At 69.3% G+C, this 115,343-nt stretch carries 54 protein-coding genes (2 of these 54 running past the window's edge); 11 read left to right on the top strand and 43 right to left on the bottom strand.

Going from position 1 to position 115,343, the window contains the following annotated elements:
• The 3 genes in view from eccCa to eccD are tightly spaced (at most 3 nt apart) and all read right to left on the bottom strand, a layout consistent with a single transcriptional unit that may run on beyond the window.
• A protein-coding gene (gene eccCa / locus T333_RS07230; protein WP_357245842.1) for a type VII secretion protein EccCa crosses the window boundary here: on the bottom strand, positions 1–3,269 show its 5' portion. 844 nt of this gene lie to the left of the window's left edge; the window shows 3,269 of its 4,113 coding nt (coding positions 1–3,269); it begins with the start codon at positions 3,267–3,269; its stop codon lies off the left edge, out of view.
• A gap of 3 nt (positions 3,270–3,272) precedes the next feature.
• A complete protein-coding gene (gene mycP / locus T333_RS07225) occupies positions 3,273–4,697 on the bottom strand; it encodes a type VII secretion-associated serine protease mycosin (protein WP_496423969.1) in 1,425 nt (474 codons plus the stop codon).
• Between the two features lies 1 nt (position 4,698).
• Complete coding sequence (eccD, locus tag T333_RS07220; RefSeq protein WP_496423968.1) at positions 4,699–6,177, bottom strand: type VII secretion integral membrane protein EccD; 1,479 nt, start codon at positions 6,175–6,177, stop codon at positions 4,699–4,701.
• A gap of 224 nt (positions 6,178–6,401) precedes the next feature.
• Here eccD and eccA point away from each other — a divergent pair, with 224 nt between their 5' ends.
• A complete protein-coding gene (eccA, locus tag T333_RS07215) occupies positions 6,402–8,219 on the top strand; it encodes a type VII secretion AAA-ATPase EccA (protein ID WP_355000119.1) in 1,818 nt (605 codons plus the stop codon).
• 59 nt (positions 8,220–8,278) lie between these two features.
• On the opposite strand, the gene eccB is transcribed toward eccA, so the two are convergent.
• Complete coding sequence (gene eccB / locus T333_RS07210; protein WP_496423967.1) at positions 8,279–9,724, bottom strand: type VII secretion protein EccB; 1,446 nt, start codon at positions 9,722–9,724, stop codon at positions 8,279–8,281.
• Between the two features lie 179 nt (positions 9,725–9,903).
• On the opposite strand from eccB, the gene eccE reads away from it, so the two are divergent.
• Positions 9,904–11,679 carry a type VII secretion protein EccE gene (eccE, locus tag T333_RS07205; RefSeq protein ID WP_496423966.1) on the top strand — a complete coding sequence of 592 codons (1,776 nt, stop codon included), beginning with the start codon at positions 9,904–9,906 and terminating at the stop codon, positions 11,677–11,679.
• A gap of 65 nt (positions 11,680–11,744) precedes the next feature.
• Here eccE and T333_RS07200 read toward each other — a convergent pair whose 3' ends face one another.
• From T333_RS07200 to T333_RS07150, 11 genes are all read right to left on the bottom strand, one after another.
• Complete coding sequence (locus T333_RS07200; RefSeq protein WP_357245854.1) at positions 11,745–12,047, bottom strand: hypothetical protein; 303 nt, start codon at positions 12,045–12,047, stop codon at positions 11,745–11,747.
• A gap of 28 nt (positions 12,048–12,075) precedes the next feature.
• A complete protein-coding gene (locus tag T333_RS07195) occupies positions 12,076–12,375 on the bottom strand; it encodes a WXG100 family type VII secretion target (RefSeq protein WP_355000123.1) in 300 nt (99 codons plus the stop codon).
• 89 nt (positions 12,376–12,464) lie between these two features.
• Positions 12,465–13,244 carry an ESX secretion-associated protein EspG gene (locus T333_RS07190; protein WP_357245859.1) on the bottom strand — a complete coding sequence of 260 codons (780 nt, stop codon included), beginning with the start codon at positions 13,242–13,244 and terminating at the stop codon, positions 12,465–12,467.
• A 5-nt stretch (positions 13,245–13,249) separates the two neighbouring features.
• Complete coding sequence (locus tag T333_RS07185) at positions 13,250–14,227, bottom strand: PPE domain-containing protein (RefSeq protein ID WP_355000125.1); 978 nt, start codon at positions 14,225–14,227, stop codon at positions 13,250–13,252.
• Positions 14,228–14,243: 16 nt separating this feature from the next.
• Positions 14,244–14,540 carry a PE domain-containing protein gene (locus T333_RS07180; RefSeq protein ID WP_067785091.1) on the bottom strand — a complete coding sequence of 99 codons (297 nt, stop codon included), beginning with the start codon at positions 14,538–14,540 and terminating at the stop codon, positions 14,244–14,246.
• 12 nt (positions 14,541–14,552) lie between these two features.
• Positions 14,553–15,914, bottom strand: coding sequence for a hypothetical protein (locus tag T333_RS07175; protein WP_357245865.1), 1,362 nt, complete (start codon positions 15,912–15,914; stop codon positions 14,553–14,555).
• Complete coding sequence (locus tag T333_RS07170; protein ID WP_355000127.1) at positions 15,914–16,255, bottom strand: type VII secretion target; 342 nt, start codon at positions 16,253–16,255, stop codon at positions 15,914–15,916. Before T333_RS07170 ends, T333_RS07175 begins: the two co-directional genes overlap by 1 nt.
• A 124-nt stretch (positions 16,256–16,379) precedes the next feature.
• Entirely contained in the window at positions 16,380–16,691 is a 312-nt protein-coding gene (locus T333_RS07165) for a YbaB/EbfC family nucleoid-associated protein (protein WP_355000128.1), read from the bottom strand.
• 78 nt (positions 16,692–16,769) lie between these two features.
• Positions 16,770–17,084 (bottom strand): hypothetical protein, encoded by a 315-nt coding sequence (locus T333_RS07160; protein ID WP_355000129.1) that lies wholly within the window; start codon positions 17,082–17,084, stop codon positions 16,770–16,772.
• A 50-nt stretch (positions 17,085–17,134) separates the two neighbouring features.
• Entirely contained in the window at positions 17,135–17,923 is a 789-nt protein-coding gene (locus T333_RS07155) for an ESX secretion-associated protein EspG (RefSeq protein ID WP_496423965.1), read from the bottom strand.
• On the bottom strand, positions 17,920–19,884 hold the full coding sequence (locus tag T333_RS07150) for a hypothetical protein (RefSeq protein WP_496423964.1): 1,965 nt from the start codon (positions 19,882–19,884) through the stop codon (positions 17,920–17,922). The genes T333_RS07155 and T333_RS07150 overlap by 4 nt, the downstream gene beginning before the upstream one ends.
• A 242-nt stretch (positions 19,885–20,126) precedes the next feature.
• On the opposite strand from T333_RS07150, the gene T333_RS07145 reads away from it, so the two are divergent.
• Positions 20,127–20,297: a hypothetical protein gene (locus tag T333_RS07145; RefSeq protein WP_253810640.1), complete on the top strand. Its 171-nt coding sequence runs from the start codon at positions 20,127–20,129 to the stop codon at positions 20,295–20,297.
• Between the two features lie 73 nt (positions 20,298–20,370).
• Here the strand turns inward: T333_RS07145 and T333_RS07140 are convergent, their stop codons facing one another.
• The 5 genes from T333_RS07140 to T333_RS07120 form a co-directional block, all read right to left on the bottom strand.
• A complete protein-coding gene (locus tag T333_RS07140) occupies positions 20,371–21,033 on the bottom strand; it encodes a hypothetical protein (RefSeq protein ID WP_496423963.1) in 663 nt (220 codons plus the stop codon).
• Positions 21,033–57,674, bottom strand: a complete 36,642-nt coding sequence (locus T333_RS07135; RefSeq protein WP_496423962.1) for a sigma factor-like helix-turn-helix DNA-binding protein — start codon at positions 57,672–57,674, stop codon at positions 21,033–21,035. Before T333_RS07135 ends, T333_RS07140 begins: the two co-directional genes overlap by 1 nt.
• Positions 57,675–57,690: 16 nt before the next feature.
• Positions 57,691–58,185, bottom strand: a complete 495-nt coding sequence (locus tag T333_RS07130; protein ID WP_355000134.1) for a YbaB/EbfC family nucleoid-associated protein — start codon at positions 58,183–58,185, stop codon at positions 57,691–57,693.
• 76 nt (positions 58,186–58,261) lie between these two features.
• A complete protein-coding gene (locus tag T333_RS07125) occupies positions 58,262–58,579 on the bottom strand; it encodes a hypothetical protein (protein WP_355000135.1) in 318 nt (105 codons plus the stop codon).
• 187 nt (positions 58,580–58,766) lie between these two features.
• The gene (locus tag T333_RS07120) at positions 58,767–60,365 is read right to left on the bottom strand and encodes a hypothetical protein (RefSeq protein ID WP_357245883.1); all 1,599 of its coding nucleotides are present in this window, start codon (positions 60,363–60,365) and stop codon (positions 58,767–58,769) included.
• 275 nt (positions 60,366–60,640) lie between these two features.
• On the opposite strand from T333_RS07120, the gene T333_RS07115 reads away from it, so the two are divergent.
• The gene (locus T333_RS07115; protein ID WP_355000137.1) at positions 60,641–61,312 is read left to right on the top strand and encodes a response regulator transcription factor; all 672 of its coding nucleotides are present in this window, start codon (positions 60,641–60,643) and stop codon (positions 61,310–61,312) included.
• 70 nt (positions 61,313–61,382) lie between these two features.
• Here T333_RS07115 and T333_RS07110 read toward each other — a convergent pair whose 3' ends face one another.
• Genes T333_RS07110 through T333_RS07100 form a run of 3 tightly spaced genes read right to left on the bottom strand, consistent with a single transcriptional unit; the run spans position 61,383 to position 90,323 of the window.
• On the bottom strand, positions 61,383–89,483 hold the full coding sequence (locus T333_RS07110) for a WXG100-like domain-containing protein (protein ID WP_496423961.1): 28,101 nt from the start codon (positions 89,481–89,483) through the stop codon (positions 61,383–61,385).
• A 16-nt stretch (positions 89,484–89,499) separates the two neighbouring features.
• Entirely contained in the window at positions 89,500–89,994 is a 495-nt protein-coding gene (locus T333_RS07105) for a YbaB/EbfC family nucleoid-associated protein (RefSeq protein ID WP_496423960.1), read from the bottom strand.
• Positions 89,995–90,008: 14 nt separating this feature from the next.
• A complete protein-coding gene (locus T333_RS07100; protein ID WP_355000140.1) occupies positions 90,009–90,323 on the bottom strand; it encodes a hypothetical protein in 315 nt (104 codons plus the stop codon).
• 265 nt (positions 90,324–90,588) lie between these two features.
• Here T333_RS07100 and dtd point away from each other — a divergent pair, with 265 nt between their 5' ends.
• Together dtd and T333_RS07090 are read left to right on the top strand one after the other, a co-directional pair.
• Positions 90,589–91,020 carry a D-aminoacyl-tRNA deacylase gene (gene dtd / locus T333_RS07095; protein WP_355000141.1) on the top strand — a complete coding sequence of 144 codons (432 nt, stop codon included), beginning with the start codon at positions 90,589–90,591 and terminating at the stop codon, positions 91,018–91,020.
• 151 nt (positions 91,021–91,171) lie between these two features.
• Positions 91,172–92,677 carry a hypothetical protein gene (locus T333_RS07090; RefSeq protein WP_496423959.1) on the top strand — a complete coding sequence of 502 codons (1,506 nt, stop codon included), beginning with the start codon at positions 91,172–91,174 and terminating at the stop codon, positions 92,675–92,677.
• 595 nt (positions 92,678–93,272) lie between these two features.
• Here T333_RS07090 and map read toward each other — a convergent pair.
• The 14 genes from map to rplN form a co-directional block, all read right to left on the bottom strand.
• Positions 93,273–94,076, bottom strand: a complete 804-nt coding sequence (gene map, locus T333_RS07085) for a type I methionyl aminopeptidase (protein WP_355000143.1) — start codon at positions 94,074–94,076, stop codon at positions 93,273–93,275.
• A 29-nt stretch (positions 94,077–94,105) separates the two neighbouring features.
• Entirely contained in the window at positions 94,106–94,651 is a 546-nt protein-coding gene (locus T333_RS07080; RefSeq protein ID WP_097246897.1) for an adenylate kinase, read from the bottom strand.
• Complete coding sequence (gene secY, locus T333_RS07075; protein ID WP_355000144.1) at positions 94,648–95,970, bottom strand: preprotein translocase subunit SecY; 1,323 nt, start codon at positions 95,968–95,970, stop codon at positions 94,648–94,650. Before secY ends, T333_RS07080 begins: the two co-directional genes overlap by 4 nt.
• Before the next feature lie 178 nt (positions 95,971–96,148).
• Positions 96,149–96,592, bottom strand: a complete 444-nt coding sequence (gene rplO / locus T333_RS07070; RefSeq protein WP_067833562.1) for a 50S ribosomal protein L15 — start codon at positions 96,590–96,592, stop codon at positions 96,149–96,151.
• Between the two features lies 1 nt (position 96,593).
• Positions 96,594–96,773: a 50S ribosomal protein L30 gene (gene rpmD / locus T333_RS07065; protein WP_014349110.1), complete on the bottom strand. Its 180-nt coding sequence runs from the start codon at positions 96,771–96,773 to the stop codon at positions 96,594–96,596.
• A 2-nt stretch (positions 96,774–96,775) separates the two neighbouring features.
• Entirely contained in the window at positions 96,776–97,423 is a 648-nt protein-coding gene (rpsE, locus tag T333_RS07060) for a 30S ribosomal protein S5 (RefSeq protein WP_067785204.1), read from the bottom strand.
• 31 nt (positions 97,424–97,454) lie between these two features.
• Complete coding sequence (rplR, locus tag T333_RS07055) at positions 97,455–97,862, bottom strand: 50S ribosomal protein L18 (protein ID WP_355000145.1); 408 nt, start codon at positions 97,860–97,862, stop codon at positions 97,455–97,457.
• A 2-nt stretch (positions 97,863–97,864) separates the two neighbouring features.
• Entirely contained in the window at positions 97,865–98,404 is a 540-nt protein-coding gene (rplF, locus tag T333_RS07050) for a 50S ribosomal protein L6 (protein ID WP_141807368.1), read from the bottom strand.
• A gap of 14 nt (positions 98,405–98,418) precedes the next feature.
• Positions 98,419–98,817 (bottom strand): 30S ribosomal protein S8, encoded by a 399-nt coding sequence (gene rpsH, locus T333_RS07045; RefSeq protein ID WP_067785212.1) that lies wholly within the window; start codon positions 98,815–98,817, stop codon positions 98,419–98,421.
• Between the two features lie 519 nt (positions 98,818–99,336).
• On the bottom strand, positions 99,337–99,534 hold the full coding sequence (locus T333_RS07040) for a hypothetical protein (protein WP_355000147.1): 198 nt from the start codon (positions 99,532–99,534) through the stop codon (positions 99,337–99,339).
• 203 nt (positions 99,535–99,737) lie between these two features.
• Positions 99,738–99,923 carry a type Z 30S ribosomal protein S14 gene (locus T333_RS07035; protein WP_014981705.1) on the bottom strand — a complete coding sequence of 62 codons (186 nt, stop codon included), beginning with the start codon at positions 99,921–99,923 and terminating at the stop codon, positions 99,738–99,740.
• A 3-nt stretch (positions 99,924–99,926) separates the two neighbouring features.
• Complete coding sequence (rplE, locus tag T333_RS07030; RefSeq protein ID WP_067785237.1) at positions 99,927–100,490, bottom strand: 50S ribosomal protein L5; 564 nt, start codon at positions 100,488–100,490, stop codon at positions 99,927–99,929.
• Position 100,491: 1 nt separating this feature from the next.
• Positions 100,492–100,806, bottom strand: coding sequence for a 50S ribosomal protein L24 (rplX, locus tag T333_RS07025; RefSeq protein WP_067785240.1), 315 nt, complete (start codon positions 100,804–100,806; stop codon positions 100,492–100,494).
• Position 100,807: 1 nt separating this feature from the next.
• Entirely contained in the window at positions 100,808–101,176 is a 369-nt protein-coding gene (gene rplN / locus T333_RS07020; RefSeq protein WP_014981702.1) for a 50S ribosomal protein L14, read from the bottom strand.
• A gap of 328 nt (positions 101,177–101,504) precedes the next feature.
• Here rplN and T333_RS07015 point away from each other — a divergent pair, with 328 nt between their 5' ends.
• Entirely contained in the window at positions 101,505–103,550 is a 2,046-nt protein-coding gene (locus T333_RS07015) for a M13 family metallopeptidase (RefSeq protein WP_496423958.1), read from the top strand.
• Between the two features lie 40 nt (positions 103,551–103,590).
• Here T333_RS07015 and T333_RS07010 read toward each other — a convergent pair whose 3' ends face one another.
• A complete protein-coding gene (locus T333_RS07010) occupies positions 103,591–104,562 on the bottom strand; it encodes a TetR/AcrR family transcriptional regulator (RefSeq protein ID WP_496423957.1) in 972 nt (323 codons plus the stop codon).
• Between the two features lie 154 nt (positions 104,563–104,716).
• Here T333_RS07010 and T333_RS07005 point away from each other — a divergent pair, with 154 nt between their 5' ends.
• Complete coding sequence (locus tag T333_RS07005) at positions 104,717–106,129, top strand: MFS transporter (RefSeq protein ID WP_496423956.1); 1,413 nt, start codon at positions 104,717–104,719, stop codon at positions 106,127–106,129.
• Between the two features lie 11 nt (positions 106,130–106,140).
• A complete protein-coding gene (locus tag T333_RS07000) occupies positions 106,141–106,521 on the top strand; it encodes a cupin (RefSeq protein WP_496423955.1) in 381 nt (126 codons plus the stop codon).
• Here the strand turns inward: T333_RS07000 and T333_RS06995 are convergent.
• Positions 106,511–107,599: a DUF6545 domain-containing protein gene (locus T333_RS06995; protein ID WP_496423954.1), complete on the bottom strand. Its 1,089-nt coding sequence runs from the start codon at positions 107,597–107,599 to the stop codon at positions 106,511–106,513. The genes T333_RS07000 and T333_RS06995 overlap by 11 nt on opposite strands.
• 51 nt (positions 107,600–107,650) lie before the next feature.
• Complete coding sequence (locus T333_RS06990) at positions 107,651–107,812, bottom strand: hypothetical protein (protein ID WP_355000153.1); 162 nt, start codon at positions 107,810–107,812, stop codon at positions 107,651–107,653.
• A 237-nt stretch (positions 107,813–108,049) separates the two neighbouring features.
• On the opposite strand from T333_RS06990, the gene T333_RS06985 reads away from it, so the two are divergent.
• Entirely contained in the window at positions 108,050–109,030 is a 981-nt protein-coding gene (locus T333_RS06985; RefSeq protein ID WP_355000154.1) for an ABC transporter substrate-binding protein, read from the top strand.
• A 32-nt stretch (positions 109,031–109,062) separates the two neighbouring features.
• Positions 109,063–110,445, top strand: coding sequence for a SagB family peptide dehydrogenase (locus T333_RS06980; protein WP_355000155.1), 1,383 nt, complete (start codon positions 109,063–109,065; stop codon positions 110,443–110,445).
• Here the strand turns inward: T333_RS06980 and T333_RS06975 are convergent.
• The 3 genes from T333_RS06975 to T333_RS06965 all read right to left on the bottom strand — a co-directional run.
• Entirely contained in the window at positions 110,414–111,484 is a 1,071-nt protein-coding gene (locus tag T333_RS06975) for an MAB_1171c family putative transporter (RefSeq protein ID WP_496423953.1), read from the bottom strand. The two genes, T333_RS06980 and T333_RS06975, sit on opposite strands and share 32 nt — an antisense overlap.
• 55 nt (positions 111,485–111,539) lie before the next feature.
• On the bottom strand, positions 111,540–112,592 hold the full coding sequence (locus tag T333_RS06970; protein ID WP_496423952.1) for a DUF6545 domain-containing protein: 1,053 nt from the start codon (positions 112,590–112,592) through the stop codon (positions 111,540–111,542).
• Positions 112,593–112,683: 91 nt separating this feature from the next.
• A protein-coding gene (locus tag T333_RS06965; protein ID WP_496423951.1) for an amino acid adenylation domain-containing protein crosses the window boundary here: on the bottom strand, positions 112,684–115,343 show its 3' portion. 2,374 nt of this gene lie beyond the right edge of the window; the window shows 2,660 of its 5,034 coding nt (coding positions 2,375–5,034); the start codon falls outside the window, past its right edge; it ends in the stop codon at positions 112,684–112,686.

The following is a 115,343-nucleotide window of genomic DNA, read 5'->3' as shown; positions in this document are numbered from 1 at the left end:
GGATCGGAGTCGGAGTCCAAGCGCGGCAACGCGATCAGCAGATGCAGCTTTTGCGCGGTGAGACCACGGCCCGGACGCCCGGTGGGCACCAGCACCGCGGTTCGCCGGTCCATCTCGGAGTCGGACGGGTCGCCGAGGCGGAGCTCGATGCGGGTACCGATGAGGTCCTTGATCTGCGAGCGGATCTCCGGCCACCGGGTGGTGGAGACGATCAGGTGGACACCATAGGAAAGACCCTGTGCGGCGATGGCATTGAGCTGCGGTTCCAGCATGTCGTAATCGGCGCGGATGGTTGGCCAGCCGTCGATGACGAGAAAGACGTCACCGTGCGGATCCTGAGCGAGCGGGTCGGCTTGCCGCTCGGCAGGCGACTTCTCCGCCAGCAGCGCTTTCCGCCTGCGGAATTCGACGATGGAGTCGATGCCCAGCTCACGGAACAGCTCCTCGCGGTGGCGCAGGATGCCCGTCACTTCCGCGATGGTGCGGCGGATCCGATCGACTTCCATGCGACCCGCGACGGAACCGACATGCGGTATCCCCACCAAACCGGAGAGTGTGCCGCCACCGAAGTCGAGACAGTAGAACTGCACCTGCTCGGGTGTGTGGGTGGCGGCCGCGGCCATGATGATGGTGCGCAGCGTGGTCGACTTACCCGACTGCGGACCACCGACGACCGCGACATTGCCCTGCGCCGCGGACAGATCCACGATCAGCACGTCACGGCGCTGCTCGTAGGGCTTGTCGATGACACCCAGTGGCAACCACAGCTGACCGTGCCGGTTGACCGGCGAGCGCCAGTCCGGGTCGGGCAGCAACATGTCGACCGACGGCGACTCGTCCAGTGGCGGCAGCCACACCTCGTGCGCCGGGCGGCCGTGGCCGCGGAGGCGATCGACGACGGTGGTCAGCAGCGTCGCGGGAACGGCCTCGGCGACCGGCACCGAGTCCTGCTCCTCGTCGCCATCCACGAGTTGCCCTGGCGGCGGCGGCAATTCGGGCAGGCCCAGCCGTCCGGGGGGCGGCGGCAGCTCGGGCCTTCCCCCCGGCACGGCCTCCCGTTCGGACTCGACTTTCTCCGGCAGCGCCACCGGCGCCGCGGTGAACACCGCGGGCGACTGACCGCCGACGGTCTTGCCGTCCACCTTCCGGGTGACGCGCGGCGAAACATACGGCCCGGACACGTAACTGGCGTTGAAGCGCAGCGGATCGTCGGCGTCGCTCTTGAGGTAGCCGGAGCCAGGCACGCTGGGCAGGTGGTAGGCGTCGGTGATGCCGAGCACCGCCCGGGACTCATTGGCGGAGAACGTACGCAGACCGATCCGGTAGGACAGATGCGAGTCCAGACCGCGCAGCTTGTTCTCCTCCAAGCGCTGCGAAGCCAGTAGCAGATGCACTCGCAGCGAGCGGCCCAGGCGGCCGATCATCACGAACAGGTCCGCGAAATCCGGTTTCTGCGAGAGCAGTTCGGAGAACTCGTCGACCACGACGAACAGCGCGGGCAGCGGATCCAGGTTGGCGCCCGCGGCGCGAGCCTTCTCGTATTCGGTGACGTTGGCGAAGTTGCCTGCCGCGCGCAGCAGCTCCTGGCGCCGGGTCATCTCGCCGGAGAGGGCGTCCTTCATGCGGTCGACGAGGGCGAGTTCCTCCTCGAGGTTGGTGATGACCGCGGAGACGTGCGGCAGCGAGTCGAGGCCGAGGAAGGTCGCGCCACCCTTGAAGTCGACAAGGACCAGGTTCAGCAGATCGGGCGAGTGCGTGGTCACCATGGACAACACCAGCGTGCGCAGGAACTCGGACTTACCCGAACCCGTTGCGCCGATACACAATCCGTGCGGCCCCATGCCGTTCTCGGCGGACTCCTTGATGTCGATCTCGACCGGCGTACCGTCGGGCGTGACGCCGATCGGCACCCGCAGCCGTTCCCGGTCGCTGCGCGGGCGCCACACCACCGCGGGATCGATCTGGGCGGCGTCGGGAATCTTCAGCAGCGCCATCAGGCCGGGATCGGCCCGGATCTCGTCACCCAGGCTCACCATCTGGGCGGCGGTCGCGATGCGATAACGCGCCAGATCCCGGGCCAGCGCGTTCGCCTCGGCGCGGGTCACCTGATCGGCGGTGGCGAATTTCTCCACGCCCGCAGCGGATTTCGCGGCCACCATGCCGTCGTCGGTGACGACGAGTTGCAGGCCGCGGCGCACCGCGAGACCGCTCTGCGGTGCGGTCAGGTCGAGCACGGTCACCGAGTCGAGGCCCGCGTCGCTGACGACGCGTTCGGAACCGCTGACGTAGCCGTCGTCGATGATCACCAGCAGATGGATCCGGCCCGCTGTCGGCTGCGCGTTACGCATGAAGCGACCGCGCTCGACCAGCTCGGCGGACATGGATGTCTCCAACTCGGCCAGCGAGCGGTACATCATCCGGACCGAGCCCATGCCGTCCCGCTCCACCGGATGTTGCAGATGCGGGAGCCATTTCGCCCAGGACCAAGCCGGGCCGTCGGGATCGGCACAGATGATGGCGAGCGCAGTGTGGTCGGGGCCGTGGAAGGTGGTGAACTCCATCAGCATCGAGCGCACCAGCGTGAGCACGGCTTCACGGTCGCCTTCGACATTGATTGCGGGGAACGCGCGCAGCGAGATGGCGGTGGGCAGGCCGTGCACCACCGAGTGGGTGCGCACGAACCGGCGCAAGGCGACGGTGGACACCGGTTCCAGGTCTTCCAGCGGACCGGTCTCGGGCCGGGCCAGCTTGGTGGCCAGGCGGTGGCTGCCCACGCCGACCCGCACGTGCCCGAAATCCGGGTCGTTGGGCCTGCGTTCCCACATCCGGCGGCTGCCGACCACCGATTGCAGGTCGCTCGGTTCGGGATGACTCCACCGCAGCGCCGCCAGCTGCTGGTTACCGGTCTTGCGCACATCCTTGCGGACCTGATCGAGGTAGCGGAAGTAGTCCTTGCGTTCCTCGTTGAGCTCGGCGGCCTTCTTCGGCCCGCCGCCGCCGCGCATGCCCGCCATCATGCCGAACATCGACATCAGCATCATGATCGGGAACATCATCATGAACGGGTTGGCCAGCAGGTTGCGGCCCATCATGACCATCATCGCGATCATGCCGACCACGGCGACCACCATGACCACCGGCATCAGCTTCATCAGCAGATTGCCGACGACGGGACGATCCAGTTCCGGCGGCGCGGACAACGCGACCTCACCGCCCGGCGGACGCGGCGGCGCGATCCGCGGGCGGCGCACGAAACCTTCGGTTGCCATGTCCTACAACCCCTCTCGGGTTCGTTGCTCCGCACCCGGATCCACACTCACCTGCTTACCCCGCCGGAACGGGATCGAGGCGGCGTAGCCGAGCCCGAGCAGGGCGAGCAGCGTGATCGAGCCGATCGTGGCGACCAGGCGCGGGGCCGGGTCGACGTACGGCGGCGGAGACGGCCCGGCGATCTTGCGCGGTATATCGGAGCCCACGGTGACCGGCTTCTGCGGCAGTTGCGCGGTGAGTGCGGCCAGCGGATCGATCAGGCCGTGCCCGACCTTGTCGTTGCGTCCGTTGTCCGGCGCCTGCGCGGTCAGCTTGATCCGATCGATCACCTCGGCGGCGCTCATTTCCGGGAAGCGCGACCGGACCAGCGCGGCGAGTCCGGAGACGAAGGCGCTGGAGAAGCTGGTGCCGTCGATCGTGGAGTAGCCCTCAATGGTCTGGGTGGCGTTGACCAGCCCGGCGCCACCGGGCTTGCTGTCCAGGGAGACGATTTCGCGCCCCGGCGCGGCGACGCCGACCCACGGACCGTGCAGCGAGAACGGCGAGACCGTGCCCTCGGGATCCACCGAGGCGACCGACAGCACATAGGGCGTGAACCAGGCCGGAGTGACCACGGTGCCCACCGCCGACCAGCCCGAGCGGTCGTTCTGCTTCTCACAGGCAGTGCCCTGCATGATGTTTCCAGCTGCGGCGACTACGACCACATTGCGGTCGTAGGCGTATTTCACGGCGGCGCCCAAGGCGCCGTCGGCGGCACTGGCGTTCGCGGCCATGCACGCCACCTCGGAGATGTTGATCACCGTGGCGCCCATGTCGACCGCGCGGACGATACCGGCGGCCAGGGTGTTGACCGTGCCGTAGCCTTCGCGCGTGATGACGCCCGGCTCCTCCCGGCGATTGCGGTCCTTGGCCTCGTAGGCCGAGCTGAGCTGGCGGATGGCCAGGATCTCGGCTTCCGGTGCGACACCGGCGAATCCGTCCTCCAGGCTGGGCTGAGCGGCGATGATCCCGGCCACGAAGGTGCCGTGCCCGTCGCAGTCGACGGTGCCGTCGGTGGTGGAGACGAAGTCGCCGCCGGCCTGGAGCGCGGGCAGGCGCCAGTGCCGGTTCACGCCGGTATCGATGACGGCGACCTTCTGACCCGCGCCGCGACTGAACTGCCACGCCTCGGCCAAACCGAGGATCCGCTGCGCCAGTGGCGGATCGCGGGGCGCCTCGCCCTGGAGGATGGGTTCGGCGCAAACCTTGGCCTGTTCGGTCTCGTCCGGCGGTCTGGCGCTGGCGGCAAGGCCGAGCACGGCGCCGAGTGCGCCGTCGTCGATCTTCGGCGGCGCGATCGCCACTGCGGGCGTAGGTGTTCCGGTGGCGAGCGCGAGCACCGCCGCCACCGTCACCGCCCGCAGCAGCCGCCGTAGAAGCGGTGCCATGTCAGATGTTCCGGGCGGCCGAGTAGATCTCCATGATCCACAGCACCAGCGGAATGATGGTGCAGATCAAGAGGTATTCGAAAATCTCACCGGTGCGGCGCATGGGTGGCGACATCTCGGTGTGCGGCCCGATCACACCGAAGGCCACCGCGGCCGCGGCCACGACGAGCAGCATGCCGCCGATCGGCAGCAGCCAGTCCTCCTCGCCGAGCGCGGCGCCGACGCCCAGCGCGATCAACGCGATAGCGCCACCGGCGATCAATGTGCACGCCTGAACCAGGTCGGCGAAGGCGCGCCCGCGCAAGCACAGGATGATCGAGACCACCACGCCGAGGGTGATGCCCTGCCAGCGGGCCGCGCCGAGCGGATCCGCGGCCAGCACCACGCCGATCGCGGCGGCGACGGTGCAGCCGATGATCATGCCGGACTGGTATTCGTTGGCCGCGCGGGCTCGATGCTCGAGGCCGGCGGCCGAGGGTAGGGCGGTGGCGCCGATGGCGCCGATGTCCTTGACGGTGGGACGGGGTTCGTGGTCGGCGGGGTCGATGGCGGCGCCCGCGGTCGGCACCGGCGGCACCGGCAGCCGTGCGGCGGCCACGGCAAGACGCGGTACCAGCGTGATCACGACGAGCGCACCGACCAGCACGCCCGCGGCGATCTTGGACAGCGCGGGATCCCAGATCATCCGCACCATCGCGGCCACGCCGCCGAACAGGGCGAGGGTGATGACCGTGGTGAACATGGTCGCCCCGACCCGGGTCAGGCTGTAGAGGACGGCGGCGGCGGTCAGCGTCGCGACACAGGCGAACATCGCGTGCGGACTGCCGAAGGCGTTGGGCACGAACAGCGCGGTGCCCGCGAAGATCAGCAGCAGCGCGTACAGCGACAGCATGATCACCGGCAAGGTCGCTTCGGCCTGATACCGGCGGGCGACCAGCACGGCCGCGCCACCGGCGATCAGTCCGGCGCCGAGGCCGATGAAACCCACTGCGGCACCGGCGCCGTCGAGCTTGGCCACCGCGAGCAGGTAGCTCCCGGCCAGCACCGCGAGCAGGCCCATGGACAGACCGAGCCAGCGCGCCGACAGCGGCGACCAGTGCCGGAACGAGGTCGCGGTCAGCTTGGCGACGGCGTCGATCACGTCGTCGAACAGCGCCGGCGGCTCCTTGGCGGTCACCGAGCGCAAAACGAGCAACTCACCATCGAAAACCTCGGCCTCGGTGAGCGATTGGTTCGCCGGGATGGGGTCGCGGCCGATCCGGGCCAGCGTCCAATGCTGCGTTTGCAGCGGTGCCCCGTCCTCGTGCTCGGTGAGATCGGGATTGCGCGATTCGATCAGCTCCACCACATCGGTGATAAACGCCGCGATCGGAACTGTGGCAGGCAAACCCAAGTCCAACTGCGTATTGCCGCCGATCACCGAGACGCGGCACAACTCCGGACCTACGGCAGCCACAGCGCTGCTAGACGGATCGGTCACAGCTCGGATGACTCCCTACCTAGAACACACGTCAACGCCATGCAACCTACTCAACTTAACGGAGAAGTCCCTACCTCGCAGTGCCCTTCCGACCCCGCCGACTCCGTCGGCTTTCCATCCCCCGGCGCTCTCTCCACCCCCGCAGACTCCGTCGGCTTTCCACCCTCCGGTGGCTATGCTTAGCGAGGAACAGCATCTCCGTTCGTTTTTAGGGGCAAACCCATATGACCGGCAACCGCCAGGCACAACGCGCGTTCGACGCTGGTGTCTTGTCCTTGGGCATTGTGATCGACGGACAGGAATCTGCCCGCGATCTGGAATACGCTCAGCTGGCCTTCCAGCGCGCCACCGAATGGGATCCCGGTATGTGCGACGCTTGGCTCGGACGCGCGGCCGCCGGCGAGCACACCCGTGAGGTGATCTTCAACCTCTTCAAGACCAGCACCTCGACGCTCTTCCGGGAGCAGCGCAGGCTCGGCTTGCAACCGCGGGTGCTGGCGGGCCGCTTCACCGTCGGTCAGTACATCGACTACCCGCTGGCCAGCTATACCGAGATCTGGCTCGCGCAGGCCGCGCAACTGATCACCGAGGGCGACTACGACGAAGCCGAGAAGGTCCTCGACGAACTGGCCAAACACCGAGCCGCACAGGTCTCCTCGTCGGACCGCGAGATCGACGACCGGATCTGCGCCTACGTCCGTGGCGTGCTGCACTTCACCACGCAGCGCTGGCCCGATGTGATGACCGTGCTGGCCGGTTCGGCGGACTGGGAGGATCCCTACCTGGCCGCGGGCGCCCACGTCATGGTCGGCACCGCCTGTGCCCAGCTGGGTTTGTTCGGCGAGGCGATCCGCCGTATGGAAGCCGCTGAGCAGGGCCCGATTCCGGCCGCGGCGACCACCGCCCGCTTCTGCCGCGGACTCGCCCTGCGCGAGACCGGCGAGGAGGAGAAGGCGCAGGCGCTGTTCGAGAAGGTGTTCTCCGAGGCACCGAGTTTCGAGGCCAACACCATGGCCATGCGCGACCGCAAGTACCGGATCACGGTGACCACCAAGGAGGTCATCGACGCGCGCACCAACAAGTGGGATCCGGCCTCGGCGCCGACGCTGGAACAGATGGGCCAGGAGGAGCGCGACGACAAGGCCAAGCTGATCCTGGAGAAGGCGCGCGCCGAACTCGACGAGCAGATCGGTCTCGCCGGCGTGAAAATGCAGGTTGCGAAGTTGCAGGCAACCGCTCAGCTAGCGCGGATCCGCGCCGAAAAAGGAATGGCGAGCGGATCCCGTGGCCAGCATTTGGCATTCACCGGACCGCCGGGTACCGGTAAGACCACCGTTGCCCGCGTGGTGGCAAAAATTTACTGTGGCTTAGGAATTCTCAAGACCGACAAGTTGATCGAAGCCAAACGTTCCGATTTCGTCGGGCAGCATTTGGGCAGTACCGCGATCAAGACGAACAAGTTGATCGATAGCGCGATGGACGGTGTGCTCTTCATCGACGAGGCCTACACACTGATTCAAACCGGCCTGTCCGGCGGTGACGCGTTCGGTCGCGAAGCCGTCGACACGCTGCTCGCGCGAATGGAGAACGACCGCGATCGACTGGTGGTGATCATCGCCGGATACGACGGCGAGATCGACCGATTCCTGGCCTCCAACGACGGTCTGGCGTCCCGCTTCGCCAAGCGGGTGAAGTTCGATTCCTACTCGCCGGAGGAGCTCGGCGACATCGGGCGTTTCATTGCGCGGAAACGGGATTCGGAACTGGCCGACGAGGCACAGGCGCTGCTGGTCGCCGCCTGCGGTGAGCTCTACCGCAAGGAGGCCACGGATCAGAGCGGTGAGCTCCGGCGCGGCATCGACATGGCCGGTAACGGCCGGTTCATCCGCAATGTGATCGAGGCGGCCGAGGAGGAGCGCGAGTTCCGGCTGGCCAACGACATCAATCTGGATCTCAGCGCCGTGGACGAATCGGTGCTGATGCGGATCGAAGCGGACGATATGCGGAACGCGCTGGACAACGTCCTTTCCACGCTGCGCTGATATCCGGAAGCAGCAGTACGGCCGCGAGTCCGCGGAGCCGTACTGCTGTGCGGGGCAGGTCAGTTGGTGGTCGGCAGGATGTCGTAGCTGACGAGCGCTTCCTCACGCGAGAGCGTCGGCCCGGGTACCAGCTGGCCGATGATCGGCCACGGTGCGGGCCGCGGCTTGTCGGCAAGGCCGAGCAGGGTGGCCGTCTCCTGATCCGGGATGCCGTAGCGAATCCCGTTGTCGGAGATGTAGAACAGGCTGCCCATGCGGACACTGTCCGGCGACATGCCGGTCGTCTGGAGGTACTCCCCCGAGTTCGGCGGGATGTAGGCATGGTCGATGCGGTCGCCGGTGCCGTCCCCGGTGGCCAGGTCCACGACCTTGGCCGACTTCGGCAGCGGCAGTTCACGTCCGGCGAGCAGCGTGATCGTGGCAGCCGGATCGGAGGCCTTCTTGGTCCACTGCATACAGCTGACCTTGTTCTCCTCGGGAGTGAGGATGGTCGGGACCGCCCCGGGGAACTTGTCCACCGGCAGCGGGCTCACCAAGGGCACTCCCACCACCCGGTCCGGCGGCACCGAGATGATCTCGTTCATCTCCTGGGAGTTCGCGTTGCGGATGACCTCGGCGGAGAACGGCGTCAGCCGCTGCACGCCATCGGCGAGCACCACGTACAGCTCCTCGGAGTCGACCCGCTGCACTCGGATCACGCCGCCGATCGGCACGCCCTGCAAGCGACCGGGGCCGGGTTCGCCGAGCCGATCGATCTTCGGCGGGACGATCGCGGGGACCTGAGTGGCGGAATTGAGCATGCCCGCGCTGACCGGACGCGGGTTGTACGCCTGCATGCCCAGCGAGCGCGAGATCACCGAATCGTTCGGATCCACCTCGGCGCGTTTGCCGTCGAACATCAGAAAGGTCTTGCCGCCGCGGGTCACCAGCAGCGCCTCGTTGTCGCGCAGCGGGCGGGCGGTGTTCGGCTCGCTCGAGTCGAGCGCGCCTGCGATGACCGTGGACTTGGCGCCTGCGGAGCGGGCGGCGCTGCCTGCCGCGGACAGTTCCACCGCATCGCACAGGCTCCAGATGGAGTCCGGCGAGGCAGCCCCGGGCAGGGTGGCCGGAACGCCGGGAATGCCCACCATCGGTCCGCGCGGCAGCGTCAGCTTGGATTCCTTGACGGAAGTGGGCTTTTCGTCGCTGGCAGCGATCAGGCGGGCGGAAGCCAGGTTCAGCGCCGGATGCAGCGTGCCGTCGATGATCACGTAGAGCGCGCCGGTCTCCTTGCCCATCACGATGGTCGCATCGCCGATCGAGCCCACCGGGCGCAGGAACGCCAGGATCGCCGCACCGGCGACCACCAGGATGCCGAGCACCGCGCCGACGACCAGCGAGCGGAACTGTGAGCGCATCGGATCGTGCAGCATCCGGATATCGCGCCGAATCAGCGCGTGCTCGTACCTTTTCAGCAGAAACCGGTATCCGTTGACTTGCGCCTTGGTAGTCAACTGTGCGGGCACGAAACGCCTCCGAACTGACGCGGGTACAGCGGACCGAGCATTTCACCCGGCACGCTTACAGTACCTACCCGCCCCGTCGGCTACGCAAGCTCCGCCGACTGCCATCCCCCAGTACCTACCCACCCTGCTGCCTGCCTTCCCGGTAGCGAAGCCGAACAATTTCGGTCCATTATGTCCGCATGGGTTCCACCACAGCCGACGGCGAAAATCGCGACACCGCGCAGCAGAGTTCACCTGCCCCGTCGGCCGAGCCTGCCCCCACTCCCCTGCACTCACCGTACTTCTGGTTGTTTCGAATTCTGCCGCTACGCTGGGTGATTCCGGTGGCGCTCGTCGCTGTCGCGGCCTCGTTGGTCGCGGTGATCTTCGATGCCTCGGTGTGGATCGCGGCCGGAGTATGTGCCGGCGTGCTCCTGCTGGGGCTGACACCACGGCCGCGCCGCAAGTCGCTGGCAGGTTGGCTGGACGAGGAAATCACCTTCCGTTGGCGCGTGTTCCGCAATCGTTCGGCAACCGCGGATCAGGCGCCGTTCGACGTACCGCTACCCGAGGGCGGCGCCTACGGAATGCGCTGGGACGGCTCGCGATTACTCATCATGCTGCGCGTGGAGGCGCATCCGCGCACGGTGACGCTGCTGAGCCCGCAGTCGCTGATCTCCGACGACATGATGCCGCTGCCCGAGCTCGCGCACTGCCTCAACCAGTTCGACATCGAGCTGGCCTCCATCGATGTGATCAGCACCGGCGCCCGCACCTCGGGGCCCGGCCGGGTATCGCACCTCTACGAGCAGATCCTGGGTCCGCTGCCCGCGGTGGCGCACCGCACGGTGTGGGTGGTGCTGCGGCTGGACCCGCTGGGCAATGCCCCCGCGGTGGCGCGGCGCGGGGGCGGGGCCACCGGCACGCTGCGCACGGCCATCGTGGCGACCCAGCGGGTGGCGAATCGACTTGCCGCCCAGGGCATCTCCACGGTGGTGCTGTCGGCCGCCGAGATCACCGCGGCGGTCAACCAGCTCACCAGGCACACGCCGCTGGAGGAGTTCACCGAGACCGCGCACAGCGTGGAACGCGACGGCATCCACTACACCACCTACCGGATGGCGCCGGAGGCGCTGGGGCCGCGCGGATTCGCGGCGGTGTGGTCCACGCCGACGCTGGCGACCACCGTCACCATGCGTCTTCAGCGCGCACCGGCACGGTCACCGCGCGACCAGGCCGCCGCGCCCGGCGCCGCGGGTATCGAAGTGACCGCGGTGGTGCGCTTCGATACCCGGGACAAGCCCGCCGTGGTCAAGGCCGAGGGCCTGGTCCCCCTGCCGGGCAAGCAGTTCCGCGCGCTGCTGTACACGCTGCCGATCGCCCGGCGCGGCCGTCGGTTCAGCCCGGAAACCTATCTGGGCAAGCCGGATTCACTGCTCGCACTGCCGATGCCGATCGCAGGCTGCGGTCAGCTGATCGGCGCCGACACCTCCGGACAGGCCGTTGCCCTGCCCTTGGTCGGGCATCAGGTGCGGCGCGTGGAGGTGATCGGATCGCTGCTGGTCGCCCAGCAGATGATCCTGCGCGCCATCGCACTCGGCGCCTCCGTCGTGGTGCACACCAACCGGCACGACGCGTGGCGGCAGATGGCAGCCGACGTGGGTGTGCCCCAGTCCCTGACCGTCGCGGCCTGGTCCGCGGCCGGGCAGCAAGCCAGCGCGCACCGGTTCGCCACTGTTGTCGTCTACGACGGCATTCCGCCGACGGGACACCACTCCGACGCCACCACCGTGCTGCTGCGCAACGCCCCGGCAACCATGGAGGACCACTTCGACCCCGACGTCACACTCGCGGAGGACCCGGAGACCGCCAACCTCGTCACCGTGCGCACGGCAGGTGTGACCACCCGCGTGCACATGGTGGCGACACCGGACGAAATGCAATACCTGCACACGGCTTTGGCCCTCGCCAGATAGCCGAGCACCGGAAAGCCCCGGCCACCCGCGCGAGGGTGACCGGGGCTTTTCGTCCCGAACCCGGATCAGAAGGAGTTGTAGACCTTCTTGTCAGCGGCGAACGCGTTGTTGAACGCGCCGTCGATGGCGTCACGCAGCTTCTGGATCTTGAGGTGGGTGTCGCTGAGGCCCTGGCCGTCCTTGCTGCCGACGCCGAGCAGTTCGTCGGCCTTGGCCTTGAACGACTCCAGCGCCTCGTTCTCCTCCCACGCGACGTTGATCAGCTTGTCGCGGGCGGCGACGAAGGCGTCCTTGTAGCCGTCGAGATCCTTGTAGTACTGGTCCATTTCGCTGATCAGCTGATCGTGGACCGCCTTGGTGTACTTCATGGCGGGTACTCCTTTCCCGGAAAGTGCGTCAGATCAGGTTGGTCAGGGCGTCGACGTTGGTCGGGTCGACGTCCGCGAGGGTGGTGTTGCCCTCTTGGATCGTCTGGTTCAGCGCATCGATCTTGCCGTTGATCTCGGTGGCCTCGGCCTGCCAGGCCTCGGAAGCCCTCTGGCCGGCCACCGCGGCGTCACCTTCCCAGCCCGCGCGGGCCGCGTCGAAGGATTCCTGCACCGCCTGGATGGTCTTACGGATGCCTTCGACAGCCTGGTAGTACTCGTCGACTACCTGGGCTGCCTGATCCGCGGTATAGCTGGTCTGTCCGGACATCGTTCACCTCTTCATGTCGGTGGGTATTTCGTGTTCCGCTGCGCAGGCGCCGCGGTAATTCGGTCGGTTCGTGAGTTCCGATGCGTTGACTAGGGCATCCACCTTCCTCCGGGCAAGGTTTCGATCAGTGCCGAGATCGCCTGTGCGATCCGGTGATCGGTTCCCGGGGCGAAGGTCGACCAGACCCGTAGGTCCGGCGCAGCGCCGGGGCTGGCGGCGATCCGACCACGCGAGGTGTCGTAAACCGCTACCGCTCCGGACGTTCTGGTGGTGACGCCGTCGTCGTATGCGTAGGCGACGATCTCGGCGTGCGCGTGGCAGCTGGACATGGCCAATCCGAACTCGATGGCATCGCGTTCGGCCACGCCGTGGGCATAGAAGATATCGGAGTAATCACTGGATCTGGTTGCCTCGTCCAGTCTTTCGCGCAGTTCGTCGACCGGGGCGCTGATGCTCGGGATATCGGCGGCCGGGGCGCGGCCCAGCGCCTCGAGCACCGGCCGGGCCAGCGCTTGCCCGCCGCCGTCGCACCAGATGGGGCCCACGTCGAAGGTGTCGCCGGTACGCGTTGCCAGCGCGTGCTGAACTCCCTTGCGCGCCACACAGACCTGGCGGGTGCCCGACTCGGTGTAGATCCGGGCCGCGAGTTCACGCTCCGGGTTGGCCAAGACGAACAGCGCGTCGGTCAGGTCGGCGGCGACATCGTCGTAGGTGTCGACCAACCCGGCCGCGCGCAGGTCGGCGATCGCTTGGTCGCGCGCGGCCTGCCAGGCATCGACCGAATCCTGCTGCGGTCCGACCCCCAGCACCAGCGGCAGCGTCTGCACGCCGAGCAGGTCGGACACCGCAAGGAGCCCATCGTTGGTCATCGTCGTCATGCCGCCCCCGGTGCCGTGGCCTTCGGTGCGGGTTCGGCGGCGGCGCCGAGCACCGCTGGGGCAGCGGCGAATCCGCCTTCGACCTCGAACGGCTTGTCCGGCTGCGCGGAGGCGGCGCCGGCCCGCGGAGCACGGTCGTCGTCCTGCATGGCCGCGGCGGGCGCCATCGCGGCCGGGGCGCCCATGCGGCTCGCCGACGACGAATCTCCCGCCACCGGAGCCGTCTCCACGGGCAGCGGGGTCGGCTCGGCGGTCACGGCGGCCACGGCCTGCGTGGTGAACGCCGTCTTCGCCCGCGGCGGCGGTGTGGCCCTGGCGAACGCCGCGGCGAACGAAGCAGCAGGCAAGGCGGTCGCGGGCATGGCCGTGGGCCGAACCTCGGATGCGGCCCGCTCGGCTTCCAGCGCGGCGCTATTGGCGATGACCGGTGGCGCGGTCTGCGTCCACGGCGTCTCCAGCGGCTTGGTCGCCTCCTCGTAGACGCGCATGACCCGGGCCGCGTTGACCTTGGCCAGATCCTGTTCGGCGTCGATATCGGCGGCCGCGCCCACCAGGGGCGCACCCAGGCCGGCGCCGATCGCCTCCACCGACTTCTTCGCCTCTTCCAGGGCGGCGATCTCGGCGACGTGCGGCATGGCCAGCCGCGCCACCTCGTAGGCCACCGCTTGCGAGCCGGTCTTTGTGGCGTTCTGAGCCGCGGAACCGGCCGCCTCCAGCAGCCACTCCCGCAGTTTGGTGATCCGGTCCAGGATCTCCGGACTCGTCTCCGAACGCCACGATTCGCCGATGGCCTTGACGATCTGGTCGTATTCGAGCACGGCGGCACCGAAACTCACGCCCAGGCGAGTCCAGGCCTGGGCCGCTTCGGCCATCGGCACCGCGCCGCGGCCGGTGGTCAGATCCTGGGCGAGTTTCTCCGTGGGCCTGGCTTCCCAGACCACGCCGGTGAAACCAGGGATCGGCGGTTCGACCATAGTCCCCCGCCTCGCGTCAGGCCGACGCCCCGAGACCAGCGGCGTTCTCGGTATCCATCACCACTAGCGACTGCGACTGCGAGCGCAGCGCGGCGGCCAGTTTGCGTAGTTCGAGAACGCCGGCGGTCGCGGCTTCGTCGTAGGAGGCGGCCACACCGCGCAGGGTCTGCGCGGCGCGCTGTGAAACTTCGTCCAGCCCAGCGGCTTCCACGGCCAAGGCGGGCGTGTTGGCCTTCAGATCGGCTTCCAGCCGGTCCGCGAGGGCGTCGAGTGCGGTGGCGGACTTGATTGCCCCGGCGCGATCGAATTCCATGACGTCCTCCTATCAGAGGGTGAGTGCCTGGTCCGGCGGTTCGTTGAGTCCGTCGGCGTTGGCCGCGCCGACCACCGGCAGCGAGACGCCTTCGATATCACCCACCACCTCGTTGCCGTGCGAGGCGGACACCAGTTCGTTGCGCAAGCTCGCGGCGTCCTCCGCACCGCGGCCCATGCCCGCGGCCGCCATCGGCGACATCGGCATCATGCCGCCCGGCGAGCTGGTCGCCGTGGTGCTGCTGCCGCGGGCGGCCGAGCTGGCGCCCGCCTGCATCGCCGAGGCCGGGCTGCCGACGCCGTTCGCGCCTGCCGCGCCCAGGTTGCCGACCGCGCGGCCGTCGACCCAGGGGCCGAGCTGGCGCGCCGCGGCGGCTACTGCACCGCCGCCACCACCGAAACCGCCGAGACCACCGAGACCACCGCCCGCACCGGACATGGCGCCCTTGTCCAACTCCGCCTGCTCGGCCTTGTCCTTTTCCAGCGCCGGGTTGGTGGCGGGGTTCAATGTCTTGTGCAGCGAGACAGCCGAATCCATGCCGGACTTCACCGCGGTGGTCAGCGTGGGGATCATCTGCATCAGCATGCTCAGCATCTGCATCTGGTCCATGCCCTTGGGGGCATTGGTGACCGGCACCTTCTGACCCGTGGCCGTCATCTCCGCGCTGTGCACGGTCATTTCGGCGCGCGTCTTCGCCACCGTCGCCGTCGCCTCGGCCATCGTCTCGATGGTGGAGGCGACCAGGAAGGCCTGGCCACCCGGGGTCGCGAGGAACGCCGCGGAGGCCGCGAGCTGTGCCATGTACTTGGCGATGATGGCCGCCATCATCGCGGCGCCGATGCCGACCGAGGTCGCGGCGGAGGCGACGCCTGCCGACTCCTGCGCGGCCTGGGTGGCGATCTTACCGCCGTCCTTCTGCGCCTCTTTGCCTTTTTCCTCGGCGGCGGCCGCGGCCTGACTCTGCCACAGCTGCATCGCCATCGTGAGCGCCGTGCTGCCCAGCTGCACCACCGTCGAGACGACGCTGGAGACCTGAGACAGCACCTCGGTGGGATCGACGACGGGCGCGGCCGCGGCATTCGCGGCGGGCTGCGCGGCCGGATCACCATCGGCCGCGGGCGCGGCTGCCGGTGCGGGAGCGGGGAATTGGCCGGTGCCGAAGGTGGCGGCCAGATCGGTAAGCGGCTTGGCCAGCAGGGACAGGTCGATCACCGGCAGCGGCGGCAGGCCCGGAATCGGTGGCAGCGGCGGGATTTCGGGCAGCTGCGGCAGGCCCATGTCCTTCAGGACATCGTTCACCGGCCGGTCCAACATCGGACCCACCGCGCTCTGGCGTAGCATGTCCAATACCGACTGATCGACCAGCTCCGACATCAGGCTCTACCGACCGCGTCGATGTCGGAGCCCGAAAGCCCGTCCGTCACTTGGTATTCGGCGGCCGCCTGCTGACAGGTCAGCGCCGTCATGCCGTGCACGTAGGCCAGCTCGGCGACCGAGGTGAGGTGATTGGCCTGCGCCACCGCGAAGGAGGCGAGGAAATCCTGGCCGATCAAACCGAACACCGGAATGGCCGCGGCCATGGTGGCCGCCTGGTTCACCGAACCGGCGCTCGCCACGCTGGCGGCCATCGCCGCGGCCGTGTCCGCGTAGGCCCGAATCGCGTCAGGTTCGGCGGCCACATGGGGCCAGGGATTGATGTCAAAACCGTGAGGCATCGGAAACACCCTCTGCGCGAATATGATTGGAACGTCCAGGCCAAATGTACCGGATGACAGTATGAGTCGCGCAGTAAATATTCGTATGGAACGTCTTAAGGGAGAGTAAATTTTTGGTGCCGCACTAGACCTGAGCTGCGGATTCCTCATTGAACTCGGTGATGAGCTCACCCATCCTCGCCATGGCTTCGGCCGCCGCGCGATGGGCGGTGGAAACCACCGCCTGCTCGAATTCACCGGGTGACATTCGCGACACCGCACTGGTGAATCGCAAGTCCCGCAAGGCTCCACTGCCGTCGACCTCGACGGTGACCGCACCGTCCTCCGACGACTCCCGCGCGCGCACCTTCGCCATCTCGTCGCCGAGATCGCGCAACCGATTCAGCGCCCGCTGCGCCCGCGCCTCGATCTCGTCCATCACCGGATTGGTACTCATGCCTCCGCCTCGCTGGCGCTCGGCTCCGGCATACGTACCGCACACTGGCACATGATTCGCTCTCCGCGTTCGCTCATGTCACGCTTCCCTCAACCAGCTCTGCGGCTCTTCGTCGTACTCTTCTTCCTCGACCCACTCCTGCGCGGCTACGTCCTCCGGCTTCGGCAGCCCGGTCAGCGCGAGCTGCTGATTGGTCAAACCCGCCGCCTGCAACTCCTCGCGCCGCGCCAGCCCGGCCCGGTTCGCCGCCTGCCTGCACAACCGCATGATCTGATTCGCCAGCTCGGCCGGATCCCGGCGCAGCTCATCCGCTTCCACCGAAATACCCAGCGGCAAGCCCTGTTCGGTGGTCCGCACCGAAATCGTGCCACTGATGTTCGCCGCCGTGGACATCGCATCAACCCCTCGTCGTCGGTGGTCAGTGTAAGTCGAAGGTCCGGCGCCTACAGCCGCTCGTCCTTGATGGCTCCGATGACCGCGGCGATCCGAGTGTTGATCATCGCGGTGAGACGTGCGGCGTCGGCGCCGACGGCGCGCGGCGGGAGGTCGTCGGTGATCGCGTAGCGGCCGTCGTCGACGAGGTCGCGCCACTGGATTTCGTGGCGAGTGATGCCGCGCGGGCCGAAGCGGGAGCGCCCCTGGACGATGGCGATGGTTCCGGCCGTGGTCGCGGGCGCCTCGATGAACTGCTGGTACCGGTAGCCGATGGAATCGTCGAAGGAGTCCTCCACCAACGACGCACCGTAATGGTGTTCCACCTCTTGATTTTTGTCGGCGGGCAGCACGATGCCGGTGAGCTTGCCGGCTTCCAGCGGCGGTATCTCGTCGACGACCGCCTTCGCCAAATCGACCGCGTCGCATTCGGATACGACGAAACCAGTGCTGTGCCAAATCGTTTCACCTGGCAACTGTTTGACCACGTAGCCGACCTCGCCTTTGCGACCGGCGACCAGGCGCACGCACCCCTTCGGATCTTCGAAATTCTGCGCGCCCCAGCCGTCGACGACGATACGAATGTCGGGGAACGCCAGGGTGTCCAGCACCTCGGTCATCGCCCGGCTGTCGAGCCGCGTGGCCAGTTCTTCCTCGGTCCGTTTGCACTCCCGAACGAAATCGTCGTGGCCCGCGGTCCGGCTCGTGAAGACCAACGGAGAAGGCAGGTCGTCTTCTTTGTCGACCCGTCTCCAGAGGACGAAGAATTCGAGATCGGTGAATTTCCAGACGCGGCTCACCGCTCGACCACCGGTTTGACCACCCTCGGGGCGTCGCCCAACGCCTCGTCCAGATGCTCGGCCGATTCGAGGTAGCTCGGCCGCTTGTGGTTCTGGCCGCCCTCGTTACCGCCGGGGCGACCCGCCGCGCCCGCGGCGCCGGGTGAACCCGGCATACCCATCGGCGACGCGCCCGCGCGCGCCGCGGCGGCGAGCCCCGACGCGGCGCCCGTGGCCATGTTCGCGCGCGGGAAGAGTTTCGACGCCTCACCCAACGCCCTTGTGACGCCGGGGGATCCGAGTCCGCCGCCTGCTCCGCCGCCCGGGCCTGCGCCGAGGGCCTTCGCCGCGGCAGCGCGCGCGGCCTCCAGCGACGACGGCAGACCGCCCAAGCCGGACTGCAAACCGGCGGCGGCCTGCTGAGCGGCCTGCTGGGCGGCCGACATGGCTTGCTGCGCGGCCTCCTGTCCGGCGGACATCGCCTTCTGCAACGCATCCTGCCCGGCCGACGCCGCCTGCGTCATCGCTTGTTGTTGCTGCTGCCTGCGTGCGGCGGCCTCCCGCTCACGCTGGTTCGCGAGCTGCTCGGTAGCCGCCTTCCTGGCGAGTTCCCGTTGCTCCTGCTGGAACTTCTCGTTCGCCTTGCGCTGGCTTTCGGCGGCTTGGTCCGCACGGCGCTGTGCCTCCAGCTGCCGACGCGCCAACTCCCGCTGGAGCGCGTCGTTGTTCTTACCGGGACCAGGACCGGGCACCTGCCGACCGGGGCCGGGTCCGGGGCCGGGATTGGCCAGCGGACCCGGACCGGGCGTGCTCTGGTTGCCAGGGCCGGGCCCGGGTCCCGCGGCCGCTGTGGTGATCAGTTCTTGGGCCGGCGCCGGAATGGGCGGAATTCCGGTACTGGCGGTCTGCACGCCCGGAACGTAGAAGTTGTTGAATCCCTTTCGCGCCAGCGGCAACTCCACATCACGAGCGTGGATATAGCCCACGCTGGAAGTTCCATCGATGCTGCCGCCCCAGCTCTGGGCCTCCCACGGCATATGCAGTTTCACCGTCCACAACCAGCCCGAAGTCCATTCGAGATTGTTTCCGATGGAGGTCACCACGTCCCGCAGCGCGATGACGTTCTGCTCGTAGGTCTTGACCGCGTTCTCCGACGCTTTCGGCCCGTCACCTTCCCACGCCCCGGAGGTGCGCAGCGTCTGAAGCCGAGTCGCGAGATCGGTGAACGCGGTGTGCAGGCGATCACCGATCCAGTTCCACACCGCCGCCGCGTCCAGAATCTCTTGGTTGTGCGCGCCGATCGCGGCGCCCAGGTTGCGATAGGTGTTGTACTCGATCGCGTAAGCGTTCTCGACGGGCGCGGACTCGGACCAGGGTGCGCCCTTCTTCGCGTCGTCTTGCGGCTTCTGGATGAGGGAGACCGGAATCGACTCGCCCCCTTTGGCGCCCTGAAGGTCCGGCGTCGGGAGCCTGCCGCCCTCCGGGGCGGCCTCGGGGTGCTCGACGTTGTCGGGGTTGCTGTGGTTCACGGTCAGATTGCGGGCCCAGCCGGGAAGTCTTCCTTCGTTCGCCAGCGGCACACCGGGGAAGTCCCACGCGGTGTTCTCCCAGTTGCCGAACCGATCGTTGCGCAGTCTTTCGAACCGAGCGGCGGCGTCGACGTCGGTGTTCTCGTAGACCTTGCCCGCGATCGTGAACAACTCGCCCATGCCGCGCAAGATCTTCTCGTCTTCCGCGAGACGATCGTCGAGGTCGCGCGCCGCCGCGTAGAAGCGCTGCGCCAGACCATCTCCCGAGGGGAGGTTTCCGAATCCCTTGAAATTGAGGATGCGGTCATCGATGGCCGTCTTCGCGATCCGCATCATCGTCAAAGTGTCGGCGACGAATTCGGCCGCCTGCTTCGCCGCCGACTCACCGATGTCGATCGTCCCCGCGGCAGCTTGCTGCTGATAGACCTCCCACGGGTTTTTGCCACCAGCCAACGGTCTCTGCTCCCACCTCTTCGCCGACCGAGTCGGGAAGATCAATCACTCATCGACGCTGTACGACATGACCATGGTGACACGCACGGCCGCCTTCGGCCATTCTCTCCCCGCTACAGCTATCCGATCACGGTTACGCGCATCGATCGTCCTAAGGAACGGTAAGGAAACGATCCGCGCCTGTCCGTCGGACGGTAGACGCGCAACCATCAGGGGGAAGACCCTTTTCGGAGGTGGAGAGCATGTCCGACGAATCGAACTGCACCGCGATCATCCGCGAGGACGATGTGGCGCACGCCCACCGGCTCATGCAGGTGCACCGTTCGTGCCCGCGCTCCTGCCCTTCTCGCCGTGCCGCACTGGAAGTCCTTGTCGCTGCGGGGCATTACCGGTTGTCCACGCGATTCGGCTGAGGCCGCGGCTACGGCTCGGTTGGACAGCCGGGTAGTCGACGATCGCCTCCGGTCCCGCGGCGCGGGGAAACGGTCAGGGAATGTGCGGGTAGTGAATCCGGTCGTCGTCGGACAACTCGGTGATGCGGAGTTCGCCCGCTCCCCCGCAGATCGGGCACGCGCGTGATCCCTGGCAGGTGCGGCAGCGGTGGCGGCCGGTGGCGGTGGGCGCCTTGGTCCAGCCGGTGCCGTGGCAGGTGGGGCACAGGCCCTGGCCGTCGCATTCGTAGCAGAGGACGGCGCCGACGCTGACGGTGTCCTGGGTGACGGCCGGGGCGGGGCGAGCGGGGGGTGGATCCGGCTGGTAGAGCTGGATGTTGGGGGTTTCGCCGAGCAGGACGATGCCGCCGTAGCCGTCCTCGATGCGGGCTTGCAAACAGTAGCCCTCGCGATCGCCGCGGACGACGACCACGGTCGGGGCCTGCGGATCACGCTGGACGTGCACGGCCCAGCCCGCGGTGTGCAGCACCTGGGCGGCGCGGTCGGCACGGGACGGATCCGGCGGGCCGGACAGGTTGGCCAAGGCCTCGAACCGGTGGCGGGGCGGATCGGCCCAGTCCACCTGGCTGGGATGTTTCGGGACGACCACGTACGGCGCCGACCCGGGCACGAGCTGGGCGCCGAACCAGCGCATCTGGCCGCGGAGGAACTCGGCGGAGCGGTCCAGCCACTCGCGCACGCCCTCGATCTCCGCCATTACCGCGCACCACCTTCGCGATCAGCCGTTGCCGGTCGGTAACCGGCGGGCTTGTACACGATCACCATACGGTCGGTGGGCTGCGGCGGCGAATACTTGGCCATGGCGTCCGGGTTGAGCACATTGCTGGCGCCGGTGTCGATGGTGAACAGGTATTCGTCGCTGCCGTCGCCCGCGAACTCGGTGTGCTCGATCACCTCGAAGGCGGCCGCGGCCGAGGGCGGCAGCACGCGGCTGATGGCGAGCATGAGCTTGTCGCCCTGGATATGCCCGCGGTCGCCGGGTTCGCCACCTTCCACCAGTTCCGACTTCATGTCCCACTGGATCTCGATGTGCGCGCCGGGCACCAGGGTGTGCGGCAATTGCCGGGCCAGGGTGTCGTAGTCGGTGTCACCGTAGTGGGCGCTGACGTTGTTGATGTAGTAGCGCGCCACGCCACCGTTGCCGCCGATATTGAGCACCGCGCCGTGCAGCAGGAAGTCGGCCCACACCATGAGCGATCCCGGGCGGGTCAGCGGACCGGCGTCGAGGATGCCGAGGTTGCGGCGGCGCTGGCCGGCGTCGGCGTAATCCATGGGGAGTTCGGTTTGCAGGATCAGGCCGCGACCGGAGGTGTCCTGCGCGGGCGTCAATTCGACGGCGAACCCGCCGCGCCCGACACCCACATCCACGGTATGGCCGCCCTCGACCGCCGCGGGCACCGACGGGCGCGGCACGAACCGCACCGGATGGCTCTGCTCGGCGGGCAGTCGATACTGCGCGCGCGGACGCGAGAGCACGTCGATCGAGGACCGGCCGTTGGCCTCGTCATGGATCACCACGACGTATTCGATGTCCAAGCCTGCCATTTCGGCACCCCGGTTGGCTCGGTCCATGGCGTGGAAGAAGTCGAGCATGGACATGGTCTGCCCGCCCGGATGAACGGCGGTGGTCGGGAAGTACACCTGACCGGTGGACCGATCGAGCAGGCCGCCGACCCGGTCGGGCATCTGGGTGTAGGCGCGGGCCGCCTGGCGCATCCGGTCGAAGTCGATGGCCTGATTGATCTGCTGCATGTGGCCCGGGGTGTGCTGCACCTCGGTGATCGCGGCGTCCAGTGCGGCCGCCCGCCAACCCGGCGGCATCGGATCGTTGAAGGCGCGTTTGATCGGAGCCAGGGCGGCGACCAGGTCGTCGGCGCTGAACAGTTCGGCCGCTTCGAGCTGTTTGCGGATGGTGCTGACGTCGCGGTTGGCGAAGATCGGCTCGAACAGGCGGCGGCACTGCTCCTCGCGCATCCGGGCATTGAGCGAAAGCCCCTCCGCCATCAGCACTTCGGAGGCGTGCTCGCCGGTCAGGAAGCGCGACAGCTGGCCGAGGTGGGTGAGCGCGGCCTCCTGGAACGCGGGGTCGGTCAGTGTCTTGCCGAAGACGGGCCGGGAGGCGACGGCGCCACCGTATTCCAGCCCGATCCGGCGCGCGAGCTCCGGATCGTGGGCGGCAAGCGCTTGCGCCGCCGGACCGACCGAGTCCGCGTCCATGCCCAGGTGCGCGATCAGGTCGTCGAAGTCGGCCCGTATCTCGGGGGTCAGCTTGCTGCGGGCGGGGTCGAAGATCGACTGATCCAGCTGGGTGGCGAGCACTTTCAGTTCCGCGAAGCGCGGACCGGGGTGCTGGAATTCGGGGTCGGTCACCTGCCGGATTCGGGTGAGCATGTACGCGACGGCACGCGGCACGTCCCGGGTGCGCAGCCGGTCGGACAGGATGATGTCGAACGCGGCGCCGCCGGGACGCAGCTGGAAGCTTCCGACCTCGTCGCCGATGGCGCTGTCGACCTGCACGTGGACGGTGCGGCCGTCGGGCAGCATGAAGTGACCGTCGCGGTGCCAGCCGGTCTCGGGGGGCATGATCGCCCGGAGCATGTTCTGCACCGCCTGCCGGGCCACCGTGGTGGTCAGCAGGCCGTCGTCGACGGTGCGGCCGTTCCCGTCGAAGTTGCCTACGCCCTCGATGGTTTCGCCGAAGCCGTCCGGTAGGGCAACGGTCTGCGGTTGCGACGGCTGGAGGTATTCCGGCCCGTCGTCATGGGACTCGGAAACCTCCGGACCCTCGACCTCCCGACCCGGCACGACCGCTTCCGGCAGCGACGGATCGTCACCGAGATACTCCGGCCCCTCGACCTCCCGGCCCGGCGCGTGTGCGTCCGGCAGCGACGGGTCCTCACCCAGATACTCCGGACCCTCGACCTCCCGGCCTGGTACGACCGCTTCCGGCAGCGACGGATCGTCACCGAGATACTCCGGCCCCTCGGCGGTGGGCACGATCTGCGTCGGCGTCGCCGGATTCCGCCCACCGAGACTCGATTCGCTCGCCTCGGCGGACGGCCCCGACACCTGCTGGTTCGTGGATACCTCGGACTCGGCGCCGCGCGGCTGCTCGATGCCGATCATGGTCGGCGCCTGGTCGAGCGGCTCCGTGACGGCGGGGCTTGTGTCGATCATGGTCGGCTCGTGCGGCACCGCGGGCGTGACCGACCGGGGCGGAGTGGAGGTGCCCGGTGTGGGAATCGCGGTGATCGTCTCGGCTCCCGCGACCGACCCGGCCACCTCGCCGACCCCGAGCTTGTGCGCGATCCGGGCCAGATAGGTCGCTACGGTGTGCTCGGAAATCTCCAGCGCCGCGGCGATCTCGGTGTTCGACCGCCCCGCGGTACGCAGCGTGTACACCTCGGTCTCCCGTGGGCTCAACGCGGTACGCCCCTCGCCGGACTGCGGCCGGAGGGCGAACTCGGCGTCCATGGGGAGGATGCCCGCCCGCAGCGCGGTCGCCACCATGCCAGCCCGGCTGCTGATGCCCAGCACGCGGCCGATCCGGACCAGGTGGTTCTTCACCACGGACTCGGTGGTGCCCATGGCCAGCCCGGCCTCCTTGTTCGACCAGCCGTCCGCGACCAGAGCCAGGACCTCGAGCTGGACGTCGTCCAGCGCGTCCGGGTGCAGCCCGCCCTCGAGCTTCATGTCGACATCCGGATCCGAGAACGGCAGGATGCCGCCGCGCACGCCGATCGCCGCCATCGCGGCCCGGTCGCCGGTGCCGAGCTTGATGGCGATGCTGGTCAGGTGGCTGTGCACCGTGTAGTCCGCGAGCGTCAACCGCTCCGCGATCTGCTTGTTGGTCAGGCCCGCCGCCACCAGATCCAGCACTTCGACCTCCCGCGGGGTGAGATCGCGATGGGTGATCAGCGCATCGGGGTGGGCCTCCGTATCGGCGGCGTGCTCGGTGCTCGGCAGCAGCGCTTTTCCATTGGCGCCGTAGGCGATTGCGGAGACCTTGCGGGACCCGGGCGTGACCTTGCCGGGCACGTGCTCGCGCCACGCGCCGTCGTCGATATTGGGATCGCTGACCATGACCTGCCCGTCGACCAGCCGCCACAGGGTCAGGTGCGCGACATTCATGCCGCCGATCGAGTACTCCTCGACCACCAGCATCGCGGTGGCCGGGTCGTCCCGGTCGGTCAGGCGCGCGGCGATCGCGTCCCGGGAATCGGCGGGTCGCATCCGGCCGTGCGCGTACTGCTCCTCGACCTCGAGCGCGGTCCGACCGGATAGTTTCGCCTCGGTGGGCACGGTGACATCCAGCCCGACCGCGCGGCCGGTGCGCATGGTTTGCCGGACGCAGTCCTCAGCAGGGCGTGGATTCGGCAGCGGCGCACCGGCTTCGGGCAGGTAGAAGCCCGTCCCGCCATCCGAAGTGTCCGAGGCCGCGCGCTGGCCGGGTATCCGGCCGCTCGTCTCCGGACCGGCGGTCGGGGCACCCGGACGGCGGATTCGCTCGGCGAAACGCCGCAGGAAGCTCCGCTTCGCCGCCGGGCTCTCGGATTCCGCCGAGCGGCTCTCGCTCTCGGCCCGCGGTTCCCCAGCCGCGGTGGGTGTGCTGTCGATCTCCGGCTTCGGGGTGTGCAGCTCGACGAGCGCGGCGGGGGCGAGCGGCGCGATCCTGGCCGACCCGTCCAGCAGCAGCTGGGCGATACGCTCGGCCAACTGGTCAGGGCTGGTCCCGGTCATCCCCTGGAACCACTTGGACAGCACATCCGCGGGGTGACCGGCGTGATTCGGCGGCGCGACCCGCCAGGCGCCCGCGCCGTCGGCGTGCGACCGCAGCGTGAAGGACGCCACTCCGATGGGCAGGTCCGTGTCGACGAACTTGCCTGCGGGCCGGTCGCCGAAATCCCGGATCGGGAGGGGGATCTGGCGAGTGACCAGCCGGTGGCCGACCGCCGCCGGATGCGGCTCGGTGATCGACGGGTCCGCTTGCACCATCCGGAAGCCGACGTGCTCGAACCCGTGGGTCACCCGGGCATGGGCGGTACCCGCGGCGATGAAGGCCTCCGGCCCGAGCAGCTCGAGCCATTGCCGGATATCGAGATCGAAGGTGAAGTTCGGATCCACTTCGCTGCGCAGCCGATAGCGCAGATAGTGATCCAGCAGCATCGGCGCGACCTCGTCGTAACGCGGCGCGCGGAACATGCCTTCGGCGTCGTCTTGCGGCATGTCCGCGACGACGACCTCGCCGTCGGGTCCCCTCGTGACCGACAGGTATTCGAGTTCGTGCGATCCCCGCCACAGCACGCCGTCGAAATCGGGCTGCTCCAGCTCGAGATCACGCAGCAAGCCGACGTGCTCGCCCGGTTCGGCGAGCACCAGCAATCGTGGCTTGTCGCTGCCCGGATGCGGCGGGAGCAGGGCGAGCCGATCCGCGAGCGGGCCCTCGTCGACAACCCGTTGCGCGCCGGGGTTTTCGGCCAGCACGCGATCCAGCTCCCGGCCGAAGACACCGGAGTCGAGACCGGGTGTCTCCAGCTCGGAGGCGGTGGCCGCCTCGATCGCGGCCTCCAGGGCGTCGAGCGTGGGTTGAGCGGCCGCGTCCTCCTCGATGTCCCACGGCAGCCGCCGGTTCAGGTCCTCGCTGGCGAAACGGGCGAGATCCAAGGCGATCTGGGCGCCCACCAGACCGGTCTCGGCCAGATAGGCGCGCACCGCAGCGAGCCGATCCGCCGCGCTGTCCTCGGCGGCCAGGTAGGCCTGCTCGGCCGGGCCGAGCGGTACGAACACGCCCTGCGCGCGCTGGGCGCGCAGCTCCTGGATCGCCTCGACGAAGCGGGCGGCGTACCGGTCCAGCAGCGCGTCCGTGTGCTCCGCGGGGGTGGCGGTTTCCGGTGCGGGCGTGTCCGCCGTCTGCGGAATGGCGTGCGCGCGATCCCATTCCGAACCGAAGAAGTTTTCCAGGTCGACGCCGTCGACAACCGGGCCGAGCGTCGCCAGCTGCTCCCGAACGGTCCGGGCCGCGAACCGGTAGGCCACCGCGTGCATCGCCGCCCGCGGCACCTGGTTGTCGTTGCGGAGGCCGTCGTACTTCGACTCCACCGAATAGACGTTGCGCAGCAGGTTTTCGGCGCGGTCGTAGGCGGCGTGGTAGGCCTGCGCCAGCGGGCTGCCGGTGTAGCGGTTGTACCCGTGCATTTCGCGGCGGTGGTGGAACCGGCGGGCCTGGGCCTCGGCGCGCAGGTCAAGCATCGCCGTGACGTAGTCGGCGCGGCCTTCGGTCAGCAGGACCAGCGGGTCGCTTCCCGCGCGCGTCGCTTGCGCCAGGTGCGCCGCGACGACCAACTGCTCGGCGTTGGAGATGGAGCCGCGGCCGAAGGGCAGCACCAGAGTGTTGGTGACGGCGTCGTAGCCCGATTCGCGGGTGAAGTTCTCGCGACCGACGTCGGTCGTTCCGATCTGGTCGAAGCCGAACCGGATCCGCACGCCGAGGCGCTCCAGGGTCCGCATTGCCCAGCGACCTGTCTCGGTCGACTGCAATTCGGCTCGGACGCTGATCATTTCGCGGTTCGCCGTGCGCTCCAGCGACGGCAGCACGGCCCGGTCGGCGATCTCCAGATCAGGCGCGACCGCGGCCTCTCGGCGTGGGCGCCCGTTGATGTCATCGATGGCGCGGCCCACCGCCACGGCGCGCGCGTGCGCCGCCTGCCACAGTTCGGTGAGCTCGACCAGCGCGCCCATCTGCTCCCGGCTGTGCGTGGGCCACATGCGGACCTCGGAACGCCGGAAGTGATCGGACATCACGTCGAGCACGTAGTGCAGTCGCGCCACCCGATTCGTGGTGTCGGGCATCGCGGCGACCTTGCTCGCGGTCATCGCGTGCACCTGGTCTTGGACCTGATCCCAAGCCGTCTCGAGCGCGTCGATCTCCCGTTGCAGCGCCGCGGTGATCCGCATCAGGCGCTGCCGCTCGCGCACCTGCCGCTCCGTCAGCTCGAGCCCGCGGCCCATGTCCTGGCGGCTCTCCCATTGGCTCTCGAGGGTTTCACGCAGATCCGTCGCGGTGCTGAACTCCGCGCTCTTCAGCAGCGCCTCGACCCCGGCCACCCGCCGGGCGCGGCTCGCCAGCGCGTCATCGGTGCCCGGCGCCACCTGCGCGCTGTCGTAGGCGGCGAAGTAGCGGGCGAACAGGTTCTGCTGGAACGCCAGGTCGGCTGGATCGACGCCGAGCAGGTCTGTGCGCGCGAAACCGGCGTCCTGCACCTGTTGATCGAACTCGGCCTGCCAGGCGATCGCGGTGGCCTCCGCGCGCAGCCACGGCTCCACGAAGGCGTCCCGGTCCATATCGCGGATCAGCATGGGTTCGGTTTCCACCGCGTCGGCCGCGACGGCCTGCATCCGGGCCGCGTGCGCGATCACCTGCTCCGCCACTGCGATGAGGCCACGGCCGGTGGTGTCGATGGTGATCTGGCGGATGCGGCCGTGGAAGTGATCACGGTCGCCGAACTGGACGTGGGCTTCGGCGTTGTGCAGGATCGCCATGGCCTCCTGGCCGATGGCGGTGCGGAACAGCAGTTCCCACACCGGGTGGGTGGCGTCACCGGGCAGGCCGACGACCGTCGGACCCAGCAGCGGGTCGGGCGGCTGCGCGGCCAGCTCGATCCTCCGGGTCCGCGGCTCGTCGGCGAACGGGTCGTCCGGGTCCGGTTGCGCGCCGGCCTGATCCGACGCGGTCGCGCCGATCAGCAGGTTGTCCTCGGGCAGCGGGGCGGCGCGATCGCCGACGTCCGCCTCAGAAGGAACCGGCTGCGTCGCGACGACATCCGGCTCGCTGAACCCGTGCGCGCTGTCGCCGACCTGCCCGACAGCCGCGGGCGCCGGGTTCCGGACCGGCAGTCCGGACAGACGCGGATCGTGCGCTGCGCCGTCCCACCCGCGAAGTCCCTTGGCGGCCTGTGCGATGTCCGCACCCGTGAGATTCGCCGCGGCAGTGGCGCCGATCGCACCGCCGATCCCGGCCGCGTGCGCGGCATTCCAATCCAGAGCGCTGTCGCCCGTGCGCTGCGGTGCGGAACTGGCGCGCGACAGATCCAGGCTGATCGGAGCCACCTCGGCGGTGCCCGTGGCGAGGTTCTTGTCGTAGTGGACAGCGCGGTCGGCTACCGGGGCGAGGGTGGCGGGAGCGTTGGCCGCGGCGGGGTGGTTGGCGAGCACCTCGGCGACGGCGTGCAGGATGTGGGCCGACTCGGGATTCGGCATCAGGGCGGCGAGTGCTCGCAGGCGTTGCGGGGCAACGATTTCGGCGAGCCGGTTGGCGTCGGCCGCCTGGTCGAACGGTGTGCCGTGCGCCTCCCACAGCAGGTGTTCGTGCAGAGTCAGCTCCAGGACACCCGCGTGGTCGCCTTGGTTGGGCACCCGGACGGGCATCAGGATCTGCGCGTGCTCGCCCTGGGGCAACATCAGCTGGAAGGCCTGCCACAGGGTGCGCAGTTCGGCGTCCGAAGCGAGGGCCTGCGGGTGGGTCTGTCCCCAGTCGGTCAGCGTCGTGGCGACGATCTGGTTGGCGCCCAGCGGCGGCGCGAGTTCGACAAGGCCGTGCGCGTTGTACCCGCGCGCCATGAGCAGCCACTTCAGCGCGTAGGCGGCCTCGGCGTAGGCGGCGCGGGCGGCGCTCGGGTCGGCCGCGGGTTCGGCGGTCGCGGATTCCAGGGTGGCTTCGGCGGTGTTGGGCACCAGGGCCGCGGTGAGAATCGCGTTGCCGCGCACTACGAATCGACCGTGCATCTCGGTCAGCGGCAGGCCGTCTCTACCGGTGGCCTCCACCATCAGCTGCACGTGGAACGTACCGGCCTCGATGTCGAAAGTGACCAGCGAGCCCTGGAAGACGTGTTTCAGGCGCAGACTCCGGTCACCGGTCGCGGTGTACCAGGCCTTGAAGATGCTCTCCTTGATCGAGAACAGCACCTTGTCCCAAGCCACGCCGCTGTCCGGTAGAAAGTCCAATTGCTCCTGCGCCCAGAGCAATTCCTCGACCCGGCCCGTGCTGTACATGATCTGCCGGACGGACCGGTTGTCTTCGGCGTCGATGCCGACTGCCCGGAACTGCTCGGCGTCGGCCACCACCGCGGCGTAGTAGTTGAGCTGGGTGGCCCGGTCGATCATCTTGTTGGTGAGGCTGCCGACCAGCCCCTCCGGGAACACCGGTTCGCCGAGCGGGCCGCGCGGAATCTCGACCTCCCCGTGGCCGCGCTCCGCCAGCGCACGCCGGGCGGCGGTGCGCGTGTTCGCCTTTTCCTGCACCCAGGACGGCGGCGACGTCTCCTTCAGGAGGACGGCGGCCTCCCCTGGCAGCAGGGTCGCGGTCGGATCGTCGCCGACGATCTCGTAGGTGGACAGCTCGGGCAGCAGCTGACCGATGAGCGAACCCGGCGCCTTGCGGAGTCCGTCGACGATCCCATCCTGATCGACCTGGGCGTCGGCCGACTCGTAGGCCCGGTTCTTGCTGGCGTCGACACCGAGGTCGGCGGCGTCGAAGATGTCCTTCGGGGTGAGGCCGGGCAGGATCTCGGTGACCCCGACGTGCAGGCCCATGCCGCGGTAGGCCGCGTCACCCGGGTGCTTCGGGTGCTCGATCACGTCCAGGCCGTGCTCGGCGGTGTAGGCGGCGACCCGGGCGTCGATCTCGGCGAGGATGCCCGTCAGTGTTTCCTGATCGATGCCGATGACGACGGCGGACAGTTCGTCACCGCCGGTGCGCATCGGCACGACGACGCCGCCCGCCGCGTCGAGGGCGTAACGGAACGCCTCGGCGATGCCGCGGAAGTGCACGTTGGCGGCCGCGGCCCGGTTGTTCATCGCCGCGTTGAGGCCGCTGAGGTTGGCGATATCGGCGGACAGGTAGAACGCTGGCGCGCCGGTTTCGGCGACGAACCGCTGCGCGCGCACCACCTCGGCGGTCTTCACGCCGGAGAGCCGAGCGTCGTAGAAGTCGGTGACCTCGTCCCGGGCGACCGGGCGATACATCGCCTCCGCCACGAGTTCGGGGGTCAACTCACCCAGGGCGTGCAAACCCTCCGCGAAGGCGAAGCGGCGCAGTTCGTCCGGCGACGGGTATCCGGCGAGCGCGGCGAGGTTGCGGTTCAGTCCGCCGAGGGCGAGTCCTCGCGGCGCCGCTTCCGGTCCGCTCGCAGTGCCGCTTTGGCCGCCGCTACCTTCTCCGCCAGTTCGCGTTCCAGTTCCTGGATCCGTCGCGCCCGCTGTTCCGGATCCAGCCCGGTCAGCCCCAGTCGCTCGTCGCGGCTCTCCTGCGACATCGGTCCTCCCGTTCTTGCTGTCGTCGACGCCGAGGTCGGCGGCGTCGAAGATGTCCTTGGGCGTCAAGCCGGGCACGATCTCGGTGAACCCGACGTGCAGGCCGACACCGCGATAGGCCGGGTCACCCGGATGCTTCGGGTGCTCGATCTCGCTGAGCCGCTCCTGCCGAGCATAGGCAGTGACGCGCCGATTCACCTCGGCGACGATCTCGGTCAGGGTCCGCTCGTCGATGCCGAGCACGATCGCGCCGACCTCGTCACCGCCGGTGCGCATCGGGATCACCACGCCGCCGGAGTCCTCCAGCGCGGTACGGAACGCGGTGGCGATGCCGTGATAGTGCGCGTTCGCCACCTCGGCCTGGTTGTTGCAGAACGCGTTGAGGCCGCTCAGGTTGGCCACGTCCGCCGAGACGAAGAACGCGGAAGCGCCGGTGTAGGCGACGAAGTTCTGCGCCCGCAGCACCTCCGCCGTCTTCAGCCCGGACACCCGCGCGTCGTAGAACTCGGTGACCGCGTCCCGCCCGACCCGCTCGTACAGCGCGTCGGCCACGGACTCCGGGGAGGAGAGGTCCGTTTCCCGAACCTTCTGCTCGAATTCGGCGCGGTGCACGTCGTCCGGGGAGGGGTAGTCCGGGGCGGGGTCGACGCCTTGGTCGCCGGTGTCGGCTTCCGGGGTTGCGGGCGTATCACCTTGCGGCGCAGTCGGATCGGTCGGCTCGGCCGGATCGGGGTCGGTGCCGGGATCCGGGTCGCTGTCGGCCATCGAGCGGATGAACCAGATCGACTTGCCGCGACCGTCCGCGAGCGGCGCGTAGTCCCAGGCGTCGGTTTGAGTGTGCAGGATCTGGATTCCGCGACCGCGTTCGTCGTAGGCCGCGGCGTCCTGCTTCTCGGCTTCGGTCCGCTCGGGCGCCGCCGGTGCTTCGTTGTCGTCGGCTTCGGCGGCGGCCAGCGCGTCCAGATCGAGATTCGCGATGGCATCCTCATCCACACCATCCAAGAACGCATCGAGCTCATCACCTTGCAACAGCTCCGGCTTCGCGTCGGCATCGGCATCGCCGGCCGCCAGCGCCTCCAAATCCAGATTCGCGATCGCGTCCTCATCGACGCCATCCAAGAACGCATCGAGCTCATCACCCTGCAACAACTCCGGCTCGGCGGCCCGCTTCGCGGCGGCCTCCTCCGCCAGGCGGCGCTCCTCCGCCGCCGCCACCCGTCCCTCCATCAGGTTGGCGTTCTCGCGGATCGGTCCACTCGGTGGGTGGCTCGCGACATTGTCGATGCTTTGCACCACGAGTTGACCGGCACCGGGCAGTACGCGCATCGTGACCCGCACCGGACCGGTGCTGTGCTCCAGGGAGTTCGCGACCGCCTCGCTGGTCGCCAGCCACACCATTTGGAGGTGCACGGGTGCGTCGGCGCTCCAGCCGATTGCCGCTAGCTGATCCCGCAGCCAGCGCCTCGCGATTCCCGCAGGACGGACCCGCTCGCTCTTGGCGTGGTCGTGTTCGTAGAGGTCGTCGGGGCGCTGGGTATCCGTAACCTCCTCGCCCACAGTCGTTTCCGCATAGTGCCCGGGGTGCCCCTCGAACACCGCACCGGACTGGGCGAGCCATGGCAGGAGCACCGATTCGTGCATTTCGACGAACGCGTCGGCGAGCCGGATCGGAACCGAACCCGGCTGGAAAGCCGGGTCTTTGGTGTCGACGCCCGCGTAACCCAGCTCGAGATCCCGGTACCGCATCGTGGCGCCGTTCGCGTCACGGGTGAATTCCAGCGTCACCCGGCCCGAGCCACCCTGCGCGAGGTCGAGCGCCAACGTCACAGACAGCGTGTCGACCGGCCCGTCCACGGTGGCGGCGTGCCGCATGTCCACGCTCTCGACGCGCGTCGCGAAATGCGTTCCGGCGCCCGCCAACTGGGCCGCGTGCCGGCCTCCGCCGTCGAGGAGCTCGCCGACCGAGATGGTCGAGACGCCGTCGAGCCACAGGCTCACCGGCTCGGAATCCACTGCAGCGGAGAAGTTCTCGTCGAGCTCGTCGCTGTCGGTGGGCGGCATCGGCACGGCAGGCGAATTCGGCGGGACGTCGGGAACCGGTCTCGGCCGCGGCCCATCGGACTCCGTGCCGCCACCGTCCCATGGCACACCCCAGTGATCGAGCCACGAGGTGAATCGCTGGTGGAACGCCTCCAAGACCGCGCCGGTCCGCTCGGGCTCTCGACCCAGTTGGACATCGGTGTACCGCGCGGTCATGGTGTCGCCGTCCGAGGAGACGGTGACCGTGATCCGCCCCGGCTCGCCGCGGACCGGGTGCAGGTCCAAGGTCATTTCGAACCCGCCGGGCACCGGTGACGTGGAATGCACCGACACCCAGAAGAAGTCGCCGTAGCCGCCGAACAGGCGACTCGGTTCGTGCTGGACCAAATACGTGACGTCGGCCAGGGATGGAATCGCGGCGCCGTCCGCCCAGACCACACCCTGGTTCTCCAGCACCGTGGAGCCGCCCGGGTAGTTCCAGAAGGGCACCGTCCGCAGATCGACACCCATGCGGTGCAGCTCGAATCGAAGCTGCGCCACGAATTTCGGGTCGTAGTTCGACTCGTGGAACACCAAGCTGAACGGCACGATCGAGACGAGCCGTCCCTCGACGATCTCCGCGACACCGTAACCGCCAGCGCCCTGCCCGGGATCCTCGTACGAGTCGTACGCGTCCGAGTGCGTACCGTCCGGTGTAGTGCGGAAGTCACCGGGGGCAGTGCCGATGACGAACGGATCGCCGCCCTCACTGCGCGTGTTGTACAGCCGACCGTCCGAGTCACGGAACAGGCCGTCGGAGTCGACGGTGAGCTTCACGACCGTCGCATCGCCGATCGCGTCGTGCTCGCTCGGCAGCGCCTTCTCGTACTCGGGCTTGCTCGGCGCGACGATATCGGAGTCTCGAACGGGCGGTTCCGACAGCCGGTCGTCGGCGCGCGAGTCCGGGGAACTCACGTCCTCCGTCGACTGCTCTCCGACCGTCGTTTCCGCACCGCCGCCGGGATTCCCTGCGAAGTCGACACCCCGCGCCGCCAGCCAGGGCACTACCACCGATTCGTGCGCGTCGACCAGCGCCTGGTCTGCACCAGGGCTCGGATCCAAGTCGCCGTCGCCGAGATCTATCTCCGAATACCGTGCCACGACCGCGTCGCCGTCCACCGCGAGCAGCAGCGTCACCCTGCCTGGCCGCCCACCCGCCGAGGTGAGCGCCAGCGTTATCGACAGGCCCTCGTCGGTCATGCTGATCGCGGCGGGTCGCAGGGCGAAGCCGGCTCTGTCGGCACGCAAGGCCGTGAGCGCCGAGACGCCCGCCTCCTCCAGCACCGCCCGCGGCGTCGGCCCGGAATCACGCGCGCCGATTCTGGTGTGCGGACGATCCACGCCCGCACGGGGCGACGGCTGCTGTCCTTCTTCGAGCGGGGTTTCGAAACCGTTGTCGTTCCTGACGATTCCGTACACACCCGCGACATCCGGGTGCTCTCGGCCGAATTCGAATTCGTAGTCCGAGACCACGCCGTCGACCTTCTCGTGCACCATCACCGCGCCGGAGGGCCCGCGGTGCAGCACCATCACGTGCGCGCCCACCGGATCACCGGCGGCGAGCCTGCTGGAGTATTCGACCACCACGTTCACCACCGCGCCGGTGTCGCGCACGAGCGCGGCGGCCTCGTCCAGCGAGGTGAAACCGCCCCGGTGCCAGTCGCCGCCCATGTGCTGGGCGAAGACATCCGGATCCGTGCCGGCGAGCGCGGTTTCCGCGTCGTCCGGCAGGGTGCGAATGGTGGAGTCGCCGGTCAGCTGCCGGGTGAAACGCTGGGCTTCCGGGGCGCAGTTCTTCGGGGCTGTATCGGACGGGCGACTGTCCTCCCGTGGTGCGGCCTGCGCTACGAAATCCGTCGTCCCGGTGATCGCGCCGGGCTCGGCGACCCCGCGCGACGCCGTATCCGGAAGCGAACGGTTCTCCGGTGGGCGTGCGCCCGCCGATGCGTTGTCGGCGAAGGTGTTCCGCTGCGTCCCGGACCGGATACCGAGCCGCTCGGCGGCATCGATGACGCGCTGCGCCGTTTCGGGACGTATCGCTGGATCATTCGCCAACGCACGCTTCACCGTGCTCAGACTCAGCCCGGTAGCACCTGCGACGTCTCCCAGGGTGGCCCGGCGGCCAGTGGTCGTCGGAAGATGCAGGTCGCGCAGATACTGCGGTAGGTGCTGTGTGAGGGCACCGAGAGCACGGCGCTCCAGGTTGGCGATGGCACGTTCGGTGCGCCCCATCTGCTGCGCGACCGCCTTGATCGACTTGCCCTGGACGAAACGCAGGTCCAGACACTGCCTTTGGTCCTCGGCCAGCTGAGCCATCGCGTCGGACAGAGTGCCGCTGCGTTGCGCCGCGACGAATATCGGTGGGACAGTGCCGTCGCCGGGCCCGGCGGTTGTGGATCCCGAAGCCGGTGCCACCTGCGAGGCGGGCTGCCGCCGCGATGCCGCGGACTGGTCCTCTTCGACGTTCGGCTGCCGGATGGCGTCGCGGATGGAGTTGCTCCATTCGGTGCCGAGATCATCGATGAGCAGCGTCGCCATTCGCGCGTAGGCGCGACGTTGCAGATTCTGGATCGCGGACGTGGACTTCCCGAGCGCAGCGCCGATGGCCACGTGTTTGCGACCCTCGAGGAGACGCAGTGTGATGAACCGCTGCTCCAGCTCGGTGAGCCCGGAGAGGTTGCGCCGCAGAGCTTCCCGCGGAGCGGCCGAAACCAGTGCGGCGCATTCCGGATCGGTCGGAACAGGACGCCCGGTCAACTCGCCGGCCAATTTCCGCACGGCTTCACCGAAGATGTTGTCGACGGACTTCACGGTCAGTGGGTGCATCGCCTCAGCCGCTTCGGCACGCGTCATGCCCTGGACTATCCGCAGTCGCACAACGCGCTTTTCGTTGGCATCGAGCACCCGCATCGCCCGGGACAGCGCTTTCTTGTCAGTCCGCTGGGTCTCCTGTACCAGCTTCAAAGCGTTGCCCGGTTTTCCGGACGGTATCGGGTCGGGGCCGCCGGACAGCATGTCGGCAAGCTTCGGAACGGCCCGGTACTGCGTAGTCCACAACGCGGCCTGTTTACGCCCGGTCAGCGCGGCGATCTCAGGGATGCTCAGGCCCTGTCCGAACCGCAGCTCGACGAATTCCCTCGCCGCGGGCGACAGCTTCGCCGCCGCTGCCAGCACGGCATCTCGGTTCGCCGGGTCTCTGACCAACCGCATCGCGGGGCTGCTGTCGACGGAGCCCGGCTCCGCGGTCGTCGTGGTCTCGGCTCGTTCATCGGCTTCCGCCACGTCGACGGTCGAATCGGCTGCGGTGACGCTTTCCGGTGCGCCGTTGACGAGCCAGTCCGCCAGTTGTCGCGCGGCGTGGTTGCGCTGCTGGCGTACGCCGCTCTCAGTGCTATCGATCCGAGCGGCGATCTCCGCGAGCGTGTCACCTTGCAGCACACCCTCGATGACGAGCCGTCGATTCGCGGTGAGATGTCCGAGCAGCGGCTCCAGCGCGGCGTGATCTGCCTCTAGCACCGCCGCCAAAGCCTCGTCCACGGTCAGCGGTACCGCGCTGTCCGACAGTAGGTTCGCCAGCTGGTCGGCAGCTCGTTTGCGTGCTTTGCGCACCGCGTTCTCGCTGCGATGCAGTTCGGCGGCGATCTGTTCCGTCGTTTTGCCCCGCAGAGCCAATTCGATCACCGCACGGCGAGCGACCGGAATTCTGGCCAGGTGCCGAGCGAACTCGTCGTTGCGCTCGTGGTACGCGTCCTCGACAGCGTCCCAGTTCGGGTCGGCGTCCGGACGCGGGACGCCGGTGAGCGCATCCGACAACCGCTCCACGGCCCGCTTTCTGATACGCGAGAGCTCTGCCGGTTCCCGGCCCATCTCGGCTGCTACCGCGGGCCACTCGCGCGATTGCAGGACCCGCAGCTCGGCGAACTGCCGTTGCGCCGGGGACAGTTTCGCGATCGCTCGCTCCAACGTCCGCCGATTCCTCGGCTCCTGCGCGGCGCGCAGCAAGCGCGATTCCGGATTGTTCCGCTCCTCGAGCGCGGCGGCGATGGACTGGGCAAGATCCCGGATCGCCCGCTTCTCCGTAACGCGGGCGTCCGCCCTTGCCCGCTCGGAATTCAGGTTCATGGCGGCGCATGCGTCTTCGAAGGACATCGCGTCGCGTACTCGCAGCATCAACCACCGGCGCTGGTCCCGGCGCAGCCCCTCCAGCCCTGCCTGTACGTCGGAACGGCTCGCCGTAGCCAACGCCTGACTCTCCGGACCGTTCTCCGACAGGTGCGGCGCGACCGCGTGCAATTGGTCGCGCAGCCGCTGCCGGAAGCCATCGAACCAGAAGTCCGGGAAGAACGCGCGCAGCACGTCGCGCGCGACATTGCCCGCGCCCCTGAGCTTCCCGCCGGTCGGCGCGGTGCTGTCCCCCTGCTGATCCAGCGGTCCGGGACGGCGCCGGTCCAGTGGGTCGTACTGCGCGAAATCCTCGGCGACCCGCATGCCTTGGTCGGCGAGGACGCGCAGCGCGTCGTCGTTGACCGCCGCCGCGGGTTGGTAGTGCCCGCTGCTGTCGGTCATGGCGGTCAGGCGGCCCGCGTCGACCCGGATCCCGCCGACACCGGCGACCGGGCGCCCGGACAGGAACGACGAGTGGCGCATCGGCTTGTCGATCAGCCCGGTCTCGGCGTAGAGATTGCCAGCAGGGTCGAGAGCGAACATCACCGAGCGGCCGCCGGTGTCGAAAAGCTGACCGTCGTGGGCGCGGTAGAGCCTGCCATCCGGTCCGATGACGATGCGCTGCGTCGCCAACTCCGCCTCGGACAGGTAGTGCACGACCGGATCACCCCAGTCGTTGCGGCGCAGCTCCTCGCCCACATAACCACGCTTCAACTCAACGGTGGGCAGGTTGTCACCGGTCAGCGGAGCCGGGATCTCGTCCGCCGCGAGCACAGCGCCGACGGTGTCGTTCGATGGCGTCGCCGCACGGCCTGGAGCCCGGTGCGCTTGCACTTCGTGCGGGCCTTCCGGGTCGAAGGCGAAGAACGTGCCAGGGTCGCGGCGGGTCCGCGACTTCCGAGCCGGACTGTCCGTTACATCGGCGCCGGTAATCGGCGTCGCCGATTGTTGCTGCGGTGCAGGCACTTTTGGAGCTTGGTTCGGCAAGGTCTCGTTGGCGGCGTCCGCCTGTGCTGGGATCGTGGTCTCAGCGTTCCCGAGCAGGCTGTTGTAGTGCTCGGCGGCCTCCAGAACCCCGGCGTGGTTCAGCCAGTCGGTATACAGCTCGAGCGTCTCCGGGGTGGTGTCCGGGTCGCCGGACAGGTCCCGCTGCTCCAGTACGGTTTCCAGCTCGGCGACCGAGGTGTCCAGCGCCTGCGCCAGCGCCTCGGCGAGGCGCGCGCATTCGGCGCGCAGCTCGGCCAGTCGTGGAGCGCCCGCGGTCAGCACGGCCGGATCGAGGGAGAGCAGACCGGCCATCTCGGCCAGATTCTCGCGCGCCGCCGCCAGCGTGGTGTCCGGGTCCGGCTCGGTCTGCGGAGTCGGCGGCAGGATCTCGGCACACAGGTCCACGAACGCGGCCAGTTCGGGTGAGCCGATCGCCGCCGCGACACGACGCAGCTCGGCTACCGGATCCATGTCACTGTGCGCGGAGTAGCCGCCCAGCTCGTCCAGCGCGAGCAGCTCGGCCAGCTCCTGCTGCAACGCGGCATTTATGTCCCGTAGACGCTGCGCGGCAGCCGCGTCGACCGACCCCGTCTGAAGTTCCTGTACCTGAAGCAGCTGGGTGGCGTTGTCCCAGGTCATACGCCGACCGATCCACTGCCGCAACTCCGGCAACCGACCGGCGTCCACCGCCCGCTGCCATGCCGCGGCGTCCAGGGCGCGCAACTGTCCCTGGACGACATCGAGGGCTTGGCGCAGCAGCCCGGGCCGCTGCATCAGTTCCGGGTCGACCCCCAGGGCTTCGGCCAGATCTCGCTGTGCGGGCGTCAGATCGATGGCGGCCTCGGCGAGGTCGCCCGCCGTCGGCGCGACCGGCGGTGCGCCCTTCATGCCGTCCCAGTAGACGCCGTCGAGGACGACCTCACCGAGGTGTGGGTTGTCGCCTGCGATGCGCACGAGTTGGCTCGGCGTCGGATAACCGCTAACTGGGCCCGCGAGGTCGCGCTGGAGTTGTCGCAGCAGCACTTGATCACGCGCCGTGGCGGTTTCGAGCAGCACCTCGATGCGTGCGGTCAGGATATCCACGGCCTCGTATACCAGCAGCGGATTCCACTCGTAACCGATACGCGCCCAGAAGATGCCGCCGTCCGGCTCGCCGGCCGTCACCAGGATGCGGTCGGCCCGGTTGCGCAGGTACGCGGCATCCACCGCCTCGACGAAGGCCCGGCCGAATCCTCGACCCTGATGCGCCTCATCGAGATGAAGGTCGACGTGGTGCACGGTCACGGAGCCGTCGGACTCGAACCTGTAGGCCTCGGTCAACCCGCCGACCTCGTTGCCGGACTCGTCTACGACAGTTGCCTGCACTTGAATGCCGTCGGCCAGCCGCCGCACCTGAAGGTTCACCAGACTGAACGGGCCGTACTGCCGGGCCAGGCCACTCAGCATGCCCGCCAGCTCCACAGCGCTCGCCCCGTCGGTGGCGGCTTCGAGCACAGCGCGCAACGAGGGCAGTACCGGCTCTTCTGGGTTCGCTGACGTCACACGGTTCGGAGCCGACGTGTCCGGCGCGGAAGCCGGTGTGGTGCCGTCCGGGACCGCCGCGGGCGCCGGATCAGCGTCCGCCTTCGACACTCCCTCATCCGACCGCACAGGCATGACAGCGGTCGAACCGGATGAGCCTTCGCCGACCGAGGGATCCACGGCCTGCGGGCCGACGTCCGAACCGCCGGGGCCGGCACCGGGATCGACCGGAGACCCGCCCTCGGGCCCGGCATCGCCGTCGCCGTCGGTATCGCCATTGGACTCGGGACCGTTCTGCTCCGCCCACGCGGCACGACGCTGTTCCAGCCGACCGACGATCGCTTCGGTCAGTTCGCCGAGCTGGACCGTGCGGTCACCGCGGCCGGTCAAGCCCAGTTCGCGCATACCGTCACGGAAGTCCTGGTCCCAGAACGGGTATACGGCCAGCTCCACGGTGCTGTCACCGAAACGGCACAGCACATAGGACGGCTCGACATTCGTGCGGAGGCCGTGCAGCCGACCGCGGTTGCGCCTGGCCGCGTGCAACAGACCCGCTTCGATGTTGTCCTGCGCGACGTCGAGCACGCTACCGTGCGCGCTGTGCGGGGCCAGCGCCTTCGCCAGTTGGGAAATGCGGCGACCGTCGACCGCTATGGCGAGCTCGCCCGGTACGTGCACACGGACATGACGCACACCGGCGATGGTCGCGTGCAGTGCTGCCACAACCTCGTCGGACACGTCGTGATTCGACTCGTTCAGTTCGAAACTGTTGTCGCCGACACTGAATCGCACGCGACGATCACCGCGCTCACCGCTCTGCTCCAGGACGACGCGAATTTCGCCCCGGCTCTGTCGCAATGCGTCCTCGACCATGTGAGCGAGCTCGAACCCCGCGTCATCGACCTTGCCGGAAGGCCAGTCCGCGAGTTGTCGCGCGGCCCAGTCCCACGCTCTGGATGCGTGCGTCGCAGCGTCGGCGTCGGTTGTGCCGTCCGCGCGCAGCACCAGGACCGCGTCCGGATCGGTCAGTGAGTTGGAGAGGTCGGCGGCTTCCCGGACCTCGGCCAAGGTCAGCGCGGCGGCGGCCAGGTCCGGCGCCATGGGGTGGGCGTCGGCAAGTTCTCGCGCCAGCGCGGCCAGTCCCGCGATATCGGCGGGAACCGGACCGGGTCGGCCGGTCACGCCCAAGACTCGCGAAAGACCCTCTCGCACTGTCGCTTCGAGTTCACGAACCGGCCCGATCGACTCGGCCGATGGCGAAACCGGTTGGGCGAGCAGGGCGGTGACGGCCTCGTGCTGCTGCGCGAGGAAGAACTGCAGCTGCGGGTCGTCGTAGGAGCTCGCCCATGCTTGCAGGTCGGCCATATCGGCCGTGGCCGGGTCCGGCGGATCGGTGAGACCGGCGTCGAGCGGCGCCGCGGCCTCGGGCGAGATGACCGCCTGGAGCAACTGCTCGTACTTGGCCCGATTTCGTGGCTGGCCGGGAACGAAAGGAGCTGTCTCGCCGCCCATTTCACGGTAGCGCTGCTGTTCTGCCCGGAGCCCGAACAGATCTACCGGGTCGATATCGGGTCCGTGCTCGGCGAGATTCGCCAGCCATTCGGCGTACCTGGCGCTGCCCTCCCGGACCGCTGCCACCCAATCCGCCGCCGGGAGGTGTAGTGCATCGAATTCGCGGACGGCACTGGGGAATTGACCGTTCTGCTCCAACGACCAGTTCATCAGGATGCGCGACGCGCGGCCGTTGAAGTCGAGCGGGTGCAGCGATACGAACCTGCGCTGCAGCTCCGCGGCGAGTTCGAAGGGGTCGTAGTCGGATCCATGCTGGGCCGCGTTGTACCAGTCGCACAATTCCTGGAGAGCCTGGTCGACCTCCGCCTGCGACGCGTAGTTCGGGTAGACGATCACGCCGTGTTCGCCGGGCCCGGCGGGCGGCGGCATGTATGACAGCAGTGGGTTCGCCTCGATGGTGGCGATCTGGTCCGCGGTCAGCGGTGTCGACAACACACCCATTCGCGGCGTCGGGGCACCGAACTCCATTTCCGGCGGTGCCGACATCGTCAACTGGTCGTGCATCGCGCGAATGAAGCCGACGGTCAGTTCCTGGTTGCCGTGCTGCCGGGCAACCAGCCTGGCACCCAGGTGCCCCGCCCACCTGCGTTTGCCGAGCGCGGTTTCCGGCTGTGGCTGCTCGGCGATCACGGCAATGGCCAGATACCGCTCCTCGAGCAGGAGCGCCGCCTCGAGCAGTCGCCCTGCCTCGGTGTCGATACCGAGCTCGGCCAAGTAGTCCGCGATCACGGCGTCGATCGAGGAACTCGTGCCGAAGGCGACATCGTCGGCGGGCGGTGCCGCGTTCGGGTCGGCGAACTCCGGGGACAGCAGGATGGCCTGGCCGTCCTTGTACACCGTCGCCCAGAGGGCGGTGGTTTGGTCGGTGCTGCTGCCGGTGAGGTGGGCCAGCGACACTTCGGTTGTGGTGGTGGTGCCGGTGGTGAGTTCGCGGGTACCGGTGGGGGCCGGGCGCTGGAACCATTCGCGGCCGTCGGGGTCGACCCGATCCAGAATGACGGTTTGCCCGTTGAGTTCGAAAGTGTGTGTGCCGTCGGCGTTTTCACCGATGTACGTGAGGGCGGCGGCATGGCCCATGGCGCCGTGGCGGTCGGCGGTCGCGCGCTGTTCGAAGAGGTAGGCGGTGGTGCCGGGGCCGGAGTCGAGCAGGCCGCGGACGAGGCGGGCGTGGGCGGTGGAGTCGGCGTCGGTGACGAAGCCCTGCACCGGAGCGCCGTTGAGTTCGGGCACGATATCGCTCCAGAGCACACCCGCCAGCGAGGGCTCGAGGAGGTCGGCGTCGGTGACGGTGGTGCCCTGCGCCTGGTTGACGAACCGCGCGGCGACCGGCACGCAGTCGTTGTCGTGCTGGTCCAGGTAGTACCGGGTGCGCGGGAATGCGCCGTCACCGTCCACCTCGACGGTGACCGAAAGCACCTGCTCGCCGGGGCTGCCGGTGACGCGCGCCGAGACGTGCACGCCGCCGCGCGCCAGATCGTGGTCGTTGGTCGTGAAGGACCGGGTGGCCCGGTGGACGATGTCCGTCACCTCGGCGAGCGCCTGGTCGACCTTGGCCGCGGGCCAGCCGCCCATGATGGCGCGCAGCCTGCTGTCCACCCCGTCCAGGCCCTGCACGCCGTAGTACAGCGTGCTGCCGAACCGGCGGGTGCGTGCCGGATCGTTGGCTATCGGGTCGATCTCGGAGGTGAACCCGAGCGGTGTCGGGCGCGCACCGGTCAGGCGCTGCCAGAGGGTGCGCGCGCGCGGATGGCGCGGGCGCTGATCCCAGTCGTAGCCCGCGGCTTTCGCCGCCGCGGTCGCCTGCTGCACGGTGGCGCCGGGGTTCTGCGCGAGGAACTCGATCGAGGCGAGCGCGGCCTCGATCCCGACGATGTCCTCGCGCACCGCCTGGTTGGACAGCAGCCGCTGCCACATGGCGGCGATGTCGGTGTTCTGCGGGATCTCTGTGTTGCGCAGCAGGTACTCGCGCACCTGGCGCAGTGTCTCGATGATCTCGTCGCGGGAGCGCAGGTTGCCCGCGTGGTCTTTGAGCCAGGTCGAGCCGTCGCCGTGCTTGGCCATGGTCGAACCGTCGGGGTCGCGCACCCAGGCATTGCCCTTGCCGCGCACCCAGCGCTTCGGATCGCCGCCGGAGTAACGATCCGGATCGGCGAGGGCATGGTCGGCGATCTGTGCCAAGTTGCTGTCGGCCTCGAAGACCCGGTTGTGCTCGAAGCCCTCGTAGGCGGCCTCGGTCCGCTCCCGCAGCTCGGCCCGTTCGGCTTCGTTGTCGGCCCAGCGCTGCCGCAGCGCCTCTGGAATCTCGACGCTCTCGCCGGTGTAGGGCAGCGCGTAGGAGCCGTCCAGGCGCGCCTGCTCCGAATTCAGTTGCGGCTTGGCCAGTTCCGGGTTGTGCAGCGTCTGCGGATCGGGCTGGCTGGTGTCGAGCCAGCCGTAGGTGCGGGTGCCGCGCACCATCGGAATCAGCTGGATCCAGCGGCCGTCGCGCACCGCCGGAATCCATTGCGCGACATCGGCCATTGCCCAGGCCAACGCCGGATGTCGTTTGGCGAAGTCGGCCGAGAGCGGCAGCTCGATCGACTTCCCGTGCGCGGTGTTCGCGGGCAGCCACCGGGTGGCCGAGAGGACGAACTTACCGATCCATGGACGGTTCTGGATCAGGTTCTTAGTCCACGGATGGCCCGGAATCCGGTCCAGGATGCCCAGCGCGAGGATACGCAGGTGGAACAGGTTGAGCCCGACATCGGAGCTCCACGCGTTCACGCCCTCGGGAACGTTGTAGATCGTCGGCGAGAACGGCGGATTCTGCGGGAACAGGAACCCTGGAACCTCACCGGCCTCGAATTCGTGCAGCCCGGCCATGATCTTGTCGAAGGTCGGGACCATAGAGACCTTGAACAGGAACGGCGGCTGCGGGTCGGTCCACTTCTCCTTCTCCCACTTGCGCGGGTGCTTCCCCGGCTCCCAGGCGCCTGCGCGCTGGGTCAGTTCGGCATCGGTGGACGGCAGATCGACGGTGCTCTCGTAGTGGCCCCGCGCGTCGAGCTGTACCCGAGTGAACCGCACGGTCAGCGGCGTGGTGTCCGACTTCGCCATGCCGAGCAGCAGATTCAGGTCGGTCCGCGCCGACAGCGTCGCTTGCAGCGCCTGCCGGTAGCCGTTGACGTCCGTGTCGGTGCCGACGACCACGATCTCGCTGTCCCCGAACAGCCCGGTGGGCTGCGCGGCGGGCCGCACGCCGACCCGCTCCGAGATCGGCAGCAGGCCGAGGGCGTTCATCGCGTCCAGCGCGGCCTGCCGCTCGGCCAGCTCGCTCCGTTGCGATTCCGCGTCTTTCAGCTGCTTGGCGGCCTCGCGTAGCTGCTGCACGAGCTCGGCGCCAGGTTCCCGCGGTCCGGGGTAGCGGGGGTTGAGGTGATCGGTATCGCTGATCTGGAAGACCAGGGCGAGCGCGGCCCGCGCATTCGTCGCGGAGATGATCTCCGTCGTCAGCGCGGACTTCATCAGGGTCAGATCACCCGGCGGCAGCTTCCTCCGCAGCAGTTCCAGCGAGTTCTCCACCTCGCTGAGAGCATGCGTGGCCTGCCGCAGTTTGGCGCGGGCAGCGGCCAGATCCTGGTTCCGGGCCTGCTCCGCTTCCGGAGTATCGACCGTGTCGGCCTCGAGCAGCGCGATGCCCGCACGCAGCTTGTCCCGCAACGCTTTACCGCGGTCGATCTGCTCTTCCAGTGTCTGCTGGACGCGCTCGGCGGTCTCGATGCGGTCGCGTAGCTGGAACGCCGCCTCGAGGTTGTCCACGAGGTCGATATCGGAGCGGAACCGCGCGATCTCGGTGTCGCCGCCCAGGTGGGTGGCCAGCTGCGCCTCCAGCGCGTCGATGCGGGCTTGCAGGTCGCTGCCCTGCTGCGTGATCGAGGTCTGCCACACCTCGACCGCCGCGGCGCGCGCGGACTCCGCCGCACCGGTTTCCGCGACGCGCTGCTCGATGTCGGCCGCCAAGCTACGGGCCAGCTCGCGATCCCCGGCGTTCTGCGCGGCCATGGCTTGCTGCCGCAGATCCGCGATCTCGGCGCGCAGGTCGGCTTCCCTCGCCACCGCGGCAGCCATCTCGGCGCGCAACCGCGCCACCTCGGCCGCCGGGCTGGGCGGCGCGTTGGCCGGTGGCTGCCGATGCGCGGGCACCGGGGCGTTCGGGTCCGGTGTCTGGCCGATGGCGAGATCGGCGGCGGGCAGTGCGGCGGCGAGGTCGCCGAAGTTCGCCACCTGCTGACCGGCCTTCCAGGCCACGGCCCAGGTGGCTTTGGTTTCGTAGCGGCTACCGCCGGTGAGATCGGCCAGCGAGACCCGGGTGCCGTCCGGGGCGACGAACCATTCCAGGTTGCTGCGCTTGGAGCCGACCTCGTCGTAGGTGACGCGGCGGCCGTCGATCTCGAACTGATTGCCGCCCAGGTACTTCACGGTGTAGGAGTGCGCGCCGACACCGTGCGCGTCGGGGGTCCATCGCTCGTCCAGCACCCAGGCGATGGCGCCGGGGCCGCCCTGCTCGCGCAGCGCCTGGATCAGTTCGACGTGGCCGCGGGCGTCGCTGTTGTCGAAGCCGCCCGGCTGGGCGCCGCGCAGCATCGGCCGCACGTCCTGCCAGTCGCGGCCGGACAGGTTGTTCGGCAGAGGGATCGGGACATCGACGATGTTGCCCTGGTCGGCCAGGACACGACTGAGCGAATCGGAGACACAGGTGTTGATCGCGGCGGGACCGGCGGGATCGATCTCGCTGCTGTAGTAGGTCACCAGTGCCGTCAGGGCCTCGATCTCGGCGGCGGTCTGGCGGACCTCGGCACGCAACTGCTGGTGCAGCGCGGTCAGGGTGTCGGGGTCGCGGACGAACAGGTCCGCGAACTTCTCGGTCTTGAACTTTCCGAAGGCCGCCTTGTACTGCGCGTCGGTGGTGTTGTAGATGTCGGCGCCGTGCAGGCGCACCCAATCCTGCTCTGGCACCGGCACTCCCGGCACGGTGCCAGGACCGGCTAGTTGCAGTCGCGCGAGCAGCAGATCGACGTCGGCGATCAGGTCGGCCAGGTGCGCGGGCGCGTCGGCGAGGTTGATCGGGGCGATGTCGTCGGCGACCCGCGGATCCCGGGTGAACAGCTCCGGATCGGCCTCCAGCTGCTTCAGCAGCGCGTCGATCTCCTTGGTCAGCTTCGGTTTCGCTGTCTTCAGCGCCTCTAGCGTGGCCTTGGGATCGGTAGCCAGCTCGGCCCGGGACAGCTCCAGCTTGTTCAGTGCGGTGTCGAGCTTGTGGTAGGCGTCCAGGGCGTGCAGGTTGCGCGCGTACTCGACCAGCGCCTCGATCTGAGCGGCGCGTACCTCGTTGTCGAAACGCAGCCGCTCCAGGGTGGCGTCGATCTGGCTCGGGGTCAGATCGACGCGACCGATCGGCAGGCGGCCCACCAATTCGGTGATGGCTGCTTCGATTTCGCCGCGCGACATCCGGGACAGGTCCAGCGCCGGGCCGCTCGGTTCCGCCTGCGCCGGATCGGTGACCGTCTGCCAGGGGCCGCCCTCGTAGCGCACCATGGTGACGGTCAGGTTCCGGCCGTCGAAGTCTTCCGAGATATGGCGTACCGCAGGCGAATCCATCGCCGCCGTGGCCACCCGCCAGGTGCCGCCGACCTCACGCGGCCAGGCCACGCGGTACTCGACCTCGAGACTGCCGTTGTCGATCAGCTCCACCAGTTCGGAATTCGCCGGGTCGGCTAGTGCCTTCGCCAGCGCCGCATCGTGATTCATGGCGTTGTCGATGACGACCAACTTCATCGGCGAACCGACCAGCCCGACGCCCGGATGGTTGGCCGGATCGATCAGGAACCCGCCGCTGACCCGAATCCATTCGCTGCCCGCGATATTCGCCATCACCTCGGCGTGCTGACCGAAATTGTCGTCGGCGTCGAGGACCTGCTGCGCCTGCCGCTGGAAGGCGGTGACCGCATCCTGGAGGTCGGTGAGCCGAGTCTGCAACTCCGTCAGCACATTCGGGCTCTCGGGATCGATGCCGAGAATGTGCGCGCGGTGGTCCAGCTCGGTGCGGATGTGGTGGCGGCGCAGGGCCTCCTCGAAGAATCTGCGGCCCGCGGGCGTGTCGCGGTGCGACAGGTCCCACCACATGCGGCCGCCCTGCATGTTGTTGTTGACGCCGGTCCAGCCCATGAGGGTCGCGCGACCGTTCCGGGCCGCCTCGACTTCGCGCGCGTACCGCTCCAGCGGGCTCGGACGGTTGATGACCGCTGCCGGTAGCAGATGCGACAGGTCGATATCGGGCAGGAAGGGAATGTCCGCGTTCTCCGCGTCGTACCGGGCCAGCGCCGCTTTGAACGCCTCGGCCGTAACGGCTTCGCGGGTCAGCAGATACCGCGCCTGATCGATGGCGGCGCGCACCGACTCCGGGCTCAGGTCCGGCAGTTCGATGCCGAGCGGGCCCGCCAGCGCCAGCAGCGCCCGCGCCCGCGCATCCAGCTCCTGCGCGGCCTGCCGGACCTCCTGACCCCATTCGGCGAGCTCGTCGTGCGCCAACGCCGACGGATCGTGTTCGGCGTCGGCGGGGACCGGCGGTTCCAGCGAGGCGTCGATTCCAGGCGTGGGCTGCGCGGGCGGAAGTGCCGGTGGCGCGGGCGGTCCCGCGAGGAAGCGGTCGGCCAGCCCGAGGCGGCGGAGTTCGGCCTCGTTCTCGCTGATCTTCTGCGGGTCGGCGTCTTCGCGGGCGTAGTCGTAGACATCGCCGGTGCGCGTGACGGGTCCGTGCGACTCCGCCGACGTGACCTGGCCGAGCAGGAAGGCCTTGATCTTCGGCCAGTTGCGCTTGAGGTTGACCACCTCGCGTGCGGTGAACGCGGGGTTGGCCTCGAAGTTGCCCCAGAAGTCGCTGTCGGCCAGCTGACCGAAATTCTGCACCGTGAACGATTGGCCCAGCGGCACCATCTCCGACGGCGGGTGCTGCGGGTTCACCACGCCCTGCCGGTCTCGCAGGGTCTGGATGACGCCCGGGTCCGCTTCCGGCGCCTTGGCGATCGCGGCGGTGGGCACCTCCGGCGCGGGCAGGCGGGTGGCCGGTTCCACGCGCCAACCGCCGGAACCGTCCGGCGTCAGCTGGACCGGGATACGTTCGCCGCCGACCTCCAGGTCGATTCGCACGGGGCCACCCGGTGTCGGGCCCGCTTGCAGCACCTGGGTGACATCCGCCAGATCCGCGACCGCCTGGGCGCGGGCCAGTGTCTCCGCCCGCAGCCGCTCCAGGGTGTCGGTCAGGTTCGCCGACGCCAGGCCGTCGGCCGGGATCTGGAGCAGCTTCGCCCACACTTCGATGATCTTGTCGATCTCGGTCCGCTGGTGGGGGTCCAGCGCGAGGTCACGGCGCCCCATGGCGGTGGCCAGCGCTTCGATCGCGCCCGCGCGCAACAGGATTCGATAACGCTGCTGCGCGACGGTGGTCGCGAGATTCGCCGGTTCGCGCTGCTCGGTCGTGAGCTCGAGCTGGTCGGCGAGCGACTGCTGCGCCTGCGCCATGGTGAGCGGGCGCGGCGGGTCGGCCGGGTCCGGCGGCGACACCAACGGCCCCGCGACGGCAGCCGGGTGTGCGAGCGGAATCGGCGGCGCCGGTTGGGTTTCCGGCGGGTTGCCGATCGACCGCTGGAACTCCTCGGCCGCGTCGCGCTGGGCTAGGAAATCGGCGTCGGACGGATCCGACGGGTAGCGCCAGTAGTGCTCCCCGGGGAACTGCTCGTCGGCTGTGAGCGTGTCGAAGTTCGCCGGGAACAGCATGTGCTGGTTCGCCAGGCCGTCCGGCGAGGCATCCAGGAAGTGCCGGGTCAATGCCATCTGCGACATGTCCTGGAGTGCGGACTGCGGATCCGGCAGTGCCCCGAGGGTTTCCGCGAGACCGAGGCGCTCGGCCAGGGTCTGCGCGTAGGCCAAGTGCACGGCGGAAGGCTCGGCCCCGGATTCCGGTTCCGTACGCAAGCTCGGTGTTTCGCCGAAGAACCGCGCCGCCTGATGCACCGGGTCCTCGGGCCTACGCGGAGTGGGCAGATCCTGGCCGAAACGCACACCGGCGTCCGGCATCGGCCCCTGGTCGCCGAGACCCGGGACATGAGCGTCGTTCTGGAAGATGCTCGCCCAGGTGGCCGCGGTCTCCGCCGGTGTGCCACCGGTCAATTCGGCCAGCGACAGCGGATCGGTGCCGCCACCGGGGCCGAGGTCGAACAACTGCTCTTGGCCGTTGTCATTGATATCGGTGAGCAGAACCCGCTGGCCGTCCACATCGAAGACATCCTGGCCCAGGTAGGTCACGGTGTAGATGTGGCCGCCGACACCGTAGTCGTCGACAGTGGTCCGCTGGTCGATCACCAGGGCCGAGGCGCCCGGGCCCTGCGCACGCAAGGTGGTCAGCAGGCGGGCATGTGCGCTGCCCTCCTCCCCCGGCAGGAACGGCTCGGGCTGCGCGGTCCCCAAGCGGTCCGACAGATCGGCCCACGGCACACCGCCGATCCGGTCGGGATCGACGGCGAACTCGCCGAGCACGTTCGGGTGCCGCACTGCCAGCTGGTCGAAAGCCCTTGGCACACAGTGGTTGATGGGCGTGCCGCCGGTCGGCACGCGGTAGTAGGTCTCCGACAACGCCGCCAGAGTGGCCAGATCGGCGGCATCCGCGCGGACATCGGCCCGCAGTTCCGCCAGCGCCTCGGCGATCTGCTCCGGCGTGCGCAGCGCGGCCGCGTCGAGCCGGCCCGCCCGGAAATTCTTGTAGATCGACTCCAGCTCGGCCGGGGTGGCGGTGTCCATGTCGACGCCAAGCAGGTGCAGCCAGTCGGCGTCCGGATCCGGGATGCCGGGGACCTTGCCGGGCAGCGTCTGGCCGTGCCGGGCGAGCGCCAGGAAGTCCGCCATATCGTCGACGAGCAACCCCACCTGGTCGTGGGTGTCGCTGTGATGCATCGGCAGCCCACCCGGCCGCAGCCGATCCTGCGCGTCGTAGAGATTCGGATCGAAATCGACCAGATCGGGATCCCGGTTCAGCAGCTTGGCCAGGGCATCCAGCTTCTTGGCCCGTTCGGGATGCCGCTGCTTCAGCTCCTCGATCGCGTCGAGCGGGCGCCCGCGCAGCTCGGACCGGTTCGCCTCGGCCTCGTGCAGCGCCCGTTCGAAGGCGTTGAAGCGGGCCACATTCGCGTGCAGGCGGGCCAGATCGGCCATGGCCTCGATCCGCACCGCGCGCAACCGGTTCGCGGCGCGTGCCGTGTCGAGGGTGTCCTCGACACGGTCCGGGGCCAGATCGGCCAGCTGGACACCCTGCCGAGCCGCCGCGTCCTCGACGCGGGCCACCAGCTCCGCGGTCGACAGCGCGGTGGGGTCGGGCACCGGAATCCGGTTGTCCGGCGGCGTGAGCGCGCTTTCGCTGGGGATGACTCGCCAGGGGCTGTCGTCGTCGTCGCGGACCATGGTGAGCTCGAGCCCGCGACCATCCACGGCGCCGGAGAAATGCCGGACCTGCGGCGCGTCCACCTCGGCCACATGGATGACGCCGGAGCGGTCGGCCCAGGCGACCCGGTACTCCAGCTCCAGCTCGCCCTGGGTCAGCATTTGCGCGATATCGGTATTGCGCGGGTCGGCGAGCGCGTTGGCCAGCTGCTGGTCGTGATCGCCGCCGTCGTTGATCACCACCAGGCGCTGCGGATCGCCGTCCAGCAGGCCGATACCCGGCGCATTGTCCGGATCCAGCAGGTCGCCGCCCTGGTCGAGCAACCACCGGTGCCCCGCCGTGGCCGCCATCTCCTCGGCGATCCTGGCGAATGCGGTGTCGGCGTCGGTGTAGGCGGCCGCCAGTCGCTCGAATACGGCTGCCTCTCGCGCCAATTCGGCAGCGCGGTCGTGCAGGGCGGTCAGCGCGCGGGCGACATCGGCCGGGCTGTGCGCGGCCGGATCGACATCGAGCATGTTGGCCCAGGTGCCCAGTTCGGCGCGTACCTGTTCGCGCTGCACCGCCTCCAGGAACGCCTGGCGGGCCTCCGGGCTCGGGTTGCCCTCCGGATCCCACCAGAGCTTCAGCCGCGTCGGATTGTTGTTGACGCCATTGGCTTCGGAGTCCGCACCGGGCAGACCAGCCTTGATGGCCTGCTCGCGCATATAGCGCTCGAGCGGATCCGGCCGCGCGTCGTTGGTCGGCAGATAGCGCAGGCGCTCGTTCTCGTTGTGGAACCGCGTGGCCGCCTGCGCGTACGCCGCGGCCGCCGCGGCCTGCCGCATCGCCCGGTAGTTCGCCTCACCGACCGCGGTCCGTACCGCGTCGGGGCTGAGGTCGTCCAGCGATAGCGACAGCGCGGCCGCGCCCCGGTAGAGCGCGATTCGGGCGGCATTGCGGTCGGCGATGGCGTTGCCGAGTTCCGTGCCGCGGCGAGCCAGATCCGGATCGGGGCCTTGCGGTTCCGCGTCCTGAACCGGCGCCACCACGTCCTCGTCGATGCCGGCGCGCTCGTCGGGCGCGATCGAATCCGGCGCCAGCGGTTGACCGATTTGGGGACTGGCCGAGTAGTTGCCGGTGACCAGGGTCCAGAACGCCTCGCGGCCCTTCCACAGCTTCGACGCCTGCAACGCGAAGAACGCCGGATCCCAGTTGAACCCACTGACATCGGCCGCCGCGTCACCGGACAGCAACTCGATCTCCGCGCCGAACGCGTTGTAGAGATCGCTGTTGTTCTCCGAACCGAGCGCGTACTGGATCGGTCGACCGGTGCCGTGGCTGCCGAGGTGGGTGCGCAGGAACTTCAACGCCCGCTTCCACCGGCTCTGCGGTTGCGCGTCGGGGTCGCTCGATGGCTCCGGCACCGGCGGCGGCGCCAGCGGCTCGGCGGGCCGCACCCGCCATCCTCCGGAACCGTCGGCGGTCAGCAGCACCGGCACCCGCTGACCGTCCACCACCACCGTGTACCGGCGGGTCTCGCCCTCGGCCACTCGGTCGGCCCGGCCCTCGGCCTCGTGCACCGCTTGGGCGACATCGGCCAGATTGTTCAGGGCCACGGCGCGGGCAAGCACGTTGTCGCGCAGCCGCTCCAGTGTCGTGTCGACCTGCCCCTCAGCCAGATCGCTTTCCGAGAGCTGGAGCAGATCCGCCCATTGGTTGACGATCTTGGTGAGATCCGCCCGCTGATTGGGGTCGACGGCGGCAGCCAGCCGGGCCATGGCGGCCGCGAGCGACTCGACCGCCCCCGCCCGCAGCATGGTGCGATACCGCTGCTCCGCGATGGTTTCCGCGAGCTTCGCCTTGGTCACCTGGTCGGCGTTCAGGCGCAGCTGTCGCAGCAGCTGCGCCTGCTCCGACTCCGGCGCGAGCGTATGCGGGGCCCGGGAATCGGGCCGGGCCGGCGCCGGTCCCAGCGCGGGTGCGATCGCGTCCGGCACGGCGATCGGCATGGCGGGCGCCGGGGTGTCGGGATCGACAACCGGCAGGGCGTGGGCTTCGTCGCGCTGCCGGGCGAAATTCGGGTCGCTCGGATCCGGCGAGTAATTCCAGTACCGCTCGCCCAGATGCTGCTCGTCGATGCTCAATGGAGCGAAAGCGGCCGGGCCCATGTGCTCGTTCATGTGCCCGGTGACCGGGGTCGGGTCGAGGAATCCGCGCGCCCAAGCCATTTGGGCCAGATCCGCGAGGATCCGGCGCGAGTCCGTGAAGCTCGACAGCGAGTCGCCGAGGCCGAGTGCCTGCGAAAGGCGGGTCAGGCGGTCGCGGTCGGCGTCGGTCAGCGGGGACAGGTCGCCCGTCGGCGTCGTCTGGCGAGCCGGGATCGGCTGCGGACCGGACGCCGATTCGGCTTCGGGGTCCGGAGTCTGCTGTGCCTCGGGATCGGGCTGTGCTTCCGGATCGGGAGTCTGCTGTGCTCCCGGATCAGGCTGCGCACCACGATCGGGAGTCCGCTGAGCCTCCGGATCGGGCCGCGCACCCGGGTCCAGGTTCTGCTGCGAATCCGGGTCCGGCGCGGGCTGGTTGGCGCCGCGCTCTTCGTCGCGCCTGCGCTGCTCCTCCTGCTGACGCTGTTCGTCCAGGAAGCGCCGGAGGTCGCGCATCGGATCGCGGCGGCCCTGATCGTCGCCGACCCGCGGCCGGTTGTCATCGTCGTCGTGGCCCTGGGTGGCGGCACCTGTCGCGAGCGGATGCACCGCGAGCGGGCGCACGGAGTTGCCGTTCGCGTCGTAGACCATGACCCAGGTCTTCTTCGCGTCCGGCAGATTGCTCGGGTCGAACTCGACCGGGCCGTCCGGATGCTTGTACGGGTCGTCGAGCATGATCTTGCCGGTCGCCTCGTCGTAGTACATGACGTACGCGTGCGCACCGACACCGTGCTCATCGACCGTTCGATTCTGGTCGACGACGATGACCGTCGCCTTACCCTTCATGAACTTCAGCGCCTCGGCGATCGCCTTGTGCGGCGACTTGCGCTTGCCGACCTTGACCTCGGTCGCCTGGGAATCGGCGTGCTCTTCGAGCCGACGCATGGACACGCCGTCCAGGCCCACTTCGGTCGGTACGGTGATGTCCGGGTTACCGGTACGCTGGCGCGCCCGGTACAGCGCCTGCTCGGAACACCCGTTCACCCGCAATGGGGGCCGATCGGTGTCCAGGTACGACTCGTTGTCGGGCGCTTGGAATTCGGTTGTGCCTGCGGCGATGTTCTCCAGCCGGTACATGCGGTCGACCGGCACGCCGTTCTTCGGCGGCTTCGCGCCGGTCGTTTTCGGGGCGTTGAACTGGCGGAACAGACCGTTGGCGCGATCCTGGACGTGCACACGGACGTCGTCGCCGAAGTGCTTCTTCCGGATCATCGGAGCGTCTTCTTGGCCGGAGAAGCCGACCAGCACGACGTCGTCGACCAAACGCTCCAAACGACCCTTGCGGCCGGACGATTCGACGACGTCGACGCCGTAGCCGCGCGCGATGATCTTGTTCGAAACCGCGATCTCGGGTTGCCCCTGCGCCAACCGACCCTCGTTGAGCGCTGTTCGAGTCGCGCTGAAGGCGGCCAGATCCCGGGCGAGCAGCTTGCCACCTCGACGGGCATGCCAGGTGGTCATGGCCTGGGCCTTGTTCGGCGTGCCGTAACCGACCCATGCGATCGACGCCGCCGATTCGTCCGCGCGTAGTCGTCCGGCGGTCGCCTGGTACTGGCCGGCCATCTGGCTCACTGTGCTGCCGATAGTGGCCAGCGACGCGTCCCGGCCCGGGACGTGCCAGGACAACTGGGTCGCGGTGTCGACGTCGCCCATGGCGATGGCCGCACGGCCGCTGCCGTTGAACGCGGTGGAGTCGAAGGCCAGGACGTACACCGGCGTGTTCGGCGCGACGGCTCGGGCCACCCCCTGCGCTGTGGCGATCGCCTGTCGGGTACGCAGCAGGTTCACCAGCTGCTTGTGCGAGAAGGAGTCCAGCTTGCTCTGCCTGACCAGACTCTCCAGCTCGTTCTCGACGCGCTCGACCGTCTTCGCGGCCTCGGCGCGAGCCTCGTTGATCCGCTGTTTGGCTTCGGCTCGTTCCTGGGCGGCCTGACGGCGTGCCGCCGCCTTCTCCGCCCGGCTGCTGTCCGGATCCACTTGGGTCCGTGCCCGCGGCTGCTCGGCTTTCGCCTGCGCCAAGGCGGCCGCGGCCCGCTGTTGCTCGGCAAGCAGACTTGCCAACCGCGCCTGTTGGGCTACGGTCAACCCGCTGCGGGCGATCAGATCCCGCGACTCTCGGTCGATCCGTATCCAGTTGGCGGTGTGGACATCCGGCGCGGGGATGCCCGGCGCATTGTTGCCGAAGCTGGCCGGATGCACCCGGAGCAGGACCAGCCGCTGCTCCGGCGCGATCGAGTTCCACCGCTCGGAGTTCTTGCGCGCCAAGGCATCCGCCTCGGCCTGAGTGGCGTTGGGGCCGAGTTGGAAATCGGCGGGCTTCGGCTTGCCCGCCATGCTGTCGAGGATATCGGCGGCCTGCTGCTTTTCCGCGTCGGTCGCTGGACTGGTGTCAGGCGCCCGGCGCGGGCGAGCGTTCTCGTCGGTGTCGGGATTCTGGCCTGCCGAATCGTCCGGCTGGTTCCGGGTTTCCGGATCGGTATCGGTGTCGGTGTCGGTGTCGGGATCCGTGCTGGCGTCCGGATCGGTGCTGGGGCGTGCCGGAGCCGGGGCCGTGGGGGTCGGTGGCGGAGGCGGCAGGAACAGCGCGGAATCCTCGCCGACATCCGGACGCGCCGCCGGGTCCTCGTCGCTGTCCGGACGCGCGGGCGCATCCTCGTCACTGTCGGGCCGTGCCGGGGCATCCTCGTCGCTGTCGGGCCGCACTGCCGGGTCCCGGTCGCTGCGTGGCCGCGCGAGCGCATCGTCGTCGGTGTCGTTCTGTGTCGCCGGATCCAGGGTGCTATCGGTCCGCGCCTGGGCGACCTGTGCGTCGCTTTCCGGTGTGACCTGCACCTGGCCGTCGGCGTCGCTCTCCGAGTCGACCGTGGTATCGCGTTGCGGCGCTTCAGTATCCGAGAACTGGGCCTGCACCTGACCGACCGGGGCCGCGCCGGGGGTTGCGGCCTGAACGGAGGAGCCCGCACGCGACGCGGATGTCGACGCGGCGTCGGTGCTCGGAGTGACGTTGGCCGTGCCGTCGTTGAAACCGGCAACGGAGGTGTCCCCGGCGCGGGACACACCGGGCATATTGGGCGTCGAAGGCCGCCCCGCGCCCGGCTGGCCGGTGGCGGAGCTCGACTGGCCAGTTGTCGGCGACGCGGAGGTGGACCCCGGCGCGGACGACGAGCTGCCCGGCGCGACACTGGACGCACCCGTGCTCGTGGACGCGCCCGGCGCCGACGTGCTCACACCGGGCGCAGTCGACCCCGGCGCCGCCATTCCGGCTCCGTTGAACGCGGTGTTCGAGCCGATGTTCGGGTTCGAGTTGGGGTCGACCGAAATGCCTGCACCCGAGCCGATTTGGGAGCCGCCCAGCGGTGTACCGGCTAGGTTGTCGACCGCGCCCGGATCGGTGACCGGGCTGACCCGCGCCGCCCCCGATTCTGGATCCGTAACACCCTCTCCAGCAACAGGATCCGACGCACGCAAGCTGGGATTGTCGGCTACCGAACTCGAATCACCCGCCTGGGGAGCCGAATTGCTCTGGTTTCCACCAGAATTCGACGAATTACTGTCGCTCGCACCGGCTTCCGAGCTCTGCGGACCCGCCTGCGGACCGGCGCCGGCCTGCTGCTGGTTTCCCGCGCCCGAGTCGGCGGCACCGGCCTGCGGCGCGTTCGTATCCTGCCCGGCGGGCGGTGCGGACGTGTTGCCGGCACTGGCGGTGTTCGTGCCCGGGCTGTTGTCCCCGGCCCCGTTCTGGTTCCCGGCCCCGTTCTGATTTCCGGCGCCATTCTGGCTTCCCGCGCCCGAGTCGGCGGCACCGGCCTGCGGCGCGTTCGTATCCTGCCCGGCGGGCGGTGCGGACGTGTTGCCGGCACTGGCGGTGTTCGTGCCCGGGCTGTTGTCCCCGGCCCCGTTCTGATTTCCGGCCCCGTTCTGATTTCCGGCGCCATTCTGATTGCCGCCGCCATTCTGGTTTCCGGCGCTGTTCTGGTTTCCGGTGCCCGAGTTGTCCCCGGTGGGATTGGCGGGATCGGTCCCATTGGTCGGCTGACCTGGCGGCGCGGTACCGTCCGGCGGGGGCACGTTGACGTTCCCGCCGCCGATGTTGGGCCCGCCCAAGAACTGACGGTTGCCACGGAAACTCGACGCCGCGGACGGGATCGCACCGGAAAGGCTGCCACCGACGAACGCATGCGGAGTCCACTGGCCGGTCAGCAGGCCTGCCATCGTCGCACCGGCCGCGCCCGCACCTATGCCGACCAGCCCACCACCGAGGGTGCGGGTCCACCGGTTGTCGCTCGACATCATCCGGTTGAGCGCCGGAATATGTCCCAGGCCATACCCGGCGCCACCACCCGCGGCACCCGCCGCGAACGAGACACCCACGTTCTTCAGGTAGCCTCCCCAGTCGAAGGGCTGCGACTTCAGGCCCTCCGCCTTGAGGATGTTGTGGATAGCGGCTTCCTCGATGGTGGTTTGGACGACCTCGACCAAACCCTCCTGAATCATCTCGTAGACGACCTTGGCGATGACGGTGCGCGCCGCCTCGGACAGGAAGCGCTGACCGATGATTCGAGCGATGGCGCTCTCCAGAATCCCGCCGATCACCCGGAAAGCGGCGCGGGTGGCAGCGATCGCACCGGCCTGGACGGCGGGCGCGGCCGGGCCCGCGGCCGCCGCCCAGGTCAGCTCGATGACCAGCCAGCCGAGCGCGAAGATCGCACTCAAATGATTGGCGTGTACCTCGCCGGTGAAGTCGTCGACCGCGGTGGCCAGCTGGTCGAAGGACTTGCCCATCAGCTCGATGGAGCCATGCTTCGGGTCTTGGCCGTGGATTACGCTCTGGAGCGAATCGAAGATCTTCTCGCCGCCGCTGCCCAGCGGGTAGGACACGCGGACCGATTGGCTGGCGGTATCGGCTTCTGCGATGGCGTGCTCGAGGATCTCCCGACCGACCTCACGCAGCACATCCGAGATCCCGTCCAGATCATTGGGATCGATGTGGGTGATCTCCGCACCCGCCACCCACCCGACCCAGGCGAACTCGTCGGGAATATGCCAGTAACCCATCTAAACCGCGCGCACGTCACCAAACCGAGTCGGTGACGCCCTTTCCGGTTTCGGGCTTGTCCTCGATGGTCTCCACATCGGTGAAGACCATCTCCGTTTCCTCGCGCTCGGCGTCGCCTGGCGGCGCGACGGAAACCGGGGGTTCCGTGGGGATCTCGCTCTGGAAGTCGGGCATCCCCGGGATCACGTCGGAGAGCTTGGGCAGCCGCGCTCGCTCCTCCGCCAAGGGGGCCATCACTCGCTTGCTCTGATCGAACACATCCTGGGCGGCCTGCTGAGCCAGCCGAGTGATGGCTTTGGCGATGTCCTCGTAGCTGTATTCGTCGATGCCGCTGCCGAATTTGGTTTGGATGACCACCCCGTTCGCGTTCACCGTCACCGAGATCTGCCGGTCCCTGGTGCTCGCCGTGGCGGTGAGCTTGACGCGCTGCTGCTGCATCTCGGCGATCTCGCGGATGCGGCTGCGGAATTCGTCCATCACATCGGCGATCTCGGCATCGCGTCTGGCCATCTAGTTCTCACCCACTCCACAAACTCTCATGGCGGTCCGAGTGGACCGCCCGCCAACTACCAGCAACCGGTCCGGATCAGATGTTCTCGAACTGCTCTCGACGCTTCTGCTCCTCGCGTTCGGCGTTCGTCGCGTTCTGGAACTGGCCGTCGGACAGCTTGCCCCAGGACTTCGCCATGGTCCGTGTGCCCTCGACAGCGCCCTCGAGCTGGTATTTCAGACCCTTCGGATCATCCATGAACTTCTTGCCGAAGACCGGGTCGGAACTGACGATCGAGATCAGCGAATCCAGCTGCGCCTGCACTCGATCCGCGAGGCCGTCCATGCGGTCGCGGACCTTGCCGGTGTCGGTGCCCGCGATGCGCTGCTTTTCCACAAAACTCTCGACGTCCACGTGGCACCTCTCTTCTCACAACGCCCGTACCAGCCACAAAGCGGCTGATACGCAGATCTTTCCGACCATTCTGGCACCTCGGCCGACGCTGCGGGACGATTCACCGGCGGGAGAAGCTAAAGAACCCGTTAGGAATTCGCCATCGATCCGTTCCCTGTTGTTAACCCGCAATGGGCGGGCAATCAGGTCAGGCGTCGACCATCCCGTTGCGCTCCTGGAAGCGCTGCTCGAACTCCGCGATGTAGCGCGAGGGTGCGATCGAGGACGAGGATTGTTCCAGCACACCGTCATCGGCGATGTAGAACAGTGCACGTCCGATGGCGATCTCGCCCGGCGCGGTCGGCACGTAGACCATCCAGCCGCAGCTGATGCGGTCGGCGCGCAGCTGATCCAGCGGATAGCCGGTGGTGTCGAGATCGCGGTCGAGGATGTAGCGGCGCACCTGGTCGATGGCCTCGTCCTCGGGCATCGGATCCGGCAGCGTAGTGGCCACGCCGGCCATGGTGAGCTGGTAGAAGGCGCTGTCGATGTCGTAGCCGCCCTCATCACCGAAGACGCTGATCAGCGTATCTCTGGTCACCACACCGGCTTCCGCGGCCGAGACCAGCGTGGCCACGGCGGCGACCTGGCCGTCGGTGGGCTCGGCGGCGACCAGGCCGGCGATCACGTTGGTCACCGTCTGCGCGGTCCAGATACCGGGCACGGCCTCGGCGAGCTGATCGGCCGTCGGCGAGTCGGCGCGGTACCAGCGACCGCCCTCCCACCAGTAGCAGAACGACAGCAAACCACTGGCGGCCCGCGGATTCAGCACCGGGTTCGCCACCCAGGCCGGAGCACCGGCGTAGTACGCGGGCAGCTGCGCGCCCTGGTTGTATGCCGCGTCCAAGGCGGGCGCGTTCCAGACACCACCGGAGAGCACGGCCCGGCCACCGGGCAGCATGTACAGCGTCGAGCCGCCCCGCTTGGCGCCTTCGAACCAGCCGAGCGCGGGCAGAATACGCGGCCCCCACTCGGAACCGACGGCGACGAACGCGGCCGCCAGCAGCGCCCAGCGGGCCCACAGCGTGGGCAGCGCCGGGAAATCGCGCTCCGAGATCGTCCCGCGCACACCGGCTTCCCGATCCGCGCGCGCCAAAACGGCGGCCTCGGCCGGGGTGCGGGACTGGCGGTTGCCGTGATTCACGTACGCGGCCAGCCACACCGGCAGCCGATCCCGCGGATTGGCTTCCAGGTCGGCCCGGTACACCTCGGCCGGGAACAGGTGATCGTCCGGGAACGGCTCGTCACCGTAGTCGTAGTCGATATCCAGCCGACCGGCCGGAGTCAGCTGCAACAGCAGCCGCCACCACGGGCCGTCGCCCATGGCGGCGGACACCTCGCGGTGCCTGCGCACCAGCTCCAGCACCGCCTCCGACGGCTGGACGCGAACCGAACGCTCCTGATCGTCGCTGAACACGATCTGCGCGACCTCGGCGACCGCGGTGAAAGCGAACACCGCGTCCAGCTTGGACCAGCCCTGCGGGCCGCCGGTGGCCAGTTCGCGGGCCAGATTGTGGCCGATCTCGCGGGCCTGCTCGGCCGGGTCCACGGTTTCGGGCTCCGGCTCCGGGTCGGAATCACCCAGCGAGAACTCCACATCGGGTTCGTCGCTGCTCTCTTCGAACGCCTGCTGGAACTCCTGGCGGAACTCTTCGTCGGCGCGCTGCTCGGGTGTGAGATTCGGCTGCTGATCGCCGGGGACCTGGTCGTCGCGGGCCTCGTCGTTCGGGCCTTGTGGGCTGGTCACGGTGCAGCTATCTCCTCGTTCACGCACCGGTAACCGGAATCCCGAGGGGCGTCCGGTTACAGGCTAGAGCCGACTTGCTGTCCTTCATCCTGGCACAGGCCGTCGAAAAGCGACCCGAAGGAAGCAGCTGGGAAGGAATTCTGGCGCACCTCCTGAGTTTTCGTCTCGCTCATGGGCGACGACTTCCCTAAGAACGTGTCAAGGTCTCGAGCATGCCAGTCCCCCGCCACCCGATATCCCTGCGGGCGGAACCTGCGATTTGCGAGGATCTGTGCGTGAGACTTGCGATAGTCGAAGATGACCCCGGAGTCGGCGACGCCCTGGTCGCGGCGCTGCGCGCCAAGGACTATCAAGCCGACCATCTGCGGCGCGGCTCCGACCTGCTGCTCACCCACGACCGCTACGACGCCGTCATCCTGGACCTGGGCCTGCCCGATATGGACGGCCTGGACGTCTTGCGCAAACTCCGCGAAGTCAGCTCGGTGCCGGTGCTGATCCTCACCGCGCGCAGCGGTGAACGCGCCGTCATCCGCGGGCTGCGCGCCGGAGCCGACGACTATCTGACGAAGCCGCCGCGCGTCGGCGAACTGGTGGCGCGCCTGGAAACCGTCACCCGCCGCGCCGGTACCCCCACCGCCCCCGCTCAGGTGGTGGTGACCGGCGATGTTCGCGTCGACCTGCAAGCGCGCACCGTCGAGGTCGCGGGCGCCCCGATCACGCTCACCCAGAAGGAATTCGAATTGGTGCGCGTCCTCGTGGAACGCCCGGGCGCCGCCGTCAGCCGCCAGCAACTCATGGACCGCATCTGGGGCGACGCCTTCGCCGCCATCTCCCGCGCCCTCGATGTCCACATGGCCGCGCTGCGCGCGAAACTTGGGCGCCCCAACCTCATCACCACCATCCGCGGCTACGGGTACCGCTGGGAAACGGGCCCCCCGGGTCTCTGACCACTACCGCGATCCACTGTCTGGAACAGGCGTAGGGGGACCGCTTTCCGCTCTCGGCACAGCGTGCTGGTCAGGCGGCGAAGATCCGGGTTCGCCGGTCGGGATCGCTCAGGACATCCCGGATCAGCAGCCCGAAGTCGAGGTCCGGAAGGACCGCTTGGTAGTGCACGTCGCAGGCGACAGCACCGGAGGCGACGAGGACGAAGCGGTTCGTCTGGTCGTCGACGCGCTGCCAGTAGACGCCGATCGGCTGGGCGTCCAGATCGATCACGCGGCCACCAGCCCGCAGCAGTAGCCGACCGGCATCCCGGTAGAAGATCACCGACAGGTCACCGACAGCGCCGTACAGGCCAGACACCGAACCGGCTCCCGACGTCCCACCGCGCAACGCGCCGGTCCCCGGATCGAAGTAGGCGAACTCACCGACACCCGCATGCGAGCGCACCACGAGACCAGTCGCCGCACGCTGGCCACTCTCGGCAAGGCCCGGACCGTTGCCGAACCCCGCTCGCGGGAACGCACGCGAGGATCGCGACTGGCCCGCCGATACAGGCGGGGCCGGAGGCGGCATCGGCGGCGGCGAATACCCGTTCGTCCCACCCGGCAGACCATTCCCGCCCGCTGGCGGGTCCCCGGCCGATGGTGGGTCGGGCAACGTCAGCGCACCGGGAGCGCCAGTTGGTGACGCCGAGCCATGCGGCGGATCAGGCAACGTCGGCATGCCCGGCGCACCGGGACCACCAGGCGGCGGCGCCCAGCCCGGCGGCGGATCAGGCAACGTCGGCATGCCCGGCGCACCGGGACCACCAGGCGGCGGCGCCCAGCCCGGCGGCGGATCAGGCAACGTCGGCATGCCCGGCGCACCGGGACCACCAGGCGGCGGCGCCCAGCCCGGCGGCGGATCAGGCAACGTCGGCATGCCCGGCACCGGCGGATCACCGGGCCGCTGAGGCGCGCCAGGCTGCATCGGCCACTCGGAAGCCCGAGGCTGCGGCGGTACCGAACCATCCGGCGACTGCGGAAGATCCTGCACTCCTGGCATATCGGGCGCCGGGGCTTGCGGCGGCACCGGGAATTCCGTCGGGCGCGGAACTCCCGGCTGCCGCGGTGACACCGGAAGCTCCGGCCACTCCGATGCGATCGGCGGCACCGGCGACCGCGAAGGCACCGACAACTCCGGCAGCGGCGGCACTTCCGGCGCGTGCGGCGACACCGGAACCTGGGGCATCTCCGCTGCGCCCGGAGGCACTGGGGGGCCCGGAGGCACCGGGGAGTCCGGCGATTGCGGAGGCGCTGGCCACTCCGGCGGCCGGGGCGGCACGTGTGGCTGCGGCAACGCCGGTGCAATCGGAGATACCGGCGGGTGCGGAGACACGGGAAGCTCCGGTGTCTGCGGCACTTCCGGCGCGTGCGGCGACACCGGAACCTGGGGCATCTCCGCTGCGCCCGGAGGCACTGGGGGGCCCGGAGGCACCGGGGAGTCCGGCGATTGCGGAGGCGCTGGCCACTCCGGCGGCCGGGGCGGCACGTGTGGCTGCGGCAGCACGTGTGGCTGCGGCAACGCCGGTGCGATCGGAGATACCGGCGGGTGCGGAGACAACGGAAGCTCCGGTGTCTGCGGCAACTCCGGCGCGTGCGGAGGCACCGGGAACTCCGGCGACTTTGGCGGGCGCGGAGACATCGGGAAGTCCGGCGGTTGCGGAGGCGTCGGCCACTGCGGCGGCCCCGGCAGCACGGGTGGCTGCGGCCATCCCGGCGGTGATGGGGGCACCGGCGGCTGCGGCCACTTCGGGGGCTGCGGAGGTACCGGCGGCTTGGGCGGCATCGGCCACTCCGGCGGCTGCGGAGGCACCGGCGGCTTGGGCCGCTCCGGCGGGACCGGCGGCACTGGGCATTCCGGCGGGTGCGGCGGCTCAGGCTCTGGCGGCTTGGGCGGCTCAGGCTTCGGCGGCCTAGGAGGAACCGGCGGCTCAGGCTTCGGCGGCTTGGGCGCCGCTGGTGGCTCAGGGTGCTCCGGCGGAGCTGGCGGCTTGGGTGGCTGCGGCGGCTCCGGTGGCGACGGAGGCACCCGAGGCTGCGGAGGAACTGGCGGGTGCGGCGGGGTCGGTGGCTGCGGCGGTCGCGGCGGGACCGGTGGTTGCGGCGGTACGGGTGGCCGTGGGGGAACCGGTGGTTGTGGGTTGGGGGTCGGGAGCAGCGGCGGAAGAATGTCGATGACCGGGAAGTCGACGTCGTAATCCTTGGGCGGATGCGGAATTCGCGAACGAAGAACCGAACCCGGCAGACGCGGGTACGCATCATCGCCCGCCGAGTTCAGCGAAGACCGCGGCGGCCGCCCACCTTCGCTACCGCCCGCACGACTGCCACCCTCGGGCTGCGCCTGCTGCCCGTCCGGTGCCAAAAGCGCGGCACCCGAATCCTCGTCGCTCCCTTCACCGTTCGGACGCGTTCGGCCCTCGGGCGGAACAGCACTTTCGCTCGGCGCCTGGTTTGCAGGTTGCTTCGCTTTCTCGGAATTGGCTTCACCTTCAGGCGGCCTGGCTTCCTCATGCGGCGCTTCGCTTTCCGGCTCCCCGGCTTCCTTGCGCTGTGCCTGCCGTCCATCCGCAGTCGAACGCGCCGCTCCCGAATCCGCGTCGCCATCCTCACCGACCGGCTGCTGCTTCCGTTCGGGCCGCACAGCACTGTCCTTCGGCTCCAGGCCTGCGGGCTGCTTCGCTTCCTCGGAACCTGCCTCGCTGTCAGGCCGCATGCGTTCGGGACCGGTCGCGTTTTCGGGCCGAACACCCGTCTCCTGCGACACGACATCATCCAACGGTGCCTCGCCCTCGGATCGAGGGCCGACCTCCGGCGGCACGCCACCTTCTGGCTGCGGCTCGCCCTCGGGTCGAAGGCCGACCTCCAGCGGCACACCACCTTCTGGCAGCGGCTCGCCCTCGGACCGAACACCGACCTCCAGCGGCACACCACCCGCTGGCAGCGGCTCATCCACCGGCTGGGCGGCAGATGGCTCGACGCCGTCTTCGGGCCGTGCCTCACCTTCGGGTTGTCCGGCATCCTCGTGCGGCGCTGCGCCTTCAGGGCGTATGGCTGCGGTAGCCCTGAGGTCGGGCCGTCCGGCCTCCGGCGTGGAGGGAGCATTCCGGCCCGGTTCGGCGCTCAGCGGCGGGTCGGCACCGGGGACGATTGTCGCGCGAATCATCCAGTGCCCGTGGTTGCCTCGGTCCTCGACACTGTCGATGCGGAAGCTCAGACCCCGCGCGAGCAGCAGGCCGGGCACGATCGACGGCCTCGGCGACACACTGTTCAAGAACAGCGCGGGTGTGCCCGCGGGAACGGTCAGTTCGAGGTGGAAACGGATGCCGACCATCGCGGGCGTCTCGCCCATGACGGTCCGCGGGAACTCCGGAATCGGATGTACGGTGCCGGTGAGGTCGCCGGACATATCCAGCGGATTCTCGGTGCGCCCATAGGTGAGGACCACCTCGTCCGGCAGCGGACGACGCGCCAACACCGCATCGATCACGTCGGCCGCCCTGGCCAACTCGGGAGTGAGCTCGGCGTCCCCGCGCAGCGCCGCCTCCAAAGCCGCGACGAACGCGAGATCCGTCGGATCAAGCGACGCGAAACGACCGAGCACCGCGCGCTCCCCGGCGCTCAACGCAGCGGCGACCTCGTCCCAGATCTCGTACCCGTACCGCAGCCGTTCCGCGAAGACGCCACCTTCCTCGTAGGTCCTGGCTCGAACCTGCTGCGGCGCTGCGCCTTCCGAACCGCGCTGGCCTTCCGAACCGCGCTGGCCTTCCGAACCGCGCTGGTCTTCCGAACCGCGCTGGTCTTCCCCACGGCTCTCACCTTCCGAACCGACCTGCTCCTCCGGACGATGCTCGCCCTCGGAACCGCCCCGGTTACCCGGACGACGCTCACCTTCCGAATCAGCGTGTCGAGGTTCCCGTCGCTGATCAGCGGAGCCGCGCCGCGTACCGCCCGCCTCTTGCGCTGGCGGATCGCCTGGCCGAACATGTTGCGACTCCGATGTTTCCGCGTCGGGCGTACGCGGTCGCAATTCGACCGTCGGATCGTCGGAGCCTTCGGGACGCGTGAGCGGAACCGTGTCGATGTCGCCGGGCGACTCCACGACCGACTCGGCACCGGGCCGCAACTGCGCGGGAGACGACGGACGGTTCGGAGGCCCGGCGTCGGATCCAGGAGCGGGCGGCAGCGCGTCCGGCCCATCGTCATCGTCGTCGGCCGGCCGCGGCGGCAACGGGTTCTCGGGCACGAGCGGTTCGGGCGCGTAGCGAATCCCCTTGCGCCAGCCCGTCAGCGGCGGGCGCTTGGCGTTCCAGTCGAACCCGAGCCGGATGGCGCGGTCGTTGGCGTAGGCCCACGACATGGCGGGGTTGTCGCGCAGGAAGTTCGATTCGGCGAGCGCGTCCTGCAGCATGAGGATGTCGGCATCCAGCGGTTTTCCGGCGATCAGGCGGTTCCACGCCTCGGCGACGTCGGCGACCGCGTCGAGTCGCATCCGCATCGGCGCACCGGTGCGCCAATCGGTCCGCAGGTACGCCTCGCGCATCAGGTGGTTCTTGATCTGCGCGATCTCCGCGCGGGTGAACGCGTGGACCGAATTATTCAATCTGCCAGCGACTTCGGCGACGATATCGGCACGCTTGCCGTCGAGCCGCTCGAGCGCCTCGCGGATATCTTCCACCAATTGCTCTGCATCGCCCGGCTTTTCGTCACGCAGATGACCACGAGCGACGTCCACGGCGGAGCTGAGGTCGGCGCCGGGATCGTCCGGGCGGCGCGTACTGACATCGACCAGACCCGCTACATGGTCCTCGAGCAGACCGTCGACCAGATCGACCAGTTCGGCGGCGCGCACCTTGCGCCCGGCGCCTTCCGCCGCCGGGTTCCTCGCGAGCTGATCGGCGATGCGGTCGATATCGCTGTCGTCGCCGCGGAAGCGCTCGTACTCGGCGTTCGCCCACCGCTGGACGCGGGCCCACTCCCGCCGGTCCGCACGCTGGCGCGCCTCGAACAGCTCGCCGCGTTCGCCACGGTCCGGCACGCGGTTGCGGACGTCCCATTCGCGCGCCATCGGCTGCACGTCGGGCGCCTTCTTCCGGAACCACGGGTGGCCCTTGAAACCGGGTGACACCCGGCCGGGATGCTCTTTGTCGCTGAACCAGGTGAACCCGAACAACTTCGCGGGCTCCAGCGTCAGACGCATCGTGTGGTAGAGCACGTCCGCGAACGGCAGCTCGTAGGTCGGCCCCGTCGGGACCGGTTCGCCGCCGGGGATCGTGGGCAGAAAGTCGATGTTGACGCCAGGATCGTTGCCGACGAACGGATCGACGACCGCCGCCTGGAGCGGATTCACACCCCAACCGCTGACGCCTTCGGGCAGGTCACGCGGCTCGAACTCCTTCGGAACGGTCGGGCCGCCGCGGTTGGTGGTCCAATCCGGTCGCGTCGGATTCACCTCGTGCCAGTCACCAGCGCCATCGCGCCACCGGACCATGTGCAGGCCGCCGTTGCCGTCGCCCCAGCCCACGGTCGTGTATTCACGCCGCGGCGGGGCCATCGGCTCGGTCCGCACCGGCGCGCCACGGTCGGCCACGATCTCGCGGAACTCGATCCGCGTCTCGCGACGCATCATCGCCTGCGCGACACCGGAATCCTCGCGGATGGCACGAGCCAGCGCGGCGTCGTGATTCGCGCGGGGCGCGTCCGGCGCACCGCGCGGCGCGACGACGATGATCCTCGGCTCGTCGCCGTGCAGGTGACCGACCCGGGGCATCACCTGCCGCGCGCCTTCGGCGGCGAGAACGTCGCGACCCACGCCCGCCAACTCCGCGATGCGCGCCTGGAGCCGATCGATGACGTCCTCCGCGCGATTGACGTTCTCCGCGGCCTCTCGCAGCAACGCCAAGTTCCGCAGGTGCTCGCGGAAGTCGTCGACGCGCACGGTGCGGTTGGCCGCCTCGGCCAGCGTCTCCTCGAGCTGGGCGGGGTCGAGCGCGTCCTCGTTCACCCGCAGTCGGCGCGCGAGATCCGCGCGCATCCCGCGCCACGGTTGGACCCCGAGCACCTCGCGCGCCCGCTGCCGAGCGAGGGTGTCGATCTCGCGACGCGTCTCGGGTGGCAGCGGTCGGGACGCGTCGGTGGCCGCCCGTCCCAGCTCGCCGAGCCTGCGGTCCACTTCGGCCAACCTGGCTTCGGCCTCGTTGAAGCGCTCGGCGGCGCGCTGCAACTTGAACACCTGCTCTTCGCGGCGTGCGAGTTCGGCCTCACCGACCAGTTCGCGCGAACTCGACGACAGTTCGTCGCCGACGGGCGCGATATGCCGGTCGCCCGCGAGCCTGCCGCGGAGATGATCGAGGGTGGTCGCCATGTTGGCCGGGTTCATGGCCTCGTCCGCGCTGCCGAACGGCATCGGGATATCGGAGAACCGGGAGAAGCGGTCGTCGCGCTTGGCCCGCCAGAACTCGCGCTCGGCCGCCAGTTCGGCCCGCTGCCTGATGAGGGCATCCGCGTCCGAGGCGGGTTCGGCGTCGGGACGCTGAGCGCTTCGCTCGCCGTCGTCCGGGTGTCCGTCGTCTTGCCGCTGGCCGGAATCGGGTTGCTGGACAGGTTCTTCCGATCCCGTCTGCTCCGGGCGGGCCGCTCCGGAGTCGGAGTCCGGCTTGCTCGGCTCCGGGCGGGGAACGGCCCCGGCTTCGCCATCGTCCTCGCCGCCCTCGTCCCGGCGGGTTTCGGGACCACCCGGCCAATGCAGCGTTCGGGGGTCTACCGGGCGAGTTCGCGGCGCGCCCTCCGCAGGCGGCACGCGCAGATCGAGCGTCGGGTCGTCGGCATCGGCAGTTCGCGGAATGGGCACTGTGCCAGTGCCATCCGGCGATTCGACAGCCGACAGGTCGAGCGTCGGGTCGTCGACATCGGTGGTACGCGGAATCGGCGTACCAACACCGTCCGGCGATTCGGCTCCCGACAGCTCGGTCTGCTCGCCTTGGTCGCCACGAGGATCCGGCCGCGTAACACCGGTTTCGGGGCTACCCGGCCAATGCAGCGTTCGGGGGTCTACCGGGCGCGTTTGCGGCTCAACCCCCGCAGGCGGCACGCGCAGATCGAGCGTCGGGTCGTCGGCGTCGGTCGTCCGCGAAGGCGGCGAGGTGCCAGCACCATCCGGCGATTCGGCGCTCGACAGGTCGAGCGTCGGGTCGTCCGCGTTGGTGGTACGCGGAATCGGCGTCGCACCAACACCCTCCGGGGATTCGGCGCTCGACGTGTCGGTCTGATCACCTTCGCTGCGTGGAACTGGCTGTGTGCCCTCGGTTTCAGGACCACCAGGCCAATGCAGCGTCCGGGGGTCGACAGGGTGAGTTCGCGGGTCTTCGCCTTGCGGAGTCGGCCGATGTAGTTCCGCGGTCGGGTCGTCATCCGAGGCGTCGGGACGTGGAATCGGCTGGGTGACGACGTCGTCCGGCGACGACGATTCGGGTGTCCGGTTCGCGGGTCCAGAAGCGGGCGGCAGCTGCGGGGGCGGCGGGCCCGAGTCGGGTCCGGGCGGCAGCGCCTCGGGGTCGTCCGAGCGGGGCGGCAGCGGGTTGTCCCTCGGCACCGGGGCGGGCGCGTACTTGATGCCCGCGCGCCAGTCGGTCAAGGGTGGGCGGGCCGCGTTCCAGTCGAAGCCGATCCGGATCGCGTACTGGTTCGCGTCGCGCCAGGCCGCGTATCCGTTGGCGCGCAGGAAGTTCGACTCGGCGAGGGCGTCCTGCAACATCAGGATGTCCGCGGGCAGCGGTTCGCCCGCGATGAGGCGGTTCCACGCCTCTGCGACGTCGGCGACCGCGTCCAGCGGCATGCGTACCGGCGCACCGTCACGCAGACTCGCCCGCAAATAGGACTCGCGCATCAGGTGGTCCTTGATCTGCGCGATCTCCTCGCGGGTGAACGCGTGTGCGGAGTTGTCCAGCCGTTCGGCGACGTCGCGGGCGATCGCCTCCCGATCGGGGCGCAAACCGGTCAGCGCCTCGCGGACGTCGTCGACCAATCGTGCCGCGTCACCCGGCCTTTCGTTGCGCAGCGTTCCCGCCACCGAGTCAACGACGGCGGTGAGATCGGGCTCGGGATCGTCCGGTCGACGCGTCGTCACCTCGGACAGACCGGCGAAGTGGTCGTCCAAGAGGCCCGCGATGCGGTCGACGAGCTCGGCGGCCCGCACCGCCCGCGCCGCGCCCTCGGCCTCGGGACGCGTAGCGAGATCGTTCGTGATTCTGTCGATGTCGCTGTCGTCGTTGCGGAATCGCTCGTACTCGGCGTCGGCCCACTCCTGCACCCGCGCCCACGCGGCCTGTTCGTCCCGCTGACGCTGCTTGAAGGCTTCGGTCAGCTCGCCGCGATCCGGCGCCCGCTCCGGCACTCCGGGTTCGCGCGCCATCGGCTGCACGTCGGGACCCTTCTTGCGGAACCACGGGTGCCCCTTGAAGCCGGGCGAGACGCGGCCGGGATGGTCCTTGTCGTTGAACCAGGTGAACCCGAACAGCTTCGCGGGCTCCAGCGTCAGCCGGAACGCGTGGTACAGCGCGTCGGCGAACGGCAACTCGTAGGTCGTACCCGGATAGACCGGTGCGCCACCCGGAATCGTCGGCAGGAAGTCCACGTTGATGCCGGGGCCGTTGTCGACGAACGGATCGACGACCGCTGCCTGGATCGGATTCATGCCCCATCCGCTGATGCCTTCTGGCAGGTCGCGCGGCTCGAACTTCTTCGGCACCGTGGCGCCGCTGCGGTTGGTCGTCCAGTTCGGCCGGTTCGGGTCGACGTCGTGCCAGTCGCCCGCACCGTCCTGCCAGCGGACCAGATGCAGGCCACCGCGACCCTCGCCGAAATTCGCCGTCGTGTACTCGCGCCGCGGCGGAGCCATTCGCTCGGTCCGCACGGGCGCCTCGCGGTCGGCGACGATCTCGCGGTATTCGATCGTCGTCTCCGGCCGCGTCATCGCGTGGGCGACGCCCGCGTCGGTACGGATCGCCTCCGCCAGTGCCTCGTCATGACCTGCTCGCGGATGCTCGAGCGTGCCGCGCGGTGCGACAACGACGATCCGCGGATGCTCGCCGGTGACGAGACCGACCCGCGGAGTGACCTGCCGCGCGCCCTCGGCGGCGAGAATGTCGCGCCCCGCGCCCGCCAGCTCCGCCATCTGCCCCTGGATACGGGCGATACGGTGTTCCGCCTGGTTCACCCGGTCCGCGGCCTCGCGCAGCAGCGCCATGTTCCTGGCGTGCTCTTCGGCGTGGTCGGCCCGGATCGTTCGGTTCCCGACCTCCTCCATGGTGCGGTCCAGTTCGGCGGGGCCGAGTTCGTCCTCGTTCACGCGGAGGCGGCGGGCGAGGTCTTCGCGCATCCGCCGCCACGGTTTGGTCTCCAGCACCTCGCGGGCACGGTCGCGCGCGAGCTGGTCGAGTTCGGCGCGCACCTGGTCCGAAAGCGGTTGGGGCTCACCGACTCCGACGCGCCCTAGCGCGGCGATCCGCCGATCCACGTCGGCGAGCGCCGAATCCGCCCTGTTGAACCGTTGCGCCGCGTCTTGCAGGTTGAATATCTGTTCCCTGCGGCGCGCGATCTCGGCGGGGCCTACGAGTTCCGCTGTGCGCGAGGCGGGTTCGTCTCCGGTACCCGCGATGTCTCTGGTCGCGACGATGCCGGTCTCGAGGTGTTCCAGCGTGGTCGCCAGATTGGCTTGGTTCAGCGCCTCGTTCGCATCGCGGAACGGCAGCGGGATGTCGCTGAAGCGGGAGAATCGGTCGTCCCGCTTGGCGCGCCAGAACTCTCGCTCGGCCGCGAGCGGGGCGCGATCCCGGATCAGTGCCCGGTAGACGCCCTCCGGGGTGCCCGCGAGCTCCAGCTCGGCGATCTCCGCGTCGAGTCGCGCGACCTCCTGCTCCGCGGCGTCGAAGCGTTCGGCGGCCCGCGCCAGGGCGTCCACGGCGGCGCGGCCGTCGGCGTCCAGGTCCTCGGGGAGCGCTTCGGCGCGCATGCGGCGAATGTCGCGCCATTCCGCACGGGTGGCGATGGCCTCGGCGCGTTCGGCCCGGAGTCGGGACAGTTCCGCGCGTGCTTCCGGAGTGAGCGCGTCCGTGCGGGACTCGGGTGAGGCGGGATCTGGGCCTGCCTCGGGCGACGACGGGTCGGAGTCCGCTTCGGGCGCCAAGGAGTCTGGGTGGGACTCTGGCGTCGAGGCGTCGAGGCGCGGTTCGAGCGGCGACGAGTCCTGGTGCGTCGAGCGTCCCGAGTCGCCGCGCGTTGCTGGGTCCGCGTCCGGGCGAACCGCGCTGCCGCCGGGCTGTCGCGAAGCGCTCTGTGGCGCATCACGTTCCGACTCGGCGCCGAGTTCTCCGCCTTCGCGCGGCGGAGCGCCTGCACCGAGTGGGTCTGCCCTTGTCGAGCGTTCCGAAGGCAGAGGGCGGTTCGCGGCACCGGCGGGGCCGGATCCCGGCTGGTCGGGTCGCGACGGGCTCGCGGCGGCGCCGCCGTCGTCCGGCGGGCGGAGGGGGGTAGTGGTCACCGTGCCGGATTCGTCGACCGCGACGAGGACGTAGTCGACACGCACGCCCGCGTCGGCCAGCTGGCGTCGCATATCGGGCGGCAGCGCGTGGTCGGGGGCGGCGAGCGGCGATGCGACGAGCACGTGCCTGCCGGGCAGCACGCCAACGCCTTCGGCGGGGATCATCGCGTCGGCGGCGGCGAGCACGTCGCGGGCGGCGTACGCGCCCGCACGCTGACGAGCGGCGCGCTCCCCCGCGCTCACGGCGTCCAGTTGGTTCAGCGCGGACCTGATTTCGCGCGTGGCGGAGTGCGTTTCGGCCGCGTTCCGAGCGGCGTCGGTGAGCTCGTCCAGCTGCCGCAACATCTGGGCGGGATCGTCGGGGCGGCGCAATGCGTCTTCGAGGGGAGCTTCGGCGGCACGGACCAATCCCTCGACTGCGTTGGCGATTTCCCGCGGTGTCCGTCCCTCCGGGTCGATGCCGAGCCCGCGGGCCAGATCGGCGATGCGCGCTTCGAGTTCTCGGCGCGCCGCCGCGGTCACCCTGATCCGTTCGGCCAAGCGCGGTAGCTGCGCGCGGAACTCCGCTGTCGCGGGGTCGTGCACCCGCGGGATTCCGGTCCGCGGCCAATCCGCGGAGCGCGGCTGCGCGGACTCCGCGGGTCCGGGACGCTCCGCCCGCGCTTCCAGCAGCCGCACCTCGGCATCGGCACGCAGGAAGTCCGGAACGAAGCCGCCGAGTTCGGCGAAGCGGGTGACGTCGTCGGCGAGCATCGCCATTCCGCCCAGCTCGCGGATCGTGTCGACGATCCGGTCCGGGCTCAGCCGCTCGGGATCCACCCGCAGCCGCAGCCCGTCGGCCAGCTCCCGGATTCGGCCCGCCAACGCATCCCGCCGCGCGACCGCGTCGGCGTACTCCGGCGAAGAAGGCTCCGGCGGCCAGACGCGAACGTCGCCTTCCTCACCACCGTGCGGCCGTTGCGCGGCGCCGTCGCTACCCGAGTCCGCCTGTCGCGGAGGAGTTTCCGCCTCGCCGAGGGACTGATCCAGCTCAGCTGTCCGGCGCTCGTGCTCGGCCATCGACTCGTCGAACCGCCGCAACCGCTCATCGAAATCACCCTCACCCTCCGGCCGCGTCTGCGAATTCCGCTCGCCGGACTTGGCCTGCGCATTCTCGCCTGGCCGCGAACCCGCCTGCCGCGCTGCCGGTTCGGCGTCGTCGCTCGATCGCGGCGACTCTTCGACCGTGCGCATATCCTCACGGCGCGCCTGTTGCGCGGTGTCGTCGCCCGAGTCCTCGTCTCGCGGAAGAGTTTCCGCCTCGCCGAGGGACCGATCCAGCTCCTCCGTCCGGCGCTCGTGCTCGGCCATCGCATCGTCGAACCGCTGGAACCGGCCGTCGAGGTCGCTCGCATGCTCGGGTCTGGCCTGGGCTTCCAGTTCGTCGAGCGCTTGCAGCGCCTCGTCGGCCTGTCGTCGAACCTCGCGCAGGGCCTCCTGGTAGCGCTCCTCGGTTCGTCGCCGCATGGCGTCGAACTCCGCTTCGGGCCGGGTCGGTGGATGCTGTGCGTCCTCGGCGCGGCGCTCGTCTTCCGCGAGCGCGTCGTCGAATTGCCGCAGGCGCTCGTCGAAGCCGTCCGGATCTTTCGGCCTGCCCTGGGATTCCAGCTCGTCGAGCGCTCGGCGTGCCTCGTCGACCTGCCGCCGAATCTCGCGCATCGCGTCCTGATAGCGCTGTTCGGTCCGCTGGCGCATCGCCTCGAATTCCGCTTCGTTCCGCGGATCGGCGGACTCCGGGCGAGACCCCGCACCGGCTCGCTGCCCGTCCGATTCCGGCTGCGAGTCAGGAACTTCGGGTCGAGCACCGGCATCGCTCCGCGCGTCAGCGGAGACTGAGCGAGACGCGGCACCGGCTCGCTGCCCCTCTGCCTCCGACTGCGCAGCTTCGGGCCGGTCGGCGGGTTCCGAGTGCTCCCCCTCGCCGAGCCGCTGCGCACCCGAGTCCGAGCCGGGCGGGGTCGACGGCGGTTGCGCACCGTGTAGCGGCCCGTCCGGGCCGAAGTCCGTGCGCCGGTGCGTGATTCGACCGTCGTCCGTGTAGGCGATCTCGATGTGGCGGACCACCACGTCGGAGCGATCGAGCAGTGGGCGAAGGAACGGGTGGTCGGCGGCGAGTTCGGCGCGGACGTCTCCGGGCGAGTTCCAGCCGATCACGACGAGGCGCGGCGGGTCGCCGGGGACGACGCCGACGCTGTCGTCGACGCGACCCGCACCCTCCTCGGCCAGCGCCTCGCGCTGCATCGCCCGAGCCACGGCCTCATCGAGCACCGCGAGTTCGTCCTCGGCCTTGTTGAAGCGAACGGCTGCGTCGCGCAGCGCTTCGACGCGCGCCGTCTGGCCGGGCAGCTCGGCCGTCAGCCGCCGAATGGCGCCGGGCAGCGCGTCCTCGGTGAGCTCGGCCTCGCGGACCGGCAGTCCTTCCATCGCCGCCGCCCGCGCCGTGCGAGCCGCGTCCAATGCCCGCACCGCCGCGACGTTCTCCGAGGCGAGTATCTCCGTCACCCGCCGCGCCGACGCCACCTCGGGCCGCGACGTCGCCTGTTCGGCAACGGACCTGGGCGCATGCGATTCGGGCGCAAGCCTCTTCCCATCCGCGCCAGGCCCCGGCGTGGGCTCGGCCGTGTCGGGCGCGGACGTCCGCTCGCCCACGGCAGGCCCGGTCGTCCGCTCACCTGGCTCGGAGGCAGGCGTCCGCTCCCCCGACCGGTGCCCGGTCGTCGACTCGCCGAGTTCGGGCGCGGGTGCAAGCTCGCCCGCTTCAGGTTTGGGCGTCGGCTCGCTCCCCTCGAGCCGAAGCCTCGGCTCGCCCGCCTGAGGCGCGGTCGTCTGTTCACCAGATTCGGGCGCAAGCGTCCGCTCGCCGGGGCGAGCCCCTGTCGTCTCGCCCGGTCTTGGCGTCGGCGTCGGCTCACCCGCTTTGGGCCCGGGCGTCGGCTCATCCGCTTCAGGCCCGGGCGTCGGTTCACCCGCTTCAGGCCCGGGCGTCGGCTCACCCGCTTGAGGTTTGGGCGTCGGCTCATCCGCTTCAGGCCCGGGCGTCGGCTCACCCGGATCCGGCGCGGGCGCCGGAGGCGGATTCTGCGGCGGCTTCTTCCCACCGCCACCACCATCCGCGACAGGCTCGGGCCTCCCCTCTCCGCCGGAGCTCGGCTCGTCGGGTCCGGGCCGGACAGCACCCAACGGCGTTGTGTCAGGCGGGTTCTCGGGCCGGGTCGCCGCCAACTCGGCATCCAACCGCGCCAACTCGATCTCGGCATCGCGGTTCCGGCGAGCCGCGGCGGCCAGATCGTCCAATTCATCGGCGCGAGCGCGGGATTCGGCAACCCGGTACCGTGCGGTCGCGGCATCCAGCTCGGCCCGCGCCGCATCCAGCTCCCGCACCGCGGCATCCCGTTCGGCGAGCAGCCGGGCGATCTCCGCGGGCCGCTGCGCCGCGCGGTCCAGTTCCGCGGCTCGCCGGTTGAGCTCGACCATCTCGTCGATGTCGGCGGCGCGGTCGCGGACTTCCTGGCGCAGTTCGGCCTGAACCTGGGCCAGCTGCTGCGGTTTGAGCCGTTCCTTCTGGTCGATCTTGCCGTCGCGGTAGACCTCGTAGACCTTCGCCCACCTCTTGGCCTTCGCGGCCTTCTCCGCGTCGGTGTCGGTGGGGCGGACGGGCGCGGGCAGCTCGACACCGACGGTCCTGGTGAAGTCCGGCCCGGCCATCGGATCCGGGTCCGGTCGCGAGTTGTTCGCGCCGAGCATGCCGAAGCCGTCGAGGATGCGGGCGCCGTCGAGTGCCTCGGTCAGCGCGTCGAGATCGCCGACGACGTCCAGCAGATGCTCGATCGCCTTGTCGTGCACCGGGAATTCGACGTCCGCGACCCGCGGATCGGCGGCCTGATCGCCCAACCGCACCCGATCGAACTGATCGAGGCCGTTGATCGTCCGGTAGTACTCGGCGAGCGCATCGATCAGGTTCTCCCGCTCGCTCGGCTCGCGGGCCAGCTTGGAGATCGCCTTGTGCAACCGCTTCGGATCCGTGCCGGACGTGTCCGGTCGGTACTTCATCTCGTCGTTCTTGTAGTTGCGCGGATACAGATCCTTGGGGAACCGTCTCCTGCGGCCTACACCGAGCCGCTCCGCCAACCGATCCCGCGCGCCGTCGACGATGCCGGAGTCGATGGCGCGCATCAGCTTCGCGTAGTCGACCAGGTCTTCGACCGCCTGGTGACGGCGAGCCTTGCCGAGATCGCCCTCCACCAGCGCCCGCGCGACCGCCTCGGGAGTCAGCTGCGCCGGGTCCAGCCCGAGCCGGTGCGCCAGCTGTCCGCGCGCGTCCTCGATCGAGTGGAAATCGTCGATGTCCCACGCGGTTCGGGCGTAGTCGATGATGGCCTCGATCTGGCCCGCCCGGATCCGGTTCTCGGCGCGCAGCTGCTCGAGCCGTTCCGCCATGCGCTCGGGCTCGCCGAGATCGGACTCGGGAATGCCCAAGCGATGCGCCAGCTCCTGTCGCGCGGCCTCGACCTCGCTGCGGGACAAGCGCTCCGGCGTGCTCGACCTGCGCGGCGCGACCTCGTCGCCCGCCGGGGGCGCATCGGTGACGGGACGCCACGGCTGCTCACCGTCGCGCATCAGCGTCACATCCAGCACGCGCCCCTCGACCTCCTGACGGACGTGGCGCACCCGCACGGGCTCGCTGTCCATCAGTCGGATGGTCCCGTCCGGGTCGACGTCGGCGATCCGGAAGACCACCTCGACCAGCCTCGCGTTCACCGCCTCGCCGAGATCGGGGTGTTCGCGCAGCGCCTTCGCCAGCACCGCCTCGTGATCCAGGTGACCGTCGACCACCAGCAACCGCGGCGGCTTGCCCGCCTCGCCTGGCAGGATTCCGAGCCCGTCCACTTCGGGAAGCAGGAATCCGCCGTCGGACACGATCGAGGCGCGCAGCGCGAGATCGGCCAGGATTCCGGTGAGCTCGTCCACCTGGCCATCGATCCGCAGGAATTCCCGGGTCCGCTGGGCGAAGTCCGCGAGATCGGCCGCGCGCGTGTGGATGTGGTCGACGACGGCGGCGAGCGCGCCGCGCGGATGCGCGCTGAGTTCGGCCAGGTCGACGCCGAGCAGCTGCGCCCAGACCGCGCGCTCGTCCTTGATCTGGTCACGACGCAGGGCATTCTCGAAGTAGGTCGGGTTGCCCTCGTCCAGACCCGGCTGGTCGGTGTAGTTGAGATCGCCCCAGTCGCGGCCGGGTTCGCCGCCGTTGTTGACGCCTTCCCAGTCGAGCATGGTGGTGCGACGATCGTTGGCGCGCAACACTTCCCGCAGGAACCGGGTCATCGGGTCGGAGTCGAAGAAGCTGACCTGATCGCTGTAGGGGATGCGCCGGTTCTCGGCGTCGTAGCGCACGGCGGCCTCGGCCAGACCGGCGAGCGCGCCGATGCGGCGGGCCTGCTGGTATTGCAGGATCTCGAGCGCTCGGCGAACGGTATCCGCCGTGACCGGCTCGCCCGGCCGGAGTCCGAGCCGGCGCGGATCGACGCCGAGGTCGCGGGCGGTGGCGATCAGCGCGTCGCCGAGCTCCGCGCGGCGGCTCGCGGAATCGGCCAAATCGCCGAACAGCTCGGCGAAAACGCCTGTGCTCCGCGGACGCGGCTCACCCTGCGGCGCCCCGACCACCGGGGGCTGCTCGGCTTCCGCCGACTCGTCCGGTTTCGCGTTGCGCTGCTGCTCCTCGTCGGCTTGCCTGCGCAGGTCGTCGAGTTCCACCCCGAGTTCCCGGCGCACCAGCTCCGGGTCCGCCTCGTCGAGCCAGTAGCGGTACTCCTCGCCGTCGCGCCGAACGACCGGCGGGTAATCGCCGGACTGGTCCGGGATCCGGCTGGTCAGGCGGTTCAGGATGGGAACGAGTTCGCGGCTCTTCCACATCGTCGCGCCCTCTTTGAGGATGCGAGCGGGGTTGAACTTGATCTGGAGCACTTCCCCCTGACCGCTGTCTTTGGTCAGCGGGAGACCGGCCTCGTTGCCCAGCACCGATTGGCCCGCCCCGTCTTGACTCGACCCGGACGGGTACTTCGGGTTGTGCCCCTGGTACCCGGCGCGCAGCGCGTCACCGAGTTCGCGCAGCCGCCTCCGGTCGGCGACCGCGGGCGAGTTCGACGACTCGTCCGAGTCCGGTTCGTTCGGCGCGAGCTCGTTCTCCGCGCGTGGAACCGGAAGCCAACGATCCTCCCCGTCGGCCACCAGACGCAGCGGCAGCTCCTCGCCGTCCACCTCGACGACATGGTCGCGAGTCTGGCCCTCGGGCGGCGTCGCACGCCTGTTCGCGGATTCGCCGGGACGCGAACCGTCCCCGGATTCGTCGGGCGACGGCGTGGGCGTCGGCGGTTCGGACGGCGGCTTCTGCGCCCCGCCAACGGCATTCGGGTCCGCGGCGGGGAACTCGGGAGCCTCGAACCTCCCGGGCCGGGACCCGCCCTCGATACCCCGATCGCCCTCCGCCCGCTGGATCGCCGAGTCGACGGGGCCTTCCGAAGTCCGGGCGAACGGCAGCTTGGCCTTGATGCGGTCGAGCAGCCCGCGCGGCGCGCTGTGATCGCGGAGGTCGGCGGAGCCGTCGGACAGGATCGCGCGCATCCGGTCGAGCAGGCGCTGCGGGTCCGTGTCCGACATGCCGTGGAACTGCCTGGCGAGGACGTCCGAGGTGCCGCCGCGCTGGGTCGGCGGGGGCACCCGCCAACCGCCCGCGCCGTCGCGTTCCAGGACCACGGCCAGCTCGGCGGGGCCGACTTCGACCGACTCCCACCGGAATTGCGGGCTGGGCAGCGGCGCCTGCGGTTCGGACTGCGGTGGCTGTGGAATCCGCCTGGTGTGCAGCCGGTGGGCGACCTCTGCGGCATGTGGCGGCCGGACGTCCGGATTCTGCTGTGCGACACGGAATCCCGCGGCGACGAACTGGTCGGCGACTCGATAGGGAACCTCGACGATCTGGTTCGCCCTGCGCAGCGCGAGTCGCGGCTCCGCCTTGGTGAAGAACGCGTCGGTACCGAGGCCCAACAGCCATGTGTCGAACCCTTGATTCGTTTCGTTCGCGGCGCGGTAGCGCAGATATTCCGAGAGCATCGTCCCGAGCGCGCTGGTGAAGGTAGGTCGGCGGTAGGGCCCCTCGGCGACGTCCCAGTTCTCGAAGCGCGTCACCGGCTCGCCATCGGGTCCTCGCGATACACGCAGGTAGCGGAGGTTGTGGCTGCTGTCCCACAGCACGTTGCCGAACTCCGGCCGATCGGCGGCCAGTGCCTGGAGCGCATCCATGTGTTCGCCCTCGGGAGCGAGCACGAGCAACTCCGGTCTGCTGGATTCGGGCTGGAATCGCAGCACGTGCGGGCTCAGCTGCTCACCGTCCGGCCGACCGCGTAGTTCCGCGTCGATCGCGCGCTGGAGAAGATCGGCGGCATCGGCATCCGGCGAGCGCGGCGGGGTCCCGTCGCCCTCCGATACCGGCCCGGACTCGACCATTTCGGACGGATTGCCCGGGCGGGGGTATCCCCACCTGGTCCCGCCGACCTCGTCGACGTCGGCGGCGCGCACGGCGTCGAAGACGATCTCGGCCTCGTCCAGTCCGACCTTGTCCAGGTAGCGGCGAATGGCATCACGGCCTGCCTGCTCGGCGACCTGGCGCGGATCGGGTGCGTCCGGCTTACGAGCCTGCGCTCGGGTCGCCCGTTCGTGCGCCTTGTCGTAGGCCTGGGTGTACGCGCGTTCGGCGGGGCCCTGCGGGAGGTAGCGGCCCGCGGCGCGCAATTCGCGGAAGGCCTCGATCTCCCTGGCGTAGTCGCGGCTGCGCCGATCCCGCAGTGCCGGTGTCTCTTCCCGCGCCGCGGGCGCCGCATCGGCACTGTCGCCGGGCCGGATGCCGTGCGCGCGGTCCCACTGCGCGCCGAGGCGCTGCGCCGGGCTCTGTCCGTCGACGAGGGGGCCGAGAGCGTCGAGCCGGTCGCGCACGGCGCGGACCGCGGCGCGGTACGCCGCTGCCTCGCGCATCGCGCGACTCACCTCGTCGTTCTTGCCGCAAGCCCGCTCCACGACGTTCCTGGCCTGATGGAACGCCTCGGAGTAGGCACGGGCCAACGGGCTCGACATGGACCCGATCATGGAGTCCGTCGCCCGCGTCCTGGTGTTGAGGGCGAAGGCCAGCGCGACCGCCTCGGCCTCGTGATTCAGCATCAGGTCGACGAATTCGGTACGCGAGAGCGCCAGCCGCGACGGCGGTTCGCCCTGGGCGGCCGCGCGGATGTCGGCCAGCACCGCGGCCCGCACCAGCTCCAGCGCCTGGTACCGCGCATAGTCGAAGTTGTGGAGCACGACCGAGTTCGTCGTCGGGTCGTAGCCGAGCAGCGGACTCCTTTCTACCGAGTCGTAATAGCCGTCGCGGTGCACCGACGGTGAGGACTCGGCGGTGTATCGGATCCGCACACCATGTCGATTCAGCGTGTCGAGCGCCCAGCGCCCGATGTCGCTGGACTCGTCGGTGAGGATCGTGCGTGCGCGCTCGAAGAGCAGTTCGGCGCGGTCGACGAGATCCGCACGCGGAGAGGGGGTCTCCCGCTGGGCATCGGCCGCGGGCGATTCCGGGCGAGGCGCGGGCGCGGCGGCTTCGGCGCCATCGGGTCGCACGAACACGACGCCATCCGCGTCGACGTGCACACCCGCCCTCGGCGCCACCTCGCGTTCGTCCTTACCGGATGCGGTCGCGTCCAGGTCTGCACGCACGGCGTCGGTGAGCGCGTCGGTGAGCGCGCGATGCTCGGCCGTCAACCGGTGGTACCGATCGGTCAGCTCGGCTTGTAGGTCGACGTCGGTGGCTACGATGCCACGGTTGCGCACGGCATCGAGAGCGGATTGCAGGTCTGCGCCGAGTTCGCTGTCGGGGATGCGCCAGCCGCTCTGAGTCCGGCGCAGTGTCCGATCCGCGTCCTCCGCCAGCCGCGTCAGTTCGCGTTGGGTCGCCGACAGTCGACGCACCAGACCTTCCACCCGGCGCGCCGCCTCGGGCGTCGTCGGCCGGTATTCCGCCATGCCGTCCGGGGGCACGACGCGCTGATGGGCATGCCACTCCGCACCCGCGACATCGCGATGGCTGCTGCCCACGTGCGGGAAGCCCGGCGAGTCGAACATATCGCCCGCCAGCAGCGCCTCGATACCCGCCGCGCGGCCGATCGCGCGCAGTTGTTCGTCGTCGAGGCTCGAATCTCGTTGCCGCGCTCGCGCTATCGCCGCATCGTGGGCGTCGAGGTAGGTCGTGTTCAGGGCCCGGCGATAAGCCACCTCCACCGGGTCGTCCAGCGGATGCGACACGGAATCGTCACCGACCGGGCCGAGTTCGCGATAGAACTCGGCTTGCCTGCCCAACGCCGCCGCCTCCGCACGCAGCCGCGCCGCGACGTAGTCGGCGCGGGCCTGCGCGCGAATCCGGGATGGCGTGACCTCGAGCTCGCCGCCCAGCACGGCTTCGGCCAGGGTCGCCGCCCGAACCAACGCCGCCGCCTGCGCGGACTGACTGCGGTCCTGCGCACCGATGGTGAGGTCCATGGTCCGGACGTCGAAGGCGTCCGCGGTCTGCGGCCGGTCGGTATCGAACCGGACCGTGACGCCCGCATCGCTCAGCACTCGCGCCGCCGCGCGGCCGACGTCGCTGAGCTCGAGCACCTGCCCGACCTCGGCCGCGTGCTGGTCCGGCACGCGGGTCACCCACAGATGCCGGTCGGTGAGCGCGGGAGGCTCGTCAGCGCTGTCGGCGGGGCGCAGCTCGGGCCTGCCGTTGTCGGTGACCTGCGCGGGCTCTTGGGCCGAAGTCGTTTCCTCGGAACGGTTTCCGCGCGCGGCGTCCCAGGCGTCGCGGTAGAACTCGGCATTCGTGCGATCGGATCCCGCGGGCCGGTGCGTCGCGACCTCGGGGCGCAGGGCGGCGAGACCGGCGTCGTTCGCGATCCGATCCAGCTCCTGGCGCGGTCCGCCGAGCTCCTGCGCGGCGCGCTCGCGGGCCTCGCGGAAGGCGTCGACATAGGTCCGTTCCAGCGGCGAGACCGGCACGTCGAATCCCGCCTCGCGCAGCTGGATCGCCGCGATGATCTCCCAGGCGTGCGCCCGGGTCTCCTCGTCCAGCATCCGGTCGACGTAGTCCTGCCGATCGGACTGCATCCGCAGCCGGGCCTGTTCCGCGCCGCCGCGCCCGTCGGCGAACTCGGCGTGCATCGCGCCGTGCACCAGCGCGAGCATGTGCGCGGTGTCGGAGGCGCCCACGTCGAGGACCAGCGTGTTGCGAGCGGGGTAGTACTGATCCGCGACCCCGGACTCGTGCTGGATCGTGACCTGGCGGCGCTCGAGCACGTCGACCGCCCAGCGACCGACGGGCGTCCGCGAAAGCTGCTCCCTGATCCGGGTCAAACGCTCCAGTGTCGCGGCATCGGCCCGGTCCTGCGGGGCGACGTGGTCGGCGGGCTCCGCGCCGCGGGCGGGAAGCGTCTCGGCCGACCGCACCTCCACGTTGCCGTGCTCGTCGACATCGATGGCGAGGTGCTCGAATTCGACGCGGCCGCGTTCCCGGAGTTCGCGCACGCGTGGATCCGCCTGTGCCGCGTCAGCGATCCGGCGCAGCTGTCCGGATTCCGCCGCGACGACGATCCGATCCGGGGTGCCGGGCACGCGCACCACGGCCGACGGACCCATGACGATCCGGTCGGGCGTCCCGGCGATGTGGACGTAGTGATCGCCGAGGACCCGCGCGTCCGGCGCCCGCCCGGCCAGCACCTCGCGCGCGGCCTCGGCCGCCAGCGCGTCGGCGCGGCCGTCGAACGCCGCCTGGGTGTCCTGGCGCAGCTCCGCCAGATCCACCAGGACACGCAGATCGTGCTGGACGCGACGCAGATCGGCCTGCCGCTCTGGCCCGGTCGACGGGTCGGCCAGCTCCGCCGCGATCCGGTCGAGCCTGCGTCCGGCCTCGGCGTCCAACGCGGGCAGATCCGCGGTCGGATCGATCCCGAGTTCTCTTGCGCGCCTGCTCACTTCGGTGGAGATGTCGCGCAGTCGGACAGCCGCGGCGGTGCGGTCGAGCGCGCCGGTGCGCAATGCCTCCGCCACCCGGGGCGTGCGCGGCGCGGGCGTCTCCGCGTCGGCGAGGAAAGCGTCCAGGCGGGGGCGGCCGCGATCCCAGACCGCGCCGTAGTGGTCGGCGTAGTTCTTGCCGTTGGCCCAGACCCTGGTGGCGACCTCGTGCCGCAGCGCCTCCGCCGCCCGATCGCGTGCCGCCGCCGCGTCGCCGTTCGACAGGTCGGCCATGGCGCGGTCGTAGGCGGCGGTGTACGTGTCGTCCAGCGGATGCGCCGGGACGTCGTACCCGAGTTCCCTGAGTTCGCGGGCCAATTCGATCCGCCGAGCCATGGCGTCGGCTTCCTCGCGGACCATGGTTCGGACGAACTCGTCGCGCGCCATGCCCAATTGGCCGGAGCGGCCGTCGGCGAACCGCTCGGCGTGCACCGACTCGTGGGCGAGGGTCAACGCCTGCCGGACCTGGTCGGAGCCTTCGGTGTAGACGGTCGCGGTGAGATCCTCGCTGGCGAACTGACCCGAGCGACCGTCGTCCGCCGCGGTTTCGTAGCGTTCGCGCACCGGTCCGCTGTCGAATCCCGCCAGGATGCGGCGGCCGGTCTCGGTCTGCCGCAACAGTTCCCGTACCTGATCCGGGTGCGCGTCCAGCGACCGGCCGATGCGCACGTCGGAGTCGGCGATCGGCTGCAACCCGGAATCGCCGCGGAGCGAGTGGATGGGGTCGCCCGCCGCGTCGAACAGGATCGCGTGCGTGCTCCGCACGTCCCGCGACAGGTTCGGGGGGAAGCCCTTCTCTTCGCCGGTGCCTGGATCGCGAACCACGATCCCGCCGTTCTCGTGCACCAGCACGTACGCGTGCGCGCCGACGTTGTATTCGTCGGCCGGCCCCGTGTACTCGTCGACGACCAGTGCCGACGAACCCTCGGGCATGGTCAGCAGCTGCCGCGCGATCGCCTCGTGATCGGCGTAGCCGCGCAGCTGACCACCCGCCGCCTCCTGCACCTCGGTGCGCGACATACCGTCGAGCCCGACCGGATCGGCGGGTGGCCGGATCACCGAACTACCGGTGAGGCTCTTGATGAGCCGCAGCGCCAGCTCGGCACACCGCCCGCGGTTCTTATCGTCGGTGTGCGGCGGCACCTCGCCCAGTTCCACGAACCCGGCGGTGTCGGCGTCTTGGTACACCGGCACCGGCCCGGGCTCACCCGGCTGCGCGGCATCGTCGACCGGTCTGCCGTTCGCGTGATCCCAAGCCCTGCCGTAGAAGTCGGCGTAATCGCCCAGCGAGTTCTTGCCGCGCGGCGAATCCAGGTGCGCGCGAATTCCGCCCGCACCCGCATCGATCGCGCTGTCCGCCATGGGATCGACGAGCCCGCGCGCACCGGGCCGCTCCTGTGCGGCGGCCCGCCCACGGTCGCCGGCGCGCTCGAGCTCGGTCACCGGAATGTCGTGGCCCCGAGAGCGCAATTGCTTGACGAAATCCGTCTCGGCCGCGTGCGCCCTGCTCTCCTGCCGGACCATCGCGTCGACGTACTCGGCCTGCGTGCTGCGCAGCGGATGCGGCGAGAGACCGGCGCCCGCATCACGCAGGTGCGCCGCGGTATGCACTATCGCGATGGCCTGCTGCACATCCGACACGCCGTAATCGAGCACCAACGTGCGGCGCTCCGGGTGGTAGCGCGGCTCGGCACCCGGCTCGTGCACCACCCGAACATCGTTGTCGCGCAACACTTCGTCGGCCCACACGCCGATGTCGGTCTGGTCGAGCAACTCGCGCACCTGCTCGAGCCGCCGCGCCGACGCCAGCGGCGCCGACTCGCCCGGGACCCGCGCGGGCGGCGTTGCCTCGTCGGGCTCCGCCTGCAACGCCTCGTCGACGACATCGACGCCGCGCTCGTCGCGCGCGATCGGTTTCACGGTGACGGCGGCGTCCGTCTCCGGGACGCCGACCTCGATCAACCGCAGGTCCAGATCCGGATGACGCAGCGCCGCTTCGATTCTCGGGTCGCGAGCACGGGCTTCGCCGAGCGCGTCCGCGTGCTCGCGCTCCGGAGCGGCGACCACCAGCCGCGGCGGATCGCCCGCGATCAGCGCGACGTGCGGCGTGATCGACTCCACCCCGTCCACCCCGGCGAGCTCGCCCGCGAGGACGTCGCGCGCCGCCGCCGCGTTCGCGGCCGAGTCGGCGCGGGCGGCCAGCTCACCCTGGAGGTGGTAGTGGTCGCCGAGGTCCGCGAGCAGCCGGATCCGCAACTCGCGGTGCAAGAGTTCGGCCCTGCGCTGCGCTTCGGGCGCGGGCAGCACATCGCGGGTGACATCGGCGGGATCTATCCCCAGTTCGCGGGCGAGGTCGGCCAGCGCCCGATCGTTCGCGTCGAGCATGGTCCGCAACACCGGTCCGCGCAGGTCCGGGTCGACCACGTCGATGATGTTGGCGCCCACCTCGTCGACCATCTCGAACAGCCGCACCGACAGATCGAAGCGGCGCCGCTGCGCCACCACGCGCTGCCGCGCCTGTTCGCGCACGTCGGATTCCGCTTCGGGCGTCACCCAGCGGTGATACTCGGCCGACCGGCCGTGCGCGGCATCCCAACCCGCGCCGTAGAACTCGAGGTAGCTGCTGCCGTCGCTCCACGGCCGGGCGGCGAGCACGTCCTGGATCGCGTCGATGCCCGCCTCCCGCGCCCTCGCGCGGACCTGCGCCTCGTCGAGATCTGGGCTCGACCGAAGCGTCGCGTCCATCGCGGCATCGAAGGCGGTGAGATACGGGCCGCGCAACGCGTCGGTGTCGGGAACGGGATAGCCGAGATCCTGGAGTTCCCTGGCGAGCTCGAACTCGCGCCCGAACGCCGACGCCTCCTCGCGCACCATCGCGTGGATGTAGTCGTCGCGGTCCATGGTGCGGATGCCGTGCCCAGTGTTGGCGGTCTCTCCGGCGAGCGCCCACTCGGCGTGCACGCCTTCGTGGGCGAGCGTCAGCGCCTGCGCCAGGTGATCGCGCGAACCCGTGCGGACGTCGGCCACCAGGTCGGAATGCCGGAACTGGCCCTCCATCCCGGAGGCGATTTCGGCGAGGAAGTTGGCGTCCACCTCACCGCGCTCCAGCACGGCGAGGATCTCCCTGCCCACCACGGTCTGCTCGAGCAGTGCCTTGACCTGGTCCGGCAGCTCGCCGAGCGACCGGCCGATCTGCACGTCGCCGAAGCGCACGGGAGTGTCGGCGTCGGCCGGATGCACCGCGTTGCCGCGGTGATCGAACAGGATCGCGTGCGTGGCCCGCACATCCGAAGGCAGTCGCGGCGGGAAGCCCCGCACCTCGTTCCCGCCGGGATCGCGCACCACGATGCCGCCGTTCTCGTGGACGAGCACGTAGGCGTGGGCGCCGACGCCGTGGTCGTCCACCGGACGGGAGTAGGTGTCGACCACCAGCGCCGACGAGCCCTCCGGCATGGCCAGCAGCTCTCGGGCGATCGCGTCGTGATCGGCGACCGCGCGCAGCTGCCCGCCCGCCGCCGTCTGCACCTCGGCCGCCGACATGCCGTCCAAGCCGACCGCGCCCGCCGGCGGCCGGATGGTCGTGCTTCCGGTCATGGCCTTGATCAGGCGCAGCGACAACTCGGCGCAGCGACCGCGGTTGCGGCCCGAGGTGTGCGGCGCGGCGTCCGTGGTCGCGGGTGGCGTTTCGCCGGAGGTGCGCGAGGTGGCCCGGGTATCCGGTCGTTCCGCGGGAGTACGCGCGGCGTCCGAGCGTTCGGCCGTTGGCCTCGACGCGTCTTGGCCGGTGTCCGGTCGGTCGGTCGAGGTGGTGCGGTCGGCGGGGCGCACGGGTGTCGCGTCCGGTGCGCCGACGACGGGCGGCAGCGCTACCGGCGCCAGGTCCGCGGCGTCGGGAGCGAGCGGGTCCTCGTTGGCGCGCGGAGCCGAATCCGCCGTAATGCCAGCGAGTTTCGTACGCGGGGCGGCTTCCTCCGCGGCGATCCGCGCCTGCGGGCCTTGCCCGGCGGCATGGCGGCTGGGATCGGCCGCACCCGCGCGGCTGTGTGGCCTGCTCCCGTCCTCGACCGATGCCGTGTCGGTCCGGCCGTCCCGTACGCCCTGTACCCGCCCGTCGGTCGGCGCCGTGCGGTGATCGTTGATCCCTGTGCGCGGATCGATGGCGCGGGTTTCGCCGCCGGTGAGCGGGCGGCCGTCGGCGCGAGATTCGCCGCCGGTGAGCGGGCGACCGTCAGCGCGAGATTCGCCGCCGATGAGCGGGCGGGCGTCGGCGCGAGATTCGCCGCCGATGAGCGGGCGACCGTCAGCGCGAGATTCGCCGCCGATGAGCGGGCGGGCGTCGGCGCGCGGCGCGTCCGCGAGCGACGAGAACGTGGCGCGCGGCGGTGTCGCGCCGGGCCGGGTCTCGCCGGGCCGGGTCTCGCCGGGCCGGGTCTCGCCGCCCGCGCGCGCATCGGCCGCCGAATGCGCCGGTCCGGGCTGGGCGAGCGGGGGCGTCGCGGCAGGCGTGTGGTCCGTCGCGCGGATCTCGTCGGCTCGGTGTGGCGTCTGCGCGTCCCCGGCGAGGCCTTCGAGCTTCGCACCGGGACGAGCCGCCGCTTCGCTCGTCGGCGAACCAGCCTCGTGCGACATCTCCCGAGTGCTGTGCTCGCCGCGTTGCACCGGCTGCGAATCCGACTGCGACACCGACGTTTCCGTCTTCGACGGCGTCGCGCCGTCCGCCTCTTCCCGACCTGCGCGATCACCCGGAGGTTGCGCCTGTTGCGTCGAATCGGACTGTGGCGCCGCCTGTTCTGGCGCACGCGGTGTTTCCGCCGCGGGCTGGGCGGCCTCCGCGCGCTCGGAGGCGTCGGCCGCCGGATGCATTGCCGGAGAATCCGCGGCGGGTCCGGCGGCATCGCCCGCCGGATTCGGAGCGCCGCCCGTGTCGGCCACCGGAGCCGCGGCGGGGCCATCGCTCACGGTCTCCGGTTGCCCGGCGGTCGAATCGATCTGCGGCGCGGTCTGTTCCGCCACCGGCGGTGTGGTGACCATCTGGTCGTCACCCGTGGCGGGCCGCGTGTCGTTGACCGCCTCCGGCGCGGTATCGGTGTGAACGCCCGCCTCCGGCCCCTGCGGAACCGTCCCGGCCGGGTCGACCGGCGCTGCCCCCGCCCCCCGGTCTCCGGTCGGCTCACCCGTGTTCACCGGATCCGGCGATGTGCCCGAATCCTGCTGCGGTGTCGTGCCTTCCGAAGTCGGCGGAGTCGCACCGGGCACACCGGCACGCGATCCCCCGGGCGCCGAACCGTCCGAGTGCCCGGCGGGCGGCCTGATACCCGAACCCTCACCGCGTCCGTTCGCGCCGTTCGAAGTCGAAGGATCCTGCGTGCCAGTCGTATTCGACGGTGCGCCGCTATCCGCCGCTCCATCGGGCCGATAGCCGATCCGCGGTGCGGCGGGCTCCGAAGTCCTCGCGGGATCCGCGTACCACTCGGGATGCCGGCTGTGCCACATCTGGTCCGCCCGCGCCCGGCTCGCACCGGACATCGCGCCGTTGCTGGCGCCGGCCGTGAGCATCCGCCAATCGAACTGGTCCTTGGCGTTCTTCTTGGTTTCCTCCCACGCCTTGCCCCAGTTCCACGACCCGTCGTCCTGGTGCGCGGCGGTGACCAGCTGATACCCGAGGCTGCCGCCGAAACCCGCGACCGCGCCGACGGTACCCGCGACGGTGCCGGTGATCGCACCGCTCACCGCGGGGCTGAGCCGCGGCGTGCCGTCCGGTCCCGGCCGGTTCAACCTGCGCCCGAGCATGTCGCCGACCGGGCTCGCCACCGCGGCACCCGCGGCCGAGCTGACGGCGGTCATTCGGACCTGGTTCCAGTCGATCGCCTTCCGGTGGCCCGCGTCCACCTGGTACGCCTGGATGCCCAGGTCCTGGCCGGTGCCGATGACCGTGTCGATGGCTACGTGGCGGATCAGGAAGTTGGCGAGCTTCTTCGTGATGACCTTGCCGACAATCTCGACGATCTTGTTCATCAGACGCTGCGCGAGCATCCGGATCCCGACCCTGGTGAATCCCATGGCGATCGCCGTCTCCGCGGGCGCGGTCGGCGGGAACAGCCAGAAGATCGCGATCTCGGCGGCCAGCAGCGCCAGCGACGAAATCACCATCAGCTTCGCGTATTCGAGCTCGGTGCCGACACTGTCGGCGCTCTCCGCGATGGCCTCCAAATCCTTGGCCAGCAACTCCAGCGACTGATCGCCGCTGCGATAGGTCTCGAGATCCTTGATCATGTTCTCGAGCGCTTCGCCCTGCGGGTACGCGGCGCGGGTGGCCGCGATGGCGTCATCGATGTCGGCGAGAACCTTGCGCAGATCCGCGGCGGCCGTGCGCCAGTCGTCGGCGAGGCCCCACATCCCGTCCTCGTCGCCCTCGGGATACTCGGAGCCTGCCACGGCTTCGAGCAGCCACATCAGGGCGCCAGGAACATCGACCATCGAGAATTACCCCAGCTCACCAGCTGGTGTCGGTGACTCCGCGATCGCGGTTCGGCGTGTACGCCTCCACGTCGTGGAAGACCTGTACGGAACCGTCGGCGTCGTGTCCGGTGTCGGGGACCACCATCGTCGCGGGCGGCGCGACCGGCTTCGCGGCATTCAGATCCGCGAGTCCTTCGATCATGTCGGTCAGCTTGGGCAGTCGTGCCTGCCGCTCCAGCACCGGAGCCATCAACTCCTGAGCCTTGCGGCCGACCTCCTGCGCGGCCTGCTGGGCGGCGGCCGTCACCGCCTTGGCGATGTCCCCGTAGGTCAATTCCTCTATGCCGGAATGAAATTTGGTATCGATGATCGTGCCGTCGGCGTTCACCGTGACGGTCACCCGCTTGCGCACGGTGGCGCTGGCGGTCAGCTCGGCCCGCGCCTGCTGGGTCGCGGCGATGGACCGGAACTGCTGCTGGACCTCCTCCAGCACGTTGGCCAATTCGGCCTTGGCGTATTCGTTTGTCATGACCTCGTACCGGCTCAGCTCAGGTCGTCGCGGTTCTGGATGTCCTGCTTCTTCATCGTGTCGGCGGTTCTGACCTGACCGGTCACGAAGTTGTCGTAGCTCTGCGACGCGTTGGACAGATTCGTCCGCGCGTTCGACTTCGACACGGCGTAGCCGTCCGCGCCGTCATGGAAGCGGCTGCCGAACTTGTCGTTACCCCAGGGTGTTCCACGCGCCGCCAACGCGGAGTCCAGATTCGTCAGCACGGATTCGATGGCGTCGCGCACCTGACCGGTCTCCACCTGCGCGGCCTTGCGCAGCATGTCGGGATCGTTTTCGACATTCGTCATCGCCATCGCTCCTCGTGCACCCGCGGACCACCGCGCCCCTTCACCTCGGACCTGCGTCCCGACCATGACATCCCCGAGCGACTCGCCAGTAGCCTTAACGTGAACCTAAGACACCCTGGGAGTTACGCGCAGATGTGTCGGCACGCCATCGTCCGATAGCCCGGTCCACTCCTGATGACTTGCCGCACAGTGGCATTGACATAGCGTCCGGACACCCCGCGATGTGCTTGTCCGTCCGGCGGACAACGGGTGCGATGATCACCGCATGCGAGTTCTTGTGCAACGAGTGACCGCGGCGCAGGTGACCGTCGACGGCGAACTCGTCGGGCGGATCGATCCCGACCCGCAGGGCTTGGTCGCGCTGGTCGGCGTCACCCACGACGACACCGAGGCGACCGCGAAAGCTCTGGCGGACAAGCTGTGGCGGCTACGCATCCTGGATGGTGAACGTTCGGCCGCGGATCTGAACGCGCCCGTGCTCGTCGTCAGCCAGTTCACCCTCTACGCCGACACCGCGAAGGGCCGCCGCCCCTCCTGGTCGGCGGCCGCGCCGGGCCCGGTCGCCGAACCGCTCGTCGACACCTTCGCCGAGGCGCTGCGCACGCTCGGCGCGACCGTCGCGACGGGCCGTTTCGGCGCGCACATGCACATCGATCTCACCAACGACGGCCCCGTCACGCTCCTGCTGGAGGCCTGAGCACGCGGTTCGCGCCGAGTTAGCTGACAGCTAGCAGCGAGCCCGATCGTTCCCGGGCGACGGCACCCGATTTGTGGCAGACTTTCCGCGAGAACAGATGCGGCCGAAGGAACGACCGTCTGTGGAAGGTGATGCGGGAGTTGGGTTCGCGATGGATCTGAGTGCTGTCGAACGACAGGTTGCGGTAGATCGCAGTGCGGCCCGAGACCGAACGGTCGATTCCGAACTCCGCCTGGCCACTTCGCTCGTCGAACTGGCCAAGGCGCTGGTCGCCACGAAGAACGATCCCGCCGCGCGCCGAGACCGAACCCTGGAGGCGCCCGCCCCTGCGCAGGAAGCGGTCGACATCCGGCTGCGGTGGCTGGCCGCGGGAATGGTCGAGGCGCGGTTCGCCGGTGAATTGCAAGAGTCGCTACGGGTCTTCGAACAGGTAACCAGGGCGGCCGGACGTCGCGACCTCGCCACGACGACCATCCGCGGCGCCTGCGCGGCGTATCGCCAAGTGGCGCAGACCCACCCGCACGTGGCGGGTATGTGCGCCGACGGGCTCGGCAAATGCGGCGTGTGGCTCGGCAGGCTGGACCAGGACGCGGCCGTCGCCGCCGTCGAGGACGCCGCCCGCATCCGCGCCGAGCTGGCCGCCGCCAATCCCGACCTGGCGGGCAAGTACCTGGCCAGCCTGAGCACGCTGCTGCGCACCCTCATGGTCGGCCGCTCGCGCAAGCAGGCGCTGGCGATGTACCGCGAACGGTACGCCGCCTTCACTTCGACCACCATGTCGATCCGGCTGCGCGCGTGCGGGATTCGCGATCTGGATCTCACGCCGAAGTCCTACAACGCGCTCGTCGAACTGGAGTGCCGCACCCTGGAGCAGGCCGGGCGGCTGACCCAGCAGCAGATCGTGCGCAAGTCCTCCGGTGACCTATCCACGGTGGAGGAGATCAACTGGCGACTGGCGCTGGTCGGGCTGCGGCCGCTCGCGCCGGGCGAGGATCCGGAGCCGCCGTCGACGCCGGTCGAGATCGGCCCGACCTTCGGCGCACTCGGCGTGCGCTGTCCGGATCGCGACGCCATGACGCAACTGCGCGCCGCCATCATCGAGGCCTACGCCCAGGACGACATCCAGCCCGTCGACAGCGCCACCTATCACAGTTCCGACGACGAGGACTGGGTGATCGGCGAGGCCGAGCTCAACACGGCTAGCACGCTCGGCGACGACGTGGTGTTGATCGAGATGTCCTACGGCGGCTGGGTGACCGTGATGAGCCTGAACTGGGAGCTGGCTCCCGTCGGCAAACACCCGCTGGCCCTGCGGCTTTCCCAGCGCTGGCCGGTGGTCAGCGTGACAGCCACCGCGAACATGTCCTACGAGCTGTGCCGCTACGAGCACGGCAAGGCGACCCAGTACGCGGCGCTCGGCCGCCCGGCCGGACCCGCCACGCTCGACGAGCCGCTCGCGCCCTTGGACTTCGGCGTGCTCGCCGCCTACGGCGCCAGCCACGCCACCGAGAACAAACTGCGGTCGGCGTTCGGCAACACACAATCCTTCGCGAACCTGACCTACCTGCCCGGCGCGGGTCTGCGGCAGCTGCGCAAGTCGATGACGCTGATCGACCATGATCACGTGCTGTTCTTCCGCAAAACCGGCCAGAGCTGAAACACCCTCGACGGCAGCCCATCCCGGGTAGCGCGCGGCATCGCGCGCGTGCCGCGGACACCAACTGCGGTCCGCTTCAGCGAGATTCGAGTAGTTCGCTACTCGGGAGCCGACCCCCGCACGGAACCTAATCTGACTGCATCGTCAGAGAGGGAGGTGCGAAACGCAGAACCACCGAACCCACAGCACCGCCGAAGGTTTCGGTCAGGCGCGCAGGGCGCGGGTGCAAGGAACGACGTCACCGATCCAGCGGCGAGCTGGGTACCGTCGGGCGACCAAAGCCGGTACACGAATGTGTCGAAGCCGGTCACCACGGCGAGATCGACCGAGACGGGCCCGGCCCGCGGCGTCGGTGCGAATCGCGTCCTCGCCGCGCGAGCGTACGGCCGAACCTGGAGTGTCGGTACATGTTCCGACCAGTTGTGCCATGCGGGTGATGTCCGCCGGGAACGTCCGGCGTCGACGGCAGCCGCGGAGAAGTGTCCCGCGCCGCTTGCCATTTCTCGTACGGCAGCATCCGGTCGAAGTGGCGACGCTGCGGCCTGATCCAGCCGCAGCGTTCTACAACGACAGATGCTACCGCGAGGCGCCGCCGCTACTCCGGGCGCAAGGTGAGGATGCGCGGTCCGTCCTCGGTGACCGCGACGGTGTGTTCCCAGTGGGCGGCGCGACTGCCGTCGAGGGTGACCACCGTCCAGTCGTCGTCGAGCACCTTGGTCTGGGTGGTGCCGAGGGTGAGCATGGGTTCGATGGCCAGTACCGAGCCGACCACGAGTTTCGGGCCCTTGCCCGGCGCGCCCTCGTTGGCGAGGAACGGGTCCATGTGCATCTCGCGGCCGATCGCGTGTCCGCCGTAACCGTCGACGATGCCGTAGGCGCGGCCGTGCAGTTCCTCGACGGCACGGGTGCCCATCTCGATGGCGTGCGACACGTCGGTCAGCCGGTTGTCCGGCACCATGGCCGCGATGCCCGCCTCCATGGACAGGCGGGTCGCCTCGCTCAACAGTCGATCGGCCTCGATGATCTCGCCGACGCCGAAGGTCCACGCGGAGTCACCGTGCCAGCCGTCCAGGATGGCGCCGCAGTCGATCGAGATCAGATCGCCCTCGACCAGGATCTCCTCCGCGGTGGGAATCCCGTGCACCACGCGGTCGTTCACCGACGCGCAGATCGAGGCGGGAAAGCCGTGGTAGCCCTTGAAGGACGGCACGGCGCCCGCGTCGCGGATGGTCTGCTCGGCGACCTCGTCCAGTTCCAGGGTGGAGACCCCGGGCTTGGCGGCCGCACGCACGGCGACGAGGGTGCGGCCGACCACCGCGCCCGCCGCCGCCATGGCGTCCAGCTCACCGGCGGTGCGGAACGGCACCACCTTCTTGCTCTTCTTGCGGCCGAAGACCATGACGGCTCAGCGCTCCCGAGACAGGGACATCAGTGTCCCAGTGCGCGCAGCGCGCGGGCGTTGACCTCGTCCACCTCGCCGACGCCGTCGACCGTGACGACCAGACCGTCGTAGTGCTGCAGCAGCGGCTCGGTCTCCTCGCGGTACACCCGTAGCCGGTTGCGGATCACGTCCTCGTTGTCGTCGGCACGACCACGCGCGAGCATCCGCTCGACCACGGTGTCCTCGGCCACGACGAAGCACAGGACGGCGTCCAGCTTCTTGTCCATGTCGCCGAGGATCTTCTCCAGGGCCTCGGCCTGATCGATGGTCCGCGGGTAGCCGTCGAGCACGAAGCCGTTCGCGGCGTCGGGTTCGTTGACCCGCTGCTCGACCATGCGGTTGGTCACGTCGCTGGGCACCAGATCGCCCGCGTCCATGTACTTCTGTGCCTCGCGACCCAGCGGGGTCTGCTGGCCGATGTTCGCGCGGAAGAGATCCCCGGTGGAGATGTGCGGGACGCCCAGCTTCTCCGACAGCAGGACGGCCTGAGTGCCTTTGCCGGCACCCGGCGGACCGAGCAGTACAACTCTCACTTGAGGAACCCTTCGTAATTTCGATTCATCAGCTGGCTTTCGATCTGCTTCACGGTGTCCAGGCCGACGCTCACCATGATCAGCACCGCGGTACCGCCGAACGGGAGGTTCTGGACGCCACCGGTGTTGCCGATATCGAGGAAGAGGTTCGGCAGGACTGCCACCAGACCGAGGTAGATGGAGCCGGGCAGGGTGATGCGGCTCAGGACGAAGTTCAGATAGTCGGCCGTCGGCTTACCGGGACGATACCCCGGGATGAAGCCACCGAACTTCTTCATCTCGTCGGCGCGTTCCTCCGGGTTGAAGGTGATCGCGACATAGAAGTAGGTGAAGAACACGATCAGGCCGAAGTAGATGGCGATGTACACCGGATTGCTCGGGTTCACCAGGTACTTCTGAATGATCTCCTGCCACCAACTGGGGTCAGGGTTGTTCTGCGACGAGGTCAGCTGCGCGATCAGGTTGGGCAGATACAGCAGCGACGACGCGAAGATCACCGGGATGACACCGGCCTGGTTGACCTTCAGCGGCAGGTAGGTCGAGGAGCCGCCGTACATCTTGCGGCCGACCACGCGCTTGGCGTACTGCACCGGAATGCGGCGCTGGCCCTGCTCGACGAAGATCACCGCGACGATGATGGCGAAGGCGGCGGCGCACACCAGGCCGAAGACCAGACCGCCACGGCTGTCCAGGATGGCCTTGCCCTCGGTGGGGATGCGCGCGGCGATGCCCGCGAAGATCAGCAGGGACATACCGTTGCCGACGCCGCGCTCGGTGATCTGCTCACCGAACCACATGACGAGCGCCGCACCGGCGGTCATCACGAGCACGATGATGATCATGCCGAAGATGCTGGTGTCGGCGAGGATGTCCTGCTGGCAGCCCTGGAGCAGCTGACCACGCGCCGCGAGCGCGACCAGACCGGTCGCCTGCAGGATGGCCAACGCGATCGACAGGTACCGCGTGTACTGCGTCATCTTCGTCTGGCCGGCTTGGCCTTCCTTGCGCAGTTCTTCGAACCGCGGGATGACGACGGTGAGCAGCTGGATGATGATGCTGGCGGTGATGTACGGCATGATGCCGATCGCGAAGACCGACAACTGCAGCAGCGCACCACCGGAGAAGAGATTGATGAGCTGGTAGATGCCTGCGTTCTCACCGCCGGAGACCAGGTCGACACATTCCTGGACGGCCTTGTAGTCCACGCCGGGCGACGGCAACGCGGCACCGGCACGGTACAGCGCGACCAACCCCAGCGTGAAGAGAATCTTCCGCCGTAAGTCCGGAGTCCGGAAGGCCGATACGAAGGCGGAAAGCACAGATCCTCCTGGCGCGAACGACATGGTCATGACATGGCTGTTTCAGCTTTGCCCGATTCCCTGGCGGACAGGGGGACGCCGAAAACCATGACGTGGCTTGGCAGACAACAATTGAACTCTAACAGTGGCACCGGACGAGCTCGTCACTCGTCCGGTGCCACTGCTTGTCAGAGTACCGTCAGCCCAGCTCGGTGACAGTGCCACCGGCGGCGGTGATCTTCTCCTTGGCGGCGCCGGTCACCTTGTCGACGGTCACCTGGACCGCGACGCCGATCTCGCCATCGCCGAGAACCTTGACCAGCTGGTTCTTGCGGACAGCGCCCGCGGCAACCAGCTCGGCCTTGCCGATCTCCCCGCCCTGCGGGAACAGCTCGGCGATCTTGCCGACGTTCACGACCTGGTACTCGGTACGGAACCGGTTCGTGAAGCCCTTGAGCTTGGGCAGCCGCATGTGCAGCGGCATCTGCCCACCCTCGAAGGCGGCGGGGACGTTCTTGCGAGCCTTGGTGCCCTTGGTACCACGGCCCGCGGTCTTGCCCTTGGAGCCCTCACCGCGACCCACACGGGTCTTCTCGGTCTTGGCCCCGGGAGCCGGACGCAGGTGGTGCAACTTGATGGTCATGTCAGACCTCCTCAACTGTCACGAGGTGGCGCACGACGTTGATCAGCCCGCGGTTCTGGGCGTTGTCCTCACGCACGACGGACTTGCGAATGCCACGCAGACCGAGGGTCCGCAGGCTGTCGCGCTGATTCTGCTTGGCGCCGATCGAACTCTTGATCTGGGTCACCTTGAGATCTGCCATTGTCAGGCTCCCTGTCCCGCACGCGCACGCAGCATGCCCGCCGGAGCGACGTCCTCGAGGGGCAGGCCACGACGGGCCGCGACCTCTTCCGGACGCTGCAGCTGCTTGAGCGCGGCAACCGTCGCGTGCACGACGTTGATCGCGTTGTCGCTACCGAGCGACTTGGCCAGAATGTCGTGAATGCCAGCGCATTCCAGCACGGCACGAGCCGCGCCACCGGCGATCACACCGGTACCGGGGGAAGCCGGGCGCAGCATGACCACGCCGGCCGCCGCCTCACCCTGAACCGGGTGGGTGATGGTCGAGCCGATCATCGGGACGCGGAAGAAGCCCTTGCGAGCCTCCTCGACACCCTTCTGGATGGCCGCGGGAACTTCCTTGGCCTTGCCGTAGCCGACGCCGACCAGACCGTTACCGTCACCGACGATCACGAGGGCGGTGAAGCTGAAGCGACGACCACCCTTCACGACCTTGGAGACGCGGTTGATCGCGACGACGCGCTCGAGCTGGTTCTTCTCGGCCGCGTTGTCCCGACGGTCGCCGCCACCGCGACGATCGCCACCGCGACGATCGCCGCGGCCGCCCTCGGGGTTGCTGCCATTCTGTCCGGCGGGTCCGTTTCCGCCGTCACGCCGCTGACGTCCCGGCATCAGACGTTCCTTCCGTTCGCAATCTTCATCATCAGAACTTCAACCCGCCTTCGCGAGCGGCATCGGCCAGAGCGGCGATGCGGCCGTGGTAGTCGTGGCCGCCACGGTCGAACACGACGGCCTCGACACCGGCAGCCTTGGCACGGGCGGCGATCAGCTCGCCGACCTTCTTGCCCTTGGCGGTCTTGTCGCCCTCCACCGCGCGCACGTCGGCCTCGATCGAGGACGCGGCGGCGATGGTCTTGCCGAGCGAGTCGTCGATGAGCTGCGCGTGCAGGTGGCGCGAGGAGCGGTTGACCACCAGGCGCGGACGCTCGGTGGTACCGGCGACCTTCTTGCGCAGGCGGAAGTGACGACGCGTCTTCGACAGACGACGCTGGGTCGAGGAGTCCTTGCCCAGCGGGATGCGCTTGGCCTTCTGGTTTTCGGTTTGCGCCATGATCACTTACCCGTCTTTCCGACCTTGCGGCGAACGACCTCGCCTGCGTAGCGGATGCCCTTGCCCTTGTACGGGTCGGGCTTGCGCAGGCCGTGGATGACCGCCGAAATCTGGCCGACCTTCTGCTTGTCGATTCCGGACACGGAGAACTTGGTGGGCGATTCCACCGCGAAGGTGATGCCCTCGGGAGCCTCGACGGGCACCGGGTGGCTGTAGCCGAGCGCGAACTCGAGGTTCGAGCCCTTGGCCTGCACGCGGTAACCGACGCCGAAGATTTCCATCTTCTTCTCGTAGCCCTTGGTCACGCCCTCGATCATGTTCGAGATCAGCGTACGGGTCAGGCCGTGCAGCGAGCGGTTGCGGCGCTCGTCGTTCGGGCGGACGACCTCGAGCTGGCCGTCTTCGCCGCGGGCGACGGTGATCGGCTCGGCGACCACGTGCGACAGGGTGCCCTTGGGACCCTTCACCGACACGTTCTGGCCGTCGATGTTCACCTCGACACCGGACGGGATTGCGATGGGCTTCTTACCAATGCGCGACATTGTCCTGACCTCCCTTACCAGACGTAAGCGAGGACTTCGCCGCCCACGCCGCTCTGTGCCGCCTGCTTGTCGGTCAGCAGACCCTGCGACGTGGAGATGATCGCCACGCCGAGGCCGCCCAGGACCTTGGGCAGGTTGGTGGATTTCGCGTACACACGCAGACCGGGCTTGGAGACGCGGCGCACGCCGGCGAGGCTGCGCTCACGGCTCGGGCCGTACTTGAGGTCGACGATGAGCGTCTTGCCCACCTGCGCGTCCTCGGTCCGGTAGTCGGCGATGTAACCCTCGCGCTTGAGGATCTCGGCGATGTTCGCCTTGAGCTTCGAGTGCGGAGCCTTCACCTGATCGTGGTACGCCGAGTTGGCGTTGCGCAGACGGGTCAGGAAGTCTGCGATCGGATCAGTCATGGTCATAGTTCGACCTCGACACCTTTCTCGCTGCGGTTCCCATACAGCACCCGCGCACTCGAGAGCGCGCCGATGGTGGGCCTACAACAATTCGGCTGGTCCGGTCGGCAACTGCCGACCGGCGGGGTACGTATCGCCCGGATCGGTACACATGCGGACATGGAGGTGCCCAGGCAACCGCTCTAGTGTAGGCAATGGGCTGACCAGGACAAAATCGGGGTCGGCGACCCGTCACAGCACCGGCCAGGGCGCAATCGGACCGCCCCGCTCGCGATCACCTGCGGCTACCGCTAGAGCAGACCGAGTTTCAGCATCAGAGCCCGCTTCAAGCTGCGCCTATCGCCTCGCGCCAGCTCAAAGCCTCCAAGCCCGCGCCCTCGCCGTGGGCGAAAGTTCAGAGTCCGTCCCCCGGGCTCGCCGCACCGACCGCCTTCTAGCGAGTCGGGCGGCGGGGCATCGGGCGGCTGAAATCCGAGGTTCGCGTGCCGTTGTCCGGCTGGCGCTTTCGCCTCACGTGGCCGACGCTCAGCGGCAAGCAGGGTTCGGGTGCTGCTGCGTACTGCCCCACGGACCACACATCAACAGCTCGAGCAGACCCAGCGGAAGGTCGAGGGCCGCGGAGCCGGTGCCCGAGGAACCGGAATCGGCGACCGGTGCGGCCTGCGGCGCCACCGGAGCCGGGGCCGCCATCGCGGGCGCGGCACCCGCGCCCAGGATGGCCACGGACGCACTGCCCGGGTAACGAAGCCCCAGACCGCGAGCTCACTACCAGGAGGCGGCGACCGACGGCATCAGTAAGGAGCGCGGTAGCTATCGCTTCGCCGCGTCTTGGAACGCACAAGGGCACGGACTCGCTGGGAGTCCGTGCCCTTGTTGCGTTATGCGTGCGCGCTCACCAGGAGCGCGGCCTCACCAGGAGCGCGGCCTCACCAGGAGCTCTTGTGCACGCCCGGCAGCTCGCCGCGGTGCGCCATTTCGCGCAGGCACACGCGGCACAGGCCGAACTTGCGGTAGACGGCGTGCGGGCGGCCGCAACGCTGGCAGCGGGTGTAGGCGCGCACCGCGAACTTCGGCTTGGCGTTGGCCTTGTTGACCAGTGCTTTCTTAGCCATGGCTCAGTTCTCCTTGAACGGGAAGCCGAGGTGCTTCAGCAGGGCACGGCCTTCTTCGTTGTTGGTCGCCGTGGTGACCACGGTGATGTCCATACCGCGCGGGCGGTCGATCTTGTCCACGTCGATCTCGTGGAACATCGACTGCTCGCTCAGACCGAACGTGTAGTTGCCGTTGCCGTCGAACTGCTTCGGCGACAGGCCGCGGAAGTCGCGGATACGGGGCAGCGCGATGGAGACCAGGCGATCCAGGAACTCCCACATGCGGTCGCCGCGCAGGGTGACCTTCGCGCCGATCGGCATGCCCTCACGCAGCTTGAACTGCGCGATGGACTTGGTCGCCTTGCGGATCTGCGGCTTCTGACCGGTGATCAGGGCCAGGTCCTCGACGGCGCCGTTGATCAGCTTGGCGTCGCGGGCGGCGTCGCCGACACCCATGTTCACGACGACCTTGACCACGCCCGGGATCTGCATCACGTTGGCGTAGTTGAACTCGCTGTTCAGCGCGTCCTTGATCTCGGCGCGGTAGCGCTGCTTCAGGCGCGGCTGGGTCTTCTCAGAGGTGGTCATGTCAGATGTCCTTCCCGTTCTTACGGGAGATCCGGACCCGCTTGCCGTTCTCGTCGGTCCGGTAGCCGATGCGGGTCGGCTTGCCGTCGGAGTCGACGACCATCACGTTCGACACGTGGATGGGAGCTTCCTGGGTCACGATGCCGCCCGAGGAGGCGCCGCGCTGGGTGGCGGAGTTCGCGACGTGCTTCTTGATCCGGTTCACGCCCTCGACGAGGACCTTGTTGGTCGCCGGGTAGGCCTGGATGACCTTGCCCTTGGCGCCCTTGTCCTTACCCGAGACGACGAGCACGGTGTCGCCCTTGTGCACCTTCATGTCAGAGCACCTCCGGAGCCAGCGAGACGATCTTCATGAACTTCTTGTCGCGCAGCTCACGGCCGACCGGGCCGAAGATGCGGGTGCCGCGCGGATCGTTGTCCGCCTTGATGAGCACGGCGGCGTTCTCGTCGAACTTGATGTAGGAACCGTCCGGACGACGACGCTCCTTGACGGTGCGCACGACGACGGCCTTCACCACGTCACCACGCTTGACGTTGCCGCCGGGGATGGCGTCCTTCACGGTGGCGACGATGATGTCGCCGATACCGGCATAGCGACGCGACGAACCACCGAGAACGCGGATGCAGAGGATTTCCTTCGCACCCGTGTTGTCGGCGACGCGCAGTCGCGACTCCTGCTGAATCACTTCAGCCTCCTTGACCTGGACGTATACGCACGCCGGATTGCCGACCCGACGGGCATGGTCGTGTCACCACCCGAACGCGCGCCTGCCAGCGGTTTCGTACGGTCTGAGCAAGAACTCGGAGCCACCACTGGGGGTTCGCGGCCAGGATGCGGGCACAGCTCCCGCAGGCAACCGGTCTAGTGTAGGGGAATCCCCAGGTCGTTCCCAAATCGGGGCCGCTCGGCGAGGAATCCGTGCCCGCGACCCGCCGCGCCGGTAGCCTCGGCCGAACGAACGTCGCCATCGATCACAACGTGCGGGCGTGGACCGCATCGGGGAGAGGATTCACGTGACATCAACCGGTCGTCGGGTCCAGCTGGACCGTCGCGCCTTCCTGGTCGCGCTCGGCGTCGCCGCTCCCGCCGCGGCGCTGCTGGCGTCCTGCTCGAACGACGGCAACGCGAACACCGTACAGCTGACCGGTGTCGACATGGGCGGCGCCGACCCGCTGATCCGGCCGCAGGACGACCTGTACCGGCACGTCAACGGCGCGTGGCTGCGCGACTACCAGCTACCGCCGGACAAGTCCGAGGTCGGTGCGATCAGCGAGGCGGTCGACCGCACCACCGAACAGCTGCGCGCCATCATCGAGCGCATCGAGAACCCGGAGCCCGGTTCCGAGGCGCAGCAGATCCGGGATCTGTACGACGCCCGGCTCGACCTGGAGCAGATCGAGCGGCTCGGCATGAGCCCGCTGGCGGACCTCTTCGCGAAGATCGACGGCGCGGCGACCAAGTCCGAGCTGGCCAAGGTGATGGCCGAGCTGCCGATCGGCGGCCTGATCGGTATCAACATCGGCACCGATCGCAAGGATTCCAACGCCTACATCGCCACCATATGGCAGTCCGGCCTGACGCTCGGCGAACAGGAATACCGCAAGCCCGAGTTCGCCGCCAGGATCGCGGGCTACAAGCTCTACCTGGAGAAGATGGCCGAGGGCGCTGGGTTCCCTGATCCGGCGGGGCTGGCCCAGCGGGTGCTCGACCTGGAGACCAGGATCGCGGCGGCCCACTGGGACCGCGTGCGCGCGCGCGACACCGACGCCACCTACAACCTGCTGAGCTGGAACGAAATGACCGCTCTAGCACCGCAATTCGACTGGGACCAGTGGATGACGGGCAACACCGACCGGCCTCGATCGCTGTTCGAGAAGATCGTTGTCGGCCAGCCGTCGTTCGTCACCGCGGCCGGGCAGCTGTGGGCCGAGGTGGATATCGCGCAGTGGCGGGAGTACCTGCGCGTGCACGTCACCCACGCCTACGCGCGCTTCCTGCCCAAGGCCATCGCCGACGCGCGGTTCGACTTCGTCGGGAAGGTGCTCGGCGGGCTGGAGGAGCGGCCGGAGTTGTGGAAGTCGGCGGTGGGCGTGGTCGACGACTATCTCGGCGAGCAGCTCGGCAAGCTGTACGTGGACGAGCACTTCCCGCCGGAGGCGAAGCGGCGCGCGCAGGAGATGGTCGACGACCTGATGGCCGCCTACCGGAACGACTTCACCAATTCGGCCTGGATGTCGCAGCCCACCCGGGAGGCCGCGCTGGCCAAGCTCGCCAAGATCACGGTCAAGATCGGCTATCCGGACAAGTGGGTCGACTATTCGGAGCTGAAGATCACCAGGGGCAAGCTGATCGAATCGCTGCGCGCGGTCAACGTCTTCGAGTCGAAGCGTGCCTTCGAGCGCCTCGGCACCCCGGTCGACAAGGCCGAGTGGGCGATGTCGCCGCAGACGGTGAACGCCTACTACTCCCCCACCAACAACGAGATCGCCTTTCCCGCCGCGTATTTGCAGCCGCCGAACTTCGACAAGGATGCGACCACCGCGGTGAACTACGGCGCGGTCGGCGCCACCATCGGCCACGAGATCGGGCACGGCTTCGACGATCAGGGCGCCAAGTACGACGGCGACGGCAACCGCCGCGACTGGTGGACCCCGGAGGATCTGGCCGCGTTCAAGACCAAGACCGATCAGGCCATCGCGCAGTACGACGGTCTGGTGCCCGAGGGTATGGACCCCAAATACAAGGTGGACGGCAAGCTGACGGTCGGCGAGAACCTGGCCGACCTGCGCGGCCTGCAGATCGCACTGGCCGCCTACCGGATCGCCGCGGAACGTGAGGGCGTCGCGCCCGACTACCGCGAGATGTTCTTCTCGCACGCGCGCACCTGGCGGGAGAAGCAGACCGAGGAGGCCGCCATCTCCCGTCTTCAGGACACGCACGCCCCCAACGAATTCCGCTGCAACCAGGTGGTGCGCAACATCTCGGAGTTCTACACCACCTTCGAGGTGAAGGAAGGCGACGAGCTGTTCCTGCCGCCGGACCAGCGGGTCAGCCTCTAGGACGCAACGGCATTCGGCCGGAGGTTTGCCGTCGACGGCTTCAGCGCGGGTCCGATCGTGGCGCGAGTAAGCCGTCGACGAGGGCGCGCAGGCCGTCGGCGTAGGTGTCGGTGGCGCTGAGGGCGGCCCACCGTGGGCCGAGTTCGGCCAAGCGCGGCAGTGTTTCGGGGTCGAGGTCGGCGAAGACCTGGTCGCGGAAGGTGGGCCGCTCGTCGGCCGCGCGCCGAACGGCGTTGCCACGGATGAGGATTTCGCCCGCGGTGTAGTGCCAGATGGCGCGGTAGGCGTGCGCCGCGCGGTCGAGGGACAGGCCCGCGTCGACGGCGGCGTCGATGATGTTCTCGCTGACCCACAGCGCCGACAGACCGAACAGATCGCCGCCGGTGAGCACCTCGACGATCCACGGCCGCGCGGCGAGCACGTCGTGCATCGCGGTGGCGGCGAGCAGGATTCGCTGTTTCGGATCGTCGGGGAGGTCCGGCCAGGTGACCTGGTCGGCGTAGTCGTTCAGCAGCATGCGCAGCAGGTCGTCCTTGTCGCGCACGTGGTGGTAGAGCGCCATCGGCGTGCAGCCGAGTTCGGTGGCGAGCCTGCGCATCGTCAGCTTCTCGACGCCCTCCGCGTCGAGCACCTTGTGCGCGGCGGCGACGATCTCCGCGCGGGAGATGCGCGCGGGTCGGCCGGTGCGGCGGTCCGAGGATGTCCGCTCACCAGACCGCGTCCGCGTGCCCGACCGCTCGTTGCCGGTCGACCGCGCACGCTCACCCAAGTCCTCGGCGGCGGCAACCTCCGCACGCTCACCCGACGGCTCGATGGCGGTTGCTTCCACCCGCTTGCCCGACTGCTCGCCGCCGGTCGCCTGCGCGCGCTCACCGGAGGGCTCGATGGCGGCCGCCTGGGCAGGTTCGCCCAACCGCTCGACTCCGGCAGCCTGCGCACGCGCACCGGACGGCTCGCGTCGTGCTGCGGCGCGCGCTCCGGACGGTTCGCGCTGCGAAGACGAAGGGGGCATGCGTCCATCTTCGCCCACGGCGGCAGAACGCGGGCCCGGGGTAAGCCGTGCGCCGAAGGCGTCGGCGCGGTGCGCCGTTCACGAAGGTATGGACAGAGATCCGCCGCGCGGTTAGTTTTTATACGTGTATAAAAACTCGAATCAGCGACCGAACATGGCGTTGACGGCGGTCGCCGTCGCGCAGTTCATGGTCGCGTTGGACATGGCGGTGGTGAATGTGGCGCTGCCCGCGATCCGGGCCGGTCTCGGGTTCGCGCCGCTCGATCTGGCGTGGGTGGTGCACGTCTACGCGCTGACCTTCGGCGGTTTCCTGCTGCTGGGCGGCAAGGCCGCCGATGTGTTCGGGCGGCGCAGGCTCTTTCTCGGCGGGCTCGTCGTCTTCGGGATCGCCTCGCTGGCAGGTGGTTTCGCGCAGGCTCCGTGGGAATTGGTCGCGGCCCGGGCGATTCAGGGCGTCGCGGCCGCCGCCGTCGCACCCGCCGCACTCGCGACTCTCACCACCACCTTCGCCGAAGGGCCCGCCAGGGTTCGGGCGCTCGGCGTGTGGGGCGCGGTGAACGCGGCGGGCGGCGCGATGGGCGTGCTGGTCGGCGGGCTGCTCACCGAATACCTGAGCTGGCGCTGGGTGATGTTGATCAACGTGCCGATCGTGGTCATCGCCGTGGGCGCGGTGCTGGCGGGCGTCGCGGCCGACGCGGCCGGCGGTGCGGCGAAGCGGCTGGACATGGTCGGTGCGGTGCTGGCCACCGGCGGTGTCGGTCTGCTGGTGCTCGGCGTGATCGGCACCGAACGCCACGGCTGGCTCTCGGCGACCACCGGCGTGACACTGGCGGCCGCGGCGGTGGCGCTAGCCGCGTTCGTCGGCCGGGAAACGCGAGCGGCGGACCCGCTGCTGCGCATCGGGTTGTTCGCCAACCGCTGGGTGAGCGGTGCCAATCTGTTCGTATTCCTGGCCAGCGCAGGGCAATTCGCGGCCTTCTACCTCACGTCGCTGTATCTCCAGCAGGTGCTCGGGATGAGCGCGGGCGCGGCGGGCGCGGCGTTCGTGCCGTTCTCGCTCGCGGTCGTCGCGGGCACGGTGGTGGCCACCAAGCTCGGTGCGCGTCGGTCGCCGCGCGGCGCGCTGATCGCGGGCGGCGCGATCGCGGCGGTCGGCATCGGGTGGTTCGCGCTGATCAGTCCGGACGGCGGCTTCCTCGCCGATGTGCTCGGTCCGTCGCTGATCGGCGGGTTCGGGCTCGGGTTGTGCCTGGCGCCGGTGGCCGCGGCCGCGACGATGGGCGTCGCGCGGGCCGAGGCGGGGATGGCGTCCGGCGTGTTCAACAGCGCGCGGCAGCTCGGCGGCAGCATCGGTGTCGCCGCGCTGGCCACCCTCGCCGCCACCCGGACCGGCGAACGGATGGACCCGGTCGGCCTCAACGACGGGTACGCGCTCGGGCTGGCCGTGGCCGCCCTGCTCTTCGTCGCGGCGGCGGTCGTCGCGGCCTTCGCGCTACCCGCGGCCCGCCGATCTGCGAATCCACTGGAAACCGCACTCTCGGAAGAGCTTTCCGAGGCGAACCGATGAAGGGAATCTCTGTGACAACGATCGACCTGTTCACCCGCGCCCTCCAATTCCGCCCCGATGGCAGCGTCGGCACGGGCCCTCGCCGCATGGCCGACGACTCCGGCGGCTGGCAGCTGGCGGCCTTCCACGTGGAGACCGACGCCGACGTCCACGCCGACCACTGGGAAATCCATCCGTCCAGCGCGGAGGCCGTCTGCTGCCTCTCCGGCGGATTCTGCCTCTACCTGCGCCCCGAGCGCCCCGGCGATCCCGAAACCATGATCCCGCTCTCCGCGGGCACCGCCTTCGTCGTTCCGCGAAACCGTTGGCACCGCATCGAACTCGACCAACCGTCGGACATCGTGTCCATCGGCCTGCGCGCCGAAACTCGCCAGGAACAGGTCACCCCGTGACCCGAACTCCCTCTTTCGGCCACGCCTTCGCGAGCCGGAGCAGTTCGGGCAGGCCCGTTGCGCGGTAGTCGGTCCCGAGTGCTTGGGCGGTGCCGGTGTGCGTGCCGTCGCGTGCGCGCGGCGGCACGCCGGAAGTCCTCGCTCGAACGGCGTGCGCGATTCGCCTGGCGTAGGCGTCCGTGCCCGGGTCGTCCGACGGCGCGGGCTCGTACGGGCGCAGGTGCATCAGCGCGTCCTGGATCTCGACCGTCATCCGATACAGCCGCGACATCGGCTCGCCGCGATGCGAATCGTCCGGCAGCAACACGATTTCCGGGACGGCCGCGGTGAGATCGCACCACAGCGGACGCAACCGCCTGCACGCGCGGCCGTCGCGATCGAGCCCGCTGCGCACCAGCACGGCGCTGAGCAGTGGGATCGCGATCAACGCCGTCACCACCGCAAGCATCACGAAAGTGGCTACCGCCCAGGGCAAGCCGGGTTCGATGGTCCGCATGCCCGCGATGATGCGGAGCGCCCCGACGCCCGAGGCGAAGCAGCAGTACAGCCCGAAGGCGAGCAGAGCGAAGTACGCCCAACGCTCCCGCGCGGTCGGATCGGGTGTGCGCAGTTCCCGCACGCACGCCCTGGCGATCAGCGCTCCGCAACTGATGGCGACGAAACTGCCCGCCGTCCAGATCACCCGGTTCTGGGCGGCGGGGCTGCCCAGCGGCCAGCCGAGCAGATCGACCAGTGCCGGACCCAACAGGATGACCGCTCCCGTCGCGACACCGACCCTGTTGTACTGCCGCTGCCGGTATCGCAGCGTCGCGGAGTCCATACCGTCGAGCAGCCTGGCGAACCCGTACGCGTAGGCCAGCGTCATGGCGCCGATTCCGAGGAACAACCGCTCCCCCAGATCGCGCATGCCGAGCACGCTCGCGATCTCGTACAGCACGATCGCCGCCAGATCCCAGCTCAACGTCGCGTTGATCAGCCGATCGATCAGCAACTCGTTCACCAGGAACCAACGCCCCCCGACGATCGCGGCGAGGAACACGGACACCGCCACCACGACCGCGAGCGGCACAGTACTCACGCCAGCACCCTACGCCGCCAGCAGCATGGAGCGACCCGGCCGGTCTGTCTCCTAGCGAACCAGGTCGGCGAAGCCGATTTCACCGACGACGACGTGCTCCAGCTCGAGGAATCCTTCCCGGTGCAGCCGGTGCAACCGGTACTCCCCGGCGTGCGCGTCGAGACGGAATTCGCGTACCTCTTCGATCTCGTACTTGGTGTCGAGTGAAACCACCAGATACAGCGCGGGCGATGTTCTCCGGCAGCCGACGGTACTGCTCTTCGGTCATCTCGTGTGGCAGCCGCTCCGGCGGCTCCATGGTCATGGCAGCAGCGTACTGAGCCGAAGCGTCGGCATATCGCTATCCAACCTGGGGCGTAGGCGAGATATGGATAGGTTAGGCTTGGCTGACTTGTTCTGGTGGCTCGGGAGGGCCGGTCGAGGAGTTCCTCGGTGAAGGAGGGTTCAACGATGAGGTCTGTTCGGGCGTCCCGTGGGTGGGCGCGGGCGGCGGTGGCCGTGTTGGCCGGCGCCATGGCCCTCGGCGTCACCGCGTGTGGATCGTCGGGCGACGCGGCGGGTGGCGACGGCGAGTCGATCACCGTCAGCCACGTCAGGGGCGAGACCACCATCACCGGGGTTCCGGAGAAGATCGTCGTGCTCGGCAACCAGTGGCTCGACACCAGTATCGCGCTCGGCGTGACGCCCGCCGCCTACATCGACAACGTCGCCGTGCTCGGCAAGGGCGCGCCGCCGTGGCAGCCGAAGATGGGCGAGTCCGCGAAGCCGCTGAGCACCACCGGCAACCTGGCCGAACAGGTCGCCGCGCTGGAACCGGACCTGATCCTGGCCGACTCCTTCATCGCCGATCAGAAGAACTACGACGAGTTCTCCAAGGTCGCCCCGACCCTGCCCGGCCTGAGCAAGGAAATCATCACGCCCTGGCAGGATCTGGTGACCACGCTCGGCAAGGTGCTGCACAAGCAGGACGAAGCCACCAAGCTCATCGCGGGCGTCGACGACAAGATCGCGGGCATCACCACCGCCAACCCGGGCCTGAAGGGCAAGACCTTCGCGAGCACGTGGCTGGCCAGCATGACCCAGCTGATGGTGCTCAACGACCCGAACGACGGTTCGGCCAAGGTGTTCGCCCAGCTCGGCCTCGGCGTCCCGAAGAACCTCGCCGACCTGCCCGCCAACCAGGGCCGCGTCGCGCTGTCTCCGGAGCGCATCAACGAGCTCACCGCCGACCTGCTGCTCGCGGGCTACTCGGCCGGTATGGACGAGAAGTGGCGCCAGCTGCCCGGTTACGCGGAGCTGCCCGCGGTGAAGAAGGACTCCGTCGTCTTCCTCACCACGCAGGAGATCACCGCGGTGAACCAACCGACCGTGCTGTCCATCCCGTTCATCCTGGACAAGCTGTCGCCCGCGCTGGCCAACGCCGCGAAGTAAGCGAAGACGCGAGAAGTAAGAGGAGTTTCCCGGTGTCCGCCGTCATCTATCCCGACCAGACCCGGTTCGCCCTGCGCGACGGCGTCACCTGCGTGACCGTGCCGACGGGTGCGGTGCTGCTGAACCCGCCCAACAACCAGAAGCTCACCAACCTCGGCGCGGCCCAGGTGCAGGCACTGAAGACGCTGAACCAGGGCCCGTCGACACTCGGTGAGATGGCGGGCACCGGCGGCGGGGCCGACGTCGGCGAGCTTGTCGAGCGGCTGACCGACGGCGGCTGGCTGTCGGTCACCGTGCGCGACGGCGGCCGGGATCTCTACACGATCCGGCCGTTCGCCAACCCGCCCGCTCGGCCGAAGGCGGCGCTGCCCTGGTCGGCGACGCTGTCGAAATTCGCGGTGCTGCACCGCGACTCGCAGGGCTTCGTGCTGGAGCATCCGCTGGCCTGGTGTGATCTGCGCATCCACGACCCGCGCCTGCTCGCCCTGCTGGACGGGCCCGGCGCGGCCGATTCCACGCTGCCCATCGCGATCAAGTCTCAGCTCGCCGACGACCTGCACTGGTGCGGTTTCCTGGTGGCCGATCCGGCGGCCGAGGAGCGCGAGTTCACCACCCGCAGCTGGAGCGCGCCGGACCTGTGGTTCCACCGCCGCAGCACGCTCGGCCCGCGCACCATCACCTGGGAGCACTTCGGCCCGACCAAGTGGGGCAAGCCGTCCTTCCCGCAGCCGCCCGCGCGCAAGCCGAACTACCCGGGTACCCCGGTCCCGCTGGCGAAGCCGGACCTGGACAAGCTGCGCATCGCCGACCCCAGCCTCACCGACGTGCTCGAAGACCGGGTCTCCTGCCGCGATTTCGACGACGCCGCGCCGATGACGATCGACCAGCTCGCCGAGCTGCTCTACCGCACCGCGCGCACCCGTTCGGTCCGGCAGGTCGCCGAGGGCGAGGAGCTCACCTCGCGCCCGTATCCGTCGGGCGGCAGTGTCTACGAGCTGGAGCTGTACCCGATCGTGCGCAACGTCGCGGGCCTGGAACCCGGGATGTACCACTATGATTCGTTCGACCACGTGCTGCGTCCCGTCGCTCCCGTCGACTCGCCCGCCGTGCAGAAGCTGATCCGCTCCACCTCGGCCACCCTGGTCGACGGCGGCGAACCGCAGCTGGTGCTGGCGATGGCCGCGCGCTCCGGGCGGGTCATGTGGACCTACGAGCAGGTCGCCTACGCGAGCATCCTCAAGCACGTCGGCGTGCTCATGCAGACGGTGTACCTCGCGGCCACCGCGATGGGTCTCGGCGCGTGCGCGCAGGGCTTCAGCGACACGGCCGCGTTCGTCTCCGCCGCGGGCGTGAACGAGCTGGAGGAGTGCAACGTCGGCAGCGTCATCGTCGGTTCGCCCGCGAAGGCTCGCTGAGCACGCCCGGCCAGGCCCTGGCCAGCTCGAGCAGGTAGCCGAGTTCGGCGTCCAAATCCTGTCCCGCGTAAGGAATCTCCCGCGCCGCCGCTTCCACGGACGGCGCGGCTCCGGCCGCCTTGGCGTCGACGGCTTGCGAGATCCGGCGCGCGTAGGCCGCGATACCAGGCTCACCGGAGCCGTCCCGCGGCATGTACATCCGCAGGTGCTGTAGCGCATCCCTGGTCTCGACCACCATGCGGTAGAGCCGCGAGTCCGGTTCGGTGATCCGTCCCGCCGCGGGACGAAGCACGACTTCCGGAACAGCGGCCGTGAGATCCCGCCAGAACGGCTGCAAGGTGCGTAGCTCCCGCCCGGTGCGATCGAGTCCGCTGCGCGCACCGAATGCTCGGGCCAGCGGAATGGCCGAGAGGATGGCGACGAACAGGTAGACCAGGCACGAGGCCACGGTCCACTGCGTCGGATAGGCGACGCCGTCGAGTACCGACGTCGCGGAGGCGAAAAGCGCTGCGGCGCACCAATAGGCGGCGGTAGCCAGCAGCGCCGAGTACGCGATCCGCTCCAGCCGCGAACGGGTGCGCGGCATTTCGCGCAGACACGCGCGCACGGTGCGCACCCCGGCCGCGGCCATCGGCAGTTGGAAGATCGCGACCCAGAGGGCGGTGCGCCACCACGTCGCCGGCGCGGCCAGACCGTCACCGAGCAGCAGCGACACCGCACCGCTCACCGCGAGCACGTCGTAAGCCCACTGCCTGCGACGGACCAGCGCCGGGTCGGCGCCGTCGAACAGCTCGGCCAGCCCGTACACGCTGGCCAACGCCAGCGCACCGCAGACGAGGAAGACCTTGCTCGACCAACCGTCGGCGCCGAGATCGGTGTCCACGAGCGCCGAGAGCACGCACACCGCGCTGAAAGTCAACGCCCGGTTGATGAGCCGGTCGGCGCGCGTGTCATTCACCAGCAGCCAGCGGCCGAGGGTGACGGATGCCTGCATCAGGAACACCGGCACCATCAACCACATCGGCGCCGCGCCGCTCACGCCGAACACCTACCCGGCACCGTGAACGCGCCTCTGTCGATCCGATGCCCGCTCATCACGCTGACGGCCGGACGACGTCCGTGCGAAGGGCGGGCCATGCGCGGGCCAGCTCGAGCAGCATCTGGAGTTCCACGGCACGCTGCCCTTCGCCGGGTCCGTCGCCGATGTCGGGCAAGGCTGTCCGCGCCATCGCGGGCGTGTTTCGGGCGAGCGCCCCGTCCAGGACGCGGGACGATTCCGTATCCAGTTTTCTGAGGTGCAGCAGCGCGTCCGAGATCTCGACCATCATGCGGTAACGCCGCGCGAGCGAGTCCGCCTGCGGCAGTGCCTGATCCAGAACCACTCCCGGTACCGCGGTCGTGAGGTCGAGCCACATCGGACGCAACCGACGGCAGTCGCGACCGGCCCTGTCCAATCCCAGTCGCTCGAGGACCACGTTGACCAGCGGCACGGCCAGGAGCACGGCATAGAGCAGCAGACTGACGAACGCGGCGACGCCACCCGCCGCGCGCGGTTCGGCGGGCGGTCTGCCCGCCACGATGTCGACCACCGCGACGACGGTCAGCACCCCGGAGATGCAAGCGAGCAGCAGCAGACTTGTGTAGGTCAGTCTTTCCCGCACGGTGCCGACGAAGCCCCGCAGCTCGCGCACACACGCCCTGGCGATCAACACCACCGACACCGCGATCATGACGTCGGAGCCCACCCAGAGCACCGCGGACCAATCGACTATCCGATCGATGGAGAGCGCGCTGCCGATCGGCGACTCCGCGACGATCGCGACGCCCGATGCCGCTACGGCGACCGCATGGTAGGTCCGCAGTCTGCGCGGCGCGTTCTCGGTGTCGCCGCTGTCGAGCAGCCGAGCCAGCGCGTAGACGTTGGCCATGGCGAGCAATCCGCTGGTGATGAACGCCAGTGGCGCGAGTTCGGCGAATCCCAGCCATACCGCACCGCCGTACGCGAACACCCCGCTGACGCTCCAGGCCAGCGCACGGTTGAGCAACCGGTCGATCATGTTGTCGCGGAGCAGAATCCACCGTGCGCCGATGATCGCGGTCGTGACCACGAGAATCGGAACGAGGATCGAGGTGGAGGTCGAGGTCATCGCCACCGACCGTACCGCCTGGTCGGAGGCGCGCCAACCGGCCGCAGCGGGCATCCGGTCGGCCGATGGGAAACCGGCCGACCGGTGCGCGTCAGTTCTGCGCCGCCCAGGAACTCTGGAGCGCCGCGAGGGCGTCCTGATCGAGGCCGGACACCGACATCGCCTCGTGCCGGTGCTCGTCCTCGCTCTCGGCGGGCGGGTTGGCGGCGGCCTCGTCCACGGCGGCGGCCAGTTCGGCGATGGTGAAGTACTCGAACACCAGCTGCGGAGTCAGCGGCAGACCCGCCTCGCCCGCCCGGGCCGCCCACTGGATGGCGATGACGCTGTCACCACCGAGCCCGAAGAAGCCGTCGTCGCGGCCGACGTCGGTGATCTCCAGCAGTTCCTCCAGGATGGCGATCAGGGTGCGCTCGGTATCGGTCTGCGGCGCTTCGCTTTCGCCGCCGGTGGACCGCGCGGACGCGGGCGTCATGTGCACCACCGAACGGGCCCTGTCCCATTCGGCGGGCAGCACGTCCAGTTCGGTGAGCGCCCGGTCCGGCTGTTCGGCGAAGGCCTCGAACACCTTGGCAAGCACGTCGGCGAAGACCTCGCCGGTCGCGGCCTCGTACAGGTCGGGGTTGACCACGACGCGCGCGATCAGGTCGCCGGTGATGTCCACGGTGTAGTCGAAATGGAAGTCCATGAACGACACGTCGTAGAACTTGGCGATGCCCTTCAGCGTCGTCGCCCCGTCCTCGCTGAACGCGACGGGCGCCTGCCGGTGCCGGAAGTGCATCATCACCTGGAACAGCGGGTTGCGGGCCAGCGAGCGCGCCGGGTTGATGGTCTCCACCAGCCGCTCGAAGGGCACACCCTGCTTGCTGATCGCGTCCAGCGCCGAATCGCGTACCCGGTCCAGCACGACCCGCGGGGTCGGATCGCCCGAGACGTCGTTGCGCAGCACGACGACATTGGCGAACAGGCCGATCAGGTCGTCGGTCGCCTCGCCGATGCGGTTGGCGACCGCGGCGCCGATGGCCAGATCGTCGCCCGCGCCGAGCGCGTTCAGCACCACCGCGCTGACGGCCTGGCACAGCATGAACTCGGTGGCCCCGGCCTCCTCGGCCCTGGCCCTGGCCTTCTCCCAGATCGCGGCGGGCACCGTGCGCGCGGTGCCGATGCCATTGCGGCCCAGCACTTGCGGACGCGGGCGGTCGTGTCCGACGGCGATCTCGTCCGGCAGCCCGGCCAACGCCTCGCGCCAGTAGTCCAGCTGTGCCTGACCCGCGGCGCTGACCTCGCGATCCGCTCCGCGATCGAACATCTCGCGCTGCCACATGGCGAAATCGGCGAACTGGATGGGCAATTCGGACCACTCAGGGGCGGCTCCGCGCACGCGAGCGCGGTAGGCGGCGGTGAGATCGTCGACGAAGATCTGGCAGGACCTGCGGTCGGCGATGATGTGGTGCATCAGGATCGACAGCACGGTGGTCCGCTCGTCCAGCACGAGCAGCCGCAGGCGCAGCAGCGGCTCGGCCTGCAGGTCGAACACGTAATCGGCGTCGGTCGTGAGTTCCTCGTCGAGCTTCGCCTCGTCACCGTTCAGGTCGAGGACCGGGACCTCTACGTGCGCGATGGGATGCACGAGCTGGTACGGCGTGCCCTCGTGCTCGGGGAACGTGGTGCGCAGCGATTCGTGCCTGGCCACCACGTCATCGATCGCGGCGAACAGCGCGGCGCGATCGATCGGTCCGTCGAACCGGATCGGGTAGGTGACGTTCTCGCCGTCGATCGAGCCCTCCATGCGCCGCTGCAACCAGTACGCGCGCTGCGAGTACGACAGCGGGATGTGCTCGGGCCGCTCCCTGCGCACCAGTTCGGGCCGCGAACCGCGCGCCTCGGCGACGGCCTGATCGGCGTCCGATGCCTCGGTCTCGCCGAGTTCGTCCAGGTCGATACCGAATTCGTCGAGGAACGAGGCGACCAGGTGAGCCGCGAGCCCCGCGACGGTCGGCTTGTCGAACGGCACGCGCATGTCGATCTCGATGCCGAACTCGGCGCGGATCATGGTGATCAGGCGGGCGGCCAGCAGCGAATGGCCGCCGAGTTCGAAGAACGAGTCGTCGGCGCCGATGCGGTCCTGGTTGAACAGGGTGGCGTACAACGCGGCGACGCGAATCTCGGTGGGCGTCTTCGGTTCCCGGTAGCTACGCGCCACCGCGAGCTCGGGGGTCGGCAGGGCGCGCTTGTCCAGCTTGCCGTGCGCGGTCAGCGGCACCTCGTCGATGACGGTGAGCGCCGCGGGCACCATGTACTCCGGCAGGCGCGCGCCGACGAACGCCCGCACGACGTCCAGGTCGAGTTCGACGCCCGGCTGGGGCACCACGTATCCGGCCAGGATCGGGCCGAGCGACTCGTGCTCGGTGACGATCACGACGCAGTGCGCGACACCGGGATGATCGGTGACGGTGGCTTCGACCTCGCCGAGCTCGATGCGATGCCCGCGCACCTTGACCTGCTCGTCCGCGCGGCCGACGAACTCGATCTCGCCGTGCGCGTTGCGTCGCGCGAGATCACCGGTGCGGTAGAGCCTTTCGCCGGGCAGGAACGGGTCGGCGACGAAACGCTCGGCGCTCAGGCCGGGCCGATGCAGGTAGCCGCGGGCCAGCTGGCGGCCGCCGAGGTAGATCTCGCCGACGACACCGTCGGGCACCAGCTGCAGCGCCTCGTCCAGCAGGTAGAGGTAGACGTTCTGGTTCGGTACGCCGA

Source organism: Nocardia sp. CNS-044 (assembly GCF_059570515.1).
The sequence above is the reverse complement of the archived record's forward strand: the minus strand, read 5'-3'. Positions and strand labels throughout refer to the sequence as shown.

Bases quoted from the DNA above. Each gene is read 5' to 3' on its own strand.
- map (WP_355000143.1), bottom strand. From the start codon at position 94,076: ATGGTCTTCGGCCGCAAGAAGAGCAAGAAGGTGGTGCCGTTCCGCACC.
- T333_RS07195 (WP_355000123.1), bottom strand. From the start codon at position 12,375: ATGTCCGGACAGACCAGCTATACCGCGGATCAGGCAGCCCAGGTAGTC.
- T333_RS07010 (WP_496423957.1), bottom strand. From the start codon at position 104,562: ATGCCCCCTTCGTCTTCGCAGCGCGAACCGTCCGGAGCGCGCGCCGCA.
- T333_RS07110 (WP_496423961.1), bottom strand. From the start codon at position 89,483: ATGGTCGATGTTCCTGGCGCCCTGATGTGGCTGCTCGAAGCCGTGGCA.
- T333_RS07180 (WP_067785091.1), bottom strand. From the start codon at position 14,540: ATGGAATTCGATCGCGCCGGGGCAATCAAGTCCGCCACCGCACTCGAC.
- rpmD (WP_014349110.1), bottom strand. From the start codon at position 96,773: ATGGCAGATCTCAAGGTGACCCAGATCAAGAGTTCGATCGGCGCCAAG.
- rpsH (WP_067785212.1), bottom strand. From the start codon at position 98,817: ATGACCATGACTGATCCGATCGCAGACTTCCTGACCCGTCTGCGCAAC.
- T333_RS07140 (WP_496423963.1), bottom strand. From the start codon at position 21,033: ATGGCGGAGATCGAGGGCGTGCGCGAGTGGCTGGACCGCTCCGCCGAG.
- T333_RS07135 (WP_496423962.1), bottom strand. From the start codon at position 57,674: ATGGGTTACTGGCATATTCCCGACGAGTTCGCCTGGGTCGGGTGGGTG.
- T333_RS07165 (WP_355000128.1), bottom strand. From the start codon at position 16,691: ATGAGTACCAATCCGGTGATGGACGAGATCGAGGCGCGGGCGCAGCGG.
- eccA (WP_355000119.1), top strand. From the start codon at position 6,402: ATGACCGGCAACCGCCAGGCACAACGCGCGTTCGACGCTGGTGTCTTG.
- rplR (WP_355000145.1), bottom strand. From the start codon at position 97,862: ATGGCGCAAACCGAAAACCAGAAGGCCAAGCGCATCCCGCTGGGCAAG.
- T333_RS06970 (WP_496423952.1), bottom strand. From the start codon at position 112,592: ATGACCTCGACCTCCACCTCGATCCTCGTTCCGATTCTCGTGGTCACG.
- T333_RS07160 (WP_355000129.1), bottom strand. From the start codon at position 17,084: ATGTCCACGGCGGCGAACATCAGTGGCACGATTTCGGTGCGGACCACC.
- T333_RS06985 (WP_355000154.1), top strand. From the start codon at position 108,050: ATGAGGTCTGTTCGGGCGTCCCGTGGGTGGGCGCGGGCGGCGGTGGCC.
- rplX (WP_067785240.1), bottom strand. From the start codon at position 100,806: ATGAAGGTGCACAAGGGCGACACCGTGCTCGTCGTCTCGGGTAAGGAC.
- eccE (WP_496423966.1), top strand. From the start codon at position 9,904: ATGGGTTCCACCACAGCCGACGGCGAAAATCGCGACACCGCGCAGCAG.
- T333_RS07035 (WP_014981705.1), bottom strand. From the start codon at position 99,923: ATGGCTAAGAAAGCACTGGTCAACAAGGCCAACGCCAAGCCGAAGTTC.
- T333_RS07105 (WP_496423960.1), bottom strand. From the start codon at position 89,994: ATGACAAACGAATACGCCAAGGCCGAATTGGCCAACGTGCTGGAGGAG.
- dtd (WP_355000141.1), top strand. From the start codon at position 90,589: ATGCGAGTTCTTGTGCAACGAGTGACCGCGGCGCAGGTGACCGTCGAC.
- T333_RS07200 (WP_357245854.1), bottom strand. From the start codon at position 12,047: ATGAAGTACACCAAGGCGGTCCACGATCAGCTGATCAGCGAAATGGAC.
- T333_RS07170 (WP_355000127.1), bottom strand. From the start codon at position 16,255: ATGCCTCACGGTTTTGACATCAATCCCTGGCCCCATGTGGCCGCCGAA.
- T333_RS07190 (WP_357245859.1), bottom strand. From the start codon at position 13,244: ATGACCAACGATGGGCTCCTTGCGGTGTCCGACCTGCTCGGCGTGCAG.
- rpsE (WP_067785204.1), bottom strand. From the start codon at position 97,423: ATGCCGGGACGTCAGCGGCGTGACGGCGGAAACGGACCCGCCGGACAG.
- T333_RS07090 (WP_496423959.1), top strand. From the start codon at position 91,172: ATGGATCTGAGTGCTGTCGAACGACAGGTTGCGGTAGATCGCAGTGCG.
- T333_RS07100 (WP_355000140.1), bottom strand. From the start codon at position 90,323: ATGACGAATGTCGAAAACGATCCCGACATGCTGCGCAAGGCCGCGCAG.
- T333_RS07130 (WP_355000134.1), bottom strand. From the start codon at position 58,185: ATGGCCAGACGCGATGCCGAGATCGCCGATGTGATGGACGAATTCCGC.
- rplF (WP_141807368.1), bottom strand. From the start codon at position 98,404: ATGTCGCGCATTGGTAAGAAGCCCATCGCAATCCCGTCCGGTGTCGAG.
- T333_RS07005 (WP_496423956.1), top strand. From the start codon at position 104,717: ATGGCGTTGACGGCGGTCGCCGTCGCGCAGTTCATGGTCGCGTTGGAC.
- T333_RS07175 (WP_357245865.1), bottom strand. From the start codon at position 15,914: ATGTCGGAGCTGGTCGATCAGTCGGTATTGGACATGCTACGCCAGAGC.
- rplE (WP_067785237.1), bottom strand. From the start codon at position 100,490: ATGACCACCTCTGAGAAGACCCAGCCGCGCCTGAAGCAGCGCTACCGC.
- mycP (WP_496423969.1), bottom strand. From the start codon at position 4,697: ATGGCACCGCTTCTACGGCGGCTGCTGCGGGCGGTGACGGTGGCGGCG.
- T333_RS07145 (WP_253810640.1), top strand. From the start codon at position 20,127: ATGTCCGACGAATCGAACTGCACCGCGATCATCCGCGAGGACGATGTG.
- rplO (WP_067833562.1), bottom strand. From the start codon at position 96,592: ATGACCATCAAGTTGCACCACCTGCGTCCGGCTCCCGGGGCCAAGACC.
- T333_RS07185 (WP_355000125.1), bottom strand. From the start codon at position 14,227: ATGGTCGAACCGCCGATCCCTGGTTTCACCGGCGTGGTCTGGGAAGCC.